108 protein-coding genes and 1 riboswitch (2 of these 109 cut by a window edge) are annotated in these 113363 nt (G+C 72.2%); of the genes, 24 read left to right on the top strand and 84 right to left on the bottom strand.

The features are described 5' to 3' along the window. The 6 genes from ribH to rpe all read right to left on the bottom strand — a co-directional run. Positions 1-366: the 5' portion of a 6,7-dimethyl-8-ribityllumazine synthase gene (ribH, locus tag EDD30_RS30975; RefSeq protein ID WP_071807043.1), read on the bottom strand. The gene continues 111 nt to the left of window position 1, outside the view; the window shows 366 of its 477 coding nt (coding positions 1-366); its start codon is at positions 364-366; the stop codon falls past the left edge of the window. Between the two features lie 45 nt (positions 367-411). After that, positions 412-1617, bottom strand: coding sequence for a bifunctional 3,4-dihydroxy-2-butanone-4-phosphate synthase/GTP cyclohydrolase II (locus EDD30_RS30970; protein WP_071807044.1), 1206 nt, complete (start codon positions 1615-1617; stop codon positions 412-414). Beyond that, entirely contained in the window at positions 1607-2209 is a 603-nt protein-coding gene (locus EDD30_RS30965; RefSeq protein WP_071807045.1) for a riboflavin synthase, read from the bottom strand. Before EDD30_RS30965 ends, EDD30_RS30970 begins: the two co-directional genes overlap by 11 nt. After that, positions 2209-3303, bottom strand: coding sequence for a bifunctional diaminohydroxyphosphoribosylaminopyrimidine deaminase/5-amino-6-(5-phosphoribosylamino)uracil reductase RibD (gene ribD / locus EDD30_RS30960; RefSeq protein WP_071807046.1), 1095 nt, complete (start codon positions 3301-3303; stop codon positions 2209-2211). Before ribD ends, EDD30_RS30965 begins: the two co-directional genes overlap by 1 nt. A 131-nt stretch (positions 3304-3434) precedes the next feature. Further along, positions 3435-3615, bottom strand: a riboswitch (FMN riboswitch). A 57-nt stretch (positions 3616-3672) separates the two neighbouring features. Beyond that, a complete protein-coding gene (locus tag EDD30_RS30955; RefSeq protein WP_071807047.1) occupies positions 3673-4692 on the bottom strand; it encodes a GGDEF domain-containing response regulator in 1020 nt (339 codons plus the stop codon). After that, complete coding sequence (gene rpe, locus EDD30_RS30950) at positions 4689-5366, bottom strand: ribulose-phosphate 3-epimerase (protein ID WP_071807048.1); 678 nt, start codon at positions 5364-5366, stop codon at positions 4689-4691. Before rpe ends, EDD30_RS30955 begins: the two co-directional genes overlap by 4 nt. Positions 5367-5430: 64 nt before the next feature. Here rpe and EDD30_RS30945 point away from each other — a divergent pair, with 64 nt between their 5' ends. Then, positions 5431-6300, top strand: coding sequence for a septum formation family protein (locus EDD30_RS30945; RefSeq protein WP_071807049.1), 870 nt, complete (start codon positions 5431-5433; stop codon positions 6298-6300). A 110-nt stretch (positions 6301-6410) separates the two neighbouring features. Here EDD30_RS30945 and EDD30_RS30940 read toward each other — a convergent pair whose 3' ends face one another. The 17 genes from EDD30_RS30940 to pyrR all read right to left on the bottom strand — a co-directional run bounded on the left by EDD30_RS30940 (position 6411) and on the right by pyrR (position 26433). Then, positions 6411-7958: an RsmB/NOP family class I SAM-dependent RNA methyltransferase gene (locus tag EDD30_RS30940; RefSeq protein WP_071807050.1), complete on the bottom strand. Its 1548-nt coding sequence runs from the start codon at positions 7956-7958 to the stop codon at positions 6411-6413. Beyond that, positions 7955-8881 (bottom strand): methionyl-tRNA formyltransferase, encoded by a 927-nt coding sequence (fmt, locus tag EDD30_RS30935; protein ID WP_071807051.1) that lies wholly within the window; start codon positions 8879-8881, stop codon positions 7955-7957. The genes EDD30_RS30940 and fmt overlap by 4 nt, the downstream gene beginning before the upstream one ends. A gap of 2 nt (positions 8882-8883) precedes the next feature. Further along, positions 8884-9441: a peptide deformylase gene (gene def / locus EDD30_RS30930; RefSeq protein WP_071807052.1), complete on the bottom strand. Its 558-nt coding sequence runs from the start codon at positions 9439-9441 to the stop codon at positions 8884-8886. Positions 9442-9670: 229 nt separating this feature from the next. After that, the gene (locus EDD30_RS30925) at positions 9671-11818 is read right to left on the bottom strand and encodes a primosomal protein N' (RefSeq protein WP_244945462.1); all 2148 of its coding nucleotides are present in this window, start codon (positions 11816-11818) and stop codon (positions 9671-9673) included. Between the two features lie 250 nt (positions 11819-12068). Beyond that, a complete protein-coding gene (metK, locus tag EDD30_RS30920) occupies positions 12069-13259 on the bottom strand; it encodes a methionine adenosyltransferase (RefSeq protein WP_123678599.1) in 1191 nt (396 codons plus the stop codon). A gap of 76 nt (positions 13260-13335) precedes the next feature. Then, entirely contained in the window at positions 13336-14559 is a 1224-nt protein-coding gene (gene coaBC / locus EDD30_RS30915) for a bifunctional phosphopantothenoylcysteine decarboxylase/phosphopantothenate--cysteine ligase CoaBC (protein WP_071807773.1), read from the bottom strand. 85 nt (positions 14560-14644) lie between these two features. Beyond that, complete coding sequence (gene rpoZ, locus EDD30_RS30910; RefSeq protein ID WP_071807772.1) at positions 14645-14908, bottom strand: DNA-directed RNA polymerase subunit omega; 264 nt, start codon at positions 14906-14908, stop codon at positions 14645-14647. A 78-nt stretch (positions 14909-14986) separates the two neighbouring features. Next, positions 14987-15586, bottom strand: a complete 600-nt coding sequence (gene gmk / locus EDD30_RS30905) for a guanylate kinase (protein WP_071807774.1) — start codon at positions 15584-15586, stop codon at positions 14987-14989. A gap of 33 nt (positions 15587-15619) precedes the next feature. Continuing rightward, positions 15620-15937, bottom strand: a complete 318-nt coding sequence (mihF, locus tag EDD30_RS30900; RefSeq protein ID WP_071807771.1) for an integration host factor, actinobacterial type — start codon at positions 15935-15937, stop codon at positions 15620-15622. A 183-nt stretch (positions 15938-16120) separates the two neighbouring features. Further along, on the bottom strand, positions 16121-16951 hold the full coding sequence (gene pyrF / locus EDD30_RS30895; protein WP_071807770.1) for an orotidine-5'-phosphate decarboxylase: 831 nt from the start codon (positions 16949-16951) through the stop codon (positions 16121-16123). A gap of 20 nt (positions 16952-16971) precedes the next feature. Further along, entirely contained in the window at positions 16972-18231 is a 1260-nt protein-coding gene (locus EDD30_RS30890) for an adenosylmethionine--8-amino-7-oxononanoate transaminase (RefSeq protein ID WP_071807769.1), read from the bottom strand. Then, positions 18228-19232, bottom strand: a complete 1005-nt coding sequence (locus tag EDD30_RS30885) for a quinone-dependent dihydroorotate dehydrogenase (RefSeq protein WP_071807768.1) — start codon at positions 19230-19232, stop codon at positions 18228-18230. The genes EDD30_RS30890 and EDD30_RS30885 overlap by 4 nt, the downstream gene beginning before the upstream one ends. Continuing rightward, positions 19229-22537 (bottom strand): carbamoyl-phosphate synthase large subunit, encoded by a 3309-nt coding sequence (gene carB / locus EDD30_RS30880; protein ID WP_071807767.1) that lies wholly within the window; start codon positions 22535-22537, stop codon positions 19229-19231. The genes EDD30_RS30885 and carB overlap by 4 nt, the downstream gene beginning before the upstream one ends. Further along, positions 22537-23664 carry a glutamine-hydrolyzing carbamoyl-phosphate synthase small subunit gene (gene carA, locus EDD30_RS30875; RefSeq protein ID WP_244945461.1) on the bottom strand — a complete coding sequence of 376 codons (1128 nt, stop codon included), beginning with the start codon at positions 23662-23664 and terminating at the stop codon, positions 22537-22539. The genes carB and carA overlap by 1 nt, the downstream gene beginning before the upstream one ends. Positions 23665-23684: 20 nt before the next feature. Beyond that, positions 23685-24950, bottom strand: a complete 1266-nt coding sequence (locus EDD30_RS30870; protein ID WP_071807765.1) for a dihydroorotase — start codon at positions 24948-24950, stop codon at positions 23685-23687. Further along, a complete protein-coding gene (locus tag EDD30_RS30865; protein ID WP_071807764.1) occupies positions 24947-25870 on the bottom strand; it encodes an aspartate carbamoyltransferase catalytic subunit in 924 nt (307 codons plus the stop codon). Before EDD30_RS30865 ends, EDD30_RS30870 begins: the two co-directional genes overlap by 4 nt. Continuing rightward, on the bottom strand, positions 25867-26433 hold the full coding sequence (gene pyrR, locus EDD30_RS30860; protein ID WP_071807763.1) for a bifunctional pyr operon transcriptional regulator/uracil phosphoribosyltransferase PyrR: 567 nt from the start codon (positions 26431-26433) through the stop codon (positions 25867-25869). The genes EDD30_RS30865 and pyrR overlap by 4 nt, the downstream gene beginning before the upstream one ends. A 307-nt stretch (positions 26434-26740) precedes the next feature. Here pyrR and bldD point away from each other — a divergent pair, with 307 nt between their 5' ends. Then, positions 26741-27229, top strand: a complete 489-nt coding sequence (gene bldD, locus EDD30_RS30855) for a transcriptional regulator BldD (protein WP_071807762.1) — start codon at positions 26741-26743, stop codon at positions 27227-27229. A gap of 652 nt (positions 27230-27881) precedes the next feature. Here bldD and nusB read toward each other — a convergent pair. From nusB to aroB, 4 genes are all read right to left on the bottom strand, one after another. After that, entirely contained in the window at positions 27882-28292 is a 411-nt protein-coding gene (nusB, locus tag EDD30_RS30845) for a transcription antitermination factor NusB (protein WP_211277906.1), read from the bottom strand. A gap of 23 nt (positions 28293-28315) precedes the next feature. Further along, the gene (efp, locus tag EDD30_RS30840) at positions 28316-28873 is read right to left on the bottom strand and encodes an elongation factor P (protein WP_071807759.1); all 558 of its coding nucleotides are present in this window, start codon (positions 28871-28873) and stop codon (positions 28316-28318) included. Between the two features lie 75 nt (positions 28874-28948). Further along, positions 28949-29380: a type II 3-dehydroquinate dehydratase gene (aroQ, locus tag EDD30_RS30835; RefSeq protein WP_071807758.1), complete on the bottom strand. Its 432-nt coding sequence runs from the start codon at positions 29378-29380 to the stop codon at positions 28949-28951. Next, positions 29377-30453, bottom strand: a complete 1077-nt coding sequence (aroB, locus tag EDD30_RS30830; RefSeq protein WP_071807757.1) for a 3-dehydroquinate synthase — start codon at positions 30451-30453, stop codon at positions 29377-29379. The genes aroQ and aroB overlap by 4 nt, the downstream gene beginning before the upstream one ends. 69 nt (positions 30454-30522) lie before the next feature. Here aroB and EDD30_RS30825 point away from each other — a divergent pair, with 69 nt between their 5' ends. Beyond that, the gene (locus tag EDD30_RS30825) at positions 30523-31233 is read left to right on the top strand and encodes a Clp protease N-terminal domain-containing protein (RefSeq protein WP_071807756.1); all 711 of its coding nucleotides are present in this window, start codon (positions 30523-30525) and stop codon (positions 31231-31233) included. Here the strand turns inward: EDD30_RS30825 and EDD30_RS30820 are convergent. Both EDD30_RS30820 and aroC read right to left on the bottom strand, forming a co-directional pair. Then, complete coding sequence (locus tag EDD30_RS30820; RefSeq protein ID WP_071807755.1) at positions 31220-31726, bottom strand: shikimate kinase; 507 nt, start codon at positions 31724-31726, stop codon at positions 31220-31222. The genes EDD30_RS30825 and EDD30_RS30820 overlap by 14 nt on opposite strands. Then, positions 31726-32904, bottom strand: coding sequence for a chorismate synthase (gene aroC, locus EDD30_RS30815; protein ID WP_071807754.1), 1179 nt, complete (start codon positions 32902-32904; stop codon positions 31726-31728). Before aroC ends, EDD30_RS30820 begins: the two co-directional genes overlap by 1 nt. A gap of 108 nt (positions 32905-33012) precedes the next feature. On the opposite strand from aroC, the gene EDD30_RS30810 reads away from it, so the two are divergent. After that, on the top strand, positions 33013-34230 hold the full coding sequence (locus EDD30_RS30810; protein WP_071807753.1) for a multidrug effflux MFS transporter: 1218 nt from the start codon (positions 33013-33015) through the stop codon (positions 34228-34230). Here the strand turns inward: EDD30_RS30810 and mltG (EDD30_RS30805) are convergent. The 13 genes from mltG (EDD30_RS30805) to EDD30_RS30740 form a co-directional block, all read right to left on the bottom strand. Then, a complete protein-coding gene (gene mltG, locus EDD30_RS30805) occupies positions 34227-35396 on the bottom strand; it encodes an endolytic transglycosylase MltG (protein ID WP_123678597.1) in 1170 nt (389 codons plus the stop codon). The two genes, EDD30_RS30810 and mltG (EDD30_RS30805), sit on opposite strands and share 4 nt — an antisense overlap. Before the next feature lie 164 nt (positions 35397-35560). Further along, positions 35561-36391 (bottom strand): shikimate dehydrogenase, encoded by an 831-nt coding sequence (locus tag EDD30_RS30800; RefSeq protein WP_123678596.1) that lies wholly within the window; start codon positions 36389-36391, stop codon positions 35561-35563. Between the two features lie 34 nt (positions 36392-36425). Further along, positions 36426-37607, bottom strand: coding sequence for an endolytic transglycosylase MltG (mltG, locus tag EDD30_RS30795; RefSeq protein WP_123678595.1), 1182 nt, complete (start codon positions 37605-37607; stop codon positions 36426-36428). Further along, entirely contained in the window at positions 37604-38065 is a 462-nt protein-coding gene (gene ruvX / locus EDD30_RS30790) for a Holliday junction resolvase RuvX (protein WP_071807171.1), read from the bottom strand. The genes mltG (EDD30_RS30795) and ruvX overlap by 4 nt, the downstream gene beginning before the upstream one ends. Positions 38066-38081: 16 nt before the next feature. Beyond that, positions 38082-40766, bottom strand: a complete 2685-nt coding sequence (alaS, locus tag EDD30_RS30785; RefSeq protein WP_071807172.1) for an alanine--tRNA ligase — start codon at positions 40764-40766, stop codon at positions 38082-38084. Beyond that, positions 40763-41068 (bottom strand): hypothetical protein, encoded by a 306-nt coding sequence (locus EDD30_RS30780; RefSeq protein WP_071807173.1) that lies wholly within the window; start codon positions 41066-41068, stop codon positions 40763-40765. The genes alaS and EDD30_RS30780 overlap by 4 nt, the downstream gene beginning before the upstream one ends. A 120-nt stretch (positions 41069-41188) precedes the next feature. Then, a complete protein-coding gene (locus EDD30_RS30775) occupies positions 41189-41647 on the bottom strand; it encodes a DUF948 domain-containing protein (RefSeq protein ID WP_071807174.1) in 459 nt (152 codons plus the stop codon). A gap of 76 nt (positions 41648-41723) precedes the next feature. Continuing rightward, the gene (locus EDD30_RS30770) at positions 41724-42365 is read right to left on the bottom strand and encodes a hypothetical protein (protein WP_084556629.1); all 642 of its coding nucleotides are present in this window, start codon (positions 42363-42365) and stop codon (positions 41724-41726) included. A gap of 1676 nt (positions 42366-44041) precedes the next feature. Further along, the gene (locus EDD30_RS30765; protein ID WP_143162807.1) at positions 44042-44302 is read right to left on the bottom strand and encodes a hypothetical protein; all 261 of its coding nucleotides are present in this window, start codon (positions 44300-44302) and stop codon (positions 44042-44044) included. Positions 44303-45844: 1542 nt separating this feature from the next. After that, positions 45845-47293: a replication-associated recombination protein A gene (locus tag EDD30_RS30755; RefSeq protein WP_071807177.1), complete on the bottom strand. Its 1449-nt coding sequence runs from the start codon at positions 47291-47293 to the stop codon at positions 45845-45847. Positions 47294-47364: 71 nt separating this feature from the next. Further along, entirely contained in the window at positions 47365-47574 is a 210-nt protein-coding gene (locus tag EDD30_RS30750) for a hypothetical protein (RefSeq protein ID WP_071807178.1), read from the bottom strand. A 74-nt stretch (positions 47575-47648) separates the two neighbouring features. Beyond that, the gene (locus EDD30_RS30745) at positions 47649-48923 is read right to left on the bottom strand and encodes an MFS transporter (RefSeq protein ID WP_071807179.1); all 1275 of its coding nucleotides are present in this window, start codon (positions 48921-48923) and stop codon (positions 47649-47651) included. Beyond that, positions 48920-49483 carry a winged helix-turn-helix domain-containing protein gene (locus tag EDD30_RS30740; RefSeq protein WP_071807180.1) on the bottom strand — a complete coding sequence of 188 codons (564 nt, stop codon included), beginning with the start codon at positions 49481-49483 and terminating at the stop codon, positions 48920-48922. The genes EDD30_RS30745 and EDD30_RS30740 overlap by 4 nt, the downstream gene beginning before the upstream one ends. Before the next feature lie 64 nt (positions 49484-49547). Here EDD30_RS30740 and EDD30_RS39385 point away from each other — a divergent pair, with 64 nt between their 5' ends. Next, positions 49548-49718 (top strand): hypothetical protein, encoded by a 171-nt coding sequence (locus EDD30_RS39385; protein WP_170047434.1) that lies wholly within the window; start codon positions 49548-49550, stop codon positions 49716-49718. Here EDD30_RS39385 and EDD30_RS30730 read toward each other — a convergent pair whose 3' ends face one another. From EDD30_RS30730 to EDD30_RS30705, 6 genes are all read right to left on the bottom strand, one after another. After that, positions 49719-50213: a GyrI-like domain-containing protein gene (locus tag EDD30_RS30730; protein WP_071807182.1), complete on the bottom strand. Its 495-nt coding sequence runs from the start codon at positions 50211-50213 to the stop codon at positions 49719-49721. Between the two features lie 55 nt (positions 50214-50268). Next, entirely contained in the window at positions 50269-52071 is a 1803-nt protein-coding gene (gene aspS / locus EDD30_RS30725; protein WP_071807183.1) for an aspartate--tRNA ligase, read from the bottom strand. 92 nt (positions 52072-52163) lie between these two features. After that, positions 52164-52856 carry a hypothetical protein gene (locus EDD30_RS30720; RefSeq protein WP_071807184.1) on the bottom strand — a complete coding sequence of 231 codons (693 nt, stop codon included), beginning with the start codon at positions 52854-52856 and terminating at the stop codon, positions 52164-52166. 149 nt (positions 52857-53005) lie between these two features. After that, complete coding sequence (locus tag EDD30_RS30715; RefSeq protein ID WP_071807185.1) at positions 53006-53986, bottom strand: hypothetical protein; 981 nt, start codon at positions 53984-53986, stop codon at positions 53006-53008. After that, positions 53983-54534 carry a hypothetical protein gene (locus EDD30_RS30710; RefSeq protein WP_148088163.1) on the bottom strand — a complete coding sequence of 184 codons (552 nt, stop codon included), beginning with the start codon at positions 54532-54534 and terminating at the stop codon, positions 53983-53985. The genes EDD30_RS30715 and EDD30_RS30710 overlap by 4 nt, the downstream gene beginning before the upstream one ends. 109 nt (positions 54535-54643) lie before the next feature. Next, complete coding sequence (locus EDD30_RS30705) at positions 54644-55810, bottom strand: alanine racemase (RefSeq protein WP_211277804.1); 1167 nt, start codon at positions 55808-55810, stop codon at positions 54644-54646. A 166-nt stretch (positions 55811-55976) separates the two neighbouring features. Here EDD30_RS30705 and EDD30_RS30700 point away from each other — a divergent pair, with 166 nt between their 5' ends. Together EDD30_RS30700 and EDD30_RS30695 are read left to right on the top strand one after the other, a co-directional pair. After that, positions 55977-57200 carry an amidohydrolase family protein gene (locus EDD30_RS30700; RefSeq protein WP_071805904.1) on the top strand — a complete coding sequence of 408 codons (1224 nt, stop codon included), beginning with the start codon at positions 55977-55979 and terminating at the stop codon, positions 57198-57200. Between the two features lies 1 nt (position 57201). Next, complete coding sequence (locus EDD30_RS30695; RefSeq protein ID WP_071805903.1) at positions 57202-57582, top strand: RidA family protein; 381 nt, start codon at positions 57202-57204, stop codon at positions 57580-57582. A 46-nt stretch (positions 57583-57628) separates the two neighbouring features. On the opposite strand, the gene EDD30_RS30690 is transcribed toward EDD30_RS30695, so the two are convergent. The 6 genes from EDD30_RS30690 to EDD30_RS30665 form a co-directional block, all read right to left on the bottom strand. Next, on the bottom strand, positions 57629-58531 hold the full coding sequence (locus tag EDD30_RS30690) for a sigma-70 family RNA polymerase sigma factor (protein WP_071805902.1): 903 nt from the start codon (positions 58529-58531) through the stop codon (positions 57629-57631). A 612-nt stretch (positions 58532-59143) separates the two neighbouring features. Then, positions 59144-59401 carry a hypothetical protein gene (locus EDD30_RS30685; protein WP_071805901.1) on the bottom strand — a complete coding sequence of 86 codons (258 nt, stop codon included), beginning with the start codon at positions 59399-59401 and terminating at the stop codon, positions 59144-59146. 304 nt (positions 59402-59705) lie between these two features. Further along, positions 59706-62150 carry a protein kinase domain-containing protein gene (locus EDD30_RS42115; RefSeq protein WP_084556431.1) on the bottom strand — a complete coding sequence of 815 codons (2445 nt, stop codon included), beginning with the start codon at positions 62148-62150 and terminating at the stop codon, positions 59706-59708. 527 nt (positions 62151-62677) lie between these two features. After that, positions 62678-65422 (bottom strand): cyanophycin synthetase, encoded by a 2745-nt coding sequence (gene cphA / locus EDD30_RS30675; protein ID WP_084556430.1) that lies wholly within the window; start codon positions 65420-65422, stop codon positions 62678-62680. Further along, positions 65419-66237 carry a cyanophycinase gene (locus tag EDD30_RS30670; protein ID WP_071805900.1) on the bottom strand — a complete coding sequence of 273 codons (819 nt, stop codon included), beginning with the start codon at positions 66235-66237 and terminating at the stop codon, positions 65419-65421. The genes cphA and EDD30_RS30670 overlap by 4 nt, the downstream gene beginning before the upstream one ends. Before the next feature lie 170 nt (positions 66238-66407). Next, positions 66408-66893: a winged helix-turn-helix transcriptional regulator gene (locus EDD30_RS30665; protein WP_071805899.1), complete on the bottom strand. Its 486-nt coding sequence runs from the start codon at positions 66891-66893 to the stop codon at positions 66408-66410. A 57-nt stretch (positions 66894-66950) separates the two neighbouring features. On the opposite strand from EDD30_RS30665, the gene EDD30_RS30660 reads away from it, so the two are divergent. Next, entirely contained in the window at positions 66951-67463 is a 513-nt protein-coding gene (locus EDD30_RS30660) for a PaaI family thioesterase (RefSeq protein ID WP_071805898.1), read from the top strand. Positions 67464-67532: 69 nt separating this feature from the next. On the opposite strand, the gene hisS is transcribed toward EDD30_RS30660, so the two are convergent. Continuing rightward, on the bottom strand, positions 67533-68867 hold the full coding sequence (hisS, locus tag EDD30_RS30655; protein ID WP_071805897.1) for a histidine--tRNA ligase: 1335 nt from the start codon (positions 68865-68867) through the stop codon (positions 67533-67535). A gap of 24 nt (positions 68868-68891) precedes the next feature. After that, positions 68892-69590 (bottom strand): MBL fold metallo-hydrolase, encoded by a 699-nt coding sequence (locus tag EDD30_RS30650; protein ID WP_071805896.1) that lies wholly within the window; start codon positions 69588-69590, stop codon positions 68892-68894. 160 nt (positions 69591-69750) lie between these two features. Between EDD30_RS30650 and EDD30_RS30645 the strand changes: the two genes are divergently transcribed. Beyond that, on the top strand, positions 69751-70680 hold the full coding sequence (locus EDD30_RS30645; protein WP_071805895.1) for a peptidylprolyl isomerase: 930 nt from the start codon (positions 69751-69753) through the stop codon (positions 70678-70680). A gap of 66 nt (positions 70681-70746) precedes the next feature. Further along, positions 70747-71577, top strand: a complete 831-nt coding sequence (locus EDD30_RS30640; protein ID WP_084556429.1) for a peptidylprolyl isomerase — start codon at positions 70747-70749, stop codon at positions 71575-71577. A 64-nt stretch (positions 71578-71641) separates the two neighbouring features. On the opposite strand, the gene EDD30_RS30635 is transcribed toward EDD30_RS30640, so the two are convergent. The 8 genes from EDD30_RS30635 to ruvC all read right to left on the bottom strand — a co-directional run bounded on the left by EDD30_RS30635 (position 71642) and on the right by ruvC (position 80933). Continuing rightward, complete coding sequence (locus EDD30_RS30635) at positions 71642-74131, bottom strand: RelA/SpoT family protein (protein ID WP_071805893.1); 2490 nt, start codon at positions 74129-74131, stop codon at positions 71642-71644. A 116-nt stretch (positions 74132-74247) separates the two neighbouring features. Next, complete coding sequence (locus EDD30_RS30630) at positions 74248-74811, bottom strand: adenine phosphoribosyltransferase (protein WP_071805892.1); 564 nt, start codon at positions 74809-74811, stop codon at positions 74248-74250. Positions 74812-74880: 69 nt separating this feature from the next. Then, the gene (gene secF / locus EDD30_RS30625; protein ID WP_071805891.1) at positions 74881-76062 is read right to left on the bottom strand and encodes a protein translocase subunit SecF; all 1182 of its coding nucleotides are present in this window, start codon (positions 76060-76062) and stop codon (positions 74881-74883) included. A 1-nt stretch (position 76063) separates the two neighbouring features. Next, positions 76064-77989, bottom strand: coding sequence for a protein translocase subunit SecD (gene secD / locus EDD30_RS30620; protein ID WP_071805890.1), 1926 nt, complete (start codon positions 77987-77989; stop codon positions 76064-76066). Positions 77990-78201: 212 nt separating this feature from the next. Then, positions 78202-78546 (bottom strand): preprotein translocase subunit YajC, encoded by a 345-nt coding sequence (yajC, locus tag EDD30_RS30615; RefSeq protein WP_071805889.1) that lies wholly within the window; start codon positions 78544-78546, stop codon positions 78202-78204. A 172-nt stretch (positions 78547-78718) separates the two neighbouring features. After that, positions 78719-79777, bottom strand: a complete 1059-nt coding sequence (gene ruvB, locus EDD30_RS30610; protein WP_071805888.1) for a Holliday junction branch migration DNA helicase RuvB — start codon at positions 79775-79777, stop codon at positions 78719-78721. Beyond that, positions 79774-80376, bottom strand: a complete 603-nt coding sequence (gene ruvA / locus EDD30_RS30605) for a Holliday junction branch migration protein RuvA (protein ID WP_071805887.1) — start codon at positions 80374-80376, stop codon at positions 79774-79776. Before ruvA ends, ruvB begins: the two co-directional genes overlap by 4 nt. After that, positions 80373-80933, bottom strand: a complete 561-nt coding sequence (gene ruvC, locus EDD30_RS30600) for a crossover junction endodeoxyribonuclease RuvC (RefSeq protein WP_071805886.1) — start codon at positions 80931-80933, stop codon at positions 80373-80375. The genes ruvA and ruvC overlap by 4 nt, the downstream gene beginning before the upstream one ends. A gap of 120 nt (positions 80934-81053) precedes the next feature. Between ruvC and EDD30_RS30595 the strand changes: the two genes are divergently transcribed. Next, a complete protein-coding gene (locus EDD30_RS30595) occupies positions 81054-81566 on the top strand; it encodes a hypothetical protein (protein WP_071805885.1) in 513 nt (170 codons plus the stop codon). Positions 81567-81620: 54 nt separating this feature from the next. Here the strand turns inward: EDD30_RS30595 and EDD30_RS30590 are convergent, their stop codons facing one another. From EDD30_RS30590 to pgsA, 7 genes are all read right to left on the bottom strand, one after another. Further along, on the bottom strand, positions 81621-82373 hold the full coding sequence (locus EDD30_RS30590; RefSeq protein ID WP_071805884.1) for a YebC/PmpR family DNA-binding transcriptional regulator: 753 nt from the start codon (positions 82371-82373) through the stop codon (positions 81621-81623). Between the two features lie 19 nt (positions 82374-82392). Next, on the bottom strand, positions 82393-82998 hold the full coding sequence (pdxT, locus tag EDD30_RS30585; RefSeq protein WP_071805883.1) for a pyridoxal 5'-phosphate synthase glutaminase subunit PdxT: 606 nt from the start codon (positions 82996-82998) through the stop codon (positions 82393-82395). Between the two features lie 280 nt (positions 82999-83278). After that, positions 83279-84187: a pyridoxal 5'-phosphate synthase lyase subunit PdxS gene (gene pdxS, locus EDD30_RS30580; protein ID WP_071805882.1), complete on the bottom strand. Its 909-nt coding sequence runs from the start codon at positions 84185-84187 to the stop codon at positions 83279-83281. A gap of 112 nt (positions 84188-84299) precedes the next feature. Then, positions 84300-84830, bottom strand: coding sequence for a hypothetical protein (locus EDD30_RS30575; protein WP_071805881.1), 531 nt, complete (start codon positions 84828-84830; stop codon positions 84300-84302). Between the two features lie 25 nt (positions 84831-84855). After that, the gene (locus EDD30_RS30570; protein WP_071805880.1) at positions 84856-86010 is read right to left on the bottom strand and encodes a glycosyltransferase family 4 protein; all 1155 of its coding nucleotides are present in this window, start codon (positions 86008-86010) and stop codon (positions 84856-84858) included. 13 nt (positions 86011-86023) lie between these two features. Beyond that, positions 86024-86914 carry a phosphatidylinositol mannoside acyltransferase gene (locus tag EDD30_RS30565; protein ID WP_071805879.1) on the bottom strand — a complete coding sequence of 297 codons (891 nt, stop codon included), beginning with the start codon at positions 86912-86914 and terminating at the stop codon, positions 86024-86026. Next, entirely contained in the window at positions 86911-87564 is a 654-nt protein-coding gene (gene pgsA / locus EDD30_RS30560; RefSeq protein WP_071805878.1) for a phosphatidylinositol phosphate synthase, read from the bottom strand. Before pgsA ends, EDD30_RS30565 begins: the two co-directional genes overlap by 4 nt. Positions 87565-87851: 287 nt before the next feature. Here pgsA and EDD30_RS30555 point away from each other — a divergent pair, with 287 nt between their 5' ends. Then, positions 87852-90002 carry an elongation factor G-like protein EF-G2 gene (locus tag EDD30_RS30555; protein WP_071805877.1) on the top strand — a complete coding sequence of 717 codons (2151 nt, stop codon included), beginning with the start codon at positions 87852-87854 and terminating at the stop codon, positions 90000-90002. Between the two features lie 93 nt (positions 90003-90095). On the opposite strand, the gene EDD30_RS30550 is transcribed toward EDD30_RS30555, so the two are convergent. Continuing rightward, positions 90096-90575 carry an HIT family protein gene (locus tag EDD30_RS30550; protein ID WP_084556435.1) on the bottom strand — a complete coding sequence of 160 codons (480 nt, stop codon included), beginning with the start codon at positions 90573-90575 and terminating at the stop codon, positions 90096-90098. 76 nt (positions 90576-90651) lie between these two features. Further along, positions 90652-92625: a threonine--tRNA ligase gene (thrS, locus tag EDD30_RS30545; RefSeq protein WP_071805875.1), complete on the bottom strand. Its 1974-nt coding sequence runs from the start codon at positions 92623-92625 to the stop codon at positions 90652-90654. Positions 92626-92857: 232 nt separating this feature from the next. Here thrS and EDD30_RS30540 point away from each other — a divergent pair, with 232 nt between their 5' ends. The 4 genes from EDD30_RS30540 to EDD30_RS39380 all read left to right on the top strand — a co-directional run bounded on the left by EDD30_RS30540 (position 92858) and on the right by EDD30_RS39380 (position 97744). Next, positions 92858-93547 carry a response regulator transcription factor gene (locus EDD30_RS30540; protein ID WP_071805874.1) on the top strand — a complete coding sequence of 230 codons (690 nt, stop codon included), beginning with the start codon at positions 92858-92860 and terminating at the stop codon, positions 93545-93547. Between the two features lie 104 nt (positions 93548-93651). Then, positions 93652-94968 (top strand): sensor histidine kinase, encoded by a 1317-nt coding sequence (locus EDD30_RS30535; RefSeq protein ID WP_211277802.1) that lies wholly within the window; start codon positions 93652-93654, stop codon positions 94966-94968. A 242-nt stretch (positions 94969-95210) separates the two neighbouring features. After that, a complete protein-coding gene (locus EDD30_RS30530) occupies positions 95211-97559 on the top strand; it encodes an RICIN domain-containing protein (RefSeq protein ID WP_244945459.1) in 2349 nt (782 codons plus the stop codon). A gap of 23 nt (positions 97560-97582) precedes the next feature. Beyond that, entirely contained in the window at positions 97583-97744 is a 162-nt protein-coding gene (locus EDD30_RS39380; RefSeq protein WP_170047377.1) for a hypothetical protein, read from the top strand. A gap of 110 nt (positions 97745-97854) precedes the next feature. Here EDD30_RS39380 and EDD30_RS30525 read toward each other — a convergent pair whose 3' ends face one another. Both EDD30_RS30525 and EDD30_RS30520 read right to left on the bottom strand, forming a co-directional pair. Then, a complete protein-coding gene (locus EDD30_RS30525) occupies positions 97855-98877 on the bottom strand; it encodes an adenosine deaminase (RefSeq protein WP_071806568.1) in 1023 nt (340 codons plus the stop codon). Next, positions 98874-99653, bottom strand: coding sequence for a trans-aconitate 2-methyltransferase (locus EDD30_RS30520; RefSeq protein ID WP_071806567.1), 780 nt, complete (start codon positions 99651-99653; stop codon positions 98874-98876). The genes EDD30_RS30525 and EDD30_RS30520 overlap by 4 nt, the downstream gene beginning before the upstream one ends. A gap of 68 nt (positions 99654-99721) precedes the next feature. On the opposite strand from EDD30_RS30520, the gene EDD30_RS30515 reads away from it, so the two are divergent. Together EDD30_RS30515 and EDD30_RS30510 are read left to right on the top strand one after the other, a co-directional pair. After that, the gene (locus tag EDD30_RS30515) at positions 99722-100699 is read left to right on the top strand and encodes an aldo/keto reductase (RefSeq protein WP_071806566.1); all 978 of its coding nucleotides are present in this window, start codon (positions 99722-99724) and stop codon (positions 100697-100699) included. Positions 100700-100739: 40 nt separating this feature from the next. Further along, positions 100740-100982, top strand: a complete 243-nt coding sequence (locus EDD30_RS30510; RefSeq protein ID WP_244945458.1) for a hypothetical protein — start codon at positions 100740-100742, stop codon at positions 100980-100982. A gap of 111 nt (positions 100983-101093) precedes the next feature. Here EDD30_RS30510 and EDD30_RS30505 read toward each other — a convergent pair whose 3' ends face one another. The 8 genes from EDD30_RS30505 to EDD30_RS30470 all read right to left on the bottom strand — a co-directional run bounded on the left by EDD30_RS30505 (position 101094) and on the right by EDD30_RS30470 (position 107145). Next, on the bottom strand, positions 101094-101297 hold the full coding sequence (locus tag EDD30_RS30505) for a cold-shock protein (RefSeq protein WP_011905669.1): 204 nt from the start codon (positions 101295-101297) through the stop codon (positions 101094-101096). A 269-nt stretch (positions 101298-101566) separates the two neighbouring features. Next, a complete protein-coding gene (locus EDD30_RS30500) occupies positions 101567-101839 on the bottom strand; it encodes a DUF4235 domain-containing protein (RefSeq protein ID WP_071806565.1) in 273 nt (90 codons plus the stop codon). Then, a complete protein-coding gene (locus EDD30_RS42110; RefSeq protein WP_071806564.1) occupies positions 101836-102273 on the bottom strand; it encodes a DUF3618 domain-containing protein in 438 nt (145 codons plus the stop codon). Before EDD30_RS42110 ends, EDD30_RS30500 begins: the two co-directional genes overlap by 4 nt. Then, a complete protein-coding gene (locus EDD30_RS30490; protein ID WP_071806563.1) occupies positions 102270-102707 on the bottom strand; it encodes a phage holin family protein in 438 nt (145 codons plus the stop codon). The genes EDD30_RS42110 and EDD30_RS30490 overlap by 4 nt, the downstream gene beginning before the upstream one ends. Positions 102708-102787: 80 nt before the next feature. Next, the gene (locus tag EDD30_RS30485) at positions 102788-104050 is read right to left on the bottom strand and encodes a mechanosensitive ion channel family protein (protein WP_071806562.1); all 1263 of its coding nucleotides are present in this window, start codon (positions 104048-104050) and stop codon (positions 102788-102790) included. Between the two features lie 93 nt (positions 104051-104143). Next, positions 104144-104965, bottom strand: a complete 822-nt coding sequence (locus EDD30_RS30480) for a DUF1206 domain-containing protein (protein ID WP_071806561.1) — start codon at positions 104963-104965, stop codon at positions 104144-104146. A gap of 60 nt (positions 104966-105025) precedes the next feature. Continuing rightward, on the bottom strand, positions 105026-105349 hold the full coding sequence (locus EDD30_RS30475; protein WP_071806560.1) for a hypothetical protein: 324 nt from the start codon (positions 105347-105349) through the stop codon (positions 105026-105028). A gap of 221 nt (positions 105350-105570) precedes the next feature. Further along, positions 105571-107145, bottom strand: coding sequence for a glycoside hydrolase family 3 protein (locus EDD30_RS30470; protein ID WP_123678592.1), 1575 nt, complete (start codon positions 107143-107145; stop codon positions 105571-105573). 225 nt (positions 107146-107370) lie between these two features. Between EDD30_RS30470 and EDD30_RS30465 the strand changes: the two genes are divergently transcribed. The 4 genes from EDD30_RS30465 to EDD30_RS30450 all read left to right on the top strand — a co-directional run bounded on the left by EDD30_RS30465 (position 107371) and on the right by EDD30_RS30450 (position 110958). Further along, complete coding sequence (locus EDD30_RS30465; RefSeq protein ID WP_071807607.1) at positions 107371-108321, top strand: TIGR03557 family F420-dependent LLM class oxidoreductase; 951 nt, start codon at positions 107371-107373, stop codon at positions 108319-108321. A 39-nt stretch (positions 108322-108360) separates the two neighbouring features. After that, positions 108361-110007 (top strand): RecQ family ATP-dependent DNA helicase, encoded by a 1647-nt coding sequence (locus EDD30_RS30460; protein WP_071807606.1) that lies wholly within the window; start codon positions 108361-108363, stop codon positions 110005-110007. Between the two features lie 8 nt (positions 110008-110015). Continuing rightward, the gene (locus EDD30_RS30455) at positions 110016-110519 is read left to right on the top strand and encodes a hypothetical protein (RefSeq protein ID WP_071807605.1); all 504 of its coding nucleotides are present in this window, start codon (positions 110016-110018) and stop codon (positions 110517-110519) included. Positions 110520-110721: 202 nt separating this feature from the next. After that, a complete protein-coding gene (locus EDD30_RS30450) occupies positions 110722-110958 on the top strand; it encodes a TetR family transcriptional regulator C-terminal domain-containing protein (RefSeq protein ID WP_071807604.1) in 237 nt (78 codons plus the stop codon). Here the strand turns inward: EDD30_RS30450 and EDD30_RS30445 are convergent. Next, positions 110955-112154: a glycosyltransferase gene (locus tag EDD30_RS30445; RefSeq protein WP_071807603.1), complete on the bottom strand. Its 1200-nt coding sequence runs from the start codon at positions 112152-112154 to the stop codon at positions 110955-110957. The two genes, EDD30_RS30450 and EDD30_RS30445, sit on opposite strands and share 4 nt — an antisense overlap. A 119-nt stretch (positions 112155-112273) precedes the next feature. On the opposite strand from EDD30_RS30445, the gene EDD30_RS30440 reads away from it, so the two are divergent. Further along, on the top strand, positions 112274-112720 hold the full coding sequence (locus EDD30_RS30440; RefSeq protein WP_071807608.1) for an SRPBCC family protein: 447 nt from the start codon (positions 112274-112276) through the stop codon (positions 112718-112720). Then, a protein-coding gene (locus tag EDD30_RS30435; RefSeq protein ID WP_071807602.1) for an SDR family oxidoreductase crosses the window boundary here: on the top strand, positions 112717-113363 show its 5' portion. It continues 358 nt past the right edge of the window; 647 of the gene's 1005 nt are visible here — the first part of the coding sequence; the start codon lies at positions 112717-112719; its stop codon lies beyond the right edge, outside the window. Before EDD30_RS30440 ends, EDD30_RS30435 begins: the two co-directional genes overlap by 4 nt.

The following is a 113363-nucleotide window of genomic DNA, read 5'->3' as shown; positions in this document are numbered from 1 at the left end:
GCCCAGGCTCTCCACGGTCAGCACGCCGTGCGCCACCGGGGTGCGCTCGTCCAGGGACACCCGGGTCAGCCCGGCGGTCACGGCGTCGCAGACGTAGTCGAAGTGGGCCGTCTCCCCCCGGATGACCACGCCGAGCGCCACGACCGCGTCGCACTTCTTCGCCAAGGCCTGCGCGACCACCGGCAACTCCACCGAGCCCGCCACCCGGGTCACGACCACGTCGTCCACGCCGCACGCCTTCGCCGCCTCCTGCGCCCGCTCGACCATGTGGTCGACCAGGTCCGCATGCCAGCGCGAGCCGACGATGCCGAGCTTGAGCCCGGCGCCGTCGACGGTCTCCAGGTGCGGGTCACCGAAACCGGCCATGTTGCCCCCTTTCAGATGAATGCTTCCACGCCCCGAGGGCGCTTATCAGCCCAACGCCTCGAACAGGTGCCCCATGCGGTCCCGTTTGGTCCGCAGGTACCGGACGTTCTCCGGGTGCAGGCGTACGGGCAACGCCTCGCGGCCGGTGATCGTCAGGCCGTACCCCTCCAGCCCGGCCCGCTTCGCCGGATTGTTGGTGAGCAGCCGCATCGAACGCACGCCCAGGTCGTAGAGGATCTGCGCGCCGGTGCCATAGTCACGGGCGTCGGCCGGCAGGCCCAGCTCCAGGTTCGCGTCCACGGTGTCCAGGCCACGGTCCTGCAACTGGTACGCCTGCAGCTTGTGCAGCAGCCCGATCCCCCGGCCCTCGTGCCCGCGCATGTAGAGCACGACACCGCGCCCGGCCTGCGCCACCCGCTCCAGGGCGGCGTCGAGCTGGGGCCCGCAGTCGCAGCGCACCGAGCCGAAGACGTCGCCGGTGAGGCATTCCGAGTGCACACGCACCAGGACGTCGTCGCCGGCGCCGAGGTCGCCGTACACCAGCGCAACGTGCTCGGCGCCGTCGACGCCGGCGCGGTAGCCCACCGCGGTGAAGTCGCCGTGCTCGGTCGGGAGCCGGGTCTCCACGACCCGCTCCACCTGCTGCTCGTGCCGCCGCCGGTACGCGATCAGGTCGGCGATGCTGATCAGCGCCAGGTCGTGCTCGACGGCGAACTTCTCGAGGTCGGGCAGGCGCATCATGGTGCCGTCGTCGTTGACCATCTCGCAGAGCACGCCGGCCGGACGCAGTCCCGCGAGCACCGCCAGGTCGATCGCCGCCTCGGTGTGCCCGGGCCGGCGCAGCACCCCGCCGGGCTTCGCCCGCAGCGGCACCACGTGGCCGGGACGCGACAGGTCGGTCGGCTGGGTGTCGGCGCCCGCCAGCAGCCGGATCGTGTGCGCCCGGTCGGCGGCCGAGATGCCGGTGCTCACGCCCTCGCGGGCGTCGACGGTCACCGTGTACGCCGTGCCGCGCCGGTCCTGGTTGGTGTGGAACATCGGCGGCAGGTCGAGGCGGTCGGCCTCCTCCTCGGTCAGCGGCACGCAGATGTACCCCGAGGTGTAGCGCACCATGAACGCGAGCAGCTCGGGCGTGGCGTGCTCGGCGGCGAAGATCAGGTCGCCCTCGTTCTCCCGGTCCTCGTCGTCCACGACGATGACCGGCCGACCGGCCGCGATGTCGGCGACGGCCCTCTCGATGTCATCCAGCATGACGTCCCCCCAGCATCTTCTCGACATACTTCGCGATGACGTCGACCTCGAGGTTGACCGGGTCGCCGACGTCCTTGGACCCCAGGACGGTGAGCTTGAGCGTGGTCGGGATCAGACCCACGCTGAACGTGTCGGTGGTCACCGCCATGACGGTCAGCGAGACCCCGTCGACGGTGATCGAACCCTTCTCCACCACGTACCGGGACAGCTCCGGCGGCAGGGAGAAGCGCAGCACCTCCCACTGGTCGGCGGGCTCCCGGGCGATGATCGTGGCGACGCCGTCGACGTGGCCCTGCACGAGATGGCCGCCGAGCCGGCTGCCCACGGTGGCCGCCCGCTCCAGGTTGACCGCGCTGCCGGCATGCAACGCCCCCAGCGAGGAGCGCCGCAGCGTCTCACCCATGACGTCGGCGGTGAAGACGCCGTCGACGTTGTCCAGGACCGTGAGACAGACCCCGTTGACCGCGATCGAGTCGCCGTGCCGTGCGTCCGACGTGACGACGGGCCCGCGTACCGCGAGCACGGCCGAGTCACCCCCCGCGTCGGTGAGGTGCACGACCTCACCGAGTTCCTCGACGATTCCCGTGAACATCAAAGCTCCTTCATTCCGGTTTCCGGGCGAGCAGAGTTGTCGGACGGCTTCTGCCGCAGCGTGGCGGTGAAGCGCAGGTCGGCGCCGACCTGCGCGACGTCGGTGAGGTCCAGGTCGATCGCCTCGGCGATCGTGCCGATGCCGGCGTCCACCAGGGCGGCCCGGCCGGTGCCCAACAGCTTCGGCGCGACGTACCCGACGACCCGGTCGACCAGCCCGGCGGCGAGGAACGCGCCGGCCAGCGTCGGGCCGCCCTCCAGGAGCGCCGCGCGGATGCCGCGGGCGTACAGCTCGGTCAGCAGGGCAGAGAGGTCGAGGCGGCCGTCCGGGCCGGCGCCGACCGCGGCCGCCGTCGCGATCCAGCTCTCGGCGGCGGCGTCGCGCACGCGGGCCTTCGCGGGGGTACGCCCGGCGGAGTCGGCGACCACCCGCAGCGGCTGCTTGATCGCGAGGCTGCCGTCGCGCAGATACCGGACGGTGAGCTGGGGATCGTCGGCGAGCACGGTGCCCACGCCGACGATGATCGCGTCCACCGTGGCGCGCAGGCGGTGCACGTCGGCGCGGGCCGGCTCGGAGGTGATCCACATGCTGGTGCCGTCGGCCGCCGCCGAACGCCCGTCGAGGGTCGCCGCGAACTTCCACGTCACGAACGGGCGGCCGCGGCGGACGGCGGTCAGCCAGGCGACGTTGCCGGCCTCCGCCTCCTCGCGGCGCATCCCCGTCTCGATCTCGATCCCGGCGGCGCGCAGCGTCTCCGCGCCACCGGTCGCGACCGGCGTGGGGTCGTCGACGGCGATGACCACCCGCCGGATGCCGGCGGCGATGAGCGCCTGGGCGCACGGCCCGGTGCGCCCGGTGTGGTTGCAGGGCTCGAGGGTGACGACCGCGGTGCCGCCCCGGGCACGCTTGCCGGCCTGGGCGAGCGCCACGATCTCGGCGTGCGGCCCGCCCGCGTAGACGTGGAAGCCCTCCCCGACGACCTCGCCGTCCGGGTCGAGCAGCAGGCAGCCGACGACCGGATTGGGACTCGTCGTGCCGAGGCCACGGGCGGCAAGCGCGATCGCGCGGCCCATCGCCTCGTGCTCGGTGACCATCTCAGTGCCTTTCCCTGACGCGGTACGGTCACGCGCCGAGGGAAGGGGAGAAAACGCCGGGAACAGGACATCAGGGGACGCTTCGCGCCACCCCGGGCCGGGCACGCCGCGACGAGCCCCGGTCCTGCTCCGCGCGCTGTCTCCCATCCGGACTGTCTGACCGATCGGCGTGTGCCGGTCGATCAACCGTCGGCCCCGGATTCTCACCAGGTCCACCGTCCGCCGAAGAGCGACGTCCGGGTCGCGGGCTTACCTCCCCGCAAAGGGAGGATCACCGCCGGTTCGGAATTTCACCGAGTCCCGCCAGCGCGTGGTGGGTTACCGATCAGTCTTGCACGGGTTCGCCGGAATGCCACAGGGCGATTCCTGTCACATCGGGTCGTCGATGTTCTCGGAGTCGCTGCGGCGGCGGTCGATGGCGACGTACGAGCCGGGCTGGCTCTTGGCGACCTTCTTCATCTCGGAGGCGACCGCGACCACCGCACGATGATCGGGATAGGGGCGCCCACCGACCGTGGACTGGGCGACCCCGATGGAGAGGGTGACCAGCGCGGCCCGCTGCTTGCCGCCCCGGCGGTCCGGCACCTCGACATAGCCCCGGCGGGCGTCCACGGGGTCGTAGAGCTGGTCGGCGGAGGCCTCGAAGTCGGTGACCATGTGCTTGGTCAGCGGCAACACCTGGTCGGGATGGCAGATGAAGACGAAGTCGTCGCCGCCGATGTGGCCGAGGAACACCGGAGGGCGCCCGGCGGCGGTCGCGGCGCGGTGCAGGCTCCGCGCCAGGGCCGTGATGAACTCGTCACCGCGGTCGAAGCCGTACACGTCGTTGACCGGTTTGAAGCGGTCGATGTCGACGTAGCCGACGGAGAAATCCCCGCCGGCCTTCATCCGTTCGGCGATCTCGCGGGTCACCCGCGCGTTGCCGGGCAGGCCGGTCAGCGGCGACACCTCGCGGAACTCCTTGGTGCGCCGCAACGTCGAGGAGACGCGGGCGATCAGCTCCGCGGTGTCGAACGGCTTGACCAGGTAGTCGTCGACGCCTGCGGTGAGGCCGACGACCTTGTCCACGGTCATGGCCTTGGCGGTCAGCATGATCACCGGCAGGGCGGAGGTGAGCGGCTCGGCGCGCAGCCGGCGGGTCAGCTCGACCCCGTCCATCCGCGGCATCATCCAGTCGATCACCGCCAGGTCGGGGCGGCGGGTCTCCATCAGCTCGAGCGCCTCCTGGCCGTCGCGGGCCCGCATCACCTCGAAGCCGTGCACCTCGAGGTTGAAGGCCACGAAGCCGGCGATGTCATCGTCGTCGTCGACGACCATGACGAGGTCGGGCCGGGCCTCCGGCTCCGAGCCGGGTCCGTCCCCGGGCGGGCGCGCGACGCCGGTGTTCATGCTCGTACGGCGGTGCGCGCGGCGAGCGCCCGTAGCTTGCGGACCGCCTCGGCCGGGTCCTCGGCACCGTAGACGGCCGTGCCCGCGACGAACGCGTCGGCGCCGGCCTCGGCGGCCTGCTCGATCGTGTCGGCCGCGATGCCGCCGTCGACCTCCAGGCGGACCTCCAGGTTCTTGGCGGTGATGCGGCGGCGCACGTCGCGGACCTTGTCGAGCATCTCGGGCAGGAACTTCTGGCCGCCGAAGCCGGCCTTGATCGTCATGATGAGCACCGTGTCCACGTAGGGCAGCAGCTCCAGGTACGGCTCGACGGGAGTGTCCCGGTCGATGGCGAGCCCCGCCTTCGCGCCGGCCGCGCGCAGCCTCTTCGCCAGCGCCACCGGGTCCTCGCAGGCCTCGGCATGGAAGGTCACGTTGTAGGCGCCGGCCTCGGCGTACCCGGGCGCCCAGCGCTCCGGGTCGGCGATCATGAGGTGCACGTCGAACGGGATCGTCGTCGCCTTGCGCAGGCTCTGCACGACCGGCAGGCCGATGGTCAGGTTGGGAACGAAATGGTTGTCCATGACGTCGACGTGCACCCAGTCGGCGGCACCCTCGATGTCGTGCACGGCGTCCGCGAGATGCGCGAAGTCGGCGGCCAGGATGCTGGGGGCGATGATCGGGGATGACTCCACCGCTGAAGTGTATGGCCTTCGTCCGCCGGGCCGGGATACTCATGGTGTTCTCCGGGAGGACGGCATGCGGCGGTTCGCCATGGCGCTGACGGCGGTGATGCTCGCCGCCGGATGCACCGGCGCGCCCCGGGGCCTCGTGGACGCGGACCTCACCGACGACTGGGCCCCGCCGCCGGCGCCGGCGCCGTACCGTCCGGCGGCGGGCGCCTGCCACGAGACGCTGGCGTCGACCGCCGGACCGGGCGACGACCGGCCCACGGGATGCGACGAGGTCCACGTCAGCGAGACCTTCCACGTCGGCACCCCGCCCAGCACCGACGTGCCACCCGCGCCGGGCACCGCGGGCGCGAGGGCGGCCTACCGGGAGTGCGCGACGCAGGCGGAGGACTTCCTCCGCGGCGACTGGCGCACCGCCGGCATCGCGGTGCACGTGGTCTGGCCGACCCGGCGCGCCTGGTCCGGCGGGGCGCGCTGGTTCCGCTGCGACGTCACCCAGTCCGACCTCGACGGGTACGGCCAGAGCGGCCGCCGCGGCAGCCTCGAGGGCGAGCTGGCCGGGCCGTCCCCGCTGCGCCTGGGCTGCTTCGACCCGGTCGTCGACGGCCAGACGGTGACCGAGATGCGCCCGGTGCCGTGCACCGGCAAGCACCGCGCCGAGTTCGCCGGCCTGTGGCGGGCCCCGGACATCTCGTACGCGGAGTTGCGGGCCGGCACCACCCGCAGCGCGGCGGCCTGCCGGAGCGTGATCGCCCGGTTCGCGGGGGTGCCCGACGACTCGGACATGCAGTACCGCAGCGGCTGGATCTCCTACAATCCGACCCGCACGGAGTGGCTGGCCGGCGAGCGGCGGGTGCGCTGCTTCATCTACTTCGCCGAACGCACGGTGACCCGGTCACTCAAGAACGCCGGCCCCGCGGCCCTCCCGGTCGACTGATCTTGCCGCGCAGGACCAGCTCGTCCGAACCACCTCACCGCGCAGGACCACCTCGCCCGAACCACCTCACCGCGCCGGACCACCCTGCCCGACCCACCTTGCGGGCGGGATCAGCTTGTGCGGCGCAGGACCGCCAGGAACATGGCATCCGTGCCGTGCCGGTGCGGCCAGAGCTGCACCGTCGGGCCCGGCCCCAGCTTCGGCATGCCCGGCGGCAGCAGTGGGCGCGCGTCCACGAAGTCCACCTCGACCCCGCTACGCCGCGAGCCCTCGGTCACCGTCACCTGGGTCTCCACCATGTGCGGCGAGCAGGTCACGTAGGCCACCACCCCGCCCGGACGAACCGCCCGCAGCGCCGCCACCAGCAGCTCGCGCTGCAGCCGGGTCAGCGGCGGCAGGTCGGCCGGCTGGCGGCGCCAGCGCGACTCGGGACGCCGGCGCAGCGAACCCAGGCCCGTGCACGGCGCGTCGACCAGGACCCGGTCGAACGACTCCTCCGGCAGATCGGGATCGCGGCCGACCGTACGCCCGTCGGTCGGCAGAACCGTAACCGGCAGCCCGGCGGTGGCCTGCTCGACCAGCCGGGCCCGATGGTCGGCGACCTCGACCGCGGTCACCTCTGCGCCGCGCTGTGCGGCGATCGAACCGAGCAGACCCGCCTTGCCGCCCGGCCCGGCGCACAGGTCGAGCCAGCGGGTGTCCCTGCCCTCGATCGGCGCGGCGAGCAGGGCGGCGGCGACTAGCTGGGAACCCTCGTCCTGCACGTGTGCCCGACCGTCACGGACCTCGGGGATGTCCGACGGCGCGCCGCCGTGCAGATAGACCGCGTACGGCGAGAACGCGCCCGGCACCCCGCCGACCGCGTCCGCGAGCTCGATCGCGTCGGCCCGGCCCGGCCGGGCGCAAAGATGAACGGTCGGCGGCTGGTTGTCCTCCAGCAGCAGGCGCGCGGTGTCGTCCAGGTCACCGCCCAGCGCCTCCGAGAACGCCCGGATGATCCACTCCGGGTGATGGTGGACCACCGCGAGATGGCCGACCGGATCCTCGTCGTACCCGGGCGCCACCCGGGCCAGCCAGTCGTCGAGGCTGGTCTCGGAGATGCCGCGCATGACCGCGTTGGCGAACCCGGCCGCGCCCGGCGCGACCGAGCGGACCAGGTCGACGGTCTGGTTCACCGCGGCATGCGCGGGGACCCGGGTGAAGAGCAACTGGTACGCGCCGAGCCGCAGCGCGTCCCGGGCCGGCGGGTCGATGCGCGCCACGTCCCGCCCGGCCGCCGCCGCGATGATCAGGTCGAGGGTTCCGACCGCGCGCAGCGTGCCGTACGTGAGCTCGGTGGCGAACGCCGCATCCCGCCCGTGCAGGCCCATGCCGCGCAGGATGTCGCCGAGCACCAGGTTGGCGTACGCATCGTCGCGGTGCACGGCGGCGATCGCCTCGTACGCGGCCTGGCGTGCCGGATCCGACGGCGGCCGGCCGCCGCGCGGTCCCCGGCCGGTGCGGGCGTCGCGGTCCTGGGTCCGGCCGTAGCCGGGCCCGCCCGGGCGCCGCGGACGCCCGGAGTTGTGCGGCCGGTCGGCACGATGCTCGGAACCGCTCGGCCGGTCGGCGGGACGCTCCGGGTTGTCCGGGCGATCGGCGCGGTGCTCGGAACTCACTGAAGCTGCTCTCCTGGGTTGATCCGCAGGCCGCGCGCCCAGTCGCTCGCGGACATGGGCTTCTTGCCGGCGGCCCGGACCTCGCCGAGGATGACCGGGGTCGTGGCCGTGCCGGCGAGCACCTGGGTGCGCTCGACCAGCAGCTCGCCCGGCTTGAGCGCGGCCGCGTTCGCGACCGGGCGCACCGGGCCGAGCTTGAGCCGCTCGCCACGCAGGGTGGTCCACGCGCCGGGCGCGGGCGTGCAGGCGCGGATCCGCCGGTCGACCGCGAACGCCGGGTCGTCCCAGCGCACCCGCGCATCCTCGACCGTGATCTTCGGGGCCATGCTCACGCCGTCCGCGGGCTGCGGATGGGCCCGGGCCGTGCCCGCCTCGATCGCGTCGAGCACGGCGATCAGCAGTCCCGCGCCCTCGGTCGCGAGCCGGCCCAGCAGATCGCCGGAGGTGTCGGTGGCGCGGATCCGCTCGGTGAGGGTGCCGTACACCGGGCCGGTGTCCATGCCCTCCTCCAACTCGAACACGCTCGCGCCGGTGACCTCGTCGCCGTGCAGGACGGCGTGCTGCACCGGCGCGGCGCCGCGCCAGGCGGGCAGCAGCGAGAAGTGCAGGTTGATCCAGCCGTGCCGCGGGATGGCCAGGGCGGGAGGCGGCACCAGTGCGCCGTACGCGACCACGGGCACACAGTCGGGAGCGAGCTCGCGCAGGCGCTCCTGGAACTCGGGCTCCCGCGGCCGCTGCGGGGTGAGCACCTCGATGCCACGCTCGTCGGCCCAGGCACCGGCGGGCGAGCGGACCAGCCGCCGGCCCCGCCCGGCAGGGGCGTCGGGGCGGGTCACCACGGCGACCAGCTCGTGCGAGGACGCCGCGATGGCGTCGAGGGACGGCAGCGTGACCTCCGGCGTACCGGCGAAAACCAGGCGCATGGTCACCGCCCCAGACCGAAGATGCCGCGGCCGTGCGGGCTCGCCTTGACCACGGGTGGGTTGCCGGCGTCATACCAGTCGGCGGACCGGATCTGCTTCATCGCGTCCTTCCGGGCGGCGGCGTCGAGGCGGTCCAGGAAGAGCACCCCGTCGAGATGATCGGTCTCGTGCTGCACACAGCGGGCCATGAGCCCGGTGCCGACCAGGCGGATCGGGTCACCATGCTGGTTGAAGCCCTCCGCGACCACATTCTGGCGGCGTTTGGTGTCGACGTAGACACCGGGAATGGACAGGCAGCCCTCGGGGCCGTCCTGTTCCTCGTCGTCGGGGAAGCTGAGCACCGGATTGACGATGTGGCCCACCACGTCGTCGACGTCGAAGGCGAACACCCGGAGTCCGACCCCGAGCTGCGGAGCGGCCAGCCCCGCGCCGCCCTCGTCGAGCATGGTGTCGGTGAGGTCCTTCACGAGGGTGCGCAGTTCCTTGTCGAAACCGGTGACCGGGTCGGCCTGCGTGCGCAGCACCGGGTCGCCGAAGAGACGGATGGGCTGGACGGTCACGCGGTGCCACTCCTGACTCGGGAGAAGACTGGGAGCCTCAGTCTACGGAGCCCGGCCCGACCGGCAGAGTCGCCCGTCCCGGGCTGTGGACAACCGGTCACGGTAAGACCGGCTGTGGACAACCGGCCGCGACGACACCAGCCGCCGACAACCGGCCGCGCGCCGGTCGCGGCGGTGGGCGGCCCGGACCGGATGTACGCGCAGCGGCTGGGTCGCACCGCCGCTCAGCTCACAACAGCTCCGCCGGGTCGATCTGTACGCGCACGGGTAGTGGCGCCTTCTTCGCGCTGCGCACCGCGGCGCCCTCGTGCAGGGCGCGGGCGAGAGCGGCGGCGTGGCCGCGGGAGACGCGCACCAGCATGCGTTCCTGCTCGTCGGGGGCCGGTACGGGCCCGAGCACCTCCGCGTCGTCGGGCAGGCGGGTCGCCGCGAGCAGCTCGGCGACCGCCTCGGCCCGGCCCGTGAGGCTCGCGAACCGGGCCGCCGGCGGAAAGCGCAGCTCGCGGCGCTCGGCCAGCTCGCGGGCCGCGAACCAGCCCGGATCCCACCGCAGCAGGGCCTGCACCGGGGCGAGCGACCCATCGGCGACGACCACGACCCTTCCGCCCGCCGGGCCCGGCCGGGCGAGCGCGGCGGCGGACAGCCACCGGCGCATCGTCTCCTCCGCCGCGCGCAGGTCGGCACGGGTCAGCAGCGCCCAGGTGTCCAGCAGCAGCACCGCGCCGTACCCGCCCTCGGCGATCGGCTCGGCGCCCGGCGTGGCCACGACCACCGCGGCGTCACCCGGGACGGTGTCGAGAATCTCGTCGCGCCCGGAGGTGCGCACCGGCACTCCCGGAAAGGCCCGCCCCAGCTCTTCGGCCGTCCGCCGGGCGCCGGTCACCGAGGCGCGCAGGCGGCGGCCACCGCAGGCGGGGCACGCGTACGCAGCGGCGGCGCGCCCGCACCAGTGACAGGCCGGCACCGAGCGGGCACCGGCCAGCCCGAGCGGCCCGGAACAGTGCGGGCATCGGGCGGGCGTACGGCACTCGGCACAGGCCACCGACGGCAGATAGCCTCGCCGGGGCACCTGGACGAGCACCGGCGTGCCGGCCTGCAACGCCTGCCGGGCGGTTTGCCAGGCCAGGCTCGGCAGCCGCGCGGTCACCGCACCGGGGTCCCGGGCGAGCTGCGGATCGTCACCCGTGGGCGCGATGGCGGGACACCGCGCCCGCAGCACGTCCCGGGCGGCCGTGATCTCCTTCGCCCACCCGGTTTCCACGAGCTGCTGCGCTTCGCCCGTACGCGCGAAGCCCCCGACGAGCGCAGCGCACCCGGCCAGTTGGGCCCGGGTGAGCAGCACCTCCCGGGCGTGCGGATAGGGCGCCCGCGGCTCGGCGTGCAGGTCGTCGCCGTCGTCCCAGATGACCACGAGCCCGAGATCGGCGACGGGCGCGAACATGGCCGCCCGCGTCCCGGCGACGACGGGAACCCGGTGGCGGCTCGCCGCCAGAAACCGTCGGTACCGCTCGGAGGGCCCGGCGGCGGCATGGAGCGCCACATGCCGTCCGTCACCGAGCGCGGTGGTCAGCGCACGATCGAGCCGGTCGAGATCCCGGGCATCCGCCACGACGGCGACCACACCCCGCCCCGCCCGCACCGTGGCCGCCGCGGCCTCGGCGATTCGCGCCGGCCAGTCCTCACCGGGCAACGCGGACCACACCGCCCGCGCCGCGCTCCCCTGGGCCAGCGCCCGAAGGAACGGACCACCCGCGCGATAGGCGCCCCAGCCGGAACCGGCCGGCGGAGCGGAACCAACGAGCGCAGCGGGACCAGCAGACGTAGCAAGGCCCGCCGACACGCCAGGACCGACCGGCTCGGCAGGGCCGACGGGCACGGCAGGACCGACCGGCTCGGCGGGACCGACCGGCTCGGCGGGTTCGGCGCGCTCGGCAGGCGCCGGCTCGCCGGACACAGGCGCACCGGACGCAGGCGCAGCGACCCCAGGGCCGGCGGTGGTGGTCTCGGCCTCGACGCGGGCGTGCCGGGGCGGCACCGCGAGCCGCAGGACGTCGGGAAGACTTCCGGAGTATCGGTCGGCGATCGCGCGAGCGAGGCGGGCGATCTCGGGGTCGAGGACGCGCTCGGCCGAGACCACTTTGTCGATATAGGCGAGTTTGGCGTGTGAGCTGGACTCCACCCGCTCGAGCAGGAAGCCGTTGACGAGCTGGCCCGCGAACCGCACCTTCACCCGCACGCCGGGCTGCGCGGCGACGTCGTCGGCGGCCGCGACGAGGTAGTCGAAGGGCCGGTCGAGGTGGGGCAGCGGCACGTCGACGCAGACGCGCGCGACCGGCAGCAGCGCCGCCGGTTCCCGATCTCCGCCCTTCGCCGTCACGCGCCCATTCTGGCGCCGGGGTACGACACCCCCGGCGAACAGCGCGGGCTCAGCCTCCGACTCGGCAGACGGAACCGCGGCCGCCCCGGCAGACGGAAAGGGTGCCCCGGGCTCGGCCGGGACACCCTTCTCCTGCGTCAATGCGATCGAACTCTCCCGCGGACCGACAGGCTCGATCCCCTGACCGAGCATGCCCGACGACCGGACGGCCCGGCGGTGCCAGACCGCCCGCCGGGCATGGTGGCGTGGATCAGGCCGCCGCGGACTTGAGGTCCTGGGCGCGGTCCGTGTTCTCCCAGAGCAGTTCCGGAAGCTCACGGCCGAAGTGACCGTACGCCGCGGTCTGCTGGTAGATCGGACGCAGCAGATCCAGATCGCGGATGATCGCGGCCGGGCGCAGGTCGAACACCTCGTGAATGGCCTTCTCGATCCGCTCCACCGGCACGTTCTCCGTGCCGAACGTCTCCACGAACAGGCTCACCGGGTGCGCCTTACCGATCGCGTACGCGACCTGCGTCTCACACCGCTCGGCAAGGCCCGCCGCCACCACGTTCTTGGCCACCCACCGCATCGCGTACGCGGCCGACCGGTCCACCTTGGACGGATCCTTGCCGGAGAACGCGCCACCACCATGACGGGCGTAGCCACCGTACGTATCCACGATGATCTTGCGACCGGTCAGGCCGGCGTCGCCCATCGGCCCGCCGATCTCGAACCGGCCGGTCGGGTTGACCAGCAGGCGGTAGCCACCGGTGTCCAGGCCCAGGCCCTCGAGCTCGGGGGCGATGACGTGCTCGCGGACGTCGGGGGTCAGCAGCGACTCGAGCGAGATGTCCGCGGCGTGCTGCGACGACACGACGACCGTGTCGAGGCGGACCGGGCGCAGGCCGTCGTACTCGATGGTGACCTGGGTCTTACCGTCCGGCCGCAGGTAGGGGATCGTGCCGTCCTTGCGGGCGGCCGACAGGCGCCGCGCCAGGCGGTGGGCGAGCGCGATCGGCAACGGCATCAGCTCCGGCGTCTCCGAGCAGGCGAAGCCGAACATCATGCCCTGATCGCCCGCACCCTGCGCGTCCAGGACGTGCTCGGAGTTGCCCTCGCGCAGCTCGACCGCGCTGTCCACGCCCTGGGCGATGTCCGGCGACTGCGAGCCGATGGAGACGCTGACGCCGCAGGACGCGCCGTCGAAACCCTTCTTCGACGAGTCGTAGCCGATGCCGAGGATGGTTTCGCGCACGATGCTGGGAATGTCCGCGTACGCCTGGGTCGTCACCTCGCCGGCGACGTGCACCTGACCGGTCGTGATCAGGGTCTCCACCGCAACGCGGCTGCGCGGGTCCTGCGAGAGCAGGGCGTCGAGAATACCGTCGCTGATCTGATCAGCGATCTTGTCCGGGTGGCCTTCCGTGACCGACTCGGAAGTGAACAGGCGGCGTGCCACGGTGCTCCTTGGATTTCGTCGAAGGTTCGTTCCGCGGCAGTGTAGTCACCGCCGCGCATTGGGTGCAGGCCCGGCCTCACGCCGTCCCATCCTGCCTGGCCTGCGGCTCGAGGCGCGACACGACCTCGTCCCATATCGCATCGGCCACATCGTCTTTAGGTAGTTCGCCGAGCTCGCGGGTGCTGCCGTCGGCGCCCAGGATGGTCACCGTGTTGTGGTCGGCGCCGAAGACAAGGTCGGTGCCCACCTCGTTAACGACGATGAGGTCGGCGCGTTTCCGGGTGAGCTTGCCGCGGGCGTTCTCCAGCGCGTCACGGGTCTCGGCGGCGAACGCCACCAGCAACTGACCGGGGCCCTTGGCGGCGCCGATCTCGGCCGCGATGTCCGGGTTGGTGACGAGCGCGATGGTCGGCGCCGTACCGTCATCCGCCTTCTTGATCTTGTGTTCGGCCAGGTCGGCGGGGCGGAAGTCGGCCGGGGCGGCGGCCATGACCACGACGTCGGCTCCGGCGGCGGCCTCGACCGTGGCCTTGCGCAGCTCCTCGGTGGTGCCGACCGCTACGACGTCGGCGCCCGCCGGCGCGCCCAGTGTGACGTTCGCCGCAACCAGAGTCACCCGGGCGCCGCGGGCGACCGCCGCGCGCGCGAGGGCGTACCCCTGCTTGCCCGACGACCGGTTGCCGAGGAAGCGGACCGGGTCGAGCGGCTCCCGGGTGCCGCCCGCGGTGACCACCACGTGTCGGCCGGCCAGATCGGCGCCGGCGGCGGTGCCGCGCCGCAGCACCCGCAGCGCGGTCGTGAAGATCTCCTGGGGATCGGGCAGCCGCCCCTTGCCGGTGTCGGCACCCGTCAGCCGCCCGACCGCGGGCTCGATGACGACGTGGCCGCGTCGGCGCAGCGTGGTCACGTTCGCCCGGGTGGCGGCGTTCTCCCACATCTCGGTGTGCATGGCGGGCGCGAAGACCACCGGGCAGGTCGCCGTCAGCAGCGTGTTGGTCAGCAGGTCGTCGGCGATGCCGTGGGCGGCCTTGGCGAGCACGTCGGCGGTGGCGGGCGCGACGACGACGAGCTCGGCATGCCGTCCGATCCGGACGTGCGGCACCTCGTGCACGTCGTCCCACACGCCGGCGGTGACCGGTCGCCCGGACAGCGCCGACCAGGTGGGCTCCCCGACGAACCGCAGCGCCGAGGCGGTCGGGACGACCCGGACCCCGTGCCCGGACTCGGTGAAGAGCCGCAGCAGCTCACAGGCCTTGTAGGCGGCGATGCCGCCGCACACGCCGAGCACGACCTCGGTCATGACCCACTCCCGTCATACGAGAAGACCCGCGGCCGCAGCAGAGCGGACGCGGGTCGGAACCTGCTCGAAGGTGCCCGGAGGGCGCTCAGGGCTGGTCGGTGGCCTCGGCGGTCAGCAAGCCCGCGTTGATCTCACGCATCGCGATGGAGAGCGGCTTCTCCTGCGGCGTCGTCTCTACCAGGGGGCCGACGTACTCGAGGAGACCCTCACCGAGCTGGCTGTAGTAGGCGTTGACCTGGCGGGCGCGCTTGGCCGCGAAGATCACCAGAGAGTACTTCGACGAGGTCTTGTCGAGCAGCTCGTCGATCGGCGGGTTGGTGATGCCTTCGGGGTTGGCGATGGTTCCCACGGAATTGATTTCCTCACGATTCGGGAGCTGAGCCTGCGGATTCGCGCTCCTGCCCACTCCGGGCCAGGGACTGGCGGCCTAGGACTCCGGCGCCTGGGCGGGGGTCAGGAATGACGAACCGAGCAATCCTACCAGCTCATCCGCGGCGCGCTCGACGAAGTCGTTGACCACCGTACGGTCGAATTCCTTCTCCGCGGCCAGCTCCTCGTCGGCGTGGGCGAGGCGGCGGCGGATGGTCTCCTCGTCGTCGGTGCCGCGCCCGATGAGTCGGCGGCGGAGCTCCTCGACGCTGGGCGGGGCCAGGAAGACGAGCTGGGCGTCGGGCATCGAGCCGCGGACCTGACGGGCGCCCTGCAGGTCGATCTTCAGCAGCACCGGCCGGCCCTGCGACAGCCACCCCTCGACCTGGGCCCGAGGTGTGCCGTAGAGGTTGCCGGCGAACTCCGCCCATTCCAGGAGCTGGTCGCCGTCGACGAGGCGCTGGAACTCCGAGCGGGTGACGAAGTGATAGTGCTCACCGTCGGTCTCGTAGTCGCGCTTCTTGCGCGTGGTCACCGACACCGACAGCTTGATCCATGGCGAGCGCGCCCGGATCAGCTCGATCACGCTGTCCTTGCCCACCCCCGAGGGGCCGGACAGGACGGTGAGTCGGGCCGCCGGGCGCGCGTCGTCATCCATGCTCACAGGCTCATTCCTACACGAGCCGGTGAGTCAGTTCGCAGCGAACTCCCCCAGGAGGGCCTTACGCTGCTGCTCGCCGAGGCCACGAAGGCGACGACTGTCGGCGATCTTGAGCTTCTCCATGATCTGGGTAGCCCGGATCTTGCCGATGCCCGGCAGCGCCTGGAGCACGGCCGAGACCTTCAGCTTGCCGACGACGTCGTCGCCCTCGGCCCGGTCGAGCACGGCGGCGAGGGTGGTCTTGCCAGACTTGAGCTGATCCTTCAGCTCGGCCCGGGCCTTGCGAATCTCCGCAGCCTTCTCCAGCGCGGCGGCACGCTGCTCGGGGCTCAGTGACGGGAGCGGCACCAGTTCTCCTCAGGTCCCTATCGCGCCGGTAGTGAATACCGGCGCTTCTGTGAAACGTGGTGTGCCTGGGAACCAAAGGGGCATGTGGTTCCCGGCGCCGGGAAAACTAGCGGTCAATGGCGCATTCGGCAACGTGGGGGTACCCCTCACCGGCGTGCGGCCGGGCCTGGTAAGCGGCCCGTTTCACCCGATCACGGCCCCGCAGGCGGTCGCGGCGCGCTCCGCGGCGGCCCGCAGCGCGGCCGCGTCCGGGCCCGCGGAGAGAACCTCGCGTGAGTACGACGGCAGCACGTTCCGCAGGCTCCCGCCGAAGATCGCCGCGAGCCCGGCGGGGTCGCCGCCCTGGGCCCCGAGGCCCGGGGCGAGCAGCGGGCCGTTGACCGCGGAGAGGTCGTGACCGGTCCGGCCGATCGTCGCGCCGACCACCAACCCCACGCTTCCGAGATCGCTCGCACCCGCGTTGAGCTGGGAAATCTCGTCGATTACGGTCTGCGCGACGGTCCGGCCGGCGGCCGTCTGCGCATGTTGGACGGACGGGCCCTCGGGGTTCGAGGTGAGCGCCAGGACGAAGACACCGCCGCCGTGCGCGGCCGCCGCGTCGAATGCCGGCCGCAGCGAGCCGACGCCGAGATAGGGACTCACAGTAATCGCGTCAGCACGCAGAGAACTGTCCGGATCGAGATATGCACTCGCGTACGCGGCCATCGTCGAGCCGATGTCGCCCCTTTTGACGTCCAGAAGCACGAGCGCACCGGCCTCTCGTGACTGTCGGATAGTTGACTCAAGGATGGCGATGCCGCGTGATCCAAATCTCTCGAAAAACGCCGACTGCGGCTTCAGGACGGCAACCCGATCGGCCAGTGCTTCGACAACCGTAAAGCTGAAGCGTTCCAGGCCGGCGGCGTCGTCCGGCAGCCCCCAGCGCGCCAGCAGAGCGGCATGGGGATCGATGCCGACGCACAGCGGCCCCCGGGTGTCCATGGCGGCGCGCAGCCGCCGTCCGAAGGTCTCCATGGGGCGATTCCCCTTTCGTGTCAGGTGGCGGACACCGCGGCGGCGATTCCCCGGGTAATGAGGGCGACATCGGCGTCGTCCGCCACGTACGGCGGCATCGTGTAGATCAGGTCGCGGAACGGCCGCAGCCACACCCCGGCGGCGACGGCCGCCTCCGTCGCCCGGACCATGTCGACCGGACGATCGAGCTGCACGACGCCGATCGCGCCGAGGACCCGCACATCGGCGACCCCGGGAACGCCTCTGAGCGGCTCCAGACCGGCCCGCAGGGCCCGGTGGACGCCCTGCACCCGGCCCCGCCAGTCCTGGGCCGTCAGGAGGCCGATGGAGGCGTTCGCGACCGCGCACGCGAGCGGGTTGCCCATGAAGGTGGGGCCGTGCGCCAGGCCGCCCGCGCTCCCCGCGCTCACCGCGTGCGCTACCGCCGAGGTGCACAGGGTCGCGGCCAGGGTGAGATATCCCCCGGTCAGGGCCTTGCCCAGGCACATGATGTCGGGGGTCACCCCGGCGTGGTCCGCGGCGAACAGCTCCCCGGTACGCCCGAAGCCGGTCGCGATCTCGTCGAAGATCAGCAGCACATCGTGCGCGCTTGTCACCTCACGGAGTGCCCGTAAGTACTCCGGATGGTGGAAGCGCATGCCGCCCGCGCCCTGCACGACCGGTTCGACGATGACCGCGGCGAGCTCGTCCGCGTGCCGCTCGACCATCGCGACGAGCTCGGCGGTGTACGCCTCGTCGTACTCGGCCGGCGGGGCCCCCGCGAAGACCTGGGCGGGCAGGACGCCGGTCCACAGCGCATGCATGCCGCCGACCGGGTCGCAGACGCTCATCGGGTGGAACGTGTCGCCGTGGTAGCCGCCCCGCCAGGTCGCGAGCCGCCGCCGGCCCGGGCGCCCCCGGGCGAGCTGCGCCTGCAACGCCATCTTGATCGCGACCTCGACGCCGACCGAGCCCGAGTCGGCGAGGAAGACGTGCTCCAGACCGTCGGGCGTGAGTTCCACCAGCGTGCGGCACAGCTCGACCGCGGGCGCGTGGGTGAGGCCGCCGAACATCACGTGGCTCATCCGCGCGGCCTGATCGGCCAGGGCGGCGTCGAGGACGGGATGGCGGTAACCGTGGATCGCCGCCCACCAGGAGGACATGCCGTCGACCAGCTCGCGGCCGTCGGCCAGGCGCAGGCGGACTCCCTGGGCGCTGTCGACCACGTACGGCTCGGAGCGACCGGGCATCGGCCCGTACGGATGCCAGACGTGCGCCCGGTCGAGATCGAGCAGATTCATCGGCGGGCCCGGGCCGCCGCCCTGACCAGCGCGGGGCCCCGGTAGATGAAGCCGGTGTAGAGCTGCACCAGCGAGGCGCCCGCGTCGAACATCCGGGCCGCGTCGTCGGGCTCCACGATGCCGCCCACGCCGATGATCGGCAGTCGTCCGCCGGTCTCCTGGTGGACAAAGCGGACAATCTCGCGGGACCGCTCGGTCAGCGGCCGCCCGGACAGCCCGCCGGCCTCCGCCGCCCGCGGCTGATCGGCCGCGGCGAGCCCGTCGCGGCTCAGCGTCGTGTTGGTGGCGATCACCCCGGCCGCACCGTACGCCAGGCACACGCCGAGCAGCTCGGCGATGGCGGGCTCGGAGAGGTCGGGCGCAATCTTCACCAGCACCGGTGTCTTGCCGACCAGCGCGCCGAGCAGCGCGGCGATCGACGACTTGTCCTGCAGCGTGCGCAGGCCCGGCGTGTTCGGCGAGGAGACGTTCACCGCGATGTAGTCCGCGTACGGGTGCAGCAGCTCGAAGGAGGTCAGATAGTCCTGCACCGCCTCCTCGAGCGGAGTCACCTTGGACTTGCCGAGCGAGACACCGAGCGGGATCCCCAGCGGCCCCAGCGCCTTCAGCCGGCCGGCGAGCGCCGCCGCGCCGTCGTTGTTGAAGCCCATCCGGTTGATCACGGCCTGGCTGTCGCGCAGCCGGAACAGCCGCGGGCGGTCGTTGCCGGGCTGGGGGCGGGCCGTGACCGTGCCGACCTCGACGAAGCCGAAGCCGAGGGCCGGCCAGGCGGGCAGCGCGACGCCGTTCTTGTCCATCCCGGCGGCGAGCCCGACCGGATTGGGGAAGCGCACCCCGAAGAGCTCCACCGGGGCGCTCACTGCGTACCGGCGGCGCAGCAGGGCCCGGGCGCCGGAGCCCAGCCCGGCCAGCCGGTCCAGGGTGAACTCGTGCGCCCGCTCGGCGTCGCCGCCGCCCACCCGGAACAGCACCGGGCGGACGGCGGTCTCGAAGATGGTCACTCCGTCTCCCGCAGGGCGGCGTGCAGCTCCTGCAACGGGCGTACGGACATGTCGCCGCGCATCAGCGCCTCGATGCCCATCACCGCGGCGGCGGCACCCGGCACCGTCGTGATGCTCGGGATGTCGTAGGTGACCGCCGCGCTGCGGATCTCGTAGCCGTCCGAGCGCGCGCTCGCCCCGGAGCCCTGCGGCGTATTGATGATCAGCGCGATTTCCCCGGAGGCGATCAGCGCCACCGCGTTGCGGCCCGGGCTCTCGAAGTGCTTGGGGACGATCTCGCACGTGATGCCGTGGCGGCGCAGGACCTCGCCGGTCCCCGCGGTCGTGACGATCTCGAAGCCCAGGTCGGCCAGGCGCTTGATCGGGAAGATCATCGACCGCTTGTCCCGGTTGGCCACCGAGACGAAGACCTTGCCGCTGGTCGGCAGCGAACCGTACGCGGCCGCCTGCGACTTCGCGAACGCCGGCCCGAACGACGGGTCGATGCCCATGACCTCGCCGGTCGACTTCATCTCGGGCCCGAGCAGGCTGTCCACGCCCTTGCCGGCCGGGGTGCGGAACCGCTTGAACGGCAGCACCGCCTCCTTGACCGCGATGGGCGCCTCCGGCGGGATGTCGCCACCATCACGGCTGCGCAGCAGCATGCCCTCGGCCCGCAGCTCCGCGACGGTCGCGCCGAGCATGATCCGGGCCGCCGCCTTGGCCAGCGGCACCGCGGTCGCCTTGGAGACGAAGGGCACCGTGCGCGACGCGCGGGGGTTGGCCTCCAGCACGTACAGGGTGTCGTCCTTGAGGGCGTACTGGACGTTGAGCAGGCCCTGCACCCCGACGCCGCGGGCGATCGCCTCGGTGTAGCGGCGCACCTCGGCCAGATGCGATCCGGCGAGGGTGACCGGCGGCAGCGAGCAGGACGAGTCGCCGGAGTGGATGCCGGCCTCCTCGATGTGCTCCATCACGCCGCCGAGGTAGACCTCGCCGGTGGCGTCGCAGAGCGCGTCCACGTCGATCTCGATCGCGTCGTCCAGGAAGCTGTCCACCAGCACCGGGTGGTCGGGCGAGATCTCGGTGGCGCGGGCGATGTAGTCGGCCAGGGTCGGCTCGTCGTACACGATCTCCATGCCGCGGCCGCCGAGGACGTACGACGGACGGACCAGCACCGGGTAGCCGATCGCGTCGGCGATCGCCTTGGCCTCCTCGAACGAGGTGGCCGTGCCGTGCTCGGGCGAGCGCAGGCCGGCCCGGGCGAGCACCGCGCCGAACGCACCGCGGTCCTCGGCGAGGTCGATCGACTCGGGCGAGGTGCCGACGATGGGGATGCCCGCGGCCTTGAGCCGCCGGGCCAGGCCGAGGGGCGTCTGGCCCCCGAGCTGCACGATGACGCCGACCACGCCGGGGCCGCCCGCGGCCTTGCCGGAGGAGTCCTCGGAGTGGAAGACCTCGAGGACGTCCTCGAAGGTCAGCGGCTCGAAATACAGCCGGTCGGCGGTGTCGTAGTCGGTGGAGACGGTCTCCGGGTTGCAGTTGACCATGACGGTCTCGTACGCGCCCTTGAGCGCCATGACCGCGTGCACACAGGAGTAGTCGAACTCGATGCCCTGCCCGATGCGGTTCGGCCCCGAGCCCAGGATCAGCACCTTGGGACGGTCCGAGAGCGCGACCTCGGTCTCCTCGTCGTACGTCGAGTAGTGGTACGGCGTCTGCGCCTCGAACTCGGCCGCGCAGGTGTCGACGGTCTTGTAGACGGGCCGGATGCCGAGCCGGTGGCGCAGCGACCGGACCCCGTCCTCGCCGGCCAGTTCCGGGCGCAGCGCGGCGAGCTGGCGGTCGGAGAGCCCGGAACGCTTGGCCCGGCGCAGCAGCGCCTCGTCCAGCACCGGCGCGGCGAGGATCTCCTCGCGCAGGTCGACCAGGGCCTTGATCTCGTCGAGGAACCAGGGGTCGATGCGGCCGCTGGCCTCGTGCACCTGCTCGACGCTCGCGCCGAGGCGCAGGGCGGCCTCCACGGTGTAAAGACGGCCGTCGTGCGGCACCCGCAACGCCGCGAGCGCCTCGTCGAGGTCGGTGAAGGTCGGCGCCGTCCAGAAGCCCGCGGCCTTGGTCTCCATCGAGCGCATCGCCTTGTTGAGCGCCTCGGCGAAGTTGCGGCCCAGGCTCATCGCCTCGCCCACGGACTTCATCGTCGTGGTCAGCTCGGGGTCGGCGCCGGAGAACTTCTCGAAGGCGAACCGCGGGATCTTCACGACCACGTAGTCCAGCGCCGGCTCGAAGGCGGCCGGCGTCTTGAGCGTGATGTCGTTGGGAATCTCGTCGAGGGTGTAGCCGATCGCCAGCTTGGCGGCGATCTTGGCGATCGGGAAGCCGGTGGCCTTCGAGGCGAGCGCGCTCGACCGCGACACCCGCGGGTTCATCTCGATGACGACCAGGCGCCCGTTGTCCGGGTTGATCGCGAACTGGATGTTGCAGCCGCCGGTGTCGACGCCGACCTCGCGCAGCACCGCGATGCCCAGGTCGCGCAGGCGCTGGTACTCACGGTCGGTCAGGGTCATGGCGGGGGCCACGGTGACGCTGTCGCCGGTGTGCACGCCCATCGGGTCGACGTTCTCGATCGAGCAGACCACCACGACGTTGTCGTTCTTGTCGCGCATCAGCTCGAGCTCGTACTCCTTCCACCCGAGCACGCTCTCCTCGATGAGCACCTCGTGCACCGGGGAGGCCGCCAGGCCGTCACCGGCGATCCGCGCCAGGTCCTCGTCGGTGTGCGCCATGCCGGAGCCGAGGCCGCCCATGGTGAACGACGGGCGGATCACCACCGGCAGGCCCAGCTCGGCGACGGTGGCCTCGACCTCCTCCATCGAGTGGCAGACCCGGCTGCGCGGGGTCTCGCCGCCGGCCTTGGCCACGATGTCCTTGAACATCTGCCGGTCCTCGCCGCGCCGGATCGCGTCGATGTTGGCGCCGATCAGCTCGACGCCGTACTTGTCGAGGACGCCGTTCTCGTGCAGGGCGACCGCGGTGTTCAGCGCCGTCTGCCCGCCCAGGGTGGGCAGGATCGCGTCCGGCCGTTCCCGCGCGATGACCATCTCGACGAACTCCGGCGTGATCGGCTCGACGTACGTGGCGTCGGCGAACTCCGGGTCCGTCATGATCGTCGCGGGATTGGAGTTGACCAGCGAGACCCGCAGCCCCTCGGCGCGCAGGACGCGGCAGGCCTGGGTGCCGGAGTAGTCGAACTCGCAGGCCTGCCCGATCACGATCGGCCCGGAGCCGATCACCATGACGTGCTGGAGGTCGGTGCGCTTCGGCATCAGGCATCCACCTTCTCGACGAGCTCCACGAACCGGTCGAACAGGTAGTCCGCGTCGTGCGGGCCTGCGGCCGCCTCGGGGTGGTACTGAACGGTGAACGCGGGCACGTCCAGCGCCCGCAGGCCCTCGACCACGTCGTCGTTGAGGCAGACATGCGAGACCTCGACGCGGCCGAAGTCCGTGTCGGTCACGGCGTCCCGCGGTGCGTCGACCGCGAAGCCGTGGTTGTGGCTGGTCACCTCGACCTTGCCGGTGGTCTTGTCGAGCACCGGCTGGTTGATGCCGCGGTGGCCGTACCCGAGCTTGTAGGTGCCGAAGCCGAGCGCCCGGCCCAGGATCTGGCTGCCGAAGCAGATGCCGAACAGCGGCACGCGCCGCGTCAGCGCGGCGCGTGCCAGCGCGACCGGACCGTCCGCGGTGGCCGGGTCGCCCGGGCCCGGGGAGAGGAAGACCGCGTCGGGACCCACCGCGAGCAGGTCCTCGATGGACGAGGTGGCCGGGAAGACGTGCGTGGTGACGCCCCGCTCGGCCAGCCGGCGCGAGACGTTGCGCTTGATGCCGAGGTCGAGGGCGGCGACCGTGAACCGGTGCTCGCCGACCGCCTCGACGGTGTAGCGCTCCGAGGTGGTGACCTCAACGGACAGATCGGCACCGAGCATCTGCGGCGCCGCCTGCACCCGGGCCAGCAGCGACGCCGGGTCCAGGTCGACGGTCGAGATGCCGACCCGCATGGCGCCGCGCGAGCGCAGATGCCGGGTCAGCGCACGGGTGTCGACGCCGCTGATGCCCACCACGCCCTCGGCGGCAAGGCGCTCGCCCAGGTCGCCGGTCGCCCGCCAGTTGGAGGGCCGGCGGGCCGGATCCCGCACGACGTAGCCGGCGACCCAGATGCGGCCGGACTCGTCGTCCTCGTCGTTGACGCCGGTGTTGCCGATCTGCGGCGCGGTCTGCACGACGACCTGCCGGTGGTACGACGGGTCGGTCAGCGTCTCCTGGTAGCCGGTCATGCCGGTGGTGAACACGGCCTCGCCGAAGGTCTCCCCCTCGGCGCCGTAGGAGGTGCCGGAGAAGGTGCGCCCGTCCTCGAGGACGAGAATCGCTGGGCTTCCGAGGCGGCTTCGCCGCACTGCAACAGAAGATCGAGGGTTCATTTGACGGCCTTCCCGTCCAGGACTGTCGGCTCTCCCCGGAGGAAGGTCGCGACGATGCGACCCGGCAGGGTGGTGCCCGCGTACGGTGTGTTGCGGCTGCGGCTCGCCAGGTCCGCCGGGTCCACGACCCGGCGGGCGGACGGGTCCACCAGCGTGAGGTTGGCCGGCGTGCCGGCGGTGAGATCGGTGCCGTGCCCGGCCAGGCCCGCGATCCGGGCGGGGGCGCGCGACATGCGCTCGGCGATCAGCTCCCACTGCTCACCGAGGACGCTCAGCACGACCGGCAGGGCGGTTTCGAGACCGACCATGCCGGGGCGCGCGTACGCCCACTCGCATTCCTTGTCCTCCACCGCGTGCGGGGCGTGATCGGTGGCGACGATGTCGATGACCCCGTCCGCCAGTGCCTGCCGCAGCGCCTGCACGTCGGCGGCGGTGCGCAGCGGCGGGTTGACCTTGTAGACGGGGTCGTAGCTGGCCGCAAGCTCGTCGGTGAGCAGCAGGTGGTGGGGCGTGACCTCGGCGGTCACCCGTACGCCCCGGGCCTTGGCCTGGCGCAGCACCTCGACCGACCCGGCCGTGGAGACGTGGCAGACGTGCAGGCGGCTGCCGACGTGCTCGGCGAGCAGGACGTCGCGGGCGATGATCGCCTCCTCGGCGACCGCGGGCCAGCCGGTGAGGCCGAGCCGGGTGGAGACCTCGCCCTCGTGCATCTGAGCGCCCTCGGTGAGCCGCGGCTCCTCGGCGTGCTGGGCGATGATGCCGTCGAAGGCCTTCACATACTCCAGTGCGCGGCGCATCAGGCGCGGGTCGGCGACGCAGAAGCCGTCGTCGGAGAAGATCCGCACCTTCGCGGCGGAGGTCGCCATCGCGCCCAGCTCGGCGAGCTGCTTGCCGGCGAGGCCGACGGTGACCGCCCCGATGGGCTGCACGTCGACCAGGCCCGCCTCGCGGCCCAGCCGCCACACCTGCTCGACCACGCCGGCGGTGTCCGCGACCGGTGAGGTGTTGGCCATCGCGAAGACCGCGGTGTAGCCGCCCAGGGCCGCCGCACGCGAGCCGGTCTCGACCGTCTCGGCGTCCTCGCGGCCGGGCTCGCGCAGGTGGGTGTGCAGGTCGACCATGCCGGGCAGGGCGACGAGGCCCGCGGCGTCGATCGTCTCGTCGGCCTTGCCGCCGCCCTCGGCGACCACGCCGTCCTTGATCAGCAGGTCGGTGGGCGTTCCACCCACGACGGAGACACCCTTGATGAGATACGAGGTCATGCCTTGCCTCCCAGCAAGAGGTAGAGAACGGCCATCCGGGCGCTGACGCCGTTGGCGACCTGTTCGACGATCGTGGAACGCGTGGAGTCGGCCACCTCGGGAGCGATCTCCATGCCCCGGTTCATCGGACCGGGGTGCATGACGATCGCGTGCTCCGGCAGCTTCCTCATGCGCGGCGCGTCGAGCCCGTAGCGGCGGCTGTATTCGCGGGCGGAAGGGAAGTAGGAGTCCTGCATCCGCTCGGTCTGGACCCGCAGCATCATCACGACGTCCGCGTCGGGCAGGACGCTGTCGAGGTCGTACGACACTTTCGTCTTCTCGCCGAGCGCGGCCGAGATGTCCAGCGGGATCAGGGTGGGGGGGCCGACCAGGGTGACCTGGGCGCCCAGCGTGGTGAGCAGCAGGACGTTGGACCGCGCGACGCGGCTGTGCAGGACGTCACCCACGATCGCGACCCGCAGGCCGTCGATCTTCCCCAGCCGCGACCGCATCGTGTACGCGTCCAGCAACGCCTGCGTCGGGTGCTCGTGGGTGCCGTCGCCGGCGTTGATCACCGAACCGTCCACCCAGGACGCGAGCCGGTGCGGGGCGCCCGAGGCCGGGTGCCGGATCACGACCGCGTCGGCGCCCATCGCCTGCAGGGTCAGCGCCGTGTCCTTGAGACTCTCGCCCTTGGAGACGCTGGAGCCCTTCGCGGAGAAGTTGATGACGTCCGCGGAGAGCCGCTTGGCCGCGGCCTCGAACGAGATCCGGGTACGGGTGGAGTCCTCGTAGAAGAGGTTCACGACCGTGCGCCCGCGCAGGGTCGGCAGCTTCTTGACCTCACGCCCGGCGAGAGTGGCCATCTCGGCGGCGGTGTCCAGGATCAGCGTGGCGGTGTCCGCGTCCAGGTCCGCCGCGGAGCGCAGATGCTTGATCATGCGGCGCCTCCGGAGAGCCGGACCTCGTCGACGCCGTCGTCGGTCTCGGCGAGCGACACCCGTACCGTCTCGGCCAGGGCCGTCGGGATGTTCTTGCCGACGTAGTCGGCGCGGATCGGCAGCTCGCGGTGTCCCCGGTCGACCAGGACGGCGAGCTGCACCGAGCTCGGCCGCCCGACGTCGCTGAGGGCGTCCAGCGCGGCGCGCACCGTACGCCCGGAGAACAGGACGTCGTCGACGAGGATCACCCGGCGGCCGTCGAGCCCGCCGCCCGGGATGTCGGTCTTGCCGAGCGCCCGGGTGGCGTGCAGCCGCAGATCGTCGCGGTAGAGGGTGATGTCCAGCGCCCCGACCGGAATGTCGATGCCCTCGAAGGCGTGGATGCGGGAGGCGAGCCGGCGCGCCAGCGGTACGCCGCGGGTCGGGATGCCGAGCAGCACGGTGTCCGTGGCCCCGGACGTCTTCTCGAGGATCTGATGGGCGATGCGGTCGACGACCCGGTGCAGGTCGGACCCCGAAAGAATGATCTTCGCGGAACCTGTGTCGGCACGTGGGTATGCCACGGCGGACCTCCTTCCCCGCCTCACGGGACGGGTCGTTAAAGGACGTCTGTGCTTATTTGCTGACGCAGCGGGCACCCCGATCAAGGGCCGCCCGATGGCTGACGCTACGTTACCAGTGAGCGCGGCGATGACCATGGTGACGTGGCCGACCCACGGACCAGACGGACGAATGCGGGCAACTCTCTCCCTGGCTCAGCGACTCATCGGCAACCGACACTTGACCAGGGCTGGCAAACTCCGTACCGTCACGCAGCGTAGCGATCCGGGGGAAGAACCCCCCGGGCCAGCACAGTTTTGGAGTGTCCGAATGCCGTCTGAGTACGCCAAGTCGTTGGGCGCCCGCCTGCGCTCCATCCGCCAACAGCAGGGCCTTTCCCTGCAGGGTGTGGAAGAGAAGTCGAACGGCCGCTGGAAGGCCGTGGTGGTGGGATCGTACGAGCGCGGCGACCGCGCCGTCACCGTCTCGCGCCTGGCCGAGCTGGCCGACTTCTACCGCGTGCCCGTCTCGGAACTGCTGCCCGACGGCAGCGGCGTCCGGCTCGAGGCCACCAACAAGATCGTGCTGGACCTGGAGAAGCTGTACGACGCGGCCGGCGAGGACCTCGCCTACGTCGCGCGCTACGCCCGGGCCATCCAGCAGCAGCGCGGCGACTACAACGGCCGCGTCCTCTCCATCCGCGCCGACGACCTGCGCGCGCTCGCGATCGTGTACGACATCTCGCCGTCCGGCTTGATCGAGCGCCTCACCGAGGCGGGCGTCCTGGTCGCCGACCCGCGCGCCTTCTTCGCTAGCTGACTCGCCGCCGGCGGTTTCTTCGCCGGCCACACCGGCCTCGCCGGCCGTCGTCGCCGCTGTGACGATGGCTCGCGCCCCGGACGTCGCCGCCGCGCCCCCACGAGGGCGCCGGCGCGACCCCGCCAACGGCTCGGCCGCGGCGGCCTGGCGGTCACCTGGATGGTGGCCAGGCCGGCACACGAAAGCCCGCATCGCCTGCGATGCGGGCTTCTTCGTGCCCTCAGACCGCGCGTTCCGACGGCGCCATGCCCGATGACGACCCAGCAGCCATGACACTGCGTACGTCCTCGCAGTCGAGATTCAAGACGACGCTGCCCCTGTCGGCGCCGACAGGCCGGCCAGGCCCTCTATCCGCTGGCCGTCACGGACTGCGACGTCGGCGCGGTGCGGCGGCTGCGCCTCGCCGTCGGTCTTCACCACGCGGCCGACCATCGCATGCCCGTCTGCTCGGACCTCGGCGGCCTGTATGGGCCGTCCAGGTTGTCATCCGCATCTCGCGGAGGAGCCGCCCGCTCCGCGCTGATCGACGCCCTGGTCCACAGCCAGGACATCGCGGAGCCCATCCGGACGAGGTCGGCGGGTTCGTTCGCCAGCCCGGCCGCAACCGCGGCAGCCTGCGCCAAGTCGGTGGCGCAGGCTGCGGTGAACACGACTACCGGGTGGCGAACTCGGCGATCCGGCCGAGGATGCCGTTGAGGAAGCGGGGGCTGTCGTCGGTCGACATCTGCTTCGCGAGCTCGACCGCCTCGGTGATGGCCACCGGGTCGTCGATCTCCGGCAGGTAGAGCAGCTCGTAGACGGCGATGCGGGCCAGGTTGCGGTCCACCACCGGCATGCGCTCCAGGGTCCAGCCCTCGGCGTAGCTGGCGATCAGCTCGTCGATCCGGTCGAGGTGCTTGGCGACGCCCTCCACCAGGCCGATCGTGTAGTCCAGGTGCTCCGGGCGGGGCTTGGCGATCCGGTCCAGGTAGGTGGTGAGCACCTGGCTCGGCGGCAGGTCGCGCAGGTCGGCCTCGTAGAGGACGTCGAGCGCGCGCTTGCGCGCCTTGCGGCGCGCAGGCATCTGCGTCTTGGGGCCCTCGGCCATCAGCTTCGGCCGAGGTAACGGCCGTCGCGGGTGTCGACCTTGATCTTCTCGCCGGTGGTGATGAAGAGGGGGACCTGCACGGTCGCGCCGGTCTCGACGGTGGCCGGCTTGGTGCCGCCGGTCGAGCGGTCGCCCTGCAGGCCGGGCTCGGTGTAGGTCACCTCGAGGAAGACGCTGGTCGGCAGCTCGATGTAGAGCGGCACACCCTCGTGCGTCGCCACCGTGGCCTCGGCCTCGGGGAGCAGGTAGTTGGCCGCCTCGCCGACCGTGCCGCCGGGCACCGTGATCTGGTCGAAGGTGTCCAGGTCCATGAAGACGAAGTCCTCGCCGTCCTGGTACAGATACTGCATCGTGCGCTTGTCGACGGTGGCGGTCTCGACCTTGGTGCCGGCGTTGAAGGTCTTGTCCACGACCTTGCCGGAGAGGACGTTCTTGAGCGTGGTGCGCACGAACGCCCCACCCTTGCCCGGCTTGACGTGCTGGAACTCGACCACGGCCCACAGCTCGCCGTCGAGGTTGAGCACCAGGCCGTTCTTCAGGTCGTTGGTGGAAGCCATGTCCTGCCTTGTTCTTGAAAACGTAGAGGTGACCGCTGGAGTTTACCGGCGCGGCAGGTCACCCGGCGAATCGGGTCAGAGCAGCCCGGCGAGGTGGCGCAGGGCCAGCCGGTAGCCGTCCACCCCGAGCCCCGCGATCACCCCGGTCGCCACCGCGGAGACGACCGAGTGGTGCCGGAACTCCTCGCGGGCGTGGATGTTGGAGATGTGCACCTCGACCAGGGGGGCGCGCAGCAAGGCGCAGGCGTCGCGGATCGCGTACGAGTAGTGCGACCACGCGCCCGGGTTCAGCACGACCGGCGCCTGCTCGTCCGCGGCGGCGTGCAGCCAGCCCAGCATCTCGTGCTCGGCGTCGGTCTGCCGGACCACGACGTCCAGGCCCAGCTCCCGGCCGGTCTCCTCGCACAGCGTGACGAGGCCGGCGTACGACGTCAGGCCGTACACGTCGACCTGGCGGGTGCCGAGCCGGCCGAGGTTGGGGCCGTTGAGCACGTACGCGCGGGTCATGAGGCGACCGCCGCGTAGGCGTGCGCCAGCACCGACTCGTCCGAGACGGCGAGGATGCCGGGGCGGGCCAGGCCGTCCAGCACGACGAAGCGCAGCGTGTCCGCGCGGGCCTTCTTGTCGATGCGCATCGCGGCGAGCAGGTCGGGCCAGGCGTCGGCGCGGTACGAGACCGGCAGGCCGAGCAGGGACAGCACCGAGCGGTGCCGGGCCGCGGTGGCGTCGTCGAGGCGGCCGGTCAGGCGGCCCAGCTCGGCCGCGTAGACCAGGCCGACGGCGACCGCGTGACCGTGCTTCCAGCCGTACGCCTCGTGCTTCTCGATGGCGTGCCCCAGGGTGTGGCCGTAGTTGAGGATCTCGCGCAGCCCGGACTCGCGCAGGTCGACGCCGACGACGTCGACCTTCACCCGGATCGCCCGCTCGACCAGCTCGCGCACGACGCCACTGTCCGGGTCGGCGGCGGCCGCGGGGTCGGCCTCGATGAGGTCGAGGATCACGGGGTCGGCGATGAAGCCGCACTTGACCACCTCGGCGAGCCCGGCGACCAGGTCGTCGGCGGGCAGCGTGGCGAACAGGCCGAGGTCGCACAGCACGCCGGCGGGCGGGTGGAAGGCGCCGACCAGGTTCTTGCCGGCGGCGATGTTGACGCCGGTCTTGCCGCCGACGGCCGCGTCGACCATGCCGAGCAGCGACGACGAGACCGGCACCCACCGCACCCCGCGCAGCCAGCCGGCGGCCACGAACCCGGCGAGGTCCGTCACCGCTCCCCCGCCGACGCCCAGCACCACGTCCGTACGCGTGAAGCCGGCCGCCCCGAGCTCGTCCCAGCAGCGGGCGGCGACCTCGATGCTCTTGCCGGCCTCGGCGTCGGGCACCTCGATCGGCAGGGGGCGTACGCCGGCCCGCCGGAGCACCTCGGCGACCGCCTCGGCGCGCTGCTTCAACGGCGCGGCGTAGAGGATCGCGGCGCGGACGGCACCGTCGATCAGCCCGGGCAATTCGTCGAGCAGGTCACGCCCGACGAGCACGTCGTAGGGCCGGTCGCCGGACACGGAAATGCGGGTCATCTCGTCCATCGGTGTCGAGCGTAGTGACGGCCGCTTGGGGTTATAGACAGCTAACCCCTAGTGGGGTTACCTAGAACCATGCCGAAAATCAACGTGTATCTGCCCGACAGCCTCGCCGACGCGGTCCGCGAGGCCGGCGTGCCGGTGTCGGCCATCTGCCAGCGGGCCCTGGAGCAGGCCGTACGCCGCATCACCGCCATCCGGCAGACCGTGCTGAGCGACCTCGACCCGGCGCAGCTCGCGAGCCGGCTTCCGCACTTCACCCCGCGGACCGTGGCCGTGCTCTCCCTGGCCACCGAGCGGGCCCGGGACACCGCAGCCTCGGCGGTGACCAGCGGCCACCTGTTGCACGGGATGCTCGCGGAGGGCGGCAACATGGCCCTGCAGATCCTCGGCGCGATGGAGATCGACCCCGCCTCGATCACCGTGCCCGACGGCGCCGAACCCGGCGGCGAGGGCGAGGGACTGCGGTTCAGCTCCCCCGCCGCCAATGCGGTCGAGCTGGCCGTCACCGAGGCGACGAGCATGGGACACAACTACGTCGGGTGTGAGCACCTGCTCGTCGGTCTGTCCGCCGAGCCGGACGGGCTGGCCGGGCGCGTGCTGGGCGACCGGGGCGCCGACGCCCGCGCGACCCGGCGCGCGGTGGCCGCCGCGATGGCCGGCTATGCCCATCTGCGCGCGAGCGCGCCGACACCGGCGGCGACGGCGGGCCTGCTGACCGCCGTACGCGCGGAACTGGCGCCCCTGATCCGGCGGATCGAGGCGCTGGAGGCTAGCCGGCCCTGACCAGCGCCGCGATCTCGGCGGCGAGCTCATCGGGAGCGCGTCCGTCGGTCTTCACCGTGTGCGTGGCCACCGACTCGTACAGCGGGCGGCGCTGCTCCATGAGGTACTTCAGCGTCGCCCGCGGATTGACGCTCAGCAACGGGCGCCCGGCGCCGAGCCCCACCCGCTTCACCGCGTCGGACAGCTCGACGGTCAGGAAGACCACCCGCTGGGCCCGCAGGGCGTCACGGGTGCCGGGGTCGAGCACGGCACCGCCGCCCAGCGCCAGCACGCCGTCGAAGGAGGCGAGCTCGGCGGCGATCGTCTCGCGTTCGAGCCGGCGGAACTCGTCCTCGCCGTCGTCGAAGAAGATCTCCGGGATGGCCTTGCCGGCCCGCTGCGCGACCAGATGATCGGTGTCCGCGAACGCGACGCCGAGCAGCGCGGCGACGGCCTCGCCCACGGTCGTCTTGCCGGCGCCGGGCGGGCCGACCACGACGGCCACCGGCGCCATCAGCGGATCAGCAGACTGTCGACGTATCCGGCCAGGTTGCGGCGGATCTCGGCCACCGAGTCGCCGCCGAACTTCTCGGTCGCGGCCTCGGCTAGCACCAGCGCCACCATCGCCTCGGCCACCACCGCGCCGGCCGGCACCGCGCAGACGTCCGAGCGCTGGTTGATCGCCGTGGCGGGTTCCCCCGTGGTGACGTCCACGGTCTGCAGTGCCCGGTTGAGCGAGGAGATCGGCTTGAGCGCGGCGCGGACCCGCAGGCCCTCGCCGTTGGTGATGCCGCCCTCCAGGCCGCCCGCCCGGTCGGTGATCCGCTTGACGCCCTCCGGCGTCGGCACGATCTCGTCGTGCGCCACCGAGCCCCGCGAGCGGGCCTGGGTGAAGCCGTCGCCGATCTCCACGCCCTTCACCGACTGGATGGACATCAGCGCGGCGGCCAGCCGGGCGTCCAGCTTGCGGTCCCACTGCACATGCGACCCCAGACCCGGGGGTACGCCGTAAGCCAGCACCTCGACGATGCCACCGAGGGTGTCCGCGTCCTTCTTCGCCGCATCCACCTCGGCCACCATGCGCGCGCTCGCCTCGGGGTCGAGGCAGCGCAGCGGGTCGGCGTCGATGCGCTCGGCGTCCTCCGGCGTGGGGATCAGCCCCGCCTTCGCGGCGACCGAGCCGAGCTCGATCACGTGCGAGACGACGTCGATGCCCAGCGCCTGCCGGATCAGGGCCTTGGCCACCACGCCGACGGCGACGCGGGCCGCGGTCTCCCGGGCGCTGGCGCGCTCCAGGATCGGGCGGGCGTCGGTGTGCCCGTACTTCTGCATGCCGGCCAGGTCGGCGTGGCCGGGGCGGGGCCGGGTCAGCGGGGCGTTGCGCGCCTGGGCCGCCAGCTCCTCCGGGTCGACGGGGTCGGCGGCCATCACCGTCTGCCACTTCGGCCATTCGGAGTTACCGACGCGGATGGCCACGGGGCTACCGAGGGTCACGCCGTGGCGGATGCCGCCGACGATCTCGACCTCGTCCCTCTCGAACGACATCCGCGCGCCCCGCCCGTATCCGAGACGGCGGCGCGCGAGATCACGGCCGATGTCGTCGCTCGTCACCCGCACACCGGCGGGCACGCCCTCCATCAGGGCGACGAGCGCCGGACCGTGCGATTCCCCTGCGGTTAGCCAGCGCAACACGGGTCACAGTCTGGCATGTGGCGCCCGCGGCCCGCCGTCAGCCCGCCGCCGTCCCGCCCACCGGGCGACGGGCACCCGCCGCCGAAAGGTCAGAGGTATCGTCCACGGGTGTCTTCCCAGCCCACCGCCCCGACCGCCGACGCCGTACGCGCGCCGCACGGTCCCCTGCTGGTGGTCATGCTCGGGCTGGTCACGGCGATCGGGCCGTTGTCGCTGGACATGTACCTGCCCGCATTCCCGGCCGTGGCCGAGGACCTCCGGGTCGCGCCGGCCGAGGTGCAGTTGTCGCTCACCACCTGCCTGATCGGGCTGGCCCTGGGGCAGCTCGTCTGCGGCCCGCTCAGCGACCGGTGGGGGCGGCGCCGGCCGATGCTGGTCGGCGTGGGCGCGTACGCGATCTTCTCCCTGCTCTGCGCCCTCGCCCCGAGCGCGCCGCTGCTGGCGGGCGCCCGGTTCTTGCAGGGCTTCGCCGGCGGCGTCGGCGTGGTGGTGGCCCGGGCCATCGTCCGGGACCTGTATTCCGGGGTGGAGGCGGCGAAGTTCTTCTCCCGGCTCACCCTGATCTTCGGCGTGGCTCCCATCGCGGCGCCGCTGCTGGGCAGCGCGGTGCTGAAGGTCACGTCGTGGCATGGCATCTTCGTCACGCTGGGCATCATCGCCGCCCTGCTGACGGCCCTGCTGGCCGCGCACATGCCGGAGACGCTGCCGGTCGAGCGGCGCAGCCCCGGTGGCCCGATGGATACGGTCCGCACGGCCCGCACGCTGATCGCCGACCGGGGGTACGTGGGCTACACGCTCGCCCAGTCCTTCGCCTTCGCGGCCCTGTTCAGCTACATCTCCGGCTCGTCGTTCGTCTTCCAGGACGGGTACGGCATCTCGCCGACGCTCTACAGTGTCCTGTTCGGGGTGAACGCGTGCGCCCTGATCGCGCTGAGCCAGGCTAACGGCCGACTCCTGGACCGCGTCGCGCCCCGTGGGCTGCTGACGACGGCACTGGCCACTCAGGCGCTGGCCGGCGTCGCCGTGCTCGCGGGCGCCATGCTCGGCTCGCTCGTGGCGCTCGGCGCGGGCCTGTTCGTGGTGGTCGGCGTGATCGGCATGGTGATGCCGAACGCGACCGCGCTGGCCCTGGACCGGCACCCCGACCGGGCCGGCACGGCGGCGGCGGTGATGGGCGGCATCCAGTCGGTGATCGCCGCGCTCGCCGCGCCGCTCGCCGGCCTGGGCGACCCGGGCCTGGGCGTGCCGATGGGCGCGGCCGTCCTGGGATTCGCCGTGGCCGCGCTCTCGATGCTGCTGCTCACCGGCCGCGCGGAGCGTGCCTAACGGCAGACCGGGATGCCGTTGGCACAGGCCTTGTCCCGGTTCGCGTTGTGCTCGTCATCCGTGAGGGCGAAGGCCGACCTACCGGTCTTGTCGACGGCGGTGAAAAAGATCCAATCGCCGGTCGCCGGCTTCACCGCGCCCTGCAGTGCCAGCTTGCCGGGGTTGTTGATCGGTCCCAGCGGCAGGCCGACCTTCAGCGTGGTGGTGTACGGATTCTTCGGGTCCTCGAGCTCGGCGGTGGTCATCTTGCCGGAGTGCTTCTTACCCTTGTTCTGCAGTTGCAGCCAGTAATTCGTCGTCACGTCGAACTGCAACGGCATGTTCCTCTTGTACGCCCGGTTGTAGGCGACCCGGGCCACCTTCGGCAGATCCTCGGCGATGCCCGCCTCGGCCTGTGACAGCGACGCCACGATCAGCGCCTCGTACGGGGACACCGACAGCTTCCCCTCCACCGTCTTGACGAAGCCCATCTCGGTGGTGACCTTGATGAACTTCGCCACCATCGCCGACAGCATCTCCTCGGCGGTGGCCTTCGGCTTGAACTCGTAGGTGTCCGGGAAGAGGAAGCCCTCGATGGTGCCCGACGCCTTCTTGTCGTCGCGGCGGTTGAACCAGAAGTCCGGCACCCCCAGCGCCTTCGGATCCTTCGCGGCCGCCTCGAAATCCTTGACCGGAATCTTGGTCTTCTTCGACAGGAGGGTGTAGATGTCCATTGTGCTCAAGCCCTCGGGAATGGTGATGCCCTTGGTGATCCGGGCCTTGGGATCCAGCAGCACGGTGACGGCGTCCTTGGCCGACATCTGCTTGCGCAACTTGTATGTCCCCGGCTGGATGTTCTTGCCCCGCGGGTTCTCCTCCGCCGCCTCGATGAACGCGGCGGTGCTCTTCACCACGTCGGCCTCGACGAGCGTGTTGCCGATTTCGGTCAGCGAGCCCTCACCGAGTGACACCTCCACCTGACCGGTGCCCGCGCCGCCGTAATCGGCGACGACGAAGAAGCCCTTGACCTTCTCGAAGCCGAGGTAGCCACCCACGCCCAGGACGCCGAGCAGGATGAACACCATCAGGAACGCGACGGTGGACCTGCCTTTGCCGCGGGGGCGCCGGTGGCGGGGTTTGCCGCGTTCGATCGGTTCATCGAACGCCCGGTCCAGCTCGTCGAGCATCTCGTCCGCCTCCGCCGTGCGTCCAGCGCGGATCGGGAGCTTCTCCGCCGCGGCTGCCTGTCGGGCCGCTGAGCATACGAACGGATGTCAACGCGGTGACAGCCTCGACACCGCTGGTCAGCGTCCGCGTCGGAGTGCGTCACCCACGGGGTGGCGGCGGTGACTCAACGCACCGCGGCAGCGGCGGCCAGCGCCTCCCGCATGGCGGCCTCCGGGGCCGGGCTGACGCCGGTGAACAGCTCGAACTGGCCGAGCGCCTGGGCCAGCAGCAGGTCGAGGCCGGACACCACCCGGACCCCGTTCGCCGCCGCCGCGGACGCCAGCGGGGTCGGCCACGGGTCGTAGATCGCGTCGAAGAGCACCGTGCCGGGCCGCCACGCGACCTGCAACGCCAGGCCGTCGGCGGCGCCCTTCGGCACGGTGGAGACGACCGCGTCGGCGGCGAACGTGGCGGGGGCCTCGGCCCAGTCGACGCCGGCGATCGTCACGCCGAGCGCGGCGGCGGCCGGCGCCAGCTCGTCGCGGGCCTCCGGGCGGCGGGTCACGACCGTCACCTGGGCGGCGCCCAGCGCGGCGGCCGCCGCCATCGCGGCCCGGGCCGTGCCGCCGCCGCCGAGCACGGTGATCGACGGCGCCCCGGCCAGACCCGCGTCCCGCAGCACCCGGACCATGCCCGGCACGTCGGTGTTGTCGGCGAACCACGAACCGTCGTCGCGGCGTACCAGAGTGTTGGCCGCGCCGGTCGCGGCCGCGACCGGCGAGACCTCCGCGGCGACCGTCAGGGCCGCCTCCTTGAGCGGCATGGTCAGCGACAGCCCGGCCCACTCGGGGCCGAGGCCGGCCACCAGGTCGGAGAGCTCGGCCTCGGCGCACTCGATGGCCGTGTACACCCAGTCGAGCAGCCCCGTCGCGGCGAAACCCGCGGCGTGGATGACCGGCGACAGCGAATGGGCGATCGGCTTGCCGCAGACGGCGGCCCGGCGGTTCACGGTCATGCGGCGCGCTTTCGGTGGGCGACGGGACGCGGTGTCAGCAGAGCGGAATGCCGTTCTGGCAGGCCTTCTGGATATTCGCGTCGTGCTGGGCGTTCGTCTCGGCGAACGCCGACTTGCCGGTCTTGTCGACGGCGACGAAGAACAGCCATTCGCCGGTCGCCGGCTTCACCGCACCCTGCAATGCCAGCTTGCCCGGGTTGTTGATCGGCCCCAGCGGCAGGCCGACCTTCAGCTCCGTGGTGTACGGATTCTTCGGGTCCTCGAGCTCGGCGGTGGTCATCTTGCCGGAGTGCTTCTTACCCTTGTTCTGCAGTTGCAGCCAGTAATTCGTCGTCACGTCGAACTGCAACGGCATCTTCTTCTTGTACGCCCGGTTGTAGGCGACCCGGGCCACCTTCGGCAGATCCTCGGCGATGCCCGCCTCGGCCTGTGACAGCGACGCCACGATCAGCGCCTCGTACGGCGAGACCTGCAGGTTGTTCTCGACCGACTTGACGAAATCCAGCTCCGTGGTCATGTCGATGAACTTGGCCACCATCACCGACAGCATCTCCTCGGCGGTGGCCTTCGGCTTGAACTCGTAGGTGTCCGGGAAGAGGAAGCCCTCGATGGTGCCCGACGCCTTCTTGTCGTCGCGGCGGTTGAACCAGAAGTCCGGCACCCCCAGCGCCTTCGGATCCTTGGCCGCGGTCTCGAAGTCCTTCACCGGCACGCCGGTCGCCTTCGACAGAATCGCGTAGATCTCCAGCGCGGTCTTGCCCTCGGGGATGGTGACGCCCTTGGTCACGCGGGCCTTGGGATCCAGCAGCAGCGTGACGGCGTCCTTGGCCGACATCTGCTTGCGCAGGTTGTACGTCCCCGGCTGGATGTTCTTGCCCCGCGGGTTCTCCTCCGCCGCCTCGATGAACGCGGCGGTGCTCTTCACCACGTCGGCCTCGACGAGCGTGTTGCCGATTTCGGTCAGCGAGCCCTCACCGAGTGACACCTCCACCTGACCGGTGCCCGCGCCGCCGTAGTCGGCCGCGGTGAAGAAGCCCTTGACCTTCTCGAAGCCGAGGTAGCCACCCACGCCCAGGACGCCGAGCAGGATGAACACCATCAGGAACGCGACGGTGGATTTGCCTTTGCCGCCCTTGGCGCCGCGGCCGCCCCGCCGGTGGCGGGGTTTACCGCGTTCGATCTGTTCATCGAACGCCAGGTCCAGCTCGTCGATCATCTCGTCTGCCTCCGCTGTGCGTCCAGCCAGCTCTGCAGGATCTCCACGGCGGCCGCCTGATCGACGACCGCCCGTTGGCGCTTACCCCGGACTCCTCGCTCGGCAAGCCTACGGGTTGCGACCACGGTCGACATCCTCTCGTCCGCGAGGACGACGGGAACCGATCCGACCGCCTGTTCCAGACGGTGCGTATAGGCACGGATGTCAGCGGCGGCATCTCCCTCGGCGCCGTTGAGGCGCACCGGGAGTCCCACCACGATCTGCACCACCTCGTGCTCCCCCACGAGGCGGACGAGCTCGGCGATGTCACCGGGGACGGCGTCGGGCGCCGCCATCATGTCACGGGGCACCGTGGCCAGGGGGGTGGCCAGGATCCCGTCGGGGTCACACAGCGCGACCCCGACGCGCACCTTACCGACATCGACGCCCAGCCGCCTACCCCGCGGCAGTGCGTTCATCGGGCCACCCTTCCTCTCAGGCGGCCTCGCCGACCGCCTTCTCCACCGCCGCCAGCAGCGCGGCGACCTGGTCAGCGGGTACTCCGCCGCCCTGCGCGAGGTCGGCGTTGCCGCCGCCCCGACCGGACAACGCACCCTTCACCAGCTCGGACGCGGAGAGTCCCCGGTCCTTCGCCACCGCGTTGATCGCTACGATCAGTGACGCCTTGCCGTTCGACCGGGCCGCCACCGCGACCACCGCGGGACGACCGGCGTCGATCTTGCCACGAATCTCCTGGGCAAGCGTACGCACATCGTTGGTCGCCGCGCCCTCCGGTGCCTCGGTGCCGACGAACGCCACGCCTCGCAGATCCCTGGCCTGGGCCGCCAGCGTGCCCGCGCCGCCGAGGACCATCTGCGCGCGCATCTTCTCGAGCTCCTTCTCCGCGTCGCGCAGCGCCGTGACGGTCTGCTCGACCCGCTCGGCCACCTGGTCGCCGGGAACCCGGAACAACTCCGCGAGGCGGGTGACCAGCAGGTGCTCCTTGGCGAGGAAGCCGAACGCGTCGATGCCGACGAGCGCCTCGACCCGGCGGACCCCGGAGCCGATCGACGACTCCGTGAGGATCTTCACAAGGCCCAACTGGCCGGAGCGGGCGACGTGCGTACCACCGCAAAGTTCACGCGCATAGTCGCCGACTTCAACCACTCGGACCTCATCGCCGTACTTCTCCCCGAACAGGGCCATCGCGCCGAGCCGGCGCGCCTCCTCCTGCGAGGTGATGAACGCATGCACTTCGAGGTCGCGCAGCAGCACCTCGTTGACCTGCTGCTCGACGTCGTGCAGGACGCTCGCCGGCACCGCGCCCGGGGTGTTGAAGTCGAACCGCAACCGGCCGGGCGCGTTCAGCGAACCCGCCTGGGTCGCGGACTCGCCCAGGAAGGCACGCATCGTCTGGTGGATCAGGTGGGTCGCGGTGTGCGACCGCGAGATGGCCCTGCGTCGCGTCACGTCGATCTCGGCGAAGCCCGCCTCGCCCGCGCGCACCTCACCGCGGACCACCCGCGCCTTGTGCACGATGAGGCCGGGCAGGGGCTGCTGCACGTCGACGACCTCGACCTGGCCGGCGCCGACGTTGATCAGGCCGGTGTCCGCCTGCTGGCCGCCGCCCTCGGCGTAGAACGGGGTGCTGTCGAGCACCAGCTCGACGTAGTCGCCCTCGCCGGCCGCCTCGACGCGCGCGCCGCCGCTGCCGAGCAACGCCCGCACCCGCGACTCGCGGGAGACCTCCGCATAGCCGGTGAACTCCACCGGGCCGCCGGCGTCGAGCACCGAACGATACGACGACAGGTCGGCGTGGCCCGTCTTGCGCGCGGCGGCGTCCGCCTTCGCGCGGGACCGCTGATCGGCCATGAGCCGGCGGAAGCCGTCCTGGTCGACGGTCAGGCCCTGCTCCGCCGCGATCTCCAGGGTCAGGTCGATCGGGAACCCGTACGTGTCGTGCAACTGGAACGCCTGCGCGCCGGACAGCGCCTTGCCGCCCTTGTCGCGGGTGTCGGTGATCGCCGTGTCGAGGATCGTGGTGCCCGCGCGCAGGGTGGAGAGGAACGCGTCCTCCTCCGCGTACGCGTACGTGGAGATCCGCTCGAACTCCTGCGCCAGCTCGGGGTACGACGGCGCCATGCAGTCGCGCGCCACCGGCAGCAGCTCGGGCAGCGCCTTGTCCTGCCAGCCGAGCAGCCGCATCGCCCGGATCGCCCGGCGCATGATGCGCCGCAGCACGTAGCCGCGGCCCTCGTTGGACGGGATCACCCCGTCGCCGATGAGCATCAACGCGGTGCGTACGTGGTCCGCGATCACGCGCAGCCGCACGTCGTCGGGATGCGACTGGCTCGCCGCGTGCCCGGAGTGCGCGCCGTAGGTCTTGCCGGTCAGCTCCGCCGCCCGCGCCAGGATCGGGCGGACCTCGTCGATCTCGTACAGGTTGTCGACGCCCTGCAGGATCGAGGCGATGCGCTCCAGGCCCATGCCGGTGTCGATGTTCTGCGCGGGCAGGTCACCGACGATCGTGAAGTCCTCCTTGCTCTTCACGTCGGTGATCTCGTACTGCATGAAGACCAGGTTCCAGAACTCCAGGTACCGGTCCTCGTCGACCTCGGGGCCGCCCTCGCGGCCGTACTCGGGGCCGCGGTCGTAGAACAGCTCCGAGCACGGGCCCGCCGGGCCCGGGATACCCATCGACCAGTAGTTGTCCTTCTTGCCCCGGCGCACGATGTGCTCCACCGGCACACCCGTGGCACGCCACAGCTCGAACGCCTCGTCGTCGTCGAGGTAGACGGTCGGCCAGATCCGGCTCGGGTCCAGGCCGAAACCGCCCTGCTCCACCGACTTGGTCGACAACTCCCAGGCGAGCTTGATCGCGCCTTCCTTGAAGTAGTCGCCGAACGAGAAGTTGCCGTTCATCTGGAAGAACGTGCCGTGCCGCGAGGTCTTGCCGACCTCGTCGATGTCCGGCGTCCGGATGCACTTCTGCACGCTCACCGCGCGCTGATAGGGCGGGGTGCGCTGGCCGAGGAAGAACGGGACGAACTGCACCATGCCCGCGTTGATGAACAGCAGGTTGGGGTCCTCGATGGCGGGCAGCGGGGCACTCGGCACGACCGTGTGCCCGTTGGCCTCGAAATGCGCCAGATAGCGCCGCTTGATCTCCGCCGTCTTCATCGCTGACCCTCCTGGGCGTGCCGCCCGTGTGAACCGTCCTGCGCGTCGTCGCGCAGCTCGGCGAACTTGTCCTCGTAGAGCTCTCCCGCGGCGAAGGCCGCGTGGATCTCCTGCTCGCGCTCGGCCATCCCCGCGCGCACGTCCTCCACGAAGCTACGCAGGGACTCGACGAGGCCGCCAGCGGATTCCGACAGCGACGTGGCGATGCCGGACGGGGTGAACTCGTCGGCCTTCCGCGAGATCTTGCGCACGACGATGGCGCCGACGGCCAGGCCCACGCCCAGCCAGAGCAACCGCTTCATGAGTCTTCTCTCCGGTTCTTCCGCTCCGGTTCTGCTGATATCCCCGCGCCCGGGTGTTCGCAACGCGCAGCCGGCGTCAGCGAGCCGCGCGACTCGGGTGTTCGCGACGCGCAGCCGGCGTCAGCGGGCCGCGCGCTCGGCCTTGCGGCGCTGCTTGAGGGCGGTGCGAACCTCGCGCTCGTGGTCGGCATGCCGGCGGGCGGCGGCGGCCTTGCGCAACCCGTACCCGAACGAGGCCACCTTGACCAGCGGGTTGGCGGCGGCGGCGGACACGACGGTGACCAGGTTGGCGACGTTCGCCGTGACGTTCTGGGCATGCTCGGTCATGGTGTCGACCTTGGCGAGCTGCACGTTCACACCGTCCAAAGAGACCTGGACCTGGCCCAGCGCGGTGTTCACGTTGTCCACCGTCTCGGTGACGCCGCCGAGCAGCGGGCCGGTCCGGTCGTTCAGGTCGTTGATGGCCCGGGTGGCCGCGTCCACCGTGTGGCGCAGCTTCAGAATCGGGACGGCGAGCACCAGCACGAGCATCAGGAACGCGCCCGCCGCGATCAGGCCTGCAATTGCTCCGGCGTTCATTACACGCGTCTCCTCTACCAACGGACCGCTAAGCGTGACAACGTGCAGACCCTACCGTCCGTCATCGCGGTCCGCGTCACGACGCCGAGGGTGTCGGCTCCAGCAGGGGATCATTCGTCAGCACAGGGTCCGGCGTCTCGCCGATCAGCGACGGATCCACCGCGGGCTCCGGCTTGCCCCGGACGTCGGTCACGGCGTTCTGCACCTTGATGCTGACGGTCGACCCGACGCACTTCTTCGGATCGGCGGTCGGCACGACCCCGTCCGGCCCGGTCGAGGGAACAGTCGCCGGATCCTTCGCCGCGACGGCGTCGACGGCGCACTCGGGCAGCCGCACCCAGAGGTCCAGAGTGAACTCGTCCCGGGTCCAGCAGGTGTACTTGCCGGCGGTGGTCGGCTGGTCGGTGCACTGACCACCGCGCACCTTCCACCCGGCGGACCGCAGCGCGGCCGAGTAGACCTGGTTCGTGTCCTCGAACGGCCGCTCCGACTGGGCGGTCCGCTCCCGGAACCGGCAGTCGAGGAAACACCACCGGCTCCCGGCGCTCTGGTCGTCCACGTTCCGGTCGGCCCACTCCGGCACCTGCAGGGCGTCGAGCGAGGTGAAGACCGGGTCCTTGGTGGCGGCCCGGATCCCGAACACCAGCGGCAACAGGCCGAGCACCAGGACACTCAGGGAGAGCAGGGTCATGACCCGCAGGCGGCGCTTGGCCCGCATCTGGGTACGCAGCTCGGAGCGGGCGACTCGCAAGCTGCCGAGCCGACCGCCGGACAATCCGGCCTCGTCGGCCCCGGCGGCCCGATCCGTCTCGTCCATCGCGGCGGGCACCTTGATCGGGCCGTCATCACTTCCGGAGGGTACGGAGACCCGCCCGGAAACCGCCCCGACGGAGGCGCTGCCGGTCACCGGGGCAGCACCGCTGCCGGATGTCGGCGCGGCACCAGGTACCGCCGCGGCCCCGACACTGCTCGCCCTTATCGCTCTCCCGGCGACAGCGGCGCTGCCGGCGGCCCCGGCCCGGCCGGTCGCCACGGCGCCCTCGGCCCTACCCGCTGCGCCGGCACTCCCGTCCCGGTCCGGCGTCGCGGCGCTTTCTGTCGCGCCGGCTCTGCCCGGGACCGGGGCGCTGGCCGCCGCGCCAGGCCTACCCGGGACCGCGGCGCTCGCCGCCGCGCCAGCCCTACCGGGAACCGCAGCACTAGCCGCGCCAGCCCTACCGGGAACCGCAGCACTAGCCGCGCCAGCCCTGCCCGGGACCGCGGCGCCGGCTGCGGTGCCGGCCGTGCCCGAGGGCGGGGTGCCTGTCGCTGCTCCGGCTCTGCCCACGGGCTGACCCGCGGTGCTGTTTCTCCCGGCCGGGAGAGTTCCTCCGTTGGCTGCGTTTCCGGCGTTTCTGCCGTTTCCGACCATGGGCCCGCTCGCAGCGCCGGCTCCAGAGGTGGGCCGCATACCCCCGGCTCCGGAGGTGGGCCGCATACCCCCGGCTCCGGAGGTGGGCCGCGTCGCTTCGCCTCCGGAGGTGGGTCCTGTCGCTCCGGCTCCGGAGGCGGGGCGTGTCTCTACGGCTCCGGAGGTGGGCCGCGCCATCCCGGCGCCAGAGGCGGGCCGGACCGCTGAGCCCGGGGTGGCTCCGGGAACATGGATCGGGCCGCTGGCATGGATCGGGCCGCTGGCATGGATCGGGCCGCTGGCGGGCCCGGCCGAAGCCGGTGGCGATGCCATGCCGGAACGCTCGGCGGCACCCCGGCCGGCTTGCCCGGGCACGGCACGCCCCGCGACGGGACGGCCCGCGCCGGGCTGACCCGCGCCGGGCTGATCCGGCCTGCGCTGGCCCGCTCTTGCCTGGCCACGGCCCGGGCGACCCGGGCCCGGCTGACCCACCCCGGGCTGGCCCGGTTCCGGGCGCCCGTGTGGCTGTTGGATGGGCCCGGGACGCCCCGCGCCGGGAAACTCAGGACTCGGTCGGCCCGGGGAAACCGGCTGTCCCGAGATCGGCTGACTTGATTCCGGCCGGCTCGCCATGGGCGGCCCGTCCGGCGTGATCGGCTGGCTCGGCTGAGGCGGCTGGCCCGGCCGCCCGGGCGAGACCGGTTGGCCTGGGCCCGCACGCCCGGACTGCCCTGGCCGGGGCACCCGGCCCGTCCCCCGCGGGGGGGCACCGGCGCCTCCGGCCTGGGCGATCTGTCCGGTGGTGCCGATCACCCCGGAGGTGCTACCGGCCATCGCCCCGGCGCGACCCGGGATCGGAGGAGTGCGGACGCCCTCGCGGCCGGGCACGACGGGCGGCACGACCGACGCGGAGGCCCGTGCCTGCGCCGATTCCGCGGCCGGACCGGGCCGTTGCTGCGCAGCGCGGCGGCCGGCACTCGAGTCCCGCCCACCGGGGCGACCAGCTACGCCGCCCGGTCCCCCGTGGCGACCTGAGGGCGGCCCATCCGGCCCACCGTGACGACCCGACTGCGGCCCATCGGGCCCACCGTGACGACCTGAGGGCGGCCCATCGGGCCCACCGTGACGACCTGAGGGCGGCGCGTCCGGCCCACCGTGACGACCGGAAGGCGGCCCACCCGGCCCACCATGACGACCGGAAGGCGGCCCATCCGGCCCACCATGGCGGCCCGAGGGAGGCACGTCGTGGCTACCGGCATACGCATCGACCCCACCGTGACGGCCGGTGGGGGTGTCCGCAGAGCTCTGCCGGTTACGCGGTCCGGTGCGGTTGACCGGCCCCGTGGCCGCGCGGCCGACCGGCAGCGGCCCGGAGTTCTCCTCCGGGTCGAACCGACCGTGGCGGCCGCCCTGCTCGCCGGGAGCGCCGGGTTGGGCCCGGCCGGGTGCAGCAGCGGCCCGGGAACCGAACGTCGTTTCCTCGTCACCCGCGACGCCCCGCCCGCCGTGGCGCGGCCCCGATCGGCCCGGCATCGGCCCGCCATGACCCGTCTGTCCCGGCCGGGGAACGGCATGGCCATCCGGCATGGGACCCGCAACGCCCGGCACGGGACCGGTGTGGCCGCCCTGACCTGGCACGGGCCCCGCGTGACCGGCTTGACCGGGCAGGGGGCCGGCCTGACCCGGCACCGAGTGGCTGCCACGGCCTGGTCTGTCGGGCCGGGAACCGCCACCACGCCGTGCAGGGCCGGCCTGCCCGTGACCGGGCTGCGGCGCCTGTTCCTCGGACCAGGGCGTGCGCCCGGGCGGCGACACCGGGCGGCCCGGCTGCCGGTCCTCCGGCGCCGCACCGTGCCGGCCTCCGGGAGACCCGCCTGGTGGAACGGGCCCGCCAGGTGAAACGGCTGCGGCAGGCCCGCCGCGCGAGGCAGGACCGCCGGGTGCGGCAGGCCCGCCACGCGAGGCAGGACCGCCGGGTACGGCAGGCCCGCCACGCGGGACAGGACCGCCCGGTGAGACACGCGGGACAGGACCGCCCGGTGAGACAGGACGGCCGGGGACGGGATGCCCCGGTGAGACTGGATGGCTGGCCGACACGGCACGGCCGGCGGGCGGCCGTCCCGGCGAGACGGGCCGGGCAGCGGGTGGAATCTCCGGGGCGTTGCCTGAAGCCGGCACTCCCGGAACGGCCATGCCCGCAGTCGGGTCGACCGCCGGGTAGCGCGGGTCCGCCGAACGCGGACCAGCCGCCGGACGCGACGCAGCGGGAGAGCCCGAAGCCGGGGGACGCGCGCCAGCCGTCGGACGCGGACCAGCCGGCGAACCCGGAGAAACAGGCGGCCGGGAGGCACCCGCGGAGCGCGGACCACCCGGCGAACCCGGACCAGCCGGCGAACCCGGAGCAACCGGGAGACGGGAAGCGCCCGCGGCGCGCGGACCAGCCGGCGAACCGGGAGCGACCGGGGGACGCGTACCAGTCGCGGAGCGCGGCGCGGCCGGAGAGCTCGGTGCCGCGGCGGGCGGGGCGGAGGCGGGCAGAGGCGCGAACGGCTCGGCACCGCCGGGATCCTCGGGGGTCGGGGCGCGGCGGCCGCTCTTGCTGGTGCGGGCCTCGCCCGGGGCCGTGCCCGGGCCGATCGAGCCGCCCTCTTCCTTCGCCGTACGCAGGTCGTCCAGCCAGCCGGTCTCCTCGCGGGGCACCTCTTGCTCGATCGGCTCCGGGCGGCCACGACCGAACAGCCGGCGTCCGCGGCCGGTCTGCTCGGTGCGATCGTCGTAGTCGTCGGGCCTTTCGGCGCCGCGCCTGCTCACGGCTGGTCCTCTCCGGCGGCGGGGCCGCTGTCGTCGCGTTGCGGGGCGGGGGCCGGGCCGGCCGGGGACGGACCCGCTCCCCGGACGATTCTGCGTAGCCGGGGCAAACGGTCCGCCACCGCCCGCTCGGCACCGTGCTCGGTGGGGGTGTAGTACTCCGCGCCGATCAGATCATCCGGTACGTACTGCTGCCTCACAACACCCTTGGGGTCGTCGTGTGGATAGCGGTAGCCCTTTCCGTGACCTAGGCCACGTGATCCTGGGTAGTGGGAGTCGCGCAGGTGGGATGGCACCGCGCCGCCCCGGCCCGCACGGATGTCGGCGATCGCGGCGGAGATGGCGGTCGTGACGCTGTTGGATTTCGGGGCGGTGGCGAGATGCACCACCGCCTGTGCCAAATTGAGCTGGGCCTCCGGCAGGCCGACCGACTGCACCGCCTGGGCCGCGGCGGTGGCGACGAGTAGGGCCTGCGGGTCCGCCATGCCCACGTCCTCGCTGGCGAAGATGACGATGCGGCGGGCGATGAAGCGCGGGTCCTCGCCCGCGACCAGCATCCGGGCCAGCCAGTGCAGGGCGGCGTCCGGGTCCGAGCCGCGCATGCTCTTGATGAACGCGCTGGTCACGTCGTAGTGGGCGTCACCGTCGCGGTCGTAGCGCACGGCGGCCACGTCGACCGCCTTCTCGGCCGTGGCGAGGTCGATCTCGGTGGCTCCCTGCGCGGCCGCCGACCCGGCCGCGGCCTCCAGCGCCGTCAGGGCCTTGCGGACGTCGCCGCTTGCCAGCCGTACCAGATGGTCTTCTGCCTCGACGGTCAGCGTGACCGCACCGCCGAGGCCGCGTTCGTCGGTGACCGCGCGGCGGATGAGCCGACGGACGTCTTCCTCGTCGAGGGCGCGCAGGGTGAGCAGCACGCAGCGGGACAGCAGCGGCGAGATGACCGAGAAGTAGGGGTTCTCGGTGGTCGCCGCGAGCAGTGTCACCGTGCGGTCCTCGACGGCGGCCAGCAGCGAATCCTGCTGGGTCTTGCTGAAGCGGTGCACCTCGTCGATGAACAGGACGGTGGGCGCTCCCCCGGCGCGGCGTTCGCGGCGGGCCTTGTCGATGACCGCGCGCACGTCCTTGACGCCCGCGGTCAGGGCAGACATGGCCACGAACGTACGGTCGGTGGCCGCGGCGACAAGATGCGCGATGGTGGTCTTGCCGGTGCCGGGCGGCCCCCAGAGGATGACCGACATCGGCGTGGTACCGGTGACGAGCTGGCGCAGCGGCGCGCCGGGCGCGAGCAGGTGCTGCTGGCCGACGAGCTCGTCCAGGTCGGCGGGTCGCATGCGCACGGGCAGCGGCGAGTCGGCCGCGGGCCGGGTGAAGCCGGACTCCGCGCCCGCCGGTGGCGCGGTGCGGACGCCGCCCGGTCCGGTCAGGGGGAAGAGTCCGTCGAATTCCATCGGCACCGACAGTACCGGCCCGCCCTACGGTGCCGGAAATGCACCGATGTGAGCGGGCCGGGACGTGACGGTCAGCCGCGGCCGGGGCGCCGGCCGTAGAAGCGGCGGCCGCTGCCGGTGCCGGCGCGCGGGCCGCTGCCGACCCCGGCCAGGTAGAGGGAGAGCAGCAGCAGGCCGAGGGAGGCGAACGTGTTGAAGTTGAACAGGTCCGAGGTTTGCACGTCGAGCAGGTCGAGAAGCAGGTAGATGCCGAAGACGACGGCCGCGGCGATCGCGAGCATGGGGGCCTCCATCGGGGGTGAGAGCACGTGACCTGCTGGTACCCGCGGGGTGGTCGCGCGCAAACCCCCGGCCATCAGGGCACCGGCGCGACCTCCGGCGTGCCGGTCGGCGCGGTCTGCGGCGCGGCCCGCCGCGCCACCAGGTAGAGCGGCGCGGCCACGGCCAGGACGACCGCCCCGACCAGCAGGGCGACCACCAGGCTCGCCCGGGTGGCGATCACGGTGAGGACGATCAGGCCGAGGGCGCCGGCCGGCTGGGCCACCATCGAGTTCAGCGAGACCAGGCTCGCGCGGTACGGCCCCTGGACCTGCCGGTGCAGCAGCCCGCTGTGCACCGGGTCGGCCGCGCCGTGCACGGTGTAGCAGAGCAGGAACGCCGCGATGACGCCGGCCGGACCCGCCAGCAGGGCCATCCCGGCGACGGTGACGCCCTGCAGGATCCGCAGGGTGAAGCCGGTCCAGGGCGCGCCGATGCGGCGGGCGAGCGCGGGGACCAGCGCGGCCCCGGCGGCCGAGGCCAGCCACGCCACCGAGCCGACCGGGCCCATCAGCGCGGAGGCCCGGGTGGCGTCGCCCAGCACGTCGGCGAGGCGTACGGACATCAGGCTCCCGAAGGCGATCATGCCGAAGCCCCAGAACACCTCGACGGCGATGAGCGCCACTATGATCCGGGACCGGCGCAGCAGTCCGAGCGCGCCCCCGATCGCCGCCGGCACGCCGCTCGCCGAGGCGGCCAGGGCGCCCAGCCCCGGCCGGGGACGTGGCTCGGTCATCAGCGTCGCCACCGCGACCAGGGAGACGAGCTGCAGGCCGAGCGCGACGTAGACCGGCGCGCTGAGCGCGGTGACGGCCCCGAACGGGCCGAGCGCGACGAGGCCGCCGGTGAGCAGGGCGCCGCCGGCGATGGCCACGCCGATCACGACGCCGCTGCGGCTCAGGCCGGTCTCGATGTCGGCGTGCTCGTCGGCGGCGAGGGCCTGGTCGACGTACCAGGATTCGAGCGGGCCGCTGTCGAGGGCGCGGTAGACGCCCTGGAGGAGGTAGAAGATCACGAAGAGCAGGACCGAGTCCGCGACGGTCAGTACGCACAGCGCCAGGACGTCGACGAGGCCCGCGAGCAGCAGTACCGGCCGCCGGCCCATCGCGTCGGACAGGCCGCCGGTCGGCAGCTCCAGCAGCAGGACGACGACGCCTTGCAGGGCGGCGGCCGCGCCGTACTGCGCCAGGGTGAGTCCGCGTTCGAGCGGGAGCAGGACGATGACCGGGATCATCAGGCCGACGGGCAGCCAGCGGAACGCGGCCAGCAGCAGGAAGCGGCGCCGGGCCTGGGCGGCGGTGAGGGTGCTCATGAAGGTGCCACCTTCGGCATGCCGTAGAGGTAGTAGACGATTCGCCGGGAGTCCGGTGCCGGACCCGCGGCCCGGTAGCGCTCGATGACGTCGAGAAGCTCGGCGTTGAGCGCGTCGAGCTGCCCCGCCGAGAGGTCGATCCAGACGTCGGAGAAGCTGCTGGCCTGGCGCCACTCCGGCGGTTCGTCGTGCTGGACGCGATGCCAGGCCTCCACCTGCTCGACGAATCCGCGCAGCAGGGAGGCTTCGAGCCAGTCCGCCGCCGCGGTGGCGTCGGCGTCACCGGCGAAGCTGTCCCGCTGCCAGCTCGACACGTCGTGCGCCGCGCGCCACCAGCGCTCCCGGCCTCGGCCGGGCCGTTGCTCCTCGAGGACGAGGCCGACGTCGGCGAGCTGCCGCAGGTGGTAGCTGGTCGCCCCGGTGTTGGTGCCGAGGGCCTGGGCCAGCCGCGTCGCCGTCGCCGGGCCGTCCAGCCGGAGCCGGCCGAGCAGGCGGAAACGCAGGGGGTGGGCCAGCACCCGGATCTGCCGGGAGTCGAGATGAATTTCGCGCTGCTCCATACTTGCACAATACTTGTGCACAGAAATTGTGCAACGCTTTTGTGCCAGCATGGCCCGGGCCTGCATGACCGCCTTGATCGGCTGGTATGCGACCCGGGGCGTCTCCGTCGTCGAACTGAGCGCCAGCCGCGACGGCGAACCGCTCTACGCCGACCTGGGCTTCCGGTGCACCGACTACCCCGCGATGCGCCTGAGCGTCCCGGTGGAACGGGGGGATTTCACGGTGGAGAGCTGATCAGTCGGCCAGCTTGAAGAGCAGCACCGTCTGCCACTTGTGCATGTCGGGCTCCTCGGCCGGGTCGGTCATCAGCACCTCCAGCCGGGCGCCCCACACCTCACCCTCCGGCGTCGGCGTCCGGTCCCACTCGAGGCCGCGCCGCTGCGCCCAGTCGAGCAGGCTCGCGGTGACCCCCATGAGCTCGTCCGGATGGCCGACATGCGTGACGGTCGCGTACCGCCCGGCGGGCAGCACGTCCACGAAGACCGGCTCCTCGACGGCGACCGGCCCGGCCACCGGAATCCCGGCCTCGACGACCAGCTCGGCGGACATGTCGATGAGGCGGTACCGGAAGAACGGCGCCCCGGCGGGCGTGACGCCCTGCTCCCCCAGCCACCCGAACATCGCGGGTAGATGGTCGGCCACGCGGGCGAACTCGGTCATGGTGATGGACTCGCGCCGTCCGACGTACATCTGCTCGGACCGCTCGACGATGGTGGGTTCCGCCAGCATGCGACCCATCATGACGGGTCCGGCGGCACAGCGCCGCCGGACATCCGCGTACGTCTCAGTTGGAGCGTTCGACCGGCGCGGCCTGGCCGTCCGTGCCGGGCATGACCGTCGTGGCCTTGGGCTTGGCGTCGATGCCGGCTTCCTTACGCTGCTCCGCCGTGATCGGGGTCGGCGCGGTCGTCAGCGGGTCGAAGCCGCCGCGGGTCTTCGGGAAGGCGATGACCTCGCGGATGGAGTCGTTGCCGGACAGCAGCATGCAGGTGCGGTCCCAGCCGAGAGCGATGCCGGCGTGCGGCGGCGGGCCGTACTTGAAGGCCTCGAGCAGGAAGCCGAACTTGTCCTGTGCCTCTTCCGGCGTGATGCCGAGCAGGGCGAACACCCGGCTCTGCACGTCCGCCTGGTGGATACGGACGCTGCCGCCGCCGATCTCGTTGCCGTTGACCACGATGTCGTAGGCGTAGGCCAGCGCCTGGTCCGGCGCTTCCTCGAAGCGGTCGAGCCACTCGGCGTTCGGGCTGGTGAACGGGTGGTGCACGGCCGTCCAGCCGCCCTCGTCGGTCTTCTCGAACATGGGCGCGTCCACCACCCAGCAGAACGCCCAGGCGGACTCGTCGATCAGGCCGGCCCGCTTGGCGATCTCGATGCGGGCCGCGCCGAGCAGTTCCTGCGCCTCGCGGCGCTCGGCCGCCGCGGCGAAGAAGACGGCGTCGCCCGGCTTCGCGCCGACCTGGTCGGCAAGACCGGAGAGGTGTTCCGGGGACAGGTTCTTCGCGACCGGGCCACGCGGTTCCCCGGTCGAATCGTCGAGGATCACGTACGCCAGGCCGCGGGCGCCGCGCGCCTTGGCCCAGTCCTGCCAGCCGTCGAGCTCCTTGCGGGTCTGCGAGGCGCCGCCCGGCATGACCACCGCACCGATGTAGCCGCCCGCGTCGATGGCGCCGGCGAACACCCGGAACTCGGTGCCGCGCAGGTAGTCGGTCAGCTCGGTCAGCTCGACGCCGTAGCGCAGGTCGGGCTTGTCGGAGCCGTACCGGTTCATCGCGTCGTGCCAGGTGATCCGCGGGATCGGGGTCGGCACGGTGTAGCCGGCCAACTCGCTCCAGAGCTTGGCGACGATCTCCTCGCCCAGCTCGATGACGTCCTCCTGGGTCACGAAGGACATCTCGATGTCGAGCTGGGTGAACTCCGGCTGCCGGTCGGCACGGAAGTCCTCGTCGCGGTAGCAGCGGGCGATCTGGTAGTAGCGCTCCATGCCCGCGACCATCAGGAGCTGCTTGAACAACTGCGGCGACTGCGGCAGGGCATACCAGGTGCCCGGCTGCAGACGTACGGGAACCAGGAAGTCGCGGGCGCCCTCGGGGGTCGACCGGGTGAGGGTCGGCGTCTCGATCTCGTGGAAGTCGCGGGCGTGCAGCACCTCGCGGGCGATGTGGTTGGCGCGGCTGCGCAGCTTGAGCGCCGCGGCCGGCCCGGAGCGCCGCAGGTCGAGGTAGCGGTACTTGAGGCGCAGGTCGTCGCCGGCCTCGACATTGTCGTCGACCGGCAGCGGCAGCGGCGCGGCCTCGGAGAGCACCACCAGTTCGCTCGCCACGACCTCGATCGTGCCGGTGGCCAGCTCCGGGTTCTCGTTGCCCTCGGGGCGCGCGGTGACGTCGCCGGTCACCTTGATGCAGAACTCGTTGCGCAGCGCGTGGGCGTCCTCCTCACGGAAGACGACCTGGACGACGCCCGAGCCGTCCCGCAGATCGACGAAGATGACGCCGCCGTGGTCGCGCCGGCGGGCCACCCATCCGGCGAGCGTCACCGACTGACCGGCGTGGTCGGCCCGGAGGCTGCCGGCGTCATGGGTACGGATCACGGGAACGTCTCCTCACACGGGATCACAGGGCGCACCCGACATTCTGTCAGGATCCGCCTGGCAACACCGGCACCGGCCCGGAACTCCCGCACTCAGCCCGCCGGCCAGGCGGTCGCCCGCAGGCTGACGGTGCCGTCTGCGCTCACCTGATCCACCTTCACCCGCACCAGCCGCACACCCGCGGTGGGCGGGGTCCCGGTGCCGGTGAGCACGCACATGACCAGACCCGTTCGCACCGGCACGATCAGGCCACCGCCCAGCGGGCTGGTCCGCACGGCCCTCGCGCATCCCGGGCCGTCCACGTCGGCGGCGCCCACGTCGCTGCCTCCCACCGCACCGGGGGCCAGGGTGAGCTGGGGGGCTTCGTCGCCGCAGCGGCTGTCGTAGCGCAGGTCGCTGACCGGGCCGGCGGCGTTGACCCTCGGCTCGTCCAGGTCGAGGAACGTCACGCCGGTGCAGCCCGCCTGGATCCGGAGAATCTCTTCCCCGTACGCGCCTGCGACGGCCGGCGATGCCCCGGAGGCCGCCGGAAGCGGGCGGGCGAAGGCCTGGTCCGCCCGTTCCAGGGCCCGCCAGGCGAGCAGCACGGCCGCGGCGGCGGCCAGCAACGCGAGCATGGCGAGCAGCACGGCGAAGACGGCACCGCGCCGCGGCTGCGGTGGGGACGACGGCGGCGCGGACGACCGGTCCGGCTCGGGGCCGAGCCGCTCGGTGGGGCCGTCCGGGTACGGATCGGCACCCTCCGGCCAGGCGGTGGACGAGTTCGAGCCACGGAAAACCGACATGGACGACTCCGCTCGCGGGACGGCGTGAGGGCACCAGCGATCAGGGCGAACCACCACAGATCGACACTGACCGACCCTAAGATCACGGCCCGGCCACGCCCATCCCCCAAAAGGGAGGTCACCGATGCGGATGACCGTGGATCACGGTGTCACTCCGCGAGTTCCGACAGGGCGGCCCGCACCTGGGCGTACCGCTGCGCGCGGTGGCCGCCCTCCGGCGGGTCGCCGAGGGCGGAGACGCTGTCGGTGATCCCGTACGTGATCCGGTAGAGCGCGACCCTGGTGGCCGCGTCACACCACACCGCGGCACGGGCGGCACTCGGCCGGTGCCCGAGCTCGGTGATCGTGAACCACGAGGGGAACAGCGCATGCGTCTCCACGGCGGCGTCGATACGCCGCCGCAGGTGGGCGGTGAGCTCGGCGACGGCGACCGCACCCCGATGCGTGCTGAACTGCTCCTGCTGCCGCAGGTCGGCGGCGAGTTCCTTCTCGGCGACCGCGACCGTGTCCCTCGTCGCGGCCAGCTCCGCGTTCTGCGCACCGAGCCGCCGCCAGTGGTGCCGGTAGGACGCCGCGGCCCGGCGAAACTCGCGCCGCCCGGGGCGCGCGCGAGCCAGGACGGCACTGGCGTCGAGCGCGCGGGCCCGGCTCTCCGCGGCGAGACGTCGCAGCTCCGCGTACGCGTCGAGCGCGCCGTGATGGGCCTCGCGGGTCCGATCGTCGAGCATGCCGGAGCGGATTTCCTCGGCCTCCCGCACCTGGGCGACCAGCCCCTCCAGCTCCGGCGGTACCGCGTCCAGGTCGACGGGCCGTACGCCGTGCTCCAGCCGCAGCCGCCCCTCGATCAGGTGGATCTCGCCGGTCAGTCGGGTGATCGCCTGCCGGGCACCGCGAAGCTCCGCCTCGGCCTGCCGGCGCAGCTCCTCATGGGCCTCGGCGAGACGCGCGAGGCGGCCGTCGGCGTCGTCCAGCCGCCGGGCCAACTGCGCGGACCGCTCCTCGGCGGCCCGCGCCACCTCGCGAAGATCGTCCGTGAGCTGCAGGCGCAGGGTGTTCAGCTTGCGCTTGATCTCGTTGCGCAGCGCCTCGGCGACCCGGGCGAGATCGGTCGGCGCCTCGGTGCTGGTCATGCGCCCGCCTTCCCGGACGCACTCGCATCGGTGCGCCCAGGCGGCGCGGACGGTTGTTCACGGATCTCCTGCCGTCGAGGCCGCGGCAGGCCGTCGGATCCGCGCCGAACCCCGGCCTGCTCCTTCGGCCCCCGCCGGCCGTCGGGCGCCGGCGTCGCGCGCTCGCCGTCGGGCGCCACGGCGCCGGGGGCATCCGGCGGGCTGTCGGGCGGGTCGGCGGCCCGGGAGATCACCGCGAGGGCGACCGCCGCGGCCAGCGCGGCGGCGGCGCCGATCAGCCCGTAGACCGGTACCACCCCGGCGGCGACCAGCCCGGAGACGACGAACGCGACGATGACGAGCCCGGCCGCCGTCGCCCGGCGGCGCAGGGCGGACCGCGCCCTCAGCCGGTCGAGATCCCTGACGAGATCGTTGGTGGCGTCGAAGACGCGCAGGAGCAGATCCTCGTATCGGCCGGGATCGCGCCCCTCACGGCCCAACACCTCGTGGCGGGAGGCCAGCTCCCGCTGCCTGATGACGATCACATTCCGAAGATCAGCAGAACTCACGCGAACTCCTCAAAGCCTCGCGCAGTAGGCGAAAAGCTAGGGAAAGCCTATGGCGTCCCCGAGGCCGGTCAATCCCACGGAAGTGTCCGGAGCGCAGGTCGTTCACGTCTCAGAAGTACGTGTGCAGCACGTCCACGACCACGTCCTCGTCGTCGGCGACGGGGATGAACCGCCACTTGTCGAACGCCGTGCAGGGATGCGACAGGCCGAAACGGATCACGTCACCGACCGCCGCCGAGGTGCCGCGTACGTGCGTGTGGTGGTCGTTCATCCGGACCACCTCGCCCGCCTCGGTGACGGGAAGTCCCTCGTCGAAGGGAGCGTCCCGCTTGCCCATGCCGACGATTGCCAGGCCCGGCTCCGGAGTGGACAAGACCTGCGCGTACAGCTCCAGCCCCGACGTCAGTGAGCCCTCCTGCGGCACTCGGCCGAAGGGCGTACGCGCGCGGTAGAAGCCGTCGTCATGGGTGACCGACGCGCCGCTGCGCAGCACCGCGCGCACGGTGTGCCCGTCCAGCCACTGCCCCTCGAACGCCTTGACGACCCGGTCGAACCAGGCGCTGCCGCCGGCGGAAACGACCACCTCGGCGGGCAGCAGTCCCGCGATCGAGCGGACCGCCTCGACCTGCGTGGCCAGCAACGCGTCGACCGCGTCCGCGTCCGGCAGCGCGCCCTCGTAGGCGGTCACCCCCGCGAGGGTCACCCCGGGCGCACCGGCGCAGGCTCTCGCGACCTCCACAACCCCGTCGACGGTACGGCAGCCGGTGCGCCCACCCGCATGACCGAGCTCCACGAGTACACGCAGCCCACCGGCGTCGGCCACCCGTTCGACGCCGGCCGGCGAGTCAACCTGGACGATCACCTCCCAGCCGCGCGCCGCCTGCGCCGACAGCCAGCGCAACGCGGTGGGGTCCAGCACCTCGTTGGCGATGAGCACGCGGGGCGCGCCGAGGCGCCGCAGCACCAGGGCCTGGTTCGCGGTGGCCACGGTGAGCGCCCACGCCCCGGCGTCGAGCTGGGCCTGCAGCAGGCTCGGCGCCATGGTGGTCTTGGCGTGCGGGGCGAAGGAGAAGCCGTGCCGATCCGCGTATCCGGCCATCGTGGCGATGTTCGCCCGTACGGCGGAATCCCGCACGACCAGCAGCGGCCAGGTGAAAGAACCGTCGAAAAGGGTGTGCCGGGCCGCGGCGAAGGCGCGGGCCGGCACTTCCCCCTCGGGCAGCCAGAAGCCCTTGGCGCGCCAGTCGAGGAGCTCGTCGGGGACATCGAGCATCATGGGAGTCTCCCTTGACCGCCGGGGCGCCGTCGCGCATCGTGTGGAAGCTACTACGGATCGGCGACGAACCGACAGCTTCGCCAAGGAGGCGGCGGGTGGCCGCGGTGAGGGTCAGCAAGGCGGTGCCGCGCACCGTCCACGAGCGGCGGGTCGAGGCCGGCGCGCCGTGATCCACGACCTGGTGCTGACCGGCGGCGAGGTGTTCGGCCACGGCCGGGCCGACGTCGCCGTCCACGCCGGACGGATCGCCGCGGTCGGCTCGGGCCTGACCGGCGTCGCGGTGCACGACGTCCCGGGCCGCCTCGTGACGCCGGGACTCGTCGATCTGCACACCCACGTCGGCCCCGGCTACTGGGGCATCGACCCCGGCCCGATCGCCTGGTACACCGGCGTCACCACGTGGGTCGACGCCGGGTCCGCGGGGGCGTTCACGCTCGCCGGGCTGCGCCGTACGGTGGCGTCGCTCGACGTGCGCGTGCCCGCCCTGCTGAACATCTCGGCGGCCGGGCTCGCCGGACGCACCGGGGAGTGCCGCGACCTCGCCACCTGCGATGCGGACCTGGCGGCCGACACCGTACGCGCCCATCGCGACCTGACCCGCGGCATCAAGGTCCGCATCGACCGCGAGACGGTCGGCGCGAACGGCGTCGCACCGCTGCGCCGCGGGCTGGCCGCCGCCGAGGCGTGCGGCGTGCCGGTCATGGTCCACATCGGCGCGGCGCCGCCGCCGCTCGACGAGGTGCTCGAGCTGCTGCGCCCCGGGGACATCGTCACGCACTGCGCCAGCGGCATCGCGTCGCCGCTCGGGCCGGCCGTGCGGGAGGCGTACGGGCGCGGGGTGCTGCTCGACATCGGGCACGGCTCGGGCGGGTTCGCCTTCGACGTCGCCGAGGCGCAGTTGGCGGCGGGGCTGACGCCGCACTCGATATCGACGGACCTGCATGCCCGCTCGGTGCACGGACCGGCCTTCGATCTGCCCACGACGATGGCGAAGCTGCTCGCGGTCGGCCTGCCGCTGGCCGACGTCATCGCCGCGGCGACCGAGCGTCCGGCCCGCGCCCTCGGCCTGGACGCCGGCACGCTCACGCCCGGCGCTCCGGCGGACATCGCGGTGTTCCGGCTCGAAGAGGGGCCGTTCGAGGTGACCGACGCACACCGTCAGGTCCGCCGGGCGCCGCTGCGGCTGGTCAACGAGGCCACGTACGCCGGTGGCCGGCTGTTGCCCCCGCGCCTGCCGGCACCGCCGCCGCCGTGGATCCCGCTCACCCCCGCCCAACGCGCCGCCCTGGCCCGGCGCGACCACGACGTCCGCGCTCTGCTGGCGACGCCCCTGGTGGGCGTGGACGGTCTGGCCGAACAGTTTCCCCGACAGCCGACAAGGAGAACCTGACATGCCGAAGCGCGCGATCATGACCGATCGGGCAGCCCCGGTGGGCGGCCCGTACTCGCACGCGGTGGCCGCCGGCGACACGATCTATCTGGCCGGCGCGATCCCCGCGCTGCCGGACGGCACCCGGGTGACGGGCGGCTTCGCGGAGCAGGCACACGCGGCCTTCCGCAACCTGGCGGCGGCCGCGCAAGCGGCGGGCGCGGGCCTCGACCAGGCCGTCCGCGTCGGGGTCTACCTGCGCGACTTCCGCGACTTCGGGGAGATGAACGAGATCTATCGGCAGTACGTCAAGGGCGATGCCCTGCCGGTGCGCACCACCGTGCCGGTCCCGCTGGTCGGCTTCGACATCGAGCTCGACGCGATCCTCTACACCGGCCCCTGAGCGTCTACGGCCGCATGGTCAGGGACCATGCGGCCGTCGGCGACGGTCAGGCGGCGAAGGCGATGGGTACGCCGTGACTGTCGGTCAGCGCCAACCGGGTGTGCAGGTTTCCCTGCTCCGCCACCCGCGCGAAGTACTCGCTGCGGCGGCGTTGCAGGCAGCCCTTGCGCGTACGCGGGCCCCCCGCGGCCACCGTCAGCAGCTCCGGCGCCAGGGAACTGTTCAGGCCCTCCCGCAGCAGCCGCAACGCCTCGGTGCGCAACTGGGAGATCCGGGACTCGGTCACCCCCAGCTCGGCGGCCACCTCGCTGAGCGGCTGCTCCTGCAGGAACGACTGGGTGACGACCATGCGCAGCCGCTCCGGCAGGGCCTGGATGGCCTGGTGCAGATAGCCCAGGCGCTCCCGTTTGAGCAGCAGGTCCTCGGGTCCTTCGGAGAGCTCCGGCACCATCTCCTCGGCCGCGCCGGTGGGGAATCCCTGCAGGCTCAGCAACGCCGCCTTCTGCACGTCGTCCTCGACGGCCGCGAGCTCGGCGACGCCGATGCCCAGCATCTCGGCAACCTCGGCCTCGGTCGGCGTGCGTCCCAGGGCCGCGGTCAGCTCCTGACGGGCCTGGGCGGTCCGGCGGGCCCGGGCCCGCACTGAGCGGCTGGCCCAGTCCTGCCCGCGCAGCTCGTCGAGAAGCGCGCCACGGATCCGCACGGCGGCGAACCGGTGGAAAGGGATGCCACGGCTCACGTCGAAGGAGCGCGCGGCACCGAGGAGCGCGGCGAATCCGGCGGACGACAGGTCGTCGGAGTGGACATGGCCGGGCACGCGGTTGAGCAGCTCCCGGACCAGGTGGCCCACCATCGGCATGTGTTCGCGGACGAGGTCCTCGATGTCGCGCGCAGACGGCGCGTCGTGGGTCGTGCCGATGGTGGCGGGGAGTTCGGTCGTGACGGTCACGTAGTCCTCCTCGCTCGTACATGGGCCGGCAGGTGAACCGGCCGATGAGGAAGACATTTGCGGCCGACGGGTGCAGGGGCGGCCGAACTCGGTTGCTTTTATGGAGTTTTTTCGCAAAAAGGCTCAGGTGCCGCAGGCCTCCCGCGCGGCGTCCGGCCTTCCAGGGACACGGCGCGCTCAGTGGGGCGGCGGAGACGCGCTCAAGGGGCGGCGCGCGGCGGAGACGCGCTCAAGCGGCGGGACCGCAGGGACGGCGGGCGGCGGGCGGCGGGGACGCCCAGGGGGCGGCGGCGCGCGGCGCGCGGCGGCCTGTCCGGAGCGGCGGCACACCGTGAGCGGCGGCCTTGTGGGGGCGGCGCATTTCGGATGCGGCGCCTCAGGGCTCGCGGAGGCGGCGCGCCCCGGCGACAGGGCCCGTCATCGAAACTCCCGCCCTGAGCGCCGCACAGGGCGCGGGCAAGCGGGCCCCGGGCGGCGGCGCAGCACCGCGGGGGAAGGATCTGAGAGCGGACGACAGCCCGCGGCAAGCCGCGGCCTGTGGAGCTGCAGTGAGCTCAGCCGGCGAGGCGGAGCTGCGTCGAACTCCACCGGCCAGGTAGAGCTGCGCTGAGCTCAGCTTGCGAAGTGCGGACGGCGCTGGGCCGCCATGACGTTGCGAAGCTCCTGGTGGACCCAGCTCATCCGGCGGACCGCGACCTCCGGGTGGTCGCCGAACTCGGTAGCGACGCCGGCGGCGCATCCGTCGCTGCCGTGGCGCAGGATCATCGCGGTGACGGTCTGTTCGACCGTTTCGCGGCTGGGGCACTGGGAGGGCTGCAGGTCGGAGACGAACAGTGCCTCCGCCGCGAGCTCTCGAACGGTGCTGATCATGTCGGACTCCCCGATGTGCGACGACTTGCTTGTGATCCAGCTAACGCTCACGCCGGTGCGGACTGTATCCGGTTGAGTTGCAGACCGGTATCAACAATCTGCCTCGCGGGCGTCTAGCGGGCCCGGAGGCGCGCCGATGCAGTTTGCATTGATTCGGCGGGGGCGGCTCCGGCGGTCGCTCCGTCCAGCACGGGCGGGGCGTCCACACGGGGACGTATATGCCTGCCGGGATCGATATCGACTTTATCGCGCAATTGAGCGGCCGACCTGCACTCCGGTCGACCGCCCATACTTTTCGCCCTGTTTATCCGAATGATCCCGGCGGATTATCCTGGTCCACGTCTTCCGGCGGCACGGATTCGATCGCCGGCGGGGCGGACGGCTCCGCGTCCGGATCATCATCCGTTCCCGTGGACGGGTCGTTCCCCGGCAGGGAGGGCGGGGAGGGCGGCGGCGGCTCATTGCCGTCGCCATCGCCGTCACCGTCGCCGGGCAGCGGCCCCCCGTTGTCCCCCGGCGGGCTGCCCGACGGCGTACCGGTGCCCGGAGGCTGCTGCCCGGGCGGCACCGGGACCGGGACGACCACGCCGCTCGGGTTGATGGAGATGCCCGGCAGCGGCGACCGCTTCGACGGCACCGGCCCGAGCCGCACCGTGCCGTTGCTCAGGTGCTCGACCGGCCGGGACGGCTCGCCGGGCTTCGGCGACACGAAGGTCTCGCAGGTCTGCCCGTCGAGCTGGAACACCATCGGGGCGGCGTTGCTGTCCTTGTACCGGCCGGTGAACTGCATGGTCTCGGTCGCCTGCGGGCTCAGCACCTTGCCGGTCTGCACGGTGACGGCACGGGACTGCTGGTCGAGCCGGAGCTTGCCGTTGCCGGAAACCACCTGGTCGCCCGGCATGAGGAACCAGAGCTTCCAGTTCTTGATCGCCCTCACATCACGGTTGGCGATGGTGACGGCGGCCTTGAACCGGCCACCGTCGTCGGACCAGACCGCGTAGCTCACCACGCACTTGTTGGCGCCGGCGAGGTGGGTCGGCTGCGGGCCGACGGCGTGGGCCACCACGCCCCGGGGCGAGCCGCCGGCCGCCTGGCCCAGCGCCCACGCACCGGCGCCGACCACCAGCGCCACGGAGCCCGCCACGACGAGGAGCCGGCGTCGCTGGGTCGCCCCGACCCGGCCGCCGGGCGCTCCCGTGGGCTGCCGGTTCGGCGGGCCGCCGGCGGCCGCCTGGGGCGGCGCCCCGGCACCGTCAGCGCACACCGCCGGCCGGCCGGGGGCCCCGTGGAAGGCAGGGCGAAGGGCCGGCCCGGCACCGGGAGCACCGTAGTTGTCCAGGGGGTCGTCCCCGGAGTCGGCGAGATGGTCATCCGCGCCGGAGCCGGGACGGTCGGGAGAACCGGGCGCCACCGGCCCCGAGGACAGCGGCCCCGACGGCAGCGGGCCCGACGAAGGCAGGCCCGACGAACGCAGGCCCGACGTCGGCGGAGCGGCCGGGCCGCTCACCGGCGCGACGGGCGGCAGCGGGCCGAACCGGCTGTTGCGACCGCCGCGTTGCGGCGCGATCGGCGCGGCCGGAGCGTGGTTCGCCGGGTGACCGGCCGCGCCCACGACCGCCTCGACCGCCGCGGCGGGCACTTGCGAGGCGGTCTCCGCGGAATTCAGTACGCCCTGCACCGGGGCGGCCTCCGCGCCGAAACCCACGGCGCCCGCCGGGGAGCCACCCGCGACGGAGTCGCCGGAGCCGGGAACGGCGGCGACGCCGCGCCCCGCCTGCACGTCGGCGACGGGCGTATATCCCGCGCGGAGCCGGCCGGCGACGTCGGTGTACGAGTGCGCGGTCGGCAGGATCGTCGTGTCCTCGCCGTTGTCGGCCCACTCCGGCACGAACGCGCGGGCCGCGGGCACGCCGGCCGAGACCGTGCCGAGGACGTGGGCGAGTTCGGCGCTGGACGGGCGGTCGGAGGGCCGCTTCTCCAGGCACCGGGCGATCAGAGCGGACACCGCGGCGGGTAGTCCTTCGACCGGCGGCAGCGGTTCCGGCTCGGTGTACTGGTGGGCGCGCAGCAGCGCGGTCGTGGTGCCCACGTCCCACGGGAGCTGGCCGATCAGGCTGCGGTAGATCAGCAGGCCGACCGCGTACACGTCGGTGGCCGGGCTGACCTGGCCGCCCTCGAGCCGCTCGGGCGCGAGGTAGGCCGGCGTGCCGAGCAGGCTGCCGTCCGGGTCGATGTCGTTCTCGCCGATCAGGGCCGAGATGCCGAAGTCGACGACCTTCGCGCCCGCGGGCGTGAGCATGACGTTGGCCGGGGTGACGTCGCGGTGCACGATGCCGCGCGCGTGCGCCGCGGCCAGCGCCGCGGCCACCTCGGAGGTGACGCGGACGGCCGCCGGCCAGGGCAGGCGACGGGAGCGGGCCAGCACGGCGGCGAGCGACTCGCCGTCGACCAGCTCCATGACGACGTAAGGGACCGGCTCACCGTCGACGGTGGTCGCCTCGCCGTAGTCGTACACATTGGTGATGTGCGGGTGGCTCAGGCGCGCGGCGGCCTGGGCCTCCGCCCGCAGCCGGCGCCGGAAGGAGGGATCGGCGCTCGTCGACGGCGGCAGCACCTTGACCGCCACCTGCCGCCCGAGAACCTCGTCGAAGCCTCGCCACACCACTGACATCCCGCCGGCGCCGAGCCGCTCGACCAGTCGGTATCGACCGGCTAGCAGGCTCGAACCGGGCAGGTCCGTCGTGCTCATGTGCCCCCACATGCGCGATCGGATGAAACACCGGGAGCACACCGCCATGTGTCCTGGCGCCGGGGCGGCTACCGGTCCGGAGACCGGACCGGGCATTCCCCATCGACGGCCAGGATCGTAGCCGACGATCGGCCTCCGCCTCGACTGATCGAGGGCGCGGATGACCTGCGGCTCGTCACCGTCCGTTTCAACGCGTGCGCCCCGGGTGTGCACCCCGGAGGCGCCCCGAAAGGCCTGGTCAGAGCACTGTGGATGATCATGAATGATGACCGCTGAGGTTATTGCCCGGTTCGTCGGTACTTGCGGGTATCCCCCGACAGGGAGGCATCCACAAGGGAATCTGCACGTGCAGTCGCGTTTGCATCACGCTCCGGCGACATTCGGCCGTCCGCCACCCTCCCTCACGGAGGGTGTCCGCGGCGTGTCCGGCGAGGGCAGTGACCTGCGCCACCCCGCCCGATCGGATGAAAGTTCGACGCCGATCATGTCTTATTGGTCCTGCTCACCGGAACGTAGGACAAATCGGGTCAGCTCACCCCGGCCGCCGAGTCGAGGACACCGGGTCGTCCACGCCCCGCGAGGCTCACCGGCGCGTGCCGCAGTCCGGCGACCGGCGGGGTGTCCACCGGCACCGCACCCAGTTCCTCGAGGTGGCTCAGCATCGGCGCCAGCTTCTCGTAGAGCACGAGTACGACGTCACCCGGCGCGGCCAGGCGCAGCGCCTCGCCGACCGCGGCCCGGAAGCCCTCGGCCCGCACCGCGCGCAGGTTCGGCCGCCGTCCCCGCATCTCCCGCTCGATCAGCGCCGACACCTCCCCCGGCTCCCGTCCGCGATGGTCCTCGTCGTCATAGAGGACCGCCCGCGTGACGCTGTCGGCGAGCACCTGCGCCGACGCCGCGAGCAGGTCGTCGCGCCGGTCACCGGGCAGCGTCACCGCCGCGACGCAGCGGTCCGGGCCGTAGAGGCGCTCGAGCGTACGCAGCACCGCCGCGATCGCCGCCGGGTTGTGCGCGTAGTCGACGAAGACGCTCACGTCGCCGAGGCGCAGCACGGTCCCGCGGCCGGGGTTGTGCAGGCGCGGCTCGAAGTCGGCCAGGCGCTCGGCGACCACGCCGGCCGGGGCGCCCAGGGCCCGCGCCGTCGCGATCGCGGCCAGGGCGTTGACGGCCGCATACGGCGCCGCTCCCCCGAACGTGCCGGGCACCTCCGCGACCCGCACCAGCGGCGTGCGCCGCGCCCCGGTCGCTTGCACCAGCCAGCCGTCCTGGATCAGGTACGCCATCCCGCCACGGCCGAGGTGGCTCACGATCACCGGCTGGCGCGGGTCGGCGCCGAACCAGACGATGCGCTTGCGGTCCGCGCGTACCCGGGGCCGGTCCGCCAGGCTGCGCACCCACGGGTCGTCGGCGTTGAGCACGAGCGTGCCGCCGTCCCTGACCCGCTCGGCCACCAGCGCCTTGACGTGGGCGACGTCCTCGATCGACTCCAGTCCGTCCTGGCCGAAGTGGTCCGCGGTGATGTTGGTGACCACGCCGACGTCGCTCCAGTCGTACCCGAGGCCGCGGCGCAGCATGCCGCCGCGCGCGGTCTCCAGGACCGCCGCTTGCACCCCCGGGTCGCCGAGGACCATCTGGGCCGAGCGCGGCCCCGTCGCGTCGCCGCGGTAGACCCCGCGCCCGTCGATGCTCACCCCGTCGGTCGTGGTCAGCCCGACCTGCATCCCGGCGCCGGCGAGCAGGTGCGCCGCCATCCGCGCCACTGACGTCTTGCCGTTGGTGCCGGTGACCGCGGCGACCGGGATCCGCCCGTCGGAGCCGCCCGGGAACATCGCCCGCACGATCGCATCGCCCACGTCGCGGGCCCGCCCCCGCACCGGCGACAGGTGCATGCGCAGCCCAGGTACGGCGTTCACCTCGATGACGCCCGCCGTCACCTCGTCCGGGTCGCCGGCGGGCGGCACGGGCGCGGCGATGTCCGGCAGGCGCAGGTCGATACCGGCGACGTCCAGCCCGACGACCGCGGCGACCCGCAGGCAGAGCCGGGCCACGTCGGGATGGACACGGTCGGTGACATCGCATCCGGTGCCGCCCGTGGAGAGGTTGGCGTTGTCGCGCAGCCACACCTGACGCCCGGCCGCGGGTACGGAGTCGACGGTGCAGTCCTGCCGGGCCAGTACGGCGCTCGCGGCGTCGTCGAGGGTGATGCGGGTCAGCGCACGCGAGTGCCCCGGGCCTCGCCGCGGGTCGGCGTTGATCCGCGCGACCAGTTCCGCCACGGTGTGCTGCCCGTCGCCGACGACGTGGGCCGCGGTCCGTTCGGCCGCGGCGACCACCTCACCCGCCACCACCAGCACCCGGTAATCCCGGCCGGGAAGCTGTCGTTCCACCACCACGTCCGCGCCGGCCGCCGCGCAGGCCGCCGCGACCTCCTCGGGGCTGCGCAGGTTCAGTGCCACGTGCTCGCCCTGCCGGCCCCGGCGCGGCTTGACGACGACCGGGGCGCCGAGGCCGGTGAACAGCCGTACGGCCTCCTCCACACCGTGCGCCGCACCGCCGGGGGCGACCGGGATGCCCGCGTCACCGAGCAACCGCCGGGTCACCAGCTTGTCGGCGGCGACGTCGATGCCGACGCCGCCGGTGCGGTCGGTCATCGCGGCCCAGACGAGCCGGCGGCGGGCGCCCCAGCCCAGACGCAGGAGGCTGAGGTCGCCGTACCGTTCGACCGGGATGCCGCGGCGTCGGGCGGCCGCGATGATGGCCGAGGTGCTCGGGCCGGTCGCTTCCCGCTCGGCGCTCGCGGCCAGGTCGCCCAGCCGGTGGGAGAGGTCGGCCGCGGACACCGTGGCGCCGGCGGCCACCGTCGTGACCAGCTCCACCGCGGCCTCGAGAAGCCGCTCGGGCAGGGTGGACTCCGGCGACTCGTCGCGCGGGCACTCCACGATGAGGTCGTAGACGCCCGGCTCCGGAGTCGACACCGTACGCCCGAAGCTCACGTCCCGCCCGATGCGCTGCGACAGCTCGAGCAGCACGTGCTCGGTAACGTGCCCGAAGTAGGTCCCACCGCGCATCCGGCTCACAAAGCCGCCCGGGGCGCCGGCCGCACAGTGGTGCTCGGCCAGCCCCGGCAGCACCCGCAGCAACCGCTCGGGAAAGCCTGTGACGTCCGTGGTCTCCCGCCCGGTGAGCTCGTCGAGGCGCAGTCTCGCCACCACGGCGGGCCGGGACAGGTGGACGTTGGGGCCCCGGAGGTGACGCAGGCTGAGAATCTTCATCGGACGGATCCCCGTTCCCGGTCGGCCGCGTCGACGATCGAGGGGCGGCGGCTGGACAGTTCGAACCTGCTCCCGGCAGGCAGTACGTGCAGGCGCGCCCCGGCGAGCGCGATCGGCCCGGAGGCCGGGACGTGGATGTCGGTGGCCGCGCCGGCGTCGACGACGGTGACCGTGCCGGAGCCGAGCACCTCGAAGCGGTCACCGTCGGCGAGGATCGCGGTGTCCTCGTCGATGCCGAGTCCCAGCTCGTGCGGATAGAGGGCCACGGCGCTCAGGAGCCGGTTGAGCCGGCCGCGCTCGGCGAAGTGCATGTCGATCACCACGCCGGACAGGAACTCCAGCCCGGGACCGGTCCGTACGCCGTCGCGGGTGATGCCGGGCGCCACCCCGCCGTGGATCATCGTGCCGGCCATCATGGCGGCGCCGGCGCTGGTGCCGCCCAGCACGATGGTCCCGTCGCGCACGAGGGTCTGCAGGGCCGAGTCGGTACGGGTGCCGCCGATGACGGTGGTGATCCGAGCCTGGTCGCCGCCGGTGAAGAACACCCCGGTGGCGGTGGAGAGGGCGTGAACGGTCTCCGGGTCGTTCGCCTGGGCGCGGGTGGTGATCCGCAGCCCGCGTGCCTGGCCGGCGCCGAGCCGGGTGAAGAGGCCGGCGTACTCGGCCTCGAGGACGTCGGGCTCGCCGCTGGCCGTCGCGACGACCACGATGTCCGCGGCGGGTCCGCGTGCCAGCTCGACGAAGCGGCGCAGGATGGCCGAGCCGCTGGAACCGTGGCGCTCGGCACCGCCGATGATCAGCAACCGGGCCGCCACGACCTACCTCCTCCGCATGCCGCTGCCGGCTGCCGGCACCGGCGGGAGGCCGGGCGGCGCCGCGGTCCGTCGCCGGCTTCGTCAACGCCGGACGCACTGAGAGAGAGCGGCTCGCTTATGAGGTTAAACGGAACAAATCCGAAACATCTGGCTAACCCAGGTAGTGGACGTCAGCGGCGGCGGGCTCCCGGGCCGGGCCGGGGCACGACGTCACGGAACTCCGTCACGGGGTGGCCGCCGGAGCAGTGCAGCGTGGCGTGGACCTGCGCGCCGCAGTCGCGGTGGACCATCTCCAGCGGGGGACCGTCGGCGTCGGCCAGATAGCGGTCGCCCCACTCCTTGACCGCGACCAGCAGCGGATAGAGGTCGAAGCCCTTCCGGGTGAGCCGGTACTCGTGGCGCACCCGCGAACCCGGCTCCTGGTAGGGCTCCCGGCGCAGCACGCCGTGCTCGACGAGCGAAGCGAGCCGGTTGGTCAGGACCTGCCGGGGGATGCCGGTGCGTTCCTGCATGTCGGCGAAGCGACGTACGCCGTTGAACACCTCCCGCAGCACCACGAAGGTCCACTTCTCGCCGAGCACCGCCATCGCGCGGGAAATGGTGCAGTGCTCCACGGACCAGTCGAGGGCCTCGGGTCGCGCTGTGGTCCGGGTCATACGTACAGAGGCTAGGTCTCATTGACAGACACAGCAAGCCCGTGACAGCCTGCGTCCATGACGCAGACTCAGACCGCAGAACGCTCCCGGACCTTCGCGTGGTCGGATCCGGCCGAACACGCGAGCCTGCTCGGCCGCCGTTCCGGCCTCGAGCTGCTGCAGGCCATGTCCACCGGCGAGCTGCCGCCTCCCCCGGTGATGCACATGATCGACATTGTCGGCATGGACGTGACCGAGGGCAGCGTCACACTCCACCTCGACCCGCAGGAGTTTCACTACAACCCGCTCGGCACGGTGCACGGCGGCGTGCTCTCCACGCTGCTCGACACCGCCGCCGCATGTTCGGTGCACTCCACGCTGCCGGCCGGCGTGGGCTACACCAGCCTGGACCTCACCGTGAAGTTCCTGCGCCCGGTCACGATCGCCTCCGGACGGCTGACGACGACCGGCGCGGTGCTGCAGCGCGGACGGCGCACGGCCCTGGCCGAGGCGCGGATGACCGACGCCGCCGGCCGCCTGGTCGCCCACGCGACCTCTAGCTGCATGCTCTTCGAGGCCGACCCGCGCTGACCGCACCGGCAACGAGAACAGCCCGCGCCGACCCTCGCCGGAGCGGCACGGGCTGTTTCGCTGTGGGGGTCAGCTCACGCTGATCGCCGGGAGGAGGTCCTGCGCCGGGGGCATCCAGCTCGCGGCGTCCGCCTCGACCTGCTCACCCGAGCGGATGTCCTTCACCGTGTCCGGCTCACCGTCGGCGCCCGGGAACCAGACGTACGGAATGCCACGCCGCTCGGCGAAGCGGATCTGCTTGCCGAACTTCGCCGCGGACGGCGCGACTTCGGTGCTGATCCGCCGCGAACGCAGGTCCTGAGCGATCTTGTCGCAGCGTCCCCGCAGCTCCTCCTGCGGCAGGGCCACCACCACGCACGTCGGGACGCTGCGCGAGACGGACAGCGCCTGGTGGCCGAAGAGCAGCCCCAGCATCCGGGAGACGCCGATGGAGATGCCCACCCCCGGGAAGCGTTCGCTGCCCGTCGACGCCAGGTTCTCGTACCGACCGCCGGAGCAGATCGAGCCGAAGCGCTCGTACCCCTGAAGCTGGGTCTCGTAGACCGTCCCGGTGTAGTAGTCGAGCCCGCGGGCGATCTTGAGCTCGGCCCGGACCAGCCCGGGCGCGTGCTCCGCGGCGGCCTCGACGACCCGGGACAGCTCCTCCAGGCCCTCGTTCAACAGATCGTTGTCCACATTGAGCTTGCGGACTGCGTCCACGAAGGAGCCATCCGTCGCCGAGATCTCGGCGAGGCGCAGGCAGGCGTCGATCTGGGCGCTGGTCGCGCCGATCTTGTCGGCGAGGAGCTGACCGACCTTCGCCGGACCGATCTTGTCGAGCTTGTCGATGATGCGCAGGACCTCGTCGGGATCCTCGAGGCCGAGCCCGCGGTAGAAGCCCTCGCACACCTTGCGGTTGTTCACCAGGATCGTGGCCGGCGGGATCGGCAGCGACCGGAACGCGTCGCCGATCACCAGCGGCATCTCGGTGTCGTAGTGGAACGGCAGCGTGTCGCGGTCCACCACGTCGATGTCGGCCTGCAGGAACTCCCGGTAGCGGCCTTCCTGCGGGCGCTCACCGCGCCACACCTTCTGGATCTGGTATCGCCGGAACGGGAACTGCAGCTTGCCGCTGTTCTCCAGCACGAACCGCGCGAACGGCACCGTCAGGTCGAAGTGCAGACCGAGCGCGTCGTCGCCACCGCCGGCGGCCGGGTCCTCCTGCAGGCGGCGCAGGACGTACACCTCCTTGGAGGTCTCGCCCTTGCGCAACAACTGGTCCATCGGTTCGACGGCGCGGGTCTCGAGCGGGGCGAAGCCGTACAGCTCGAAGGTGTCGCGGATGCGCTCGATGACGTTCTGCTCGATCATCCGCTGGGCGGGCAGCCACTCCGGGAAGCCGGAGATGGGCGTGGGCTTGCTCATGGTGCTGGTTCTCCTAGCGAGGGTCTAGAGGCCTCGGCTGGGCGCTTCGGTCAGCTCCCGCAGGTACGGGTTGACCGCGCGCTCGCGGCCGATCGTCGTCTCGGGTCCGTGGCCGGGCAGCACGACGGTGTCGTCGGCGAGCGGCAGGATCTTGTCCCGCAGGCTCGCCATCATCGCCGTGGTGTTGCCGCCCGGCAGGTCGGTGCGTCCGATGGAGCCGGCGAAGAGCACGTCACCGGAGAGGCAGAGCTGCTCCGCATCCCACGACGTGCCGGCGCCGGGCAGCCGGAAGAGCACCGACCCGCCGGTATGGCCGGGCGCATGGTCGACGGTGATCTCCACACCGGCGAGGGTCAGCGTGGCGCCGTCGGTCAGCTCCGCGACGTCGTCGGGCTCCGAGTAGGTCAGCCGGCCGCCGAACATCTCATCGAGGCCGATGCCCAGCCCCTTGCCGGGATCGGCGAGCAGCTCGCGATCGGCCGGGTGCACGTACGCGGTGATGCCGCGCGCACCGCAGACGGGAGCGACGGAGAACGTGTGGTCGAGGTGGCCGTGGGTCAGCAGCACCGCCGCCGGGTGCAGCCGGTGCTGGGCGAGCACCTCGTCGAGCCGGTCCAGCACGCCGATGCCCGGATCCACCACCAGGCACTGCTCGCCCGGGCCCGGGGCCACGACGTAGCAATTGGTGCCGAAAGCCTCGGCCGGAAAGCCGGTGACGAGCACTCGGCACCCCTCTCTAGCTGTCGCATTCCCCCGAAAGCCTAGCGGGACGCACCGTACACACCGCCACGCAACCTCGCACACCACATTCCCAGGCGTTACCCGTACACTCTTGCGGGCGTGTGGCATGGCGCACGGGCGTGAGTGAGGAAGGAAGCCCTAGGTGGTCTCCAGCAAGGATCGGGCGCGGAAACTGGCGCGAGAGAAACTTGATCGCCAGTTGGCGCGCCGGGCCGCCAAGCAGCGCCGGCGGCGCCAGATCCAGGCCGGCGTCGGCGCCGCGGGCGCCCTGCTCCTCGTGGTGGGCGGTGTCGCCTGGCTCGGCGGCGCCTTCGAGAGTGACAAGTCCGGCACCGATGCCGCGGACTCGGACGTTTGCGCGTGGACCCGGCAGAACGCCTCGACCAACACCAGCCTCAAGGACGTGGGCGAGCCGCCGACGTCGGGCATTCCCACCTCCGGCAGCCGCACGATGACGATCACCACCGACAAGGGCGCGCCGATCGTGGTGAGCCTGGACCTGGCGAACGCGCCGTGCAGCGCGGCGGACCTGGCCTACCTCGCGGGCAAGCGGTTCTACGACAACACCACCTGTCACGAGCTCACGACCGAGGGCGCGGTCCGGTGCGGCGATCCGAGCGGCACCGGCCAGGGCGGCCCGACGTACAGCGTCTACAACGAGAACGTCCCGCTGAAGCCTGAGCCGGCACCCAGCGCGAGCGGCTCCCCCGCGCCGTCGAAGGCTCCGGCCGCCCCGCTCTATCCAAAGGGCACGGTGGCGCTGATCGGCGATCCGCCGGGCACCAACGGCAGCCAGTTCCTCATCTTCCACAAGGACTTCACCCCCAAGGGCGAGCCGCAGTATCCGATCGTCGGCATGGTCACCGGCGGCATGGAGACGGTGGCGGCCATCGGCAAGATCCCGACCGTCGCCAACGACACGGGCGACAAGGTCAAGCCCAAGGACAAGATCACCGTTCAGAGCGTCACCGTCGGCGAGCCCAGCGCCGCCGACGCGGTGACCCCACCGGCCGTGACCCCGTCGGCGGTCGCGGCCCCGTCGGCCGCCCCCTCGGCGGCCCGCCGGTCCTGAGCACCCGGAGCAGCATCCACCCGACCGCAGCCCCTCACCGCACGAAGGCATATCAGGAGGAACACCGTGTCGACGATCAAGGACAGGCAGCGCGCCGCGGCGCGGGCCCGCCTCGAGAAGGAGATGGCCGAGCGGGCCGCCGCCGCGAAGAAGCGCCGGCAGCGCCAGGCCGTCATCGGCTCGGCCATCGCGGTGATCGTGATCGCCGGCGCCGCCGTGTGGATCGTCGCGGCGCTCGGCAACGACGACTCGTCGGGCACCGAGGCCGCCGCGCCGCCCCCGGGCACGGTCGCGTGCCACTGGATCCCGGAGGACGGCAGCACCGGCGGCAAAGTCAAGGACACCGGCGGTCTCCCGCCCGCCAACGCGGCGAACACCGGCAAGAGCACGCTGACCATCGACACGAGCCTGGGTGCCGTCACGGCGGCGGTGGACCTGTCGAAGACGCCGTGCACCGGCGCGGCCTTCACCTACCTGGCGAGCAAGAAGTTCTGGGACAACACCAAGTGCCACCGGCTCACCACCGAGGGCATCAAGGTCCTGCAGTGCGGTGACCCGTCGGCGTCGGGCAAGGGCTACCGCGAGACGGACGGCCAGGGCGGCCCGAACTTCAAATACCCGGAGGAGAACCTCCCGACCAACGCGAAGCCGACGTACCCCAAGGGCACGATCGCGATGGCCAAGACCTCGGCGCCCAGCACCACCGGCAGCCAGTTCTTCATCGTGTACGCCGACACCGACCTCCCGGCCGACTACACGGTCCTGGGCACGGTCACCAAGGGGCTCGACATCGTCGAGGGCGTGGCCAAGGCGGGCAGTGACAACGCCAACGGCAAGGGCGACGGTCACCCCAAGAAGGAGATCGACATCAAGAGCATCACGATGGCCGCGGCCTGATCAGCCGACATACGCGCGAAGGGCGGGCCCGCGAGGGCCCGCCCTTTCTCGTTGCCGCCGGCGCTCAGGCTCCGGACGTCACGCGGTAGGCGTCGAAGACTCCGTCCACCTTACGCACCGCCGCGACCAGGTGGCCGAGGTGCTTCGGGTCGGCCATCTCGAACGTGAAGCGGCTGACCGCCACCCGGTCGCGGGTCGTCGTGACCGTCGCCGAGAGGATGTTCACGCGCTCCTCGGAGAGCACCCGCGTCACGTCCGCGAGCAGCTTGTGCCGGTCGAGCGCCTCGACCTGGATGGCCACCAGGAACGTCGACGCCGAGGTCGGCTTCCAGCTCACCTCGACCACGCGTTCGCTCTGCTCGCGCAGGTCCTCCGCGTTGGCGCAGTCCTCGCGGTGCACGCTCACGCCGCCGGAGCGGGTGACGAAGCCGAAGACCGCGTCGCCCGGCACCGGGGTGCAGCAACGGGCCAGCTTGACCCACACATCGCTGACGTCCTTGACCACGACGCCCGGGTCCTGCGCGGTGCTGCGGTTGCGCGGCGGACGGGTCGCGACGGCCGTCTCGGCGATGTCCTCGACCGCGCCCTCCTCGCCGCCGAAGCCGGCGACGAGCTTCTGCACGACCGACTGGGCCGAGACGGTGCTCTCCCCCACCGCCGCGTACAGCGAGGAGACGTCGGCAAGGTGCAGATCGCGGGCGATCGTCGTGAGGTTCTCGCTAGTGAGCATGCGCTGCAGCGGCAGGCCCTGCTTGCGCATGGCCTTGACGATCGCGTCCTTGCCGGCCTCGATCGCCTCCTCGCGACGTTCCTTGTTGAAGAACTGCCGGATCTTGGTCCGGGCGCGCGGGCTCTTGACGAAGCCGAGCCAGTCCTGGGTCGGCCCGGCCGTCGCCGACTTCGACGTGAAGATCTCGATCACGTCGCCGTTCGACAGCGTCGACTCCAGCGGCACCAGCTTGCCGTTGACCCGGGCACCGATCGTCTTGTGGCCCACCTCGGTGTGCACCGCGTACGCGAAGTCCACCGGCGTCGAACCGGTCGGCAACGGGATGACGTCGCCCTTGGGCGTGAAGACGTACACCTCCTGGCTGGACAGGTCGAAGCGCAGCGCGTCGAGGAACTCGCTCGGGTCGCTCGCCTCACGCTGCCAGTCCAGAAGCTGGCGCAGCCACGTCATCTCGTCGATGTGCGCGGGCGGGCCCACGATGGTGGCGCCCTTCTGCTCCTTGTATTTCCAGTGCGCGGCGATGCCGAACTCCGCCGTACGGTGCATGGCGAAGGTCCGGATCTGCATCTCGACCGGCTTGCCGGTCGGGCCGATGACCGTCGTGTGCAACGACTGGTACATGTTGAACTTCGGCATCGCGATGTAGTCCTTGAACCGGCCCGGCACCGGCTGCCAGTTCGCGTGGATGACCCCCAGCGCGGCATAGCAGTCGCGGACCGTGTCGACCAGGATGCGCACGCCGACCAGGTCGTAGATGTCGTTGAAGTCGCGGCCCCGCACGATCATCTTCTGGTAGATCGAGTACAGATGCTTGGGGCGGCCGGTGACCTCGGCCTTGATCTTCGCCGACTTCAGGTCGAGGCCGACCCGGTTGGTCACCTGCCGCAGCAGCGCCTCGCGCTGCGGCTGGTGCTCGCCGATCAGCCGGTTGATCTCCTCGAAGCGCTTCGGGAACAGCGTGCCGAACGCGAGGTCCTCGAGCTCCCACTTGATCGTGTTCATACCGAGGCGGTGCGCCAGCGGCGCGAGGATCTCCAGCGTCTCCTTGGCCTTCTGCTCCTGCTTGGCGCGGGGCAGGAAGGTCAGCGTGCGCATGTTGTGCAGCCGGTCGGCCAGCTTGATGACCAGCACCCGCGGGTCCTTGGCCATGGCCACGACCATCTTGCGGATCGTCTCGGCCTTGGCGGCGTCGCCGAGCTTGACCCGGTCGAGCTTGGTGACCCCGTCGACCAGCAGCGCCACCTCCCCGCCGAAGTCGGCCCGCATCTGCTCCAGGCCGTAGTCGGTGTCCTCGATGGTGTCGTGCAGCAGGGCGGCCACCAGCGTGGTGGTGTCCATGCCGAGATTCGCCAGGATCGTGGCGACGGCGAGCGGATGCGTGATGTACGGATCGCCGGACTTGCGGTACTGCCCCGAGTGCCACCGGGCGGCCACGTCGAAGGCGCGCTGCAGGGCCCGCCCGTCGGCCTTGGGGTGGCTGGCCCGATGGGTGGCGATCAGCGGCTCGAGCACCTCGCTGACCTGCGTGCTCTGCCAGGGCGCGTTGAATCGCGCCAGCCGGGCCCGCACCCGGCGCCCGGTCGGCGCGCTGGCCAGCCCGAAGCCGACGGTGGGCTCGTCGCCCGGCGACAGCGGCTGGGTGGTCTCACCGTCGGGCAGAGGCACGCCGGTGACCGGGGTCTCGGCGGCCCCGTTCGCGGGCTTCTGAGGTGAAGCCCCGTCAGGCTTCGACTGCGCCGCCGAGTTGCTCGACGACGAGGAAGCCTTGGTCGCGTCGGTCGGCTGCACCGTGCCCTCCGTCGGAGGGGCGACGTCGCTGGACACCGGCCTCCTCAGTCGCTACTGGTCACCTGGTTGAAAAAGCCATCGTACCCGCCCGGAGTTCCCGGTAGGCCTTGCCCGAAGCTCCGAAAGAGTACCGCCGCGCGGGGCGAAAAGCATTAAACGGTCAGCAGGGCATGGACCGCACGAGGGCTGAGCCGCTGCCGTCCCGGGAGGAAGCCGAGCTCCATGACGACCGTGAATCCCGAGACTGTGCCGCCGGCCCGCTCGACCAGCTCCAGAGCGGCCGCGGCGGTGCCTCCGGTGGCGAGCACGTCGTCGACCACCAGCACCCGCTGCCCCGCGGCGAAGGAGTCCTGGTGCACCTCGAGGGTCGCCTCGCCGTACTCCAGGGCGTAGGAGGCCGCGTGCGTCTGCCGCGGCAGCTTGCCGGCCTTGCGGATCGGTACGACGCCCGTGCCGGTCGCGTAGGCGAGCGCGGCGGCAAGCACGAACCCGCGCGCCTCGATCCCGGCGACGACGTCGAAGGAGTCGGCGCCATGGTGCGCGACGATCCGGTCGACGACCTCGCGGAACACCGGCCCGTCGGCGAATAGGGGGGTCAGGTCCTTGAAGGCGATGCCGGGCTTGGGGAAGTCGGGCACGTCCACGACCCGGCCAGCGACCAGCGCGGCGGCGTCGGGGCCGCTGTCCCCGCGTACGTCTGCAGCAGTATCCGTCACGCGCCACAGCCTAGACAAAGCCGACGGCCCGCCACCGATCCGGTAGCGGGCCGTCCCACATGCCTTGCGTCAGCGGCGCTTCTGGCCGCCGCTGGGGCGGTTGCCCGCGCCGCCGCCGCGGTTGGTGGCGCGCTTGCCGGTCGGGCGGGCGCCGGGGCGCGGGGTCGAGCCGGGTGTCGTGCCCGCGAGCGCCGGCTCTTCCTCGGCCGCGGCCGTACCGGTGCGGCCGCGCTCGCCGCGAGCGACGTCGCCGGAGCGGGCCGAGGAGCGGCGGGCGAGCACCCGGGCGTTGTGCGACTTGATCCGCGGCTCCTGGTCCTTCAGCGCGGCCAGCATCGGCGTCGCGAAGACGATCGAGGAGGCCACGCCCAGCCCCATGCCCACGAAGAGCACCAGGCCGAGGTCCTTCAGGGTGCCCGCACCGAGCAGGCCGGCGCCGATGAAGAGCAGGCCGCCGACGGGCAGCAGCGCCACCAGGCCGGTGTTGATCGAGCGCATGAGGGTCTGGTTGACGGCCAGGTTGGCCGCCTCGCCGTACGTCCTCGAGCTGCCGGCGGTGATGCCTCGGGTGTTCTCCTGCACCTTGTCGAACACCACGACGACGTCGTACAGGGAGAAACCGAGGATCGTCAGGAAGCCGATGACCGTGGACGGCGTCACCTCGAAGCCGATCATCGAGTAGACGCCGGCGGTCAGCACCAGGTCGAGCAGCAGCGAGGAGACCGCCGCGACCGCCATCCGCCACTCGAAGCGGACCACGAGATAGCCGAGCACCAGGACCAGGAAGATGCCGAGGCCCAGCAGCGCCTGCTGCGTGACCTGGCCACCCCAGGCCTCCGAGACGCGGTCGTCGCTGATCTTCTCGGCCGGCACGCCCAGGTCCTTGGCCAGGGCCTCCTTGACCTTGTTCGCGTCGGTCTGCGCCAGCTCGCCGGTGCGGACGTTGAACGTCGCGTCGGGACCGTCGCCGACCTTCTGCGCCGCGCCGACGTTCGCCTCGTCGGCGACACCCGCGGTCTCCACCGCCTGCTTGACCGCGTCCTGCGCGGCCTCGGCGGTGCCGACGCTCACGGGCAGCGAGAACTGGGTGCCGCCGGAGAACTCGATGCCCAGATGGAATCCCCGGACGAAGAAGCTGCCGATGGCGAGCACGATCAGCGCGCCGGCGATCGCGAACCACATCTTGCGGCGGCCGACGATGTTGAGGTTCGCCTCGCCCATGTAGAGGCGTTCGGCAAGGCCCTTGGCCATGTCAGGCCTCCTTCTCGGTCGGGGCGCGCTTGAGGGCACGGCCGAGGCCGCTGACCCGCGGCGACAGGAACGCCTTCGTGTTCGCGAACATCGTCATGATCGGGTGCCGGAAGAGGAACACCACGATGAGGTCGAGGATCGTCGAAAGACCCAGCGCGAACGCGAAACCCTTCACCGCGCCGATGGACACGATGTAGAGCACCACGGCCGCCATGATGGTGATGGTGTTGGCCGAGATGATGGTACGCCGCGCGCGGGCCCACGCCCGGGGTACGGCACTTCGCGCGCTCCGGCCCTCGTGGATCTCGTCCTTGAGGCGCTCGAAGTAGATGACGAAGGAGTCCGCCGCGACGCCGAGGGACACGATGAAGCCAGCGATGCCGGCGAGGGTCAGAGTGAAGCCCGTGGTCCGGCCGAGCACCACGAGGGCGCCGAAGGTCAGCAGACCGGAGAGCAGCAGGCTCAGGAAGATCACCGAGCCGAGCAGGCGGTAGTAGAAGAACGCGTAGATCGCCACCAGGCCCATGCCGATCGCGGCGGCGATGAGGCCGGCCTTGAGCTGCGCGATGCCCAGCGTCGCCGAGACGGTCTGGGTGGTGCCCGGGTCGAAGGTGACCGGCAGCGCGCCGTACTTGATCTTGTCGGCGAGCTCCTTGGCCGAGGTGGCGTTGAACTGGCCGGTGATCTGCGACTGGCCGCTGAGCACACCCTGGATCTCCGGCGCCGAGATGACCTCCTTGTCGAGGACCACGGCGACCAGGCAGTGCGTGGCGCCGGTCGACATGGCCTGCGCGGCGCTCAGGCAGGAATCGTTCGCGGCCGGCTGGAACGCCTCACGCGTCAGCTCGGTCCACTTGGACTGCCCGGAGCTGGTGAAGTCCAGCGAGACGACCCACTGGCCGGTCGTCTGGTCGAGCTGCGGGGTGGCGGTGTCGATGTCGGTCCCGACGACCTTGGCGACGTCGAGCATCATCTTCGCGCCGCTCTGGCACGCGACGACCTTGGACTTCTCGTCGTCGATCGCGCCGGCGGTCCGCTTGTTGAGCTGGTCGCAGCCGATCGTCGGGACGTTGAACTGCATCTCCGGCGTCAGCGCGTTGACCTCTTCGCCGCTGAGCGTGCCGAACGCCTTGTAGGGCAGACCGGCCGCCGGGTTGGTGGAGAGGTCGACCGGGTCGGTCAGCTTCTCGGCCGCGGCCCACGCCGCCGCCCCGACCTTCTTCGCGATCGCCGCGCGCTGCTCCTTGACGTCGGCGCTGACCGGGGCGGGAGTCGAGGCGGACGGCGACGGCGCCGGCGCCGGCGCCGAAGGTGCGGCCGCGGGCGCGGACGCGCTGGCGCTGGGCGCGGGCGCCCGCTCGCCGCCGCCCTGGCCGCCGGTGCCGGCGGACGGGGCGGAGCTGCCGGTCACGGCCGGCGCCTTGGTCGCCTTGACCGACGTGCTGGGCTTCGGCGACGCGGCGCCGCTCGGTGCCGCGCTCGGCGCCGCCGTGGGCGGGTTGGCCGCCACCGCGGCGCTGTCGCCGGTCACCTTGACGACCTTGCGGAAGCGCATCTGCGCCGCCTGGCCGACGGTCTTGAGCTGGTCGTTCGCCTCACCGGCGACGGACACCACGATGTTGCGGTTGCCCTCGACGACCACCTCGGCCTCGGCCACGCCGAGGGCGTTGACCCGCTGGTCGATGATCTTCCGGGACTCCTCCATGCTCTCCCGGCTGGGCGCCTGGCCGTTGGCGAGCGAGGCGACGTAGGTGGCCTGCGTGCCACCGATGAGGTCGAGGCCGAGCCGGGGGTGCAGCCGCTCCTCGTAGCCGAGCCCCTTGGTGCCGGGCCCCCAGAACACCAGCGCATAGAGGATGGCGAAGAGGAGACCGAGCACGGCGAGTTGCCGCCCGGGATGCGGTTGTCCCTGTGGTGGTCGTGCCACGACTGTCGATCTCCTCGTGCTGAGAGCTGCCGCGGGAGCGCGGCCGCAGGTGGGGAAAGGGCAGGGCAGGCGGCGTCGGACCGGAAAAGGCGATCCGGCCGGAATGCCCCGCGACGATTATTCACAACGACGGGCCGTTCAGGTGCCCCGCCCCGCGACCCGCTGTGGATTACGCCTTGGCGGCCCGCCGGGCGCGGGCCGCGGGCGCGACGTCAGTCGTTGGTCTTGCGGGTCTCGACGACCGGGCTCTGAACCGGCTCGTCGGCGGCCGGCTCGGCCACGACGGGCTCCTCGGCGGCGGCCACCGTCTCCGGCTTGACCACACGGGCGATCGCCGGGCGCGCGTAGCGGGCGTTGACCCCGGGGGCGATCTCGACGGTCACGACGTCGTCGTCGACCGCGACGACGGTGGCGTGCAGGCCGCCGATGGTGACGATCTCATCGCCCGGGCCCAGCGCCGACTGCATGGCCTGCGCCTCGCGGCGCCGCTTCTGCTGCGGGCGGATCATCATGAAATACATGACGCCGAAGAGCAGGGCGATCAGAAGCAACGGCATGAAGCTGCCGCCGCCCTGCGCTTGAGCTGCTGAAAACACGAGGGAGAACCTTCCGTGGGGCCACTACCGCGGCACAGGGCGCGCGGTGTGGCGAAATAGACACCCCGCTGGACGGCGGCGAGTCTAATCCTTCTACCTGGGAGATCCGTACGCGGCACACGTCACGTTCACATTACGGAGAGGAATCCGCATCCCGGGCGAAGAGGTCGGGTTGGTGCGGCGCGGCACCACGGCCCTCGGGCGGCGTCTTGCCGAGATGGTGCCAGCCGGCGTCGGTGGCCACCCGTCCCCGCGGAGTACGCGCCAGCAAGCCGGCCCTGACCAGGAACGGCTCGCACATCTCCTCGACGGTGTCCGACTGCTCCCCCACCGCGACCGCCAGGGTGGACAGGCCGACGGGACCACCACGGAACGACTCGACGAGCGCCCGCAGGACCGCGCGGTCCAGCCGGTCCAGTCCGAGCTGGTCGACGTCGTAGACGGTGAGGGCCGCCTTGGCGGTCGCCTCGTCGACGATCCCCTCGCCGCGCACCTCGGCATAGTCCCGGACCCGCCGGAGCAGCCGGTTGGCGATGCGCGGCGTCCCCCGCGACCGCCCGGCGATCTCGGCGGCGCCCTCGGGCGTGATCGGCACCCCCAGGATGCGGGCCGAGCGGTGGAGCAGCGCATCGAGGTCGGCCGGCGAGTAGAAGTCCAGATGCGCCACGAACCCGAACCGGTCCCGCATCGGCCCGGACAGCAACCCGGCCCGCGTGGTGGCCCCGACCAGGGTGAACGGCTCGACGTCGAGCGGGATCGCGGTGGCACCGGGTCCCTTGCCCACCACGACGTCGACCCGGAAGTCCTCCATGGCGCTGTAGAGCAGCTCCTCGGCGGGCTTCGCGATCCGGTGGATCTCATCGATGAACAGCACGTCGCCCGCGCCCAGGCTGGTCAGGATGGCGGCGAGGTCGCCGGACCGCTCGATCACCGGCCCGCTCGTGGTCCGGATCCCGGTCCCCAGCTCCGCGGCCACGATGTTCGCCAACGTGGTCTTACCCAGGCCGGGCGGGCCGCTGAGCAGGATGTGGTCGGGTGGGGCGCCACGGCCCATCGCCCCCTTGAGGAGCAGATCCAGTTGGTCGCGGACGCGGTGCTGGGCGATGAAGTCGGCGAGGCGGCGGGGGCGGACGCTGGCCTCGGCGTCCAGTTCCTCGTCTCCGGCGTACGGGGAGACCAGGCCGTCGGTCATCGGGTCCGGCCCAGGAGGCGGATGGCCTGGCGCAGCAGCATCGGCACCGGGGGCGTCTCGCCGTCGAGGGACTCGGCGACCGCCGCCACCGCCTGGTCGGCCTGCTGGGCGGACCAGCCGAGGGCCACGACGCCCTGGCGGACCTGGTCCTGCCAGCCGCCGGCGAGCGCGCCCGCGACCCCGTCCGGGGCCAGCGAGACGGCGCCGATGCGGTCGCGCAGCTCCAGCACCAGGCGTTCCGCGCCCTTCTTGCCGATGCCCGGCACCCGGGTGAGCGCGGCGATGTCTCCGGCGGAGATCGCGCGGCGGACGGCCTCGGGCTGGTGCACGGCCAGGACTGCCTGGGCGAGCCGGGGCCCGACGCCGCTCGCGGTCTGCAGCAGCTCGAACAGGTGCTTCTCGTCGTCGTCGGCGAAGCCGTAGAGGGTCAGCGAGTCCTCGCGCACGACCAGGCTGGTCGCCAGCCGGGCCTCGGCGCCCGCCTTCAGGCCGGCGAGCGTGCCGGGCGCGCACTGCACGGCGAGGCCGACGCCGCCGACCTCGATGACGGCGCTGTCGGGGGCGATGGCGGCGACCACGCCGCGCACGCTGGCGATCATCGGCGAGCTCCTGTCCTGCGGGCCGGGGCGGAAGGACGGGGGGTGCGGGCGGCTTTCGCCGCAGCGGCCTGCAGCCGGGACCGGGTGCCGCCGCGCCAGATGTGGCAGATGGCGATCGCGAGGGCGTCGGCCGCGTCGGCCGGGCGGGGCGGGCCGTCGAGGCCGAGCAGCCGGGTGACCATGCTGGTCACCTGCGCCTTGCCGGCCGTGCCGGAGCCGGTCACCGCCGCCTTGACCTCGCTGGGCGTGTACGTCTGCACCGGCAGCCCCGCGCGCGCCCCGGCCAGGATCCCGATGCCGCTGGCCTGGGCCGTACCCGTGATGGTCTGAGTATTGTGCTGGCTGAAGACGCGCTCCACCGCGACGCTGTCGGGGCGGTGCTCCGCGACGAGGTCGGCCAGCGAGCGGTCGAGATGCAGCAGCCGCAGGGCGATGTCGTCATCGGGCTCGGTGTAGACGACGTAGTAGCCGATGAGCGTGCACGGGCGTCCGGGCACTCCCTCGACCACCCCGACGCCGCACCGGGTGAGGCCGGGGTCGATGCCGAGCACCCGCACGAGCGCCCCCTCTCCTCGGACGTGTGTTCGACACACTAGTACCCTTCGTCCCAAGGCCTCCGAGCGACACACGCACCTCGGGCCCTTGTGCGGTGACCGGCGTCACTCGACCATGGAGAGATGGACGCCGAGCCTCCGCAGGACTACGTCACGTTCGTGGCCGCGCGCCTGGGCCCGTTGCGCCGGGAAGCCTCCCGCCGGTGCGGCGACGACGGATCCACGACCGCGACGGCGGTGCTCACCGACCTGGCCGGTCATTGGCGCCGGCTGGAATTCCAGAGCCGCCTGCACCACCGGGACCTGCGCGGCGACTACCTCGAACGCCGCCTGGCCCGGCGGACCGCCGAGTGGTGTGAGGACGGGATCCAACCGGTCGAGGTCACGGTCCACGCCCGAGCGCTCCCGTCCGCGACGAGGGGCAGGCCCGCAGCGGTGTCGGTCGCACAACGGCTGACGCCTCTGCTGCCGACGACCGTACGCGAGAACACCGGCGTCGTGGCCGAGGCGGAGATCGCCTGGGTGCACGCCTACCGGCGACATCTCTGGCACCACTACGCCCGGGTGTGCGCGGGCGGGATCCTGCTGGTCGGCGGCCTCGTCCACGTCATGTCCCAGGCGTCCGGAGCCGGATGAGCGCAACGGCCGCCCGGGACGGGACCCGGACGGCCGTTGCGGAGAACGCCGGAGCTAGGCGTCGATCTTTGCCATGATCTCGTCGCTGACGTCAAAGTTCGCGAAGATGTTCTGCACGTCGTCGCAGTCCTCGAGCACGTCGATCAGCTTGAGAACCTTGCGGGCGGCCTCCTCGTCGACCTCCACGGTCATCGTCGGCACCAGGGAGGACTCGGCCGAGTCGTACTCGATGCCGGCGTCCTGCAGGGCGGTGCGGACGGCGACCAGGTCGCCGGGCTCGCTGACCACCTCGAACGAGTCGCCCAGGTCGTTGATCTCCTCGGCGCCCGCGTCGAGCACGGCGAGCATGATGTCGTCCTCGGACTGCTCGCCCTTGGGGACGATCACCACGCCCTTGCGGTTGAACAGGTACGACACCGAGCCGGCGTCGGCGAACGTGCCGCCGTTGCGGGTCAGCGCGGTGCGCACCTCGGTGGCCGCGCGGTTGCGGTTGTCGGTGAGGCACTCGATGAGCATCGCCACGCCGTTCGGGCCGTAGCCCTCATACATGATCGTCTGCCAGTCGGCACCGCCGGCCTCGAGGCCGGAGCCGCGCTTGACGGCACGGTCGATGTTGTCGTTCGGAACCGAGCTCTTCTTCGCCTTCTGGATGGCGTCGTAGAGCGTGGGGTTACCAGCCGGGTCACCGCCGCCGACGCGGGCCGCCACCTCGACGTTCTTGATCAGCTTGGCGAACATCTTGCCGCGCTTGGCGTCGATGACGGCCTTCTTGTGCTTGGTCGTCGCCCACTTTGAGTGGCCGGACATGCGTAACCTCCGTGTCTTGCTACCGTGCGTCTGCGGCGTGGCGGACCATCTCGACGAAGTACCGGTGGACGCGCAGGTCGCCGGTGAGCTCCGGGTGGAAAGCCGTGGCGAGCAGGTTCCCCTGCCGAACGGCGACAATCCTACCGGCGGCGGGCCCGTCCGCGACGCGGCCCAGCACCCGCACGTCGTCGCCGACCTCCTCCACCCAGGGCGCGCGGATGAAGACCGCGTGGAAATCGTCGCCCTCGACGTCCTCGATGCGCACGGCGGCCTCGAACGAGTCGACCTGCCGGCCGAAGGCGTTGCGCCGCACGGTCATGTCGATCCCGGCGAACGACTCCTGATCCGGCCGGCCGTCGAGCACGGTCGTGGCCAGCATGATCATGCCAGCGCAGGAGCCGTACACGGGCATGCCGTCGGCGATCCGCTTGCGGATCGGGTCGAGCATGCCGAAGGTGACGGCCAGCTTGCTCATGGTCGTGGATTCGCCGCCGGGGATGACGAGCGCGTCGACCTCGTCGAGCTCCTCCGGCCGGCGGACCGGGCGCGCCAGGGCGTCGCTCTCGGCGAGGGCGGTGAGGTGCTCGCGAACGTCGCCTTGGAGGGCGAGGACTCCGATGTTCATGGTTCCGCCGATTTCAGATCAAGGTCAAGAGCTTGATGTCGTGCCTGAGTGGGTGGTGCAGGCCGCCGCTCCCGCCGAGGCCGGGCACGGAGGGCCAGTCGCCCAGGGGCTCCTGAACGGCCCTCCGCACCCTTCATTCTGCGTGAGTGGTGAAACCCGGTGGGGCTCACTCCAGGAGCGCGGGCCCGGCCGTGAGCGCCGGGCGCGCCGCGGGCGCGGACACGCGACGCCGCCAGGACGCGGTGCCGCGCCGGTCCGGACCGGCGCGGCGGGTGTCTTCTTACCAGCCGCGCTCGGCGAGGCGGTGGGGCTGGGGGATTTCCTCGACGTTGATGCCGACCATGGCCTCGCCCAGGCCGCGGGAGACCTTGGCGACGACGTCGGGGTCGTCGTGGAAGGTGGTGGCCTTGACGATGGCGGCCGCGCGCTGCGCCGGGTTGCCGGACTTGAAGATGCCGGAGCCGACGAAGACGCCCTCGGCGCCGAGCTGCATCATCATCGCCGCGTCGGCCGGGGTGGCGATGCCGCCGGCGGTGAACATCACGACGGGCAGCTTGCCGGTGGCCGCGACCTCCTTGACCAGGTCGTACGGCGCCTGCAGCTCCTTGGCCGCGACGAACAGCTCGTCCTCGGCCAGCGAGGTCAGACGGCGGATCTCGCCCCGGATGGTGCGCATGTGCGTGGTGGCGTTGGAGACGTCACCGGTGCCGGCCTCGCCCTTGGAGCGGATCATGGCCGCACCCTCGGTGATGCGGCGCAGCGCCTCGCCGAGGTTGGTCGCGCCGCAGACGAAGGGGACGGTGAACGCCCACTTGTCGATGTGGTTGGCGTAGTCGGCCGGGGTCAGCACCTCGGACTCGTCGATGTAGTCGACGCCGAGCGACTGCAGCACCTGGGCCTCGACGAAGTGGCCGATGCGGGCCTTGGCCATGACCGGGATGGAGACCGCGGCGATGATGCCGTCGATCATGTCGGGGTCGCTCATCCGGGACACGCCGCCCTGGGCGCGGATGTCGGCGGGCACCCGCTCGAGCGCCATGACGGCGACCGCGCCGGCGTCCTCGGCGATCTTGGCCTGCTCCGGCGTGACCACGTCCATGATCACACCGCCCTTGAGCATCTCGGCCATACCGCGCTTCACGCGGGCGGTACCGGTGGTGGGCTGGCTGTCGGGCGCGGTCTCGGACACGGTGACTGGACTCCTCACGAGGTCGGGATTCGTGAGAATTTTACGCACCCGGCGGGTGTCGGCCGATGGCCAATCGACCCCCCGGTGGCCTGCGCGGGGCGCGGCCGATAGCTCAGACCGCGGGGATGCGCAGGTCGGCAGGCTCGGCCGGACGCGGAGCCGGCGGCACGGGCAGTGTCGGATCGACGATCTCGAAGTAGCGCGGGCGCTCGTACTGCCGGGCCATGCGCAGCAGACGCACCAGGGTGCGGCCGCGGGCGGTCAGGGCGTCACGGACCAGATCGGTGTGCACCTGGCGGGCGAGCACGACCCGGCGGCTGGTGGCCACAAGGATGGCGGTGGCCGGGTCGGCGCCGGTCAGCTCCGCGGCCTGAAGCTGCCGGGTGAGGTCGTTCTCGGCCGCCTCCCGCTCGTCCGGCGCGGCGTCGAGGGCCAGGCGGGCGGCCAGATAGAGCTCGGTGAGGTCGGCGCGTTCGGCGACGACGGCCGCCGCGGCGGCGCGGCGCATCAGATGCGAGTCGAGGGCCCGGGCGCCCGACTGGGCCCGGACATGGACCCGTTTCACACGGTGCGCGGTCCACGCGAGGTACGCCAGCACAGCCACCACCGCGAGCGCACCCAGGACCCACCACATGCGGGGCATCGTAGTGCCTGATCGTGTCGGAGAGTCACGCCCCGTGGCGTGGTTCGGCCCACTCGTCGTCGAAAACCCGGCCGTCCGTCGCCTCGATCGCGGTCGCGTACACCTCGAGAACGCGTTGGGCCACGCTGGGCCAGTCGAACGTCTTGACTACGCTCCGTGCGCACATGGCCAGCTCAGCGCGACGCTGCGGATCGTCGAGGAGCTCGCCGAGCAGCCTGGTGAGCGCGGCCACGTCGCCGGTCGGGAAGAGGGCACCCGCCCGCCCGCCGTCGAGGACCCGGCGGAACGCGTCCAGGTCGCTGGCGGCGATCGTCGCGCCGGCCGCCATCGCCTCGGTGAGGATCATGCCGAAGGACTCGCCGCCCGTGTTCGGCGCCACATAGACGTCGACGCTGCGCAGCATGCGGGCCTTCTCCTCCTCGCTGACCAGCCCGAGGAACTCGATCCGGCCGCGCAGGTCGGCGGGAACGCCCTTGAACAGCTCGTCGCGGTCGCCGGGGCCGGCCACCAGCAGGCGCAGTCCCGGGCGTTCGCGGGCGAGCGAGACGAACGCCGTACGCAGTAGGTCGAAGCCCTTGCGCGGCTCGGTGAAGCGGCCCAGGAAGCCCAGCGTGCCACCCTCGGCGGGCCAGCCCGGCAGCGGCAGCGCGTCGGCGAACTTGGCCACCGCCACGCCGTTGGGAATCTCGACCGCGCCGCCGCCGAGATGCTCGACCTGCACCTTGCGGGCGAGCTCGCTGACCGCGATCCGGGCGGTGATCTTCTCGACCACGAGCTGGAGCAGGCCCTGCGCGGCCGACAGCGCGCGCGAGCGCGTTATGGCCGTGTGGAAGGTCGCGACGACCGGCCCGCGCGCGGAGAGCACGGCGAGCAGCGACAGGCTGAGCGTCATCGGCTCGTGCACATGCAGCACGTCGAACTTGCCGCGAGCCAGCCACCGCCGCACCCGGGCGGTGGAGACCGGCCCGAACGCGATCCGCGCGACCGACCCGTTGTACGGCAGCGGCACCGCGCGCCCGGCCGCCACCACGTACGGCGGCAGCTCGGCGTCCTCGTCGGCGGGCGCCAGCACGCTGACCTCGTGGCCCAGCCCGATCAGCGCCTCGGCGAGGTCGACGATGTGGTTCTGCACGCCGCCCGGCACGTCGAAGGAGTACGGCGAGACGATCCCGATCCGCACGCTGCCCCGCCCCTCAGACCCGGGCGCTCTGATCGAGCCACAGCTTCTGGAGCATGTGCCAGTCCTGCGGGTGCTCGGCGATGCCCACCTCGAACGCGTCCGCCATCCGCTGGGTTGTCTCCTTGACGCGCACGTCGAGGGCGCCCTCGGTGGCGGGCTCGATGCGGCGCACCCGGGCCATGGCCCGCTCCGGGGAGAACCAGATGTCCGCGGCGAACAGCGGGGCGCCCGTGCGCAGCGCGAGCAGCGCCGGGCCGGGCGGCATCCGGGTGCGGCCGCCGAAGAACCGCACCTCGACCCCGCGCGCGGACAGGTCACGGTCGGCCAGGAGCGCCACCGCCCAGCCCTGGACGAGCCGCTCGGCGAGCACGTCGAGCGGGGGCCGCTCGCCGCCGGTCAGCGGGAGCACCTCCATCCCGAGCTTCTCCCGGTACGCGACGAAGCGCTCGAAGAGCCCCTCGGGCCGCAGGCGCTCGGCGACGGTGATCATCTTGTAGTCGTGGGAGACGAGCCAGGCGGCGGCCGCGTCCCAGTTGCCGACGTGCGGCAGCGCGAGGACGACGCCCTTGCCGTCGGCGACGGCCTTGTGCAGTTCCTCCTCGTTCACCAGATGGAAGCCGTCGAGGAACTGCTCGCGGGACTGCGACGGCAGCCGGAAGGCCTCCATCCAGTAGCGGGCGTACGAGCGCAGCCCGGCCCGCACCAGCTCGTCGAGCTCGGCGTCGCCCATATCGGGCCCGACCACCTGACGCAGGTTGCGGCGCAGCCGCTGGGTCCCCGGGCCGTTGCCGCGGGCGGCCCGGTCGGCGGCGGCGTTGAAGATCGCGCGCGCGGCCGGCAGCGGCAGCGTGCGCACGAGCCGCCACCCCGCGGCGTACCCGAGCTCGGTGAGCCGGTCCTTCACGAGGCATCGCCCGCCGGGGCGACGGGGTCCGGCGGCGCGGCGCCGGGACGGTCGGAGCGGGCGGCGTGGACCAGCCGCTGGAGGACGGTGATCAGCGACAGGACGGCGAGCACCCAGAGCGCGGCCGGCAGCCCCCACTCCAGATCGGCGCTGCCGAGCAGGCCGCCGATGCCCAGGATCACCAGGCGCTCGAGGCGCTCGGCGATGCCGACGTCGGCGTTGAGGCCGAGGCTCTGCGCGCGCGCCTTGACGTAGGAGACGACCTGCCCGCCGACGAGGCAGACGAGGGCGGCCCACACGCCGCCGTACGGATTGCCCTCGGTCGCCAGGTAGTAGACGACGGCGCCGAAGACCGCGCCGTCGGCGATGCGGTCCATCGACGAGTCGAGCAACGCGCCGAACTGGCCGGCGGGGCCGCGCATGCGCGCCATCGTGCCGTCGAGGGCGTCCGTCAGCGCGAACGCGGTGACGATCACCGTGCCCCAGAGGAGCATCCCCTGGGCGCCGAACCAGGCACCGACGAGCACGCCGATGGTGCCGGCGACGGTGACCGCGTTCGGGGAGACGCCGCGACGCAGCAGGAAGCGGGCGGTCGGGTCGACGCCGTACGCGACGATGGCCCGGGCGGGCACGCTGACGATCTTTGCCATGGCCGTCCCACCATATCGGCGCGCCGCGAACCGCGGTACGGCCCCGGTCCTGCGTCGCCGAATCGTCACCGGGATCCGTGGTCACGCCCTCGGTTGACTACAGGGGGTTGCGCGGGCGACTGCGGTGGGTGTCAGATCCTAGGACAGCGTCGTAACAGCCGGGAAAATCCCCGTTCGCCGCGGCCGGGTGGTGCGACGCGCCATCGCACCAGGCGGCCACGTACGTCCATATCGACCGGATTCTTGGGAGAATGGCCGCCGACCGGCTGACAGGAGGTGCGTCAGGGATGGCGCAGAAGACCCAGGACAACTCGGCGGGGCCGGTGGTGACCGAGCCCGGCAGAGTACGCAACGTGGTGCTGGTGGGCCACTCCGGAGCGGGAAAGACGACGCTGGTCGAGGCGCTACTCGCCGCGACCGGCACGATCCCGCGCGCCGGAACGGTGGCCGACGGCACCACGGTCTGCGACCACGACCCCGCGGCGATACGCCAGCAGCGGTCCGTCTCGCTCGCGTGCGCGCCCGTCGTCCACGACGGCATCAAGATCAATCTTCTGGACACCCCCGGATACGCCGACTTCGTCGGTGAGCTGCGCGCCGGCCTGCGGGCCGCGGACGCCGCCCTCTTCGTGGTGTCCGCCGTCGACGGGGTGGACGAGGCGACCACCGCGCTCTGGGAGGAGTGCGCCGCCGTGGGTATGCCCCGCGCGGTCGCCATCACCCGGCTCGACCATCCCCGCGCCGACTACGACCAGACCCTGCAGGACTGCCAGGAGGCGTTCGGCGAGAACGTCATGCCGATCTATCAGCCGATGCTCGGCGACGACGGCAGCTCCGTCGCGGGTTTGATCGGGCTGGTGACCCTGCAAGTCCTGGACTACTCGCAGGGCTATCCGCCGCGCACCGCCGAGGCCGAGCCCGAGCACCTCAACCCGATCCGGGACGACCGCGACCTGCTCATCGAGGGGATCATCGCCGAGAGCGAGGATGAGACCCTGATGGACAGGTACGTCGCCGGCGAGCTGATCAGCACCGACACCCTCGTGCCGGACCTGGAGAAGGCGGTGGCCCGGGGCAACTTCTATCCGGTCATCCCGGTCTGCGCGGGCACCGGCGTCGGCCTCGACGCGTTGCTCGACGCGCTGGCCACCGGGGCGCCCTCGCCGCTGGAGCACGACCTGCCCGTGGTCACCGGCGTGGACGGCAGCCCGCGCCCACCGCTGACCTGCGACCCGGCCGGCCCGCTGGTCGCCGAGGTGGTCAAGACGACGATCGACCGCCACGTCGGACGGGTCTCGCTGGTCCGGGTCTTCTCCGGCACCCTGCGTCCCGAGCTGACGGTGCACGTCTCCGGGCACGGCCTGACCGACCGCGGCCACCCCGACCACGACGCCGACGAGCGCATCGCGCACGTCTACTCGCCGCTGGGCGCGCAGTTGCGGGAGGTGCCCGCCTGCGCCGCCGGGGACATCTGCGCGATCACCAAGTCGGGCAGTGCCGAGACCGGCGACACGATCTCGGGCAAGGACCAGCCGCTGCTCATGCGGCCCTGGACCATGCCCGAGCCGCTGCTGCCGATCGCCGTCGTGGCCAAGACGCGCTCCGACGAGGACACCCTGGCCAAGAACCTGGCCCGGCTGGTGGCCGGCGACCCGACGCTGCGCCTGGAACGCAACGCGAGCACCCACCAGCTCGTGCTCTGGTGCATGGGCGAGGCCCACGCCGACGTCGTGCTGGAGCGGCTCCGCTCCGGCGGCGCCGACCTGGAGACCGAGCCGGTGAAGGTCGCGCTGCTGGAGACCTTCGGCACCGCATCGAAGGGACACGGCCGGCACGTGAAGCAGTCCGGCGGGCACGGCCAGTACGCGGTCTGCGACATCGAGGTGACGCCCCTGCCCCGCGGCACGGGCTTCGAGTTCGTGGACAAGGTCGTCGGCGGCGCGGTGCCGCACAACTACATCCCGTCGGTCGAGAAGGGCGTCCGGGCACAGCTCGAGCGCGGCATCGTGGCCGGCTACCCGGTCGTCGACCTGCGCGTGACGTTGGTGGACGGCAAGGCGCACAGCGTCGACTCCTCCGACGCCGCATTCCAGACCGCGGGGGCGCTCGCCCTGCGCGAGGCCGCCGAGCAGGGCCAGATGACGCTGCTGGAGCCGGTCGACGAGATCGTCGTGCGGGTGCCGGACACGTACGTCGGCGCCGTGATGAGCGACCTCTCGGGCCGCCGGGGCCGCCCGATGGGCACCGACACCGACGCCGACGGGGAGCACAGCCTCGTCCGCGCCGAGGTGCCGGCGACCGAACTGCTGCGCTACGCCGTGGAGTTGCGCGCCCTCACGTCGGGGGCGGGCACGTTCTCCCGGACGTACGCACGGCACGAACCGATGCCGGTCCACCTGGCCGACGCGGTCCGCAAGGAGCACGCCGCCGCGAAGTGACCGCCGCCCGGACCCGGCGGGACCCATCCGGGTCGCCGCCGGGACCCGGCACGGGCCCACCCAGGTCTGCGCCGGAATCCCGGGGCGGTCCGCTCAGGTCCCCGCGGCCCAGGCCTTCGCGAGCAGTTCGCGCGTGTCGCCGAGCAGTTGCGGCAGGACCTTGGTCCGGCCGATCACCGGCATGAAGTTGCCGTCGCCGCCCCACCGCGGCACCACGTGCTGGTGCAGGTGCGCGGCGATGCCGGCGCCCGCCACCGCGCCCTGGTTCATCCCCAGGTTGAAGCCGTGCGGGCTGCTCGCCTGGCGGATCACGCGCATCGCCCGCTGGGTCAACTCCGCCAGCTCCGCCGTCTCCGGCCCGGTCAGGTCGGTGTAGTCGGCCACGTGCCGGTAGGGGCACACCAGCAGGTGCCCCGGGTTGTACGGGTACAGATTGAGCACCACGAAGACCGCCTCGCCGCGCGCCACCACCAGGGTCTCGCTCTCCGGCAACCCCGGCGCGACGCAGAAGGGGCAGCCGGACGGTTTCTCGTACCCTCCCTCGGGCCGGTCCGCACCGGAGATGTACGCCATCCGGTGCGGCGTCCAGAGCCGATCGAGACCGTCCGGTTCCCCCACGTCGCTCACCCGCCCACCCTAATGCCGGCCCTCAGGCCGCGGAGGGTCCGGTGTTGACCCGGGAGCGCACCACCTCGGCCACGTGGGCGACCGCCTCGTCCAGCGCCATTCCGTTGCGCTGCGAGCCGTCGCGGTAGCGGAAGGAGACCGTGCCGGCCTGGACGTCGTCGTCGCCGGCGATGGCCATGAAGGGGATCTTCTGCTGCTGGGCGGTGCGGATCTTCTTCTGCATCCGGTCGGTCGAGTGGTCGACCTCGGCCCGGATGCCCTCCTTGCGCAGGCGCGCGACGAACTCTTCGAGGTAGCCCGCGTGGTCGTCGCGGATCGGGATGCCGACCACCTGCACCGGGGCCAGCCAGGCCGGGAAGGCGCCCGCGTAGTGCTCGACCAGCACGCCGAAGAACCGCTCGATCGAGCCGAACTTCGCTGAGTGGATCATCACCGGCTCCTGGCGGGAGCCGTCGGCCGCCTGGTACTCCAGGCCGAAGCGGGCCGGCTGGTTGAAGTCGTACTGGATGGTCGACATCTGCCAAGTACGGCCGATCGCGTCCTTCGCCTGCACGCTGATCTTCGGGCCGTAGAACGCGGCGCCGCCCGGGTCGAGCACCAGGTCGAGCCCGGACTCCACCGCGACGTCCTCGAGCACCTTGGTGGCGACTTCCCACTGCTCGTCCGAGCCGATGAACTTGTCGCTCTTCGGGTCGCGGGTGGACAGCTCCAGGTAGTAGTCGTCCAGGCCGAAATCGCGCAGCAGCGACAGCACGAAGTTCAGCAGGTGCTTGATCTCGGCGGGGGCGTCCTCGGCGGTGACGTACGAGTGCGAGTCGTCCTGGGTCAGGCCCCGCACCCGGGTCAGGCCGTGGACCACGCCGGACTTCTCGTAGCGGTAGACCGAGCCGAACTCGAACAGCCGCATCGGCAGCTCACGGTATGACCGCCCGCGCGACCTGAAGATCAGGTTGTGCATCGGGCAGTTCATCGCCTTGAGGTAGTAGTCGGCGCCCTCCATGTGCATCGGAGGGAACATCGTGTCCGCGTAGTACGGCAGGTGGCCCGAGGTGTGGAAGAGGTTCTCCTTGGAGATGTGCGGGGTGCCGACGTACTGGAACCCCTCCTCGATGTGCCGCGCCCGGACGTAGTCCTCCATCTCCCGCTTGATCACGCCACCCTTGGGGTGGAAGACCACCAGGCCGCTGCCGATCTCGTCGGGGAAGGAGAAGAGGTCCAGCTCGGTGCCGAGCTTGCGGTGGTCGCGGCGCTCGGCCTCGGCGAGCCGGTTCAGGTACGCCTTCAGCTCGTCGCGGCTCGGCCAGGCGGTCCCGTAGATCCGCTGGAGCTGCGGGTTCTTCTCACTGCCCCGCCAGTATGCGGCGGCGGAGCGCATCAGCTTGAACGCCGGGATCATCCGGGTGCTGGGCAGGTGCGGGCCGCGGCACAGGTCGCCCCAGACCCGCTCCCCGTCCTTGCCGACGTTGTCGTAGTGGGTCAGCTCGCCGGCGCCGACCGCCGCGGCTTCGGCGTCCACGTCGCCCTTGATGTCGACGAGCTCCAGCTTGTACGGCTCGTTCTTCAGCTCCGCCTTGGCCTCGTCGAGCGAGCCGTACTCGCGCCGCCGGAAGGTCTGCCCGGCCTTGACGATCTCCTGCATGCGCTTCTCGAGCTTGGTCAGGTCGTCGGGCTGGAACGGCTTCTGGACGTCGAAGTCGTAGTAGAACCCGTCCCGGATCGGCGGCCCGATGCCCAGCTTGGCCTCCGGGAACACGTCCTGCACGGCCTGGGCGAGCACGTGCGCGGCCGAGTGGCGCAGCACGTCGAGCCCGTCCGGCGAGTCGATGGGCACCGCCTCGACGTCGGTGTCCCGCGCCGGCGTCCAGTCGAGGTCGCGCAGGCGCCCGTCGGACTCACGCACCACGACGATCGCCTTGGGACCGGACTGCGGGAGGCCGGCGGCGGCCACCGCGTCGGCCGCCGTCGTCCCCGCCGGTACGACCAGAGCTGCGGACACGGTGGTTCTCCTTCAGTTGACGAGCGATTCGCCCCCGATGCTAGTAGGTCCGTTTCCTCACCCTGACGCGACGCGGCCACCCGATCCGCCGGTCCCGGGGCCGGTGCCGGGAAAGAGTGCCGACGACACGGGTGAACCCTTCCGACCGCTCTATTCAGTCACTCTTCGTATTCGAGCAGCACCGCTCAATGACGAATTCGGATCCCCTTGCCAAGGGCAGTACCTTCTTCGCATGGCCACGGTGTTGCTCGTCGAGGACGACCACGTCGTGCGCGGTGCGATGCTCCGGTCGCTGGCCGACCGGGGGCACGCCGTGCACGCCGTCGGGACGGCCCTCGACGCCCTGCGCCGGGTGGCCTCGGAGACCCCCGACCTGGTGGTGCTCGACCTCGGCCTGCCCGACCTCGACGGCTCGGACGCGCTGCGGATGCTGCGCGGCATCACCGACGTGCCGATCATCATCGCGACTGCCCGCGACGACGAGCAGACCGTCGTGAAGCTGCTGCGGGCCGGCGCCGACGACTACATGGTCAAGCCGTTCACCGGCGCCCACCTCGACGCGCGGATCACCACGGTGCTGCGCCGCGTCGGCCGGGCCAGCCGGACCGCGCAGCCCGCCGTGCACGAGGTCGGCGAGCTGCGGGTCGACGTCGGTGAGCGCAGTGCCACCCTGGCCGACCAGCAACTGGCCCTGACCCGTAAGGAATTCGACCTGCTGGCCTACCTGGCCGCACGCCCGGGCCGGGTGGTCTCCCGTCGTGAGCTGTTGGAGGAGGTATGGCGACAGCCGTCAGTCGGCGAGGACCAGACGATCGACGTGCATCTGTACTGGCTACGTCGGAAACTGGGCGAGTCCGCGGCGAAACCTCGCTACCTGCGCACCGTGCGGGGAGTCGGATTCAGGTTGGTGGCCCCGGACTAAGGGCCCGGCTGGCCTGTGTCACCGCCGCCACCACCGCCGTCGCTACCCTCGCCTTCCTCGTCCCCCTGGGCTGGGAGCTGCGCACGAACCACCGCGACGGCGCCATGGCCGAGGCCGAGCGGCGCAGCGCCGCCGTCGCCGGTGCGGTCGCGGCCGGCGCCGGCAGGAAGGGCGTCGATGCGGCCGTCAAGGCGGCCGGCGGCGGGGTCGTCCTGCACGCCCCCGGCACCACGCAGAACAGCCGCGTCCCGGCGGAGGATCTCGTCGCGGCCGGCCGCGGCACCGCACCCACCGAGATCGAGGTGGACGGAGGCGTCGTTCGGTTACAGCCTGTGACGGTCGGTGGCAAGACGTCGGTCGTCGAGGCCTTCGTGAGCGACACCGAGCTGGCCGAGGGCACCGCCCGCGACTGGTGGATCCTGCTCGGCATCATGCTCGGGCTGATCATCGGTGCGGTGATCGTCGTGGACCGGCTGGCCCGGGGCGCCGTCGCCTCGGTGCGCAACCTCGTGCACGCCGCGATGGCGGTGGGCGGCGGCGACCTGGGCGTCCGCATCCACCCGTCCGGGCCTCGCGAGCTCGCCGAGGCCGGCTACGCCTTCAACCGCATGGCCGACCGCCTGGTCACCTCGCGCACCAGCGAGCGGGAGCTGGTCGCCGACCTGTCCCACCGGCTGCGCACGCCGCTGACCGTCCTGCGCCTGGACGCCGAGGCGCTCGACCCCGACGACACCCACATCGGCGAGTTCTCCGCCGCCGAGCTGGACCGCCGGCGCGGCATCCGGCGCATCCGGCAGGCGATCGTCACCCTCGAAGGCGAGGTCGACCAGCTCATCAACACCACCCGGGCCGCGGTCGCCGCGCAGGTCGCCGACGCGCCCGAGGAGGGGTTGTCCGACGCCGCCGAGGTGGTCCGCGACCGCATGGTCTTCTGGTCCGCCCTGGCCGGCGACCAGAACCGGCAGTATCGCGTGGTGGGCGCCCAGCTTCGCATCCCGGTGCCGGTGGCGCGCGCGGAGCTCGCGGCGGCGTTGGACGCGGTGCTCGGCAACGTCTTTCGCTACACCCCGCAGGGCACGGCGTTCGAGGTGAGCCTCTCCCGCCGCGACGGCTGGGTGGCGCTGCGGATCGACGACGCCGGCCCGGGCATCGACGACCCGGAGAAGGCCATGCAGCGCGGCCAGAGCGAGCAGGGCTCGACCGGCCTGGGCCTGGACATCGCCCGGCGGGCCGCGCAGGCCGCCGGGGGCTCGGTCAGCCTGGCCCGGGCCGCGATGGGCGGCGCCAGCGTGGTGATGCTGCTCGCCGACGCGGAGGCCCCGCCGAAGCAGGCGAGTCGGTTCGGGCTGGTGGGCCGCCTGGCCCGTGAGCGCGATCCGGGGAAGCGCAAACGGCCGCTCCAGCGTACGGATGATGCATGAAACGGCCCGGGCGGAAGCGCCCCGAGCAATTACCCCGGATGGTCGAAGTATTGCTTAGATCTGTATTAAGGGCGTTCCCCTGGCGCGGCCGGGCTGGCACGCTCAACGGCGATCCCATCCGGCTTCCCGGTGCCGAACCCACACCACGTCCCCAGTGGCGGGACCGGCGAAGCCCCCTCGCGGTGGGAGGTGGTCACCCCATAACCCCCTCCCACCGCGCTCCCGAAGCACGAGGAGAAGGTTTGTCCGCCCACCGACGGCCTGCGAATCGTGGGGAGGCTCCGCAGCGGCGGCGCTCAGCCCGCGACCGCGGCCGGCGGCACACGACCCCGGCCGCGCACCGGCTGCTGCCCGTGCTGCTCGGCATCACCGTGCTCGTCATCGGCGGCGTGATCGGCCCCAGCGTCGTCGACGGCCGGTGGGGTTCCGGGGCGAAGGACCGCGAGCGCATCACGTACGCGTCGCTGCCGGACGACGACCCGGGCCGGGGCCTGGTCTACGACGGCCTGGTGCCCGCCGGCAAGGATTCGCTCTGCGCGGGCACGTACGAGCTCGACGCCGAGACCTGCACCCACGGTCCGGACCCGGCGCCCGCCGGGCTGGAGGTCGGCAACGACGTCACCCCGGTGACAGGCAAGGTTCCCGAGCCCGCCGAGCCGCGTCGCGAGGCCGCGTCGGTGCCGCCGGACGCGGAGATCGTGCGCGACGAGGGCGGCACATCGCTCGCGCCGGGTGCGCCCGCGCTGATCCCGGACGCCGCACCGGGCCAGGCCGACTTCGTCATGGGCGCGCACGACGTGGCGTGCGAGGGCGACGGGCGTACGGGCAACCGCATCCAGGCGCTCTACCTGCACGAGTTCGGCACGCCGAGCCGCTACTCCGGCTACCTCGGCTCGATCCGGAACTGGGCGGCCGGCGTCGACCAGATCTTCGACGCCAGCGCGGCCGAGACCGGCGGTTCGCGGCACATCAGGTACGTGACCACGCCGCAGTGCCGCGTCGACGTCGCTGAAGTGCAGTTGCCCGAGGGAGCGCTCGCCTCCTTCACGAGCACCATCGCGGCGCTGCAGACCCTCGGCTACGACCGCAACGACCGCAAATACCTGATCTTCGCGGACGCGAACGTGTACTGCGGCATCGGCACGTTCGTCGCCGACAACCGGCCGGGGCTCGGCAACCGCAACAACGGCGGGCCGTCATACGGGCGGGTCGACGCCGGCTGCTGGAGCTCGGCGGTCGCGGCGATCGAGACGACCCACATGCTCGGCGCGCTGCTGCGCGACTCCCCCAACTCGACCGGCGCAGGTAGCTGCACCGACGACCACGACCCGCTGTGCTACCCGGACCGCTCCGGCGAACAGCTTCGACCGGTGTGCCCGAAGAAGCAGGAGATTCGCCTCGACTGCGGGCACGACGACTACTTCAGCACCGACCCCCGCCCGGACAGCTACCTGGCGAAGAACTGGAACGTGGCGCAGAGCGAGTTCCTGCTGCGCAGCGACGGCGGGGACGAGCCACCGGGCGCACCGAACGCCGCCGGAGCGTCCGCCACGGCGCCCCCGGGCGCCACGAGCCCGACACCGGGCGCCACCGGGGGCGGCGAGGCCAACGGCGGCACCACCGGAAACGGCAAGACCGGCGGCGGCACCACCGGGAACGGCGGGACCAACGGCGGCACCACCGGAAACGGCAAGACCGGCGGCGGCACCACCGGGAACGGCGGGACCAACGGCGGCACCACCGGCGCCGGCAAGGCCGCTAACGACGGCGCCACCGGAAACGGCCGAACCGGCGGCGGCACCACCGGGGGCGGCGAGGCCGACGGCGGCGGCGACGCCCCGGGCGGACCGGCCGGACCCCCGGCCGGCGGGCCCGTGACCGAGCCGGTCGCCCACGCCGCGGGCCAGGCCGGCCGGCAGGCCGCCGTGCAGGCCGTGCTCGAGGTCCGCGAGTCGACGAGCACCTCGGTCCGGCTCATCTGGAGCGAGGCGGCCCCGAGGTCGGAGTACGAGGTGGACGTCGACGGCAAGACCATCGCCAGGACCACGGCGACCCGCGCCCGGCTGATCGGGCTGCGGCCGGACCGCAAGTACCAGGTCACCATCCGCAGCACGGCCGGATACGCCGCCCGGGCGCTCGCCCAGTCGGCGCCCGCGGGCCGACCCGCGGCCAACTCCTGGTTCGTGCTGAAGAACTCGCTGACCGGCGGCGCGGCCGACCTCTACGCGGCCCGCACCGCGAACGGCACGCCGCTGACGCTGGGCAGCGCGGACGGCGGTTCCCAGCAGCAGTGGAAGCTCGTCCCGGCCGGGAACGACAGCTTCTCGCTGCAGTCGCGGGCGACCGGAAAGTGCGTGGTGCCGCTCGGCGGCAACCCGGTGGCCGGGGCGCCGCTGGTGCAGGGCGACTGCGCCGCGGCCGGCAGCGAGCGGTGGAAGCTCTTCGCCACCGACCACGGCTTCAGCCTGCGGACCAGCGGCGGCGACCTGACCGCCGGGGTGGGCGAGCAGCGCTTCGGCACGGCCCGGCTGCTCGTGCTGCAGCGCCCGGAGCAGGCCCGGCACCAGAGTTGGACGGCGGTGCCCGGCTGAGGTCCGGGCGAGGGAGAGAGACGATGCTCGACACGGACGTACGCACCGGACCGGAGACCGACGAGGACGACCGGAACCCGTTCTTCCACCGGCGGAGGGTCGTGCGGGTGGTAGCGATCCTGACGATCGGGATCGTCGCCGTCCTGGCGATCTGGCAGGACCCGCTCTACGCCCACCGCCCCTGACCACTCACCCCGGCCGGCGCGGACCAGGGCCCGCCACAGGCCGACGCAGACGCCGGTCGACGCGGACGCCGGTCGACGCGAAACGCCCGCCGACGCGGACGCGGGCGGCGTCAGGCGTGGCCGGCGGCGTAGTCGCCGATCTCGGTGAGCAGCCGCTCCTTGCCCGCGTGGGGCAGGAACGACGCGGTGACGGCGGCCCGGGCGAGGTCCGCCACGCCGGCCGCGTCGAGGCCGAGCAGGTGCGCCGCGACGGCGTACTCCTCCTCGAGCGTGGTGCCGAACATCGGCGGGTCGTCCGAGTTGATGGTGACGGTCACCCCGGCGGCGACCAGCGCCGGGAGTGGATGCTCCTCGATCGACGTCACGGCCCGGGTCCGCACGTTCGACGTCGGACACACCTCGAGCGGGATCCGGTGATCCGCCAGATGGGCCATGAGCTGGGGGTCCTGCGCGGCGGTGATGCCGTGGCCGATCCGCTCCGCGCCCAGGTCGCGCAGCGCGTCCCAGATCGTGCCCGGCCCGGTGGTCTCCCCCGCGTGCGGGACGCTGTGCAGCCCGGCCGCGCGGGCCTTGTCGAAGTACGGCTTGAACGGCGGCCGTGGTACGCCGATCTCCGGACCGCCGAGGCCGAAGCTGATCAGCCCGTCCGGCCGCTCCTCCAGCGCGATGCGCAGCGTCTCCTCGGCGGCGGGCAGCCCGGCTTCGCCCGGGATGTCGAAGCACCAGCGCAGCTCGATGCCGAAGTCGCGGGCCGCGCCCGCGCGGGCGTCCTCGATGGCCGTGCAGAACGCCGGCGCCGGAATGCCGCGGTTCACGTGCGAGTACGGCGTGACGGTGAGCTCGGCGTACCGGACCTGCTGGCGGGCGAGCTCCCGGGCGACCTCGTAGGTGAGCGTCCGGACGTCCTCGTCGTCGCGGATCAGGTCGACGACGCTGAGGTAGACCTCGATGAAGTGCGCGAAGTCGCGGAAGGCGAAGTAGTCGGCCAGCGCGGCCGGGTCGGCCGGGACCGGCGAGTTGCCCTCGTGCCGGGCTGCCAGCTCGGCGACGATGCGTGGCGAGGCCGAGCCGACGTGGTGCACGTGCAGCTCGGCCTTGGGCAGGCCGGCGATGAACGAGGCCAGCTCGGTCACTTTTCCTCCTGGACGTGGGCCACGACGAAGATCCGGCGGAACGGGAACGCCACCATTCCGCTCCGGGTAGGGTAGACCGCTGCCAGCTTCGCACCGAGGGTGGCCCGGAAAGCGCGCCACGCCGTGCCGTCCAACGCCGCCTTGACGGGCCGCAGGGCGGTGCCTTCCATCCAGCGCAGCACCGGATGGTCGTCGCCGGCGGCGCTCAGCAGGTGTACGTACGTCGTCTCCCATGCGTCCACGCGCGCGCCCTCGGCGAGCAGACGGTTGGCGTATCCGGCGGCGTCGTCGACCGGGGCCTCGCGCACCAGGTCGCCGAGCACCGCCGCATACGGCCGGCTGCGGGCGACCTCCCGCAGCAGCCGGTGCGAGTGCGCGTCGAAGTTTCCCGGCACCTGCAGGGCGAGCCAGGCCCCCGGAGGCAGCGTCCGGATCCAACGGCTCAGCATCTCGCCGTGGCCGGGGACCCATTGCAACGCGGCGTTGGTGACCACCACGTCGGTGTCGGGATCGGGCCGCCACTGCGCCAGGTCGCCGAGGCGGAACTCGGCGCGCCCGCCGCGCGCACCCGCCGTCGCGATCATCTCCGCGGACGAGTCCAGCCCGGCGACGCGGGCCCGGGGCCACCGCTCGGCGAGGGTTTCGGTGAGCTCGCCGGTGCCGCAGCCGAGGTCGGCGACCGCGCGCGGGTGCTCCGCGCCGACGCGCGCCATCAGGTCGGCGAAGGGACGCGACCGCTCGTTGCCGAAGCGGTGGTAGGCGGCGGGATCCCACACGAGGCCTCCAAACAAACCGTACGTACGTCTTGTTTGCAGGGTATCACCGGCAGACTAGGCTCGCCGTCGTGGAGAAGCGCAGGTTCGGCCGCCTGGGGCGGGAAGTCGCGGTGATCGGTCTCGGCGCCTGGCAGCTCGGCGCCGAGTGGGGTGAGGTGAGCGAGGACGACGCGCACGCCACCCTCCGCGCCGCCGTGGACGCCGGCGTGACCTTCCTGGACACCGCCGACGTGTACGGCGACGGCCGCAGCGAGCGGATCATCGGCAGCTTCCTGCGGGAAGCGCCGGGCCTGATGGTGGCCACCAAGATGGGCCGCCGGATGCCGCAGGAGCCGGAGAACTACACACTCGACAACTTCCGCGCCTGGACCGACCGTTCCCGCGCCAACCTCGGCGTCGACACCCTCGACCTGGTGCAGTTGCACTGCCCGCCGGCCGCGGTCCTGCACACGGAGGCGGTCTACGACGCCCTCGACACCCTGGTGCAGGAGAAGCGCATCGCGGCGTGGGGCGTCAGCGTCGAGACGACCGACGAGGCCCTCGCGGCGATCGCTCGGCCCGGCACCGCGAGCGTGCAGATCATCCTGAACGCCCTGCGGCTCAAGCCGCTCGAACGGGTCCTGCCGGCGGCACAGCAGGCGGGCGTCGGCATCATCGCCCGGGTCCCGCTGGCCTCCGGACTGCTCTCGGGCCGGTACGACGAGCACACCACGTTCGGTGCGGACGATCACCGCACTTACAACCGCCACGGCGAGGCCTTCGACGTGGGTGAGACCTTCTCCGGCGTCGACTTCGGCACCGGACTTGCGGCGGTGCGCCGGCTGCGGCCGTACGTGCCGGAGGGGATGACGATGGCCCAGTTCGCACTGCGCTGGATTGTGGACCACCCGGCGGTGACCGTGGTGATTCCGGGCGCCCGCAACGCCGGGCAGGCCCGCGGCAACGCCGCGGTGGCCGGCCTGCCCGCCCTGCCGCCCGAGGCACACGCGGCGGTCGGCGCGGTCTACGACGAGCTGATCCGGGCCCAGGTCCATGGCCGCTGGTGAGCAGGGGCAGCCAGGGCAGGGCCCGGCTGCGGAGGACGGCGTGCCGATGAAGGGCTGGCTCTGGCTGACCGGAGGCCTGCTCGCGCTCGTGCTGGGCGTCCTCTGGACGGCACAGGGCCTGGACCTGGTGCACGACAGCGTGCTGAGCGGCGTGACCGCCATGGCCGTGGCGGGCCCGGTGGTGGCGGTGGCGGGGGTGGCCCTGATGGTGACGGGGGTCCGGGTCCGCGCCCGGTTCAAGCAACAGCTTGCCGCTCAGCAGGACCACCGCGCGGAATCCTGACAGGCCATAAAGAAGTCAGCCCCGCGACCTGTCACCAGGACGCGGGGCCTCCCTGCTAGAGCCGATCTCCGCCAGGCGATCGGCTGCCGGCCGACGGCCGGCTGGTTGGTCTCAGAGGGGGCGAACTTGCTCCGCCTGCGGGCCCTTCTGACCCTGGGCGATCTCGAACTCGACCCGCTGGTTCTCTTCCAGAGTGCGGTAGCCGCTCGTCTGGATGGCCGAGAAGTGGACGAACACGTCAGCACCCCCGCCGTCGACGGTGATGAAGCCGAAGCCCTTGTCTGCGTTGAACCACTTCACGGTTCCTTGCGCCATGCTGAACTCTCCTTCTGAAAATGCCGGCCCGGTGATGCGGGGCCGATGGTCGTTTTCGAGCAGCGGCGCCGCGAACGGCCTTTCAGAAGGAGCGGTCTCCTGCAGAAGACCTACCACCTGAACCACTTACACAAAAACTGGCCACACTGTACCCGAAGAACGGCCCCGAAAGCTTCCCCTTGGCCGAATCCCATCGACTCCCGGGGCAAGGGAAAAGGCCCTCGGCAGTCGCCGAGGGCCTTGACGGTTATCGATACAGAGGGCGCCGATCAGTCCGGCCAGGTGCCGGTAATCTTGCGGACGCCCGTCGCCCCACCGCGGTCGACGAGGGCCTTCACCGTCGCGAAGATCGCACCCTGGAGCGCCGCCGCGGCGATGATCTCGCCCCAGCCGCGATCCTCGTCGGTGGCGTTCGGTGCGTCGTCGCCGCCGGAGGCCAGTTTCCAGATCTCCTTGAAGAGGAATCCGGCCACGGCGCCGGCGCCGATGCCCAGCAACAGGCCCACCGGCTTGTACGCGACCTTCTGCAGCTTGCCGCTCACCGGCGCCTCCCCCGCACGATCAGGATGATGCCCACCAGCGCCACTCCGGCCGCGACCACCGCCGCGAACGGGACGGGGTTGCGCTTCACCTGCTCGCGGGCCTCCTGCGCCTTGTCCAGCGCGCCGGTCTCGCGGACCATGTCGATGGCGGGGGCGATCTTGTCCTCGGCCTGTGAGGTGGCCGCGCGGACCTTGCCGGAGGCCGCCGCCGCGGCGGTCGCCGCCGCACCGCGCACCTTCTCGGTCGCCTCGTGCACCTGGGCCTTCGCCTTGGCCTTGGTGATCTCGACCTGCTCCTTCGCGCGCGCCTTCACGTCCGCCTTCGCGGCAAGGGCCTGGACGGTCTCGCCCAGCTCCGCGCGGGTCTGCTTGATCTCCGCACGAAGTGCGTCCACGTCGGGCTTGGTCCCCGACCCACCGTTCTTGTCGCTCATGCCCGGCTCCTAGCGTTCTTGATCGCGTGCTTGACCTCGTCGACGTCCGCCTTCGCGCTCTCGATGGCGGACTTCGGCTCCGGAGGAACCGCCTGGGACACCTGCCTCTTGCCGAGCAGCGCCAGCACGCCGGCCGAGGCAAACAGCACCACGGTGACGATCAGGGCGGCGAGCCACAGCGGCAGGAAGAGGTCCAGCACGATGATCAGCGTGGCGAGGAGCGCGCCGACGCCGTACAGGGCGAGCACGCCGCCCCCGCCGAACAGACCCACACCGATGCCGGCGTGCTTGCCTTTCTCCGCGAGCTCCGCCTTGGCGAGTGCGATCTCGTCCCGGACGAGGCGGGAGATCTGCTCGCTCGCCTTCTGGACCAGTTCCGAGGTGGACTGGTCGGTCCCCGGACGGGCCGGGCTACCGTTCAGGACATCGGCCATGGTGTCCTCCTTTCCCTGCACGCTGTATGCCCTGCACGACCCGGAATCAATCCTCGTGTCGCAGACGTGGTCAGCAGCGGTCACCGCGAGGGCGTGACCACCACCGGAAGTTCCGGTTCCGAGGTCGGTTCCGCGGCCCCGGAAATCTTCTCGTCCGGCCCGGAAAAAGCCGCAGCCCTTTCGTCGCCGTCGCCCGTGCCGCTGAAGACCCGGGCGTCGTCGACGGCCTCATCGTCTCCACGCCGGTCGAGGCCGCCGCGGCGACCCCTGGCCGGGCTCGCGGCCGCGTTGCCGTCGAGCGCCGACCCGGCGTACCCATGATCCATGCCCACGTCGGTCCTTGTCCGCGGAAGGGAGTCACGGCGGTGCGCGAAGACCCAGGTCACCAGTCGCTCCCGCACCAGGCAGCGCAGGTCCCACAGTGACCCCGCGTCGTGCGCGCTCACCAGCGCCCGCAGTCGGATCATGCCGCCGACCGCCTCCGTCACCTGGAGTACGCAGACCCGGCCGTCCCACAGCTCGGTGCCCTCGCACACGGCCCGCAGCTCGGCGCGCAACGACTCGACGGGCGCCGACCAGTCGACGTCGATCTCGGCGGTGCCCAGCACGGCGGATCCCGTGCGGGTCCAGTTCTGGAACGGCTTGGTGGTGAAGTACGAGGTGGGCAGGATGAGCCGCCGGTCGTCCCAGATCTGCACGGCGACGTACGTCAGCGTGAGATCCTCGATGCGGCCCCACTCCCCCTCGACCACCACGACGTCGTCGATCCGCACGGCGTCGCTGAAGGCGAGTTGGAGCCCGGCGAAGACGTTGCCGAGCGTGCTCTGCGCGGCCAGCGCGGCGATCACCGAGATGAGGCCGGCGGAGGCGAGCACGCTGGCGCCGAGCGCCCGTACGCCGGGGAAGGTCATCAGCACGACGCCGAGGGTGATCACCACGATCGCGGCCACGGTGACCCGGCGCAGCATCTGCACCTGGGTCTTGAGCCGGCGAGCCTTCATGTTGTCCGGGACGTCGATCCGCCACTTGGCGAGCGCGACGTCCTCGAGGACGAGCAGCAGCGCGCCGATCAGCCAGGCGACGGCGGCGATCACCAGGATCACCAGGGTGTGCAGGACGCCGCCGCGGCCCGGGAACTCCCCCGCGAAGCCGCGAACGGCCACCTGCACGGCGAAGACCGTGACGGTGGCCAGGAACGGACGGTGCGCGGTGGTCGTCAGGTCGCAGAGCAAGGACGAACGGCGGCCGAGGCGCTGAAGGACCAGGTGCAGCGACTCGACGATCACGATCGCGGTCCCGGCCGCCACGACGACGGCGAGCAGGGCGCTCAGAAGGCTGGTCACGGTTCCCTCTCCTCACCAGGGTTCGTTGCCAGCGATCCAGCTTGCCCCGCCCGCGCCGGAAAAGAACCCTCGCCGGGGAAGGTCAGACCTTGATCACACCTTGCGGTACCGGACCTGGAAGAAGCAGTAGATGCCGAAGGCCCCGATGCCGAGGGCGATCAGTGCCAGGAGCCAGGGGCCGTACTCCTGACCGGCCAGGGTCTTGAGCGCGGCGTCCAGGCCGCGGGCCTTGCCCGCGTCGTAGGTGACGGCGGCGGCCACGATCAGGCCGCCGGCGATGCCGTACGCGACGCCCTTGCTGGAGTAGCCGGCGACGCCGAGTCGGCGTGTGGTCCTGTGCACCGTACCGCTCATCTGGTGGGTGTTCAGGTGCTTCTCGAACTTCTTCTTGACCCCGTAGATCACCAGGCCGACGCCGATGCCGACGACCACCACGCCGATGAGGCCGACGAGGAACCTGCCGCCGGTGTTGTCCATGAGGCTCGAGGCGCTCTGCTGCTGACTGTCCCCGGTGGAGGCGTTGGCGCCACGCAGGATCTTGATGCCCACCCAGGCGAAGTAGAGGTACAGGATCGTCCGGCAGCCCGAGAGCAAGCGCTCGGCCAGCGCCGTGCGGTCCCGCTCGCCGCTCTCCCCGATGGCCGCCTCGAGCGCCTGCCACAGGGCCAGGCTGATCATGCCGACCACGGTGACGACGACGAGCGTCCTGCCCATCGGCTGTTGGGCGAGCGTCTGCAGGGCGCCGGACTGGTCGCTCTCCCCGGCACGGTCGCCGAAGGCGAGCTGCAGCGCGATCCAGGCGAAGATCAGATGGATGAGCCCGTACGCGATGAAGCCACCGCGGGCGAGATATTCGAGCGGCTTACTGTCCGCCGCCCGGGAGGCTGTGGAGCGGACGTGCGAGGAGGCTGTCATGGCCGCTATGTGACCGGCGGCGGGTTTTCCCAAACCTGCCCCGGACCCGGCCGAGGTGTGTTAACGGGAGACCTGGAAACTCACCGAGTCGGCCTTGATGCTGTCCAGGGAGACCTGCAGACCGCCGACGTCGACCGCCTGCTGGCCCTTGGTGAGCTGGATCTGCTCCCCCGCCACCTCGAGGGTCACCGTGTTCTGGTCGGCGCTGACGAACTTCGCCTTGACGCCGAGCACCTCCGCGCTGGCGTCGACGGTGCGGTCGATCGTGACCGTGCACTGGTCGACCCCGCAGGAGACGTTGTCGCTGCTGCAACCGGTGAGCAGGGCCAGGCCGAAGGCGGCGGTGAACAGGGCGGCGAGCGGGCGAGCGGCGGTCTTCGTCACGTGATCGAGTCTACGGGGGCGGTGCCAGCCCGCGGATCCACCGGCCGCCGGAGGAGCGCGACGCGGGCCGGGACCGCCCGTGCCGCACACCCGGCCACCCGGTGCCGCACACCCGGCCACCCGGTGCCGCACACCCGGCCACCCGGTGCCGCACACCCGGCCACCCGATGCCGCGGGCCGCCCACCGGCCCGCGGCACCGGGGCCGCCCGGGCGCCCGCCGTTAGGCGGCGAGCGCCCGTTGGTGGCGGTCCGGGACGGCCGCGCCGGCGATGAGCTCGGCGGCGGCCTGGCCGCAGGCCCGGGTGGCGCCGTAGGTGGCGACGTGCATCCCCCCGCTGACCGCCACCGGGACGCCCATCTCCACGACGATCGCGTCCGGGCGTACGGCCAGCGTGCGCGCGAGCGCGTCGGCGATCCACGAGTGCCGGTGCGCGTCGCGGACCACGAGCACCAGCGGGCGTCCTCCGCTGCCGTCGAGGACCCGGGCGGCCGGATCGCTCGCCCCGGCCAGGTCGTCGGCGCCGAGCCGGACCGCGGTGGTGCCGGGCAGCAGCCGGCTCAGCGGTGCGCCGACCCCCCACGGCGTCTCGGCGCCGATCGCGATGTTGCGCGGCGGCGCGAACTCCACCACGTGCGGCGCGACGACCGGGAACGCCGGCGCGTCCCCGGTGGTGGTCACCTTGACCGCACGGCGGGCGGCGGCCTGGCCCACCGCCGAGCCGCCGATGACGGCGATGCCCGGGACCGCGGAGCCCGCCGCGTCGGCGACCGCGCGGGCGCCGATCGCCGTCTGCCGCTCCAGCGTCCAGGCGGCGAGCCGGCGGACCCGGGCCGCGGCATCGCGCAGCCGCTCCTCGGGCAGATCGCCGGCGCGGACGGCCGCCACGATCGCGTCGCGCAGGCGGACGGCCGTCCGCTCGTCGGCGTGGTCGCCGCCCACGCAGATGGCGTCGGCGCCGGCGGCGAGCGCGCGGACGGTGGCGCCCTCCAGCCCGTACGCCCGGCGCACGCCCTGCATCTCGATGCCGTCGGTGACGATCAGGCCCTCGAAGCCGAGCTCCTCGCGGAGCAGGCCGGTCAGGATGCGCCGGCTCAGGGTGGCGGGCAGCTCCGGGTCGTACGCGGGCACCAGCAGATGACCCGTCATGATCGACTGAACCCCGGCCGCGACGGCCGCCCGGAACGGCACCAGCTCGCACTCCCGCAGCCGGGCCCGGTCGTGACCGATGACCGGCACGTCGTGGTGCGAGTCGACGGCGGTGTCGCCGTGGCCGGGGAAGTGCTTCGCGCAGGCGGCGACCCCGGCGTCCTGCAGCCCACGGATCCAGGCCGCGCCGTGCCGGGCCACCAATTGCGGCTCGGCGCCGAACGCGCGTACCCCGATGATCGGGTTGTCGGGGTTGTTGTTGACGTCCGTGTCCGGCGCGTAGTCGAGGGTGATGCCCGCGTGCGCCAGCTCGAGTCCCAGGTCCCGGGCGACGGCCTCGGTGAGCTCGGGATCATCGACGGCACCCAGCCCGAGGTTGCCGGGGCGGGAGCTGCCCTGCCGCGACTCGAGCCGGGTGACGTCGCCCGCCTCCTCGTCGACGGCCACGATGACGTCGGGCCGCTCGGCGCGCAACTGGGCGGTCAGCGCCGCGACCTGCGCGCCGGACTCGACGTTGCGGGCGAAGAGCGCGACGCCGCCGAGCCCCTCCGCGAGCCGGCGGCGCACCCAGTCGGGCACCGTCGTGCCGACGAATCCGGGCTGCAACACCGTCGCGGCAAGTTCGGGCAGTTCGCCAGAAATCGGCATGAGTCCGTATACCTCCGGTGACGATCGACGGCCCTATGGTCGCCCACGTCCATGGATTCAGTCAACAAACCTTTCTATTAGACCCGGTAGGCTCCGCCCGTGTCTGGTGTCGACTGGTCCGAGGTGCACGCCGTGCGCCTGCTCGGCGTCGCCCTCGCGGCCCTGATCCTGCTCTGGGCCATCAAGCGAATGTTCGGCGGCAAGTAGCCGGGGTATCCGCCCCGCATGCGAATCGGATACTTCCTGTCCTGCGAGGAGTACACGCCCGCCGAGCTGATCGCCCAGGCCGAGGGCGCGGAACGGGCCGGCTTCTCGGCACTGTGGATTTCCGACCACTACCACCCCTGGGTCGACGCACAGGGGCAGAGCGCGTTCGTCTGGTCCTTGATCGGGGCGCTCAGCCAGGCCTCCCGCCTTCCCATCACCACCGCGGTGACCTGCCCGACCGTACGCATCCACCCGGCCGTCGTCGCCCAGGCCGCCGCGACCAGCGCGGTCCTGACTTCAGGGAGGTTCCGGCTCGGCGTGGGCACCGGCGAGGCGCTCAACGAACACATCTTCGGAGACGCCTGGCCGGAGACCGACGTACGCCTCGAGATGCTCGAGGAAGCCGTCGAGATCATGCGCAAGCTCTGGAAGGGCGGCGTGGTCTCCCACCGCGGCAAGCACTACACGGTCGAGAACGCCCGGATCTACACGCTGCCCGAGAAGCCGATCGAGATCCTGGTCTCCGGCTTCGGACCGAAGGCCGTCGACGTCGCCGCCCGCATCGGCGAGGGGTATATCAGTGTGATGCCCGACGGCGACCTGGTGCGGCGGTTCCGTTCGGCCGGCGGCGGGGACCGCACCTGCCAGGCCGGGTTCAAGGCGGCGTTCGCGGCCACCGAGGAGCAGGGCGCGCGGATCGCGTACGAGAAGTGGCCGAACGCCGGCGTGCCGGGCGAGCTCTCCCAGGTCCTGCCCTCCCCCCAGCACTTCGAGCAGGCCTCCCAGCTCGTCACCCCGGACATGGTCAGGGAAGCGTTCGTCTGCGGCAACGACCCGCAGGCCCACCTCGAAATGATCGACAAGTACGCCCAGGCCGGCTTCGACGAGATCTACGTCGCCAACTCCGGGCCGCACTGGCAGGGACTCTTCGACCTGTACGCCGACCACGTGCTGCCCAAGCTCTCGTAGCGTTTCGGTGTCGACGCCCCGGGGCACAATGGCCGCGCGATGAAGATCCCCGTCTACGGGCCGCGCCTGCGCAGGGCCGCCCGCAAGCACTTCGGCTGGCCCTCACTGCGCCCCGGCCAGCTCAAGCCCATGCGAGCCGTGCTGCGGCGCAAGGACGCCCTGGTCGTGCTCCCCACGGGCGCCGGCAAGTCGGCGATCTACCAGATCCCCGCGGTCCTGCTGCCCGGGCCGACGGTGGTGATCTCACCGCTGCTGGCCCTGCAGCAGGATCAGATCGCCGCCCTCAACGAGCGCGACGACCCCAGGGTCCGCGCGGTCCGGGTCAGCAGCGCGGAGACCCCGGCGCAACAGCGCGAGGCGATCCGCGAGATCCAGCAGGGCCGCGCGGAGTTTCTCTTCATCACCCCCGAGCAGCTCAGCGACCCGGAACGGATGGCGGAGGTACGCGCACTGCGCCCGGGCCTGGTGGCGGTCGACGAGGCGCACTGCATCTCGGCCTGGGGACACGACTTCCGCCCCGACTACCTGTCGCTGGGGCACCTCATCAAGGGCATCGGCCGCCCGCCGGTGCTGGCCCTGACCGCCACCGCCTCGCCGCCCGTGCGCGAGGACATCATCGAACGGCTGCACCTGCGCCGGCCCGAGGTCCACGTGTCCGGTCTGGACCGGCGCAACCTCTTCCTGGAGGTGGCCCACTGCCCGGACGAGGACTACCGGTGGCGGCGGCTCGCCGCGCTGCTCGACGAGGCACCGCGGCCCGGCATCGTCTACGTCGCCACCCGCCGCGCCGCCGAGGACCTCGCCGCGCGGCTCACCGACGCCGGATACGCCGCGGACTTCTACCACGGCGGCATGGCGGCCGGCGCCCGCCGGCAGCGGCACGAGGACTTCACCGAGGACCGGGTCGGCATCATGGTGGCCACGTCGGCGTTCGGCATGGGCATCGACAAGCCGAACATCCGCTGGGTCGCGCACGTCGCCCTGCCGGACTCGCCGGACAGCTACTTCCAGGAGATCGGCCGGATGGGCCGCGACGGCGAGCCCGGCCGGGCTCTGCTGCTCTGGCGCGCCGAGGACGAGGCCATCCAGCGATTCTTCGCCGGCGGCGCCCCGGACGTCACCGAGCTGCGCGAGCTGGCCGCCGCCCTGCGCGCCGGGCCGGCCACGAAGACCGCGCTGAAGGAGCGGACCGGGCTCGGCCCGCGCAAGCTCGGCCAGTTCCTCGGCCTGCTCGAGCAGGCCGGCGCCGCTACCGCCGGCCAGGGCAACAAGTGGACGGTGCCGGTCTTCGCCCCGCTGCCGGCCGCGGCGGCGGAGGCGGCGGTCGCGGCGTACGAGCGCCAGCAGGTCGTCCAGCGCTCACGCACCGACATGATGCGCGGCTTCGCCGAGTCCCGCGCCTGCCGCACCCAGACCCTGCTCGCCTACTTCGGCGAGGACGTGCGCAAACCCTGCGGCCACTGCGACAACTGCGTCGAGGGCGTCGCCGCCGACGTCGAGGAGGCCACCGGCGACGCACCGTTCGCGGTGCACAGCACCGTGCGGCACCCGGAGTGGGGCTCCGGCATGGTGATGGGCTACGAGGAAGATCGGGTGACGGTGCTCTTCGAGGAGGTCGGTTACAAGACCCTCTCCGTCCCCGTGATCGAAGAGCATGATCTTCTGGTCGCCGAGAAGAAGAAGTGAGGACATCCGTGACCGACGAACCGTTGTACGCGAAGTTCGGCTTCACCGACGCCGAGTGGGGGCTGCTCGTCGGCCTGCCGCAGTCGGTGCTGACCGCCGCGAGCGTGGCGACACACGACAGCGCCCGCAAGACCCGCCAGGAGACCGCGGCGGGGCTTGATGAGATCTCGGACGCCCGGGCCTCGGCGAGCCCGCTGGTGACCGCGGTCGCCGGCGCGGTGCTCGACGCGACCGGCGACCCGGACCGCGGCGAGGAGATGCCCGCCATCGAGCCCGCCGATCCGGTCGGCTACGCCCAGGACGTCGTGACCCGGGCGCGGGAGGCGGCGGCACTGCTGTCCGCCAAGGCCGCGCCGTCCGACGCGGAGACGTACAAGCACTGGCTGGTGGAGATCGCCGAGAGCGTGGTCGGGGCGGCCTCGACCGGCGGCGTGCTGGGACTCGGCGGCGACCAGGTCACCGACAGCGAGCGCGCCTTCCGCGACGAGCTGGCGAAGGCCCTGGCGAGCTGACGTTTCCGCCCGCCCGTCCGCTGACCCGTCCCGCGCCTCGCCTCGCCCGAGGCGGGGCGCGGTCTGTCAGGCCTCGCCGGTGCCGAGCACGCCGCGGTCTGTCAGGCCTCGCCGGTGCCGCACCCGCACCACCCCTCTCGTCGACCATCCGCTGGGCCGCGGCGAAGATCGGCGAGCCCGGGGTGGGCCGGCGTTCGCGGGCGTGTTCAGTGACGCCATCAACGATCCGGCCCTGCGCACGATCCTGTCCGGACGCCTGCAGAAGCCCTACCGGGCGGCGCTGGGAGCGGCGCTGGACGAGCCGGACGACCGGGTCCTGCTCCTCATCGACGTCGGCACCGGCACCCTGCTCCACCGGATGGGCATGACCGGCGAGCCGATGGTCGACGCCGACGTCGCCGTACTCGTCGAGATGGTGCGGCGCACCTTCGGCTCCTAGGCGACGGCCTCCGCCTCGTTGGTGCGGCGACCGGCGACCGCCGAGTAGACCGAACCGAGCTGCGACGCCACACGCTTCCAGGAGTACGCCTGGCGGGCCCGGTCCAGCGCCGCCGTCGCGTACGCGAAGCGCCTGACCTTGTCGTTGACCAGGCGCCGCAGGGCGCCGCCGAGCGCGCGCGGGTCGCGGGTCGGCACGAGATCGCCGGTGAGGCCGTCCACGACCGTCTCGTTGAGACCGCCGATGGCGGTGCCGACCACCGGGACGCCGCACGCCATCGCCTCGAGCGGGGCGAGCTCGAACTGCTCCTGCCAGGGCGCGGCGACGAACAGGTCGGCGGAGCGGTACCAGCGGGGCATGTCCGTGGCCCGGACGCCGCCGACGAGACGCACCCGGTCGGCGACCTGGCAGCGCTCGGCGATGGCCCGGAGCTTCTCGGCCTGCGGGTCGGCCGCGAGCTCACGTGCGGGCGGACCGCCCACGACGACGCACTCGGCGCCCGGCACGTACCGCATGGCCTCGATGACATCGCCGAAGCCCTTGCGTTCGACCAGGCGGCCGACGCTGAGGATGCGGGGGCGCTCGGGGTCCCGCTCGGCCGCCGGCCCGTCCGGGGTGAAGTGGTCGCTGTCGACGCCGCCCGGGACGACCGCCAGCCGCGAGCGGGGCACCCCGATGCGGATCAGCCCGCGCAGCTCGTCCTGGCTCTGGGCGACCACCCGGTCGACGGCCCGGCCCAGCGCGCGTTCGTAGCCCGTACGGGAGGCGCCGGGGCCGGGCTGCGCCCCGGTGGCTATCTCGTGGAAGGACTGGACGACCGGGACGCCGACCTGGCGCGAGGCCGTGATCGCCGCGAGGCCGCTGGTCCAGTAGTGCGCGTGCGCGACGTCGGGCAGCCAGTCGGTGTCCCGCCACTCGGTACGCAACCACTGCGCGAAGTCGGCCATGTGCCGCGGCAACTCGTTCTCGGGCAGCACCTGCGCCGGGCCGGCCGGCACGTGCAGCACGCGGACGCCGCCGGCGAGCGTGGCGATGGCGGGCAGGTCCGGATCGTCCCGCCGGGTGTAGACGCGAACGTCGTGGCCGAGCTCGGCCAGGGCCGCGGAAAGCTCGGCCACGTGCCGCTGCTGGGCGCCCGCCGGGGCGTCGCTCGCGGGCAGCGGGCTCGCCTGCTCGGAGATCATCGCGATGCGCAAGTCATCCTCCTGGCGGCAGCATCATTCCCGGAGAAGACCGGAGTCGAGGTGGCGGTACGCGGTGGGTCTTGCCCGTGGCCCAAAAGCGTAAACATCGCCTGGTGGGGTATGCCGGGCTCGTGGCTATCGTGCAGCGTATCGTCCCCGCCCGCCCGGATCAGGTGTTCGCCGTCCTCGCGGACGGCTGGACCTACAGTGACTGGGTCGTCGGCACGGTCCATATCCGCGACGTGGACGCCGGGTGGCCGGCTCCGGGGTCGCGGCTGCATCACAAGGCCGGCCCGTGGCCGCTCTCGCTGCACGAGAGCTCCGAGGTGCTGACCTGCGAGCCGGAGCGCGAGCTGACGATCCGCGCCGGTCTCTGGCCCCTGGGCGAGGCACACGTGCGGATCCTGCTCGACCCGGTGGAGGGCGGCCGGACCCGGATCACGATGGAGGAGACGTTCGGCGCCGGTCCGCTGCGATGGGTGCACACCAAGCTCAACGATCTGGTGCTGCATCGGCGCAACATCGAGTCGCTGCGGCGTCTGTGCGACATCGCCACGCGGGAGAAGAGCCGCCCGTGAGTCGGAACGTCGTGATCACCGGAGCCAGCGCCGGGGTCGGCCGCGCCGTGGCCGTGGCCTACGCCCGGCGCGGGGCCCGGGTGGCCCTGATCGCCCGCGGCCGGGCCGGCCTGGAGGGCGCTTCCCTGGAGGTCCGCGCCGCCGGAGCCGCCGACGTACGCACCTACCGGGCCGACGTGGCGGACGCGGCGGCGCTCCAGGACGCGGCCGACGACGTGGCGGCGGCCTGGGGCGGCATCGACGTGTGGGTCAACGACGCGATGGCGTCGGTCTTCGCGCCCGCCTGGGACATCAGCCCGGCCGAGTACCGCCGCGTCACCGAGGTCAACTACCTGGGTACGGTCCACGGCACGCTGGCTGCCCTGCGCCACATGCGCCCGGCCGGTCGCGGCGCCGTCGTGCAGATCGGCTCGGCGCTGGCGTACCGAGGGATTCCGTTGCAGGCGCCGTACTGCGCGTCGAAGCACGCGATCCAGGGCTTCAACGACTCCCTGCGCGCGGAGCTGCTGCACGACGGCGACCGGGTCAAGCTGTCGATGGTGCAGCTCCCTGCCGTGAACACCCCGCAGTTCTCCTGGGTACGCACCCGGCTGCCCCACCACCCGCAGCCGGTGCCCCCGATCTACCAGCCGGAGGTGGTGGC

The organism is Couchioplanes caeruleus, from assembly GCF_003751945.1.
GTDB lineage: Bacteria > Actinomycetota > Actinomycetes > Mycobacteriales > Micromonosporaceae > Actinoplanes > Actinoplanes caeruleus.
The sequence above is the reverse complement of the archived record's forward strand: the minus strand, read 5'-3'. Positions and strand labels throughout refer to the sequence as shown.

Coding starts and splice junctions, on each gene's coding strand:
- EDD30_RS30970 (WP_071807044.1), bottom strand. CDS start 1,617: ATGCTGGATGACATCGAGAGGGCCGTCGCCGACATCGCGGCCGGTCGG.
- EDD30_RS30965 (WP_071807045.1), bottom strand. CDS start 2,209: ATGTTCACGGGAATCGTCGAGGAACTCGGTGAGGTCGTGCACCTCACC.
- ribD (WP_071807046.1), bottom strand. CDS start 3,303: ATGGTCACCGAGCACGAGGCGATGGGCCGCGCGATCGCGCTTGCCGCC.
- EDD30_RS30955 (WP_071807047.1), bottom strand. CDS start 4,692: ATGAACACCGGCGTCGCGCGCCCGCCCGGGGACGGACCCGGCTCGGAG.
- EDD30_RS30945 (WP_071807049.1), top strand. CDS start 5,431: ATGCGGCGGTTCGCCATGGCGCTGACGGCGGTGATGCTCGCCGCCGGA.
- fmt (WP_071807051.1), bottom strand. CDS start 8,881: ATGCGCCTGGTTTTCGCCGGTACGCCGGAGGTCACGCTGCCGTCCCTC.
- coaBC (WP_071807773.1), bottom strand. CDS start 14,559: ATGACCGAGGTCGTGCTCGGCGTGTGCGGCGGCATCGCCGCCTACAAG.
- gmk (WP_071807774.1), bottom strand. CDS start 15,586: ATGGATGACGACGCGCGCCCGGCGGCCCGACTCACCGTCCTGTCCGGC.
- pyrF (WP_071807770.1), bottom strand. CDS start 16,951: ATGGAGACCTTCGGACGGCGGCTGCGCGCCGCCATGGACACCCGGGGG.
- EDD30_RS30890 (WP_071807769.1), bottom strand. CDS start 18,231: ATGAATCTGCTCGATCTCGACCGGGCGCACGTCTGGCATCCGTACGGG.
- carB (WP_071807767.1), bottom strand. CDS start 22,537: ATGCCGAAGCGCACCGACCTCCAGCACGTCATGGTGATCGGCTCCGGG.
- EDD30_RS30870 (WP_071807765.1), bottom strand. CDS start 24,950: ATGACCTCGTATCTCATCAAGGGTGTCTCCGTCGTGGGTGGAACGCCC.
- EDD30_RS30865 (WP_071807764.1), bottom strand. CDS start 25,870: ATGATCAAGCATCTGCGCTCCGCGGCGGACCTGGACGCGGACACCGCC.
- bldD (WP_071807762.1), top strand. CDS start 26,741: ATGCCGTCTGAGTACGCCAAGTCGTTGGGCGCCCGCCTGCGCTCCATC.
- nusB (WP_211277906.1), bottom strand. CDS start 28,292: ATGCCTGCGCGCCGCAAGGCGCGCAAGCGCGCGCTCGACGTCCTCTAC.
- efp (WP_071807759.1), bottom strand. CDS start 28,873: ATGGCTTCCACCAACGACCTGAAGAACGGCCTGGTGCTCAACCTCGAC.
- aroQ (WP_071807758.1), bottom strand. CDS start 29,380: ATGACCCGCGCGTACGTGCTCAACGGCCCCAACCTCGGCCGGCTCGGC.
- aroB (WP_071807757.1), bottom strand. CDS start 30,453: ATGGACGAGATGACCCGCATTTCCGTGTCCGGCGACCGGCCCTACGAC.
- EDD30_RS30825 (WP_071807756.1), top strand. CDS start 30,523: ATGCCGAAAATCAACGTGTATCTGCCCGACAGCCTCGCCGACGCGGTC.
- EDD30_RS30820 (WP_071807755.1), bottom strand. CDS start 31,726: ATGGCGCCGGTGGCCGTCGTGGTCGGCCCGCCCGGCGCCGGCAAGACG.
- mltG (WP_123678597.1), bottom strand. CDS start 35,396: ATGCTCGACGAGCTGGACCGGGCGTTCGATGAACCGATCGAACGCGGC.
- EDD30_RS30800 (WP_123678596.1), bottom strand. CDS start 36,391: ATGACCGTGAACCGCCGGGCCGCCGTCTGCGGCAAGCCGATCGCCCAT.
- mltG (WP_123678595.1), bottom strand. CDS start 37,607: ATGATCGACGAGCTGGACCTGGCGTTCGATGAACAGATCGAACGCGGT.
- ruvX (WP_071807171.1), bottom strand. CDS start 38,065: ATGAACGCACTGCCGCGGGGTAGGCGGCTGGGCGTCGATGTCGGTAAG.
- alaS (WP_071807172.1), bottom strand. CDS start 40,766: ATGAAGACGGCGGAGATCAAGCGGCGCTATCTGGCGCATTTCGAGGCC.
- EDD30_RS30780 (WP_071807173.1), bottom strand. CDS start 41,068: ATGAAGCGGTTGCTCTGGCTGGGCGTGGGCCTGGCCGTCGGCGCCATC.
- EDD30_RS30775 (WP_071807174.1), bottom strand. CDS start 41,647: ATGAACGCCGGAGCAATTGCAGGCCTGATCGCGGCGGGCGCGTTCCTG.
- EDD30_RS30770 (WP_084556629.1), bottom strand. CDS start 42,365: ATGCGGGCCAAGCGCCGCCTGCGGGTCATGACCCTGCTCTCCCTGAGT.
- EDD30_RS30765 (WP_143162807.1), bottom strand. CDS start 44,302: ATGCGTATGCCGGTAGCCACGACGTGCCTCCCTCGGGCCGCCATGGTG.
- EDD30_RS30755 (WP_071807177.1), bottom strand. CDS start 47,293: ATGGAATTCGACGGACTCTTCCCCCTGACCGGACCGGGCGGCGTCCGC.
- EDD30_RS30750 (WP_071807178.1), bottom strand. CDS start 47,574: ATGCTCGCGATCGCCGCGGCCGTCGTCTTCGGCATCTACCTGCTTCTC.
- EDD30_RS30745 (WP_071807179.1), bottom strand. CDS start 48,923: ATGAGCACCCTCACCGCCGCCCAGGCCCGGCGCCGCTTCCTGCTGCTG.
- EDD30_RS30740 (WP_071807180.1), bottom strand. CDS start 49,483: ATGGAGCAGCGCGAAATTCATCTCGACTCCCGGCAGATCCGGGTGCTG.
- EDD30_RS39385 (WP_170047434.1), top strand. CDS start 49,548: ATGACCGCCTTGATCGGCTGGTATGCGACCCGGGGCGTCTCCGTCGTC.
- EDD30_RS30730 (WP_071807182.1), bottom strand. CDS start 50,213: ATGCTGGCGGAACCCACCATCGTCGAGCGGTCCGAGCAGATGTACGTC.
- EDD30_RS30720 (WP_071807184.1), bottom strand. CDS start 52,856: ATGTCGGTTTTCCGTGGCTCGAACTCGTCCACCGCCTGGCCGGAGGGT.
- EDD30_RS30715 (WP_071807185.1), bottom strand. CDS start 53,986: ATGACCAGCACCGAGGCGCCGACCGATCTCGCCCGGGTCGCCGAGGCG.
- EDD30_RS30705 (WP_211277804.1), bottom strand. CDS start 55,810: ATGATGCTCGATGTCCCCGACGAGCTCCTCGACTGGCGCGCCAAGGGC.
- EDD30_RS30695 (WP_071805903.1), top strand. CDS start 57,202: ATGCCGAAGCGCGCGATCATGACCGATCGGGCAGCCCCGGTGGGCGGC.
- EDD30_RS30685 (WP_071805901.1), bottom strand. CDS start 59,401: ATGATCAGCACCGTTCGAGAGCTCGCGGCGGAGGCACTGTTCGTCTCC.
- EDD30_RS42115 (WP_084556431.1), bottom strand. CDS start 62,150: ATGAGCACGACGGACCTGCCCGGTTCGAGCCTGCTAGCCGGTCGATAC.
- cphA (WP_084556430.1), bottom strand. CDS start 65,422: ATGAAGATTCTCAGCCTGCGTCACCTCCGGGGCCCCAACGTCCACCTG.
- EDD30_RS30665 (WP_071805899.1), bottom strand. CDS start 66,893: ATGACCCGGACCACAGCGCGACCCGAGGCCCTCGACTGGTCCGTGGAG.
- EDD30_RS30660 (WP_071805898.1), top strand. CDS start 66,951: ATGACGCAGACTCAGACCGCAGAACGCTCCCGGACCTTCGCGTGGTCG.
- hisS (WP_071805897.1), bottom strand. CDS start 68,867: ATGAGCAAGCCCACGCCCATCTCCGGCTTCCCGGAGTGGCTGCCCGCC.
- secF (WP_071805891.1), bottom strand. CDS start 76,062: ATGGCCAAGGGCCTTGCCGAACGCCTCTACATGGGCGAGGCGAACCTC.
- yajC (WP_071805889.1), bottom strand. CDS start 78,546: ATGCCGTTGCTTCTGATCGCCCTGCTCTTCGGCGTCATGTATTTCATG.
- ruvB (WP_071805888.1), bottom strand. CDS start 79,777: ATGACCGACGGCCTGGTCTCCCCGTACGCCGGAGACGAGGAACTGGAC.
- ruvA (WP_071805887.1), bottom strand. CDS start 80,376: ATGATCGCCAGCGTGCGCGGCGTGGTCGCCGCCATCGCCCCCGACAGC.
- EDD30_RS30595 (WP_071805885.1), top strand. CDS start 81,054: ATGGACGCCGAGCCTCCGCAGGACTACGTCACGTTCGTGGCCGCGCGC.
- EDD30_RS30590 (WP_071805884.1), bottom strand. CDS start 82,373: ATGTCCGGCCACTCAAAGTGGGCGACGACCAAGCACAAGAAGGCCGTC.
- pdxT (WP_071805883.1), bottom strand. CDS start 82,998: ATGAACATCGGAGTCCTCGCCCTCCAAGGCGACGTTCGCGAGCACCTC.
- EDD30_RS30575 (WP_071805881.1), bottom strand. CDS start 84,830: ATGCCCCGCATGTGGTGGGTCCTGGGTGCGCTCGCGGTGGTGGCTGTG.
- pgsA (WP_071805878.1), bottom strand. CDS start 87,564: ATGGCAAAGATCGTCAGCGTGCCCGCCCGGGCCATCGTCGCGTACGGC.
- EDD30_RS30555 (WP_071805877.1), top strand. CDS start 87,852: ATGGCGCAGAAGACCCAGGACAACTCGGCGGGGCCGGTGGTGACCGAG.
- EDD30_RS30550 (WP_084556435.1), bottom strand. CDS start 90,575: ATGGCGTACATCTCCGGTGCGGACCGGCCCGAGGGAGGGTACGAGAAA.
- EDD30_RS30540 (WP_071805874.1), top strand. CDS start 92,858: ATGGCCACGGTGTTGCTCGTCGAGGACGACCACGTCGTGCGCGGTGCG.
- EDD30_RS30535 (WP_211277802.1), top strand. CDS start 93,652: ATGGCCGAGGCCGAGCGGCGCAGCGCCGCCGTCGCCGGTGCGGTCGCG.
- EDD30_RS39380 (WP_170047377.1), top strand. CDS start 97,583: ATGCTCGACACGGACGTACGCACCGGACCGGAGACCGACGAGGACGAC.
- EDD30_RS30505 (WP_011905669.1), bottom strand. CDS start 101,297: ATGGCGCAAGGAACCGTGAAGTGGTTCAACGCAGACAAGGGCTTCGGC.
- EDD30_RS42110 (WP_071806564.1), bottom strand. CDS start 102,273: ATGAGCGACAAGAACGGTGGGTCGGGGACCAAGCCCGACGTGGACGCA.
- EDD30_RS30490 (WP_071806563.1), bottom strand. CDS start 102,707: ATGGCCGATGTCCTGAACGGTAGCCCGGCCCGTCCGGGGACCGACCAG.
- EDD30_RS30480 (WP_071806561.1), bottom strand. CDS start 104,965: ATGACAGCCTCCTCGCACGTCCGCTCCACAGCCTCCCGGGCGGCGGAC.
- EDD30_RS30470 (WP_123678592.1), bottom strand. CDS start 107,145: ATGCCGATTTCTGGCGAACTGCCCGAACTTGCCGCGACGGTGTTGCAG.
- EDD30_RS30465 (WP_071807607.1), top strand. CDS start 107,371: ATGCGAATCGGATACTTCCTGTCCTGCGAGGAGTACACGCCCGCCGAG.
- EDD30_RS30460 (WP_071807606.1), top strand. CDS start 108,361: ATGAAGATCCCCGTCTACGGGCCGCGCCTGCGCAGGGCCGCCCGCAAG.